The sequence below is a fragment of the Microbacterium galbum genome (genome assembly GCF_032464915.1).
In the GTDB taxonomy this organism is placed as follows: Bacteria; Actinomycetota; Actinomycetes; order Actinomycetales; family Microbacteriaceae; genus Microbacterium; species Microbacterium galbum.
Genome location: NZ_JAWDIS010000001.1, coordinates 222,900 through 337,425, shown reverse-complemented (window position 1 = coordinate 337,425; position 114,526 = coordinate 222,900). Strand labels below are relative to the sequence as shown.

Below are 114,526 nucleotides of genomic sequence, written 5' to 3'. Positions count from 1 at the left end.
AAGCAGCTCATCGTGCACCGCGGTGTCTCGCCGCTGGTCTTCGTGCCGAGCTTCACGATGTCGACCGCCGTCGCGCGCAGCCTGCAGCCGCTGCAGGTGCCCCGCGAGGACGCCGTGTTCAACGTCTCGCGTTCCGCCCTGCTGATCGCGGCGATGACGCAGAGCCCCGAGCTGCTGATGGCGGCCACCGAGGACAAGCTGCATCAGAACTACCGCGCCCAGGCGATGCCCGAGACCGACAGGCTCGTGCGGGCGCTGCGGGCCGAGGGGTATGCGGCGGTCGTGTCGGGGGCGGGCCCCAGCGTGCTCGTGCTCGCGGACGGGCCCGGACAGCGACTCGCGGCGGCGGATCTTATGGCATCCGTCGTCGACACCCCGTGGCAGGCCCTCATGCTCGCCGTCGACGTCAAGGGTGGTACAGTGAAAAACGCAGAGGGTTCCGCGTAAATTCGCGAATCTGAGCCTCTGCACACCTGCGAAATCCGCAACACATCGCGAACCCGGTATCGGCTGCAGTCTTCCGAACCGCTGGTGTCTCTTCGTCTGCGTTCTGCATGGCGAAGCGCGATCTGATCACGTTTCATTTTCTGAGGAGCACTCGTGGAGTCCATCTCCGAGACCCAGCCCGTCGACGCGCCCGAGAGCGCGGAGAACCCCGCCGAGGAGCAGCCCACGGCTGCGGCGGACGGCACCGACACCGCGGCGGCCGACGCGCCCGCCGCCGACGCACCCGAGGCGGAGGCCGCCGACGGCGAGGGCGCTGACGCCCCGGCCGACGCCGACGCCGCCGACGCGCAGCCCGAGGCGCTGTTCCCGGCCGACGCTGTCGAGACGCCGGCCGAGGAGCCGGCGGCTGACGCGCCGGCCGCGGACGAGCCGACCGCGGATGCGCCGGCTGCTGACACCGCCGCGGCTGCGGCTGCGGACGACGCCGCCGCCGACGCGCCCGCCACGGAGGAGTCGGCCCCGGCCGAGAAGCCCGCCCGCGCCCCCCGCAAGCGCGCGCCGCGCCGCGCCAAGAGCGCGACCGCCGAGGAGAAGGCCGCCGCCGAGGCCGCCGCTGCCGAGGCTGCCGCGGCCGAGGCCGCCAGCGCGCCCGCCCACACCGAGACCACCGCGCCCTCCGACGAGGCCGCCGCGGAGGCCACGGCATCCGAGGCTCCGGCATCCGAGGCTCCGGCCGCCGACGCCCCGGCCGAGGAGCCCACCACGCCCGTCACGACCGCCGCCGACGTCGCCGCCGACGCGGCGCCCGATGCCGACGCCGAGAACGCGACCGAGCAGTCGGAGCAGGCCGCCGACGCGAGCGACTCCGCCGAGCAGACCGACGAGACCCCCGCTCGCGGTCGCGGTCGGAGCCGGTCGCGCAACCGCAACCGCAACAAGGCCGACGCCGCCGAGAAGAACGACGCCGCGGCCTCCACGTCCGCCGACGAGGCCGAGGCGCCGACGCAGAGCGGTCAGCGCGACGCGGGCTCGCAGAGCGGTCAGCGCGAGAACAGCGGCCAGAACGGTCAGCAGGCCCAGCAGCAGCAGGGTCCGGCGAACAGCCGCAACCGCCAGCGCAACAAGCGCCGCGGGCAGAACACGACGGGCGACGAGTTCGAGACCGAGATCGGCGAGGACGACGTCCTCGTCCCGATCGCCGGCGTCCTCGACGTGCTCGACAACTACGCCTTCGTGCGCACCACCGGCTACCTGCCCGGTCCGAGCGACGTCTACGTCTCGCTCGGCCAGGTGAAGAAGTACAACCTGCGCAAGGGCGACGCCGTCGTCGGCGCCATCAAGCAGCCCCGCGAGGGCGAGCAGCAGGGTCGCCAGAAGTACAACGCCCTCGTGCAGGTCGACTCGATCAACGGGCTGTCGGTCGACGACGCAGCCGCCCGTGTCGAGTTCAACAACCTCACGCCGCTCTACCCGCAGGAGCGCCTGCGCCTCGAGACCGGTCCCGAGAAGCTCACGCAGCGCATCATCGACCTGGTCGCCCCGGTGGGCAAGGGTCAGCGCGGTCTCATCGTCGCGCCCCCGAAGGCGGGCAAGACGATCGTGCTGCAGCAGATCGCCAACGCGATCGCGCACAACAACCCCGAGGTCCACCTCATGGTCGTGCTCGTCGACGAGCGCCCCGAAGAGGTCACCGACATGCAGCGCACGGTGCGCGGCGAGGTCATCGCCTCGACGTTCGACCGTCCGGCGGAAGACCACACCACCGTCGCCGAGCTCGCCATCGAGCGCGCCAAGCGTCTCGTGGAGCTCGGTCGCGACGTCGTCGTGCTGCTCGACTCGATCACCCGTCTCGGCCGCGCGTACAACCTCGCCGCCCCCACCTCCGGCCGCGTCCTCAGCGGTGGCGTCGACGCGTCGGCGCTGTACCCGCCGAAGCGCTTCTTCGGCGCCGCGCGCAACATCGAGAACGGCGGATCGCTCACGATCCTCGCGACCGCGCTCGTGGAGACCGGGTCGAAGATGGACGACGTCATCTTCGAGGAGTTCAAGGGCACGGGCAACAGCGAGCTGCGTCTGAACCGCCAGCTCGCTGACAAGCGCATCTTCCCGGCCGTCGATGTCAACGCGTCGAGCACCCGCCGCGAAGAGATGCTGCTCTCGCCCGACGAGGTCAAGATCACCTGGAAGCTCCGCCGCGCCCTGGCCGGTCTCGAGCCGCAGCAGGCTCTCGAGGTCGTGCTCGGCAAGCTCAAGGAGACGCAGTCCAACGTCGAGTTCCTCGTGCAGATGCAGAAGTCGATCCCGGCGCCCGCGCGCGGCGGTGACGACAACAGCATCCGCTGATCGGGGGAGCTGGCGCGATGGCGGAGCCCGCGATGTTCGAGTCGGTCCGCGGCCTGCTCGAGGAGCACAAGGCCGTTCAGGAGGAGCTCTCCGACCCGGCCGTGCACGCGGACGCCGCGCGCGCCAAGCGCGTCAACCGGCGCTATGCCGAACTGTCGCGGATCGTCGCGGTCCACGAAGCGTGGACCGCGGCGTCCGACGACCTCGACGCGGCACGCGAACTCGCCCGTGAAGACGAGGCCTTCGCCGAGGAGGTCCCCGCCCTCGAGGAGCGCGTGGCGCAGACGCAGGAGCGCTTGAGGCGCCTGCTCATCCCGCGCGACCCCGACGACGCGCGTGACGTCATCATGGAGATCAAAGGCGGCGAGGGGGGAGCGGAGAGCGCCCTCTTCGCGGCCGATCTGCTGCGTATGTACCTGCAGTACGCGGCATCCATGGGGTGGAAGACGGAACTGCTCGAGCGCACCGAATCCGACCTGGGCGGGTACAAAGACGTCCAGGTCGCCATCAAGGGCTCCTCGAGCGATCCCGCGCAGGGCGTCTGGGCGCACCTGAAGTACGAGGGCGGCGTGCACCGCGTGCAGCGCGTGCCCGCGACCGAGTCGCAGGGCCGCATCCACACGTCGACGACGGGTGTTCTCGTCTTCCCCGAGGTCGACGAGCCCGAAGAGGTCGCGATCGACCCCAACGACCTGAAGATCGACGTCTTCCGCTCCTCGGGACCGGGTGGGCAGTCGGTCAACACGACCGACTCCGCGGTGCGCATCACCCACGTGCCCACGGGCATCGTGGTGTCGATGCAGAACGAGAAGTCGCAGCTGCAGAACCGCGAGGCCGGCATGCGCGTGCTGCGCGCCCGGTTGCTCGCCAAGCAGCAGGAGGAGCGCGACGCCGTCGCCGCCGACGCGCGGCGCTCGCAGATCCGCGGAATGGATCGCTCCGAGCGCATCCGCACATACAACTTCCCCGAGAACCGCATCGCGGATCATCGCACCGGGTACAAGGCCTACAACCTCGACCAGGTGATGGACGGCGCGCTCGGCCCGATCATCGAATCGGCGATCATCGCCGACGAAGAGGCGCGTCTCGTCGCCCTCGCCGACGGCTGACCTGCCGAACCCCCTCGCCGGCGGCCGACCGGATGCTTCGCCTCGTCTGTCGTAGGGTCGGTGGGTGCCCTCCGCTGCCCGCATCGTCGCGTTCGACGACACGCCCCCGCCTCCCGGTGCCTCGCCGTGGGTGGGGGAGCCCGCACAGGCACGGCGGATCGAGATCGTCGACGCGGATGCCACCTGGCCCCTGACCTTCGCGACGGTGCGCGATCGCATCCACGACGCTCTCGGGCAGCGGGCGATCCGCGTCGACCACGTCGGCTCCACCGCGGTGCCCGGGCTGGCGGCCAAGCCGGTGATCGACGTCGATCTCACCGTCGCCGACACCGACGACGAGGATGCCTACGTGCCGACCCTCGAGGCCGCGGGCTTCGCCCTGCGCGTGCGCGAGCCGTGGTGGCTCGGGCACCGGCTCCTGGTCGCGAGCGAGCCCGCCGTTCACCTGCACGTCTGGCCGCCCGACAGCCCCGAGGCCGCCCGCCACCTGATCTTCCGCGACCATCTGCGGGCGGATGCGGACGACCGGGCGCTCTACGCGCGCGTGAAGCGCGAGGTCGCCGAGGACGGTCTCATGAGCGCCTACAACGAGCGCAAGCAGGCCACCGTCCGGGCGATCTACGCCCGTGCGTTCGTCGCCGCGGGGCTGATCTCCGGATAGGTCTCAGTCGATCCACGCGGGCGGGTGGGGGAGAGGCCCGCGTCGCGCCTCCAGCTGCGACGCGAGCGACAGCAGCACCGCCTCGCCACCGGGCCTGCCGACGAGCTGCGCCGACACGGGATGGCCCTCGGCATCCGCGGTCACCGGCATCGTCAGCGCCGGGAGGCCCGCGACGTTGACGAAGCTCGAGTACGGCGCGTACTCGACCTGCATCGCAAAGGTGCGTTGGGGAGAGTGCCCGGCGTAGGACCCCACGGGCTGCGGAGGCTGGGCGAGGGCCGGGGTCAGCACGGCGTCGAAAGCCGAGAAGTCGGCGATCGTGCGGCGCTCGAACGCCCGCGCGGCGGCGAGCCCGTTCAGGAGGTCGAGCGCCGACAACCGTCGGCCCTCCCGCACCAGCCACGCGGTGAGCGGCTCGACGAGGTCCATGTCGTCGTCGGTGAGCGGCACGCGAGCGGCACTGGCGCGCCAGAGCACGTGGAACAGCTCCGCGTAGCCCCACGGATGCCAGTCGGCATCCGTCACCGCGTGTCCGGCGTCGCTCAGCCAGGCGCTCGTCACCTCGACCGCCGCGCGGGCGTCCGGATCGAGCGCGATGTCCTCGTCGTCGTCCCACGGTGAAACGGTCGTGACGCCGATGCGCAGCTCCCGGGGCTCGCGCCGGGCCGCGTCGACGAAGGGTCCGCTGCCCGGCGCCGTCGTGGCGTACGAGAAGGGCGCGAGATCGATCAGAGCATCGAGCAGGAGGCCGACGTCTTCCGCGCTGCGCGCGATCGGCCCGGTCACCGACAACCCGTCCGGCGAATCGAAACCGGAACCGAGCGGCAGGCGCCCGCGCGACGGCTTCAGGCCCAGTACGCCGACCGTCGCCGAGGGGATGCGGATGGACCCCCCGCCGTCCGATCCCACGGCGGCGGGTAGCAGGCCCGCGGCCACCGCGACGGCCGCTCCTCCGCTCGAACCGCCGGCTCCGGCGGAGAGGCGCCAGGGGTCGCGCGCCGGGGCGTGGATGAGGGGTTCGGTGAAACCGGTGAGGCCGAACTCCGACGTGGACGTCTTGCCGATGTTCACGGCGCCGGCGGCGTCGAGGGCGGCGGCGAGGGGGTCGGACGCCGTGGGCACGTGATCGGCGCGCGAGCGCGAGCCGTAACGGGTGGGCACCCCCGCCCGCGCCACGAGGTCCTTGTCGGCGAGGGGGACGCCCCAGAGCGCTCCGCGCGGCGACGGCGGCAGCTCGGAGATACGCTGCCGCGCTGCGTCGGGGGAGACCTCGGCGAACGCGCCGAGGTCGGCGAAGCGCTCTGCTCGGTCGAGGTAGTGAGCGGTGAGGTCGGCCGGCGCGAGTTCGCCGCGTCGAAGGGCGTCGACCTGGGCGGCGAGCGACAGATCGTGCAGACGGGTCATGTCTCGAGCCTAGGGCGAGCCCCGGTCACCGCAGCGGGCGGGAGGTGCACCGACGCGTCGGCGTGCGAACGAGCGGGCGGCGCCGGCGCCGAGCGTCGCGGAACCGACCCTTCGCCGGCCGCGCGCCACCCGGCGTGGGGCGGCGCGGAACCGGCCGTTCACCGGTCTCGCGCCGCGCTCGAGGATGCGGCTCAGATCCAGTACTCCGGGGTCGTGAGCAGAGCGCGGGTGTCTTCGCCGCTGCGCCGCGTGCGCGCTTTCGCGGGCACGCCCACCAGCACGCTATCGGCCGGGGCGTCTCGGGTGACGACCGCGTTCGCGCCCACGACGGTGCGCGCGCCGAGGGTGATCGGCCCCAGGATCTTCGCTCCCGCGCCGATCGCGACGCCGTCGTGCAGCGTGGGATGACGCTTGCCGCCCTCGCGCTGCCGACCCCCGAGCGTCACGCCGTGATACAGCATGACGTCGTCGCCCACCTCCGCCGTCTCGCCCACGACGACACCCATGCCGTGGTCGATGAAGAAGCGTCGACCGATCGTCGCTCCCGGGTGGATCTCGATGCCGGTGAGCCAGCGGGTGACCTGTGAGAGAGCGCGCGCGGGGAAGCGCAGCCCACGCGACCACAGGCGATGCGCGACGCGGTGCGCCCAGACGGCGTGCAACCCGGGGTACAGCAACGCGATCTCGAGACCGCCGCGCGCCGCGGGGTCGCGGAGCTTGGCGGAGGCGATGTCTTCTCGGATGCGGGAGAGGACCCCCACGTCAGTCTTCGCGCAGGTGCTCGTACAGAGCGGTCGAGAGGTACCGCTCGCCGTACGAGGGGATGATGACGACGATGTTCTTGCCCGCCGCTTCGGGACGGCGCGCCACCTCGAGAGCCGCCCAGATGGCGGCACCCGACGACATCCCGACCAGGATGCCGTCCTTCGCGGCCGTCTCCCGTGCCAGGCGGATCGCGTCGTCGAACTCGACGTCGATCACCTCGTCGATGATGTCGCGATCGAGGATGGCGGGCACGAAGTTCGGGCCGATGCCCTGGATCTTGTGGGGCCCCGGGTGCCCCTTGGTGAGCACGGGGGAGTCGGCGGGCTCGACGGCGACGATCTTCACGTCGGGGTTGCGCTCCTTGAGCACCTGGCCGACGCCGGTGATGGTGCCGCCCGTGCCGATGCCGGCCACGAAGTAGTCGACCTCGCCCTCGGTGTCGCGCAGGATCTCCTCGGCGGTGGTCTTGCGGTGGATGGCGGGGTTGGCCTCGTTCTCGAACTGGCGGGCCCACACGGCGCCCGGGGTCTCGGCGACGATGCGCTTGGCCTCGTCGACCGCGTGCGACATGCCCTTGGTGGGGTCGGTCAGCACGAGTTCGGCGCCGAACGCCTTGAGCAGGATGCGACGCTCCTTCGACATCGAGGCGGGCATGGTCAGGATGACCTTGTAGCCGCGCGCGGCACCGACCATGGCCAGAGCGATGCCGGTGTTGCCGCTGGTGGACTCCACGAGCGTCCCGCCGGGCTTGAGCTCGCCCGAGGCCTCCGCCGCGTCGACGATCGCGATGCCGAGGCGGTCCTTAACGCTGGAAGCGGGATTGTAGAACTCGAGCTTCGCGAGGATCTGCCCCCCGGCGCCCTCCGCCACGCGGTTCAGCCGCACGAGCGGCGTGTCGCCGAATGCAGAGGTGATGTCGGAGTGGATGCCGGGCATGGCTCGCCTTTCGCCGTCGGTCGGGACGCGATCATTTTAGGCGAGCCTTCCGACGGGCCGGCTCGTGTGACGCCGCTTGACGACACGACCCGCCCCCGTCCACCCGTCGGCCCCACGCGAGCCCGGACCGGGCACACCGCCCGACTAGGCTGGGCTCCCGTCATGCCTGAGACCGCCCCTCTCCCCGCCCCCACGGCCGCATCGGTCGCCGACGTCGTCCGCGACACGGCAGCCCGCCTCCGCACAGCGGGCGTCCCCGACCCCCACGTGGATGCCGAACTGCTCGTCGCCCATGTGCTGGAGTCCTCGCGAGGCGGTGTGCAGGCCGCGGCGATCCGCGGCGACCGCATGCCCGACTCGGCGGCCACCGCCCTCGCGCCCCTCGTCGACCGCCGCTGCGCGCGCGAGCCCCTCCAGCACCTCACCGGACGCGCCCCCTTCCGGTCGATGGAGCTCGCCGTCGGCCCCGGCGTGTTCGTCCCGCGCCCCGAGACCGAGATGGTGGCTCAGCTCGCGATCGACGCCCTGCGAGCGGCGGCCTCCGACGCCCCCGTCGCCGTCGACCTCGGTACCGGCAGCGGCGCGATCGCGCTCGCGATGGCGACCGAGGTGCCGCACGCGCGCGTCTACGCGGCGGAGAACAGCGTGGACGCCTTCATCTGGACGAAGCAGAACCACGCCCTCATCGGCGCCGACAACCTCTCGCTCGCGTTCATCGACCTCGCTCACGCGTTCCCCGAACTCGACGGGACGGTGTCGGTGGTCGCATCCAACCCGCCGTACGTGCCCGACGACGCCATCCCCCGCGATCCCGAGGTGCGTCTGTTCGACCCGCCCGCCGCCCTCTACGGCGGCCCCGACGGCCTGGACGCCGTTCGCGAGCTCAGCCGGGTGGGTCTCCGACTCGCCCACCCCGGCGGCACGATCGTCATCGAGCACGGGGAATGGCAGGGGGAGGCGATCCGCGCCCTCCTCACCGCCGATGGGTGGCGCTCGGCATCCACTCATCCCGACCTGACCACGCGCGACCGCGCGACGACCGCGATCCGCCCCTGACGCACCGGGTGACGACGCGCCGCGCACGGCGCGACTAGACTGGCGCGCGACATGTCACCCGTCTACGACTGCCGTGACGAGTCGCAGCTGCTGTCCGGGATGCGCCACGCGCGTCAGGCGATCGGCCGAGGCGAACTCGTCGTGCTCCCCACCGACACCGTCTACGGAATCGCCGCCGACGCGTTCAACACGCGCGCCGTCGCGGGGCTCCTCGAAGCGAAGGGGCGCGGACGTCAGCAACCGCCGCCCGTCCTGGTCGCGGGCGTGAGCACGCTGCGCGCCCTGGTCGCGGAGATCCCTCCCGCGGTCGACGACCTCGTCCGCGAGTTCTGGCCCGGCGGCCTCACGATCGTGCTCCCCGCGCAGCCGTCGCTGTCGTGGGACCTGGGCGACACACACGGCACGGTCGCGGTGCGCATGCCGGCGCAGAAGCTCACCCTCGAACTGCTCGAAGAGACCGGCCCCCTCGCGGTGTCGAGCGCCAACCTGACCGGCATGCCCGCCGCCGTCGACATCGACGCCGCGCGCGACATGCTCGGCGACAGCGTCTCGGCCTACCTCGACGCCGGTGTGAGCGAGACGGGGGTGGCGTCGACCATCGTCGACGCCACGCTGCTCGTCGGCGGCTCCGAGCCGGTGGTGCGCGTCCTCCGCGAGGGCGCCGTCTCCCGCGAACGCCTCCGCGAGGTGCTCGGCGATCTGCTCGAGCCCGACCCGGTCGACGACCGCGACGCCCCGACCCCGGCGGGCGCGCCCTCCGACGTCTCCCCGGACGACGCAGCCCCGGATGACGAGGCTCCGGGTCCGTGACCCAGTACCTCCTCACCATCCTCTTCACGGCGGCGGTCACGCTCGCGCTGTCGTGGGTGGTGTGGAAGCTCGCCCTGCGCTTCAAGCTGTATCCCGGCATCCGGGATCGGGATGTACACAAGACACCCACGCCCCGCTTGGGCGGGGTCGCCATGTTCCTCGGCGTGGTCGCCGCCTTCGCCCTGTCGAGCCGGAACCCCTACTTCTCGATCTTCTGGACCGATCCCGTCCCGGTGCTCTCGCTCCTGGGCGCGGTGCTGCTCATCGTCCTGGTCGGAGTGGCCGACGATCTGTGGGACCTCGACTGGATGATCAAGCTCGGTGCGCAGTTCGTCGCCGCCGGGATCATCGCGTGGTTCGGGCAGCTGCAGATCCTCTCGCTGCCCATCGGCGCCCTCACGGTCGGATCGAGCTGGGTGAGCTTCCTGCTCACCGTCTTCGCGCTGGTCGTCGTCATGAACGCCGTCAACTTCATCGACGGACTCAACGGCCTCGTCGCCGGTGTCTGCCTCATCGCCAACGGCGTCTTCTTCGCCTACTCCTACCTGCTGGTACGCGACACCGGGGCGAGCACGTACTTCAACCTCGCCTCGTTCATCGCGGCGGTCCTGGTCGGCGCCTGCCTCGGCTTCCTGCCGATGAACTGGACGCCCGCGAAGCTCTTCATGGGCGACGCCGGTGCCCTCATGCTCGGCCTGCTGATGGCCAGCTCGGCGGTCGCCATCACCGGTCAGCTCGACCCGGCGGTGCTCGACCCCGAGAAGATCGGTCGCTCGCAGCTTCTGGGTGCCTTCATCCCCATCCTGCTGCCGGTGGTCATCGTGCTGCTGCCCCTGCTCGACTTCGGTCTTGCCGTCGCCCGGCGGCAGTGGGCGGGGAAGTCCCCGTTCTCGCCCGACCGCAAGCACCTTCATCATCGGATGCTCGACATGGGGCACTCCGACCGCGACGCCGTCTTGATCTTTTACAGCTGGACGGCGGTGGTCAGCCTCGCGTTCCTGCTGATGTACATCGGCACCCAGCAGAGCTGGCCGGGCGACTACGCCATCGGGATCGCCTTCGGCGTCACCGGGGTGCTCGCCTGCGCCGTCCTGACCCTCCTTCCTTCATCGCACCGTCTGCGGCGGCTCTCCCGTCGCGTCCGACCCACCCGACCGGAGTCCCCTTCATGAGCAGCGTCTCTCCCGCCCCCCGTCGACCTCTCTCCAGTACGCCCGTGCTGCGCACCGCGCTGGTGTGGGGCGGTGTCGTCACCGCGGTGCTCCTGGTCGTGGGCGGCGTCGTCGGCTTCCTCGTCGGGGGAGCGGGCGGCCTCGGCAGCGCCCTCGCGGGGGTGGCCGTGAGCGCGATCTTCCTCGCCGTCACCGCGACGAGCATCCTCGTCGCGAACCGGTGGTTCGGCGACCCGCTCTACGTGCCCATCTTCTTCGGCATCGTGCTCGGGGGGTGGCTGCTCAAGCTCATCCTGTTCATCGTGGCGATCGTCGTGCTGCGCGGACAGGACTGGGTCGATCCGGTGGTGTTCTACGTCGCGCTGGTCGTCAGCGTGATCGCGTCCCTCGCCGTCGACGTGGTGGTCCTCCTGCGCATGCGGATCCCCAGCGTCAGCGACATCACGCTCCCCACCGACCCCGAAGCGGGCGACCGGCGCGCCTGACCGGTCCATAACCCACCCGCACGCCCCGTCGCGCACGTTAGTCCGGCGGCGAGACGATCACCTCCCGCGGACTCATGGATTCGCCGGGAGTTTGATAGGGTGGCATAAGTACCCGCCCGCGATGGGAAATCTTCTCCAGGTTCGCACTTCGGGTACCATCACCGACCATCGTCGCAACGGTTCACACCGATGCCCCGAAGCTGGAGCCAGCGCTGTCCACTCAAGCTGCGACCCTGATCACGAACTTCGCGTCTGCGGGTGCGGAGTTCCACCCGCCCTCCATCTCCGAGTTCTTCCCCGACGCGGTCCTGTTCGAGGGCACGATCTTCGCGATCACCCGCATCAACCTCACGCAGATGCTGGCGACGCTCGCGCTGGTCCTCTTCCTCGTGCTGGGCACCCGCCGCATGAAGGTCGTCCCCGGCCGCTTCCAGAGCATCGCCGAGATGGGCCTCGACTTCGTCCGCGTCAACATCGCCGAAGACATCCTGGGTCGCAAGGACGGCAAGCGGTTCCTGCCGATCCTCACCACGATCTTCTTCATGGTGCTGTTCATGAACATCACGGGTGTCATCCCGTTCCTGAACATCGCCGGTACGAGCGTCATCGCCGTGCCGCTGCTGCTCGCGATCGTCGCGTACGTCACCTTCATCTACGCCGGCATCAAGAAGAGCCCCGGCGGCTTCTTCAAGAACGCGCTGCTGCCCTCGGGCGTGCCGTGGCCGCTGTACATCATCATCGTCCCGCTCGAGTTCCTCTCGACCTTCATCATCCGCCCCGTCACCCTGACGCTGCGTCTTCTGATGAACATGGTCGTCGGCCACCTCATGCTGGTGCTGTTCTTCTCGGCCACCCAGTTCTTCGTGGTCGGGCTCAGCGGCTGGTGGACGGCGCTCGGCGCCGGCTCCCTCGCCTTCGGCTTCGCCTTCACCCTGTTCGAAATCTTCGTCGCCTTCCTCCAGGCGTACGTCTTCGCGATCCTCACCGCGGTCTACATCCAGCTCGCGGTCGCAGAAGAGCACTGAGCGGCCCGGCGCACGCCGAGCCACCCAACGAAAGGAAAAAACCCGTGGACGCAACTACGGTTCTCGCCCAGGTCACCGGTAACGTCGCCACGATCGGCTACGGCCTCGCCGCCATCGGCCCCGCCATCGGCGTGGGCATCGTCGTCGGCAAGACGATCGAGGGCGTCGCCCGTCAGCCCGAGCTCGCGGGCCGCCTGCAGGTCCTGATGTTCATCGGTATCGCCTTCACCGAGGCGCTCGCCTTCATCGGTATCGCGACCGGCTTCATCTTCACCTGAACCGGCCGCTCTCGACTCACTGTAAGGAGACAGGATGCTGAACGCTCTTGTCACACTCGCCGCGGAGCCCGCGGGAGAGGCGCACAACCCGCTGATCCCGGCGTGGTACGACATCATCTGGTCGGCCGTGTGCTTCGTCGTCATCATCTTCGTGGTGTGGCGTGTGGCCCTGCCGCGGATGGCGAAGCTGCTCGACGAGCGCAGTGCTGCCATCGAGGGCAACATCGCCAAGGCCGACGAGGCTCAGCGACAGGCCGAGGCCGCACTCGAGGAGTACACCGCGCAGCTCGCCGAGGCGCGCCGCGAAGCCGGTGAGATCCGCGAGTCCGCAACCCAGGACGGTCGTAAGATCGTCGCCGAGGCCAAGGAGACCGCTGCGTCCGAGGCAGCCCGCATCACCGCCAGCGCGCACGCGCAGATCGAGGCCGAGCGTCAGACGGCCCTCGTGCAGCTGCGCTCCGAGGTCGGTACCCTCGCGGTCGACCTCGCCGGCAACGTGATCGGTGAGACCCTGTCGGACGACGCGCGCGCCAACGCCGTGGTCGACCGCTTCCTCGCCGAGCTCGAGGCCTCCGAGAAGGCGGCCAAGTAATGGGCAGCGCGACCACTCAGGCCCGGACCGCGACGTCGGAGGCCCTGGCCTCCGCGTCGGGTGTCGATCTCGACGTCGCACGCGAGCTGTTCGCTGCCGTGGCCGCCGTGAGCGGATCGGCGCAGCTGAGCGGCGCGCTGTCCGACTCGTCGGTGCCGGCGGAAGCCCGGGCGGGGCTCGTCTCCGCCGTGTTCGGTCCGTCGTACCGGCCTGCCACGGTGGAGCTGCTCTCGCGCGCCGCTCAGCAGCGCTGGTCCAGCGCCGCGGAGTTCGTGGAGGGACTCGAGGAGCTCGCTGTGCGGGCCACCTCGGTCGCCGAGACCGGTGACATCGAGGCCGAGCTCTTCTCGTTCTCGCGCACCGTCGCCTCCAACGGCGAATTGGAGCTCGCGCTCGGCGGTCGTCTCGGCGACGCGTCGGCGAAGGGCACGCTCGTCTCGACCCTCCTCGGTGGGCGCGCGAGCGCCGGCACCGCCCTGATCGTGTCGTCGCTCGTCGAGCACGCGCGCGGTCGTCGGGTCCGTGCCCTGCTCCGCCGCGCGGAGCGCATCGTGGCCGATCAGCGATCGCGCATCGTGGCCACCGTGTCCGCCGCCGCACCGCTGAGCGCCGACCAGCAGACCCGTCTGCAGAACGCTCTCAGCGCACGTTACGGCTCGGCTGTCACGCTGAACACCGTGATCGACCCGACCGTGCTGGGTGGTCTGCGCGTGCAGGTCGCCGACGACGTCATCGACGCGAGCGTGTCCGCACGTCTCGCCGACCTCCGCCAGCGGATCGCCGGCTGAAGACTTTCCGCCCGAGCGGGCGTGATCTTGGGGGCCGAGGGCCCCACGAACGAAGGAAGACAATGGCAGATCTCTCTATCAGCCCCGACGTCATTCGTGACGCGCTGAAGGACTTCGTCAACGCCTACGAGCCCACCGGCGCCGCGGCGACCGAGGTCGGCGCCGTCGTCGACGCGGCCGACGGCATCGCCCACGTCGAGGGACTCCCCGGCGTCATGGCCAACGAGCTCATCCGCTTCGCGGACGGCACGCTCGGCCTCGCCCAGAACCTCGACGAGAACGAGGTCGGTGTCGTCGTGCTCGGCGAGTTCTCCGGCATCGAAGAGGGCCAGAGCGTCACCCGCACGGGTGAGGTGCTCTCGGTCGGCGTGGGCGAGGGCTACCTCGGTCGCGTGGTCGACCCGCTCGGCAACCCGATCGACGGTCTCGGTGAGATCGCGACCTCGGGTCGTCGCGCGCTCGAGCTCCAGGCTCCCGGCGTGATGCAGCGCAAGAGCGTGCACGAGCCCCTGCAGACCGGCATCAAGGCCATCGACGCCATGATCCCCGTCGGCCGCGGCCAGCGTCAGCTCATCATCGGCGACCGTCAGACCGGCAAGACGGCCATCGCGATCGACACGATCATCAACCAGAAGGCCAACTGGGAGTCGGGCGACGTCAACAAGCAGGTTCGCTGCATCTACGTCGCCATCGGCCAGAAGGGCTCGACCATCGCTTCGGTGAAGGGCGCGCTCGAGGACGCCGGTGCGATGGACTACACCACCATCGTCGCGGCCCCCGCGTCCGACCCCGCCGGCTTCAAGTACCTCGCGCCCTACACCGGTTCGGCCATCGGCCAGCACTGGATGTACGAGGGCAAGCACGTCCTGATCATCTTCGACGACCTGTCGAAGCAGGCCGAGGCCTACCGCGCCGTGTCGCTCCTGCTGCGTCGCCCGCCGGGCCGCGAGGCGTACCCCGGCGACGTCTTCTACCTGCACTCGCGTCTGCTCGAGCGTTGCGCGAAGCTCTCCGACGAGCTCGGCGCCGGCTCGATGACGGGTCTGCCCATCATCGAGACCAAGGCCAACGACGTCTCGGCGTACATCCCGACCAACGTGATCTCGATCACCGACGGCCAGATCTTCCTGCAGTCCGACCTCTTCAACGCCAACCAGCGCCCCGCGGTCGACGTGGGTATCTCGGTCTCGCGCGTCGGCGGTGACGCTCAGGTCAAGTCGATCAAGAAGGTCTCCGGAACGCTGAAGCTGGAGCTCGCGCAGTACCGCTCGCTCGAGGCTTTCGCGATGTTCGCGAGCGACCTCGACGCGGCCTCGCGTCGTCAGCTCGCCCGCGGTGCGCGCCTCACCGAGCTGCTCAAGCAGCCGCAGTACTCGCCGTACCCCGTCGAGGAGCAGGTCGTCTCGATCTGGGCCGGCACCAACGGCAAGCTCGACGCGGTCGAGGTCTCCGACGTGCTGCGCTTCGAGCGCGAACTGCTCGACTACCTGCGCCGCAACTCGACCGTGCTCGACACTCTGCGCGAGACCAACGTGCTCGGTGACGACACGCTCGCGGAGCTGGAGCAGAAGATCGACGCGTTCTCCAAGGAATTCCAGCCCGGCAAGGACCAGAGCGTCGTCGGCGCCGAGAAGGTCGACGCCGCCGAGGCGGAGGACGTCAACCAGGAGCGGATCGTCAAGGGCCGTCGCTGATAGCGACGACACGAGAACGGAATCATGGGCGCACAACTGCGGGTCTATAAGCAGAAGATCAGTTCTGCTCAGACGACCAAGAAGATCACCAAGGCGATGGAGCTCATCGCGGCTTCGCGCATCCAGAAGGCGATGGCGCGTGTGCGCGCGGCATCGCCCTTCGCGCGGGCCGTCACGAGCGCCGTCTCGGCGGTCGCCACGCACTCCTCCGTCGATCACCCGCTGACGACCGAGCGCGAGAACATCCGTCGGTCGGCCGTCGTCATCTTCACGTCCGACCGCGGCCTCGCCGGCGCGTTCAACTCGCAGATCCTCCGTGAGGGTCTCGAGCTGGCCGAGCTGCTCCGCTCGCAGGGCAAAGAGGTCGTCTACTACCTGGTCGGACGCAAGGCCGTCGGATACTTCCAGTTCCGTCGCATGCCGAGCGTCGCCCAGTGGGTCGGCGACACCGACACCCCGCAGTTCTCGACCGCCGAAGAGATCTCGGATGCCGTGATCGAGGCGTACCGCGCAGGCGGGGAGAACGAGGGCGGCGTCGACGAGATCCACCTCGTCTACAACCGCTTCGTCAGCATGATGACGCAGTCGCCGGAGTCCGTGCGCCTGCTCCCGCTCGAGGTGCTCGAGGCCGATGAGGCTCCCGCGCAGTCCGAGGTCTACCCGCTCTACGAGTTCGAGCCGGACGCCGAGACCGTTCTCGACGCGCTCCTGCCGACGTACGTCCAGAGCCGTATCTTCAACGCCCTGCTGCAGTCGTCGGCCGCCAAGCACGCCGCGACCCAGAAGGCCATGAAGTCGGCCAGTGACAACGCCGACAAGCTCATCACCGACTACACCCGCCTGCGCAACAACGCGCGCCAGGCGGAGATCACGCAGCAGATCGCCGAGATCGTCGGCGGCGCCGATGCCCTGGCATCCGGCAAGTAAGTTCCCAAGGAGAGAAGAAGCCATGAGCCTCACCGCCGAGAAGACCGACGCGGCCGTCGTCGGACGCGTCGCGCGCGTCACCGGCCCGGTCGTCGACATCGAGTTCCCGCATGACGCGATCCCCGAGATCTACAACGCGTTGAAGACCACGATCACCATCGGTGACGAGTCGACCGAGATCACCCTCGAGGTCGCTCAGCACCTCGGTGACGACCTCGTCCGCGCCATCTCGCTCAAGCCCACCGACGGCATGGTCCGCGGTCAGGACGTCCGCGACACCGGCGGCCCCATCTCGGTGCCCGTCGGAGACGTGACCAAGGGCAAGGTGTTCGACGTCACCGGTCAGGTGCTGAACGCCGCTCCGGGCGAGACCATCGAGGTCACCGAGCGCTGGGGCATCCACCGCAAGGCGCCGAGCTTCGACCAGCTCGAGTCCAAGACCGAGATGTTCGAGACCGGCATCAAGTCGATCGACCTCCTGACCCCCTACGTGCAGGGTGGAAAGATCGGTCTCTTCGGTGGTGCGGGCGTCGGCAAGACGGTCCTCATCCAGGAGATGATCCAGCGCGTCGCGCAGGACCACGGTGGTGTCTCGGTGTTCGCCGGTGTCGGCGAGCGCACCCGTGAGGGCAACGACCTGATCGGCGAGATGGAAGAGGCGGGCGTCTTCGACAAGACCGCCCTCGTGTTCGGCCAGATGGACGAGCCGCCGGGGACGCGTCTGCGCGTCGCCCTGTCGGCGCTGACGATGGCGGAGTACTTCCGCGACGTGCAGAAGCAGGACGTGCTGCTCTTCATCGACAACATCTTCCGCTTCACGCAGGCCGGCTCCGAGGTCTCGACCCTGCTGGGTCGCATGCCTTCTGCCGTGGGATACCAGCCGAACCTGGCTGACGAGATGGGTGTGCTCCAGGAGCGCATCACCTCGACGCGCGGTCACTCGATCACCTCGCTGCAGGCGATCTACGTCCCCGCCGACGACTACACCGACCCGGCTCCGGCGACCACGTTCGCCCACCTCGACGCCACCACCGAGCTTTCGCGTGAGATCGCGTCGAAGGGTCTGTACCCGGCCATCGACCCCCTGACGTCGACGAGCCGCATCCTCGATCCGCGCTACATCGGTGCCGACCACTACCGCGTGGCCACCGCCGTGAAGCAGATCCTGCAGAAGAACAAGGAACTGCAGGAGATCATCGCCATCCTCGGTGTCGATGAGCTCTCCGAGGAAGACAAGATCGTCGTGTCGCGTGCACGTCGCATCCAGCAGTTCCTCTCGCAGAACACCTACATGGCGAAGAAGTTCACCGGCGTCGAGGGCTCCACGGTGCCGATCAAGGAGACCATCGAGTCGTTCGACGCGATCGTCAAGGGCGACTTCGACCACGTCGCCGAGCAGGCGTTCTTCAACGTCGGTGGCATCTCCGACGTCGAGGCCAAGTGGGCGCAGATCCAGAAGGAGAACGGCTGACATGTCGTTGCGCGTGAGCCTGGTGTCGGCAGACGCCGAGGTGTGGACGGGGGAGGCCACGCTCGTCGTGGCCAAGACCGTCGAGGGTGAGATCGGCTTCATGCAGGGGCATGAGCCGGTGCTCGCGATCCTCGCCCAGGGCGAGGTGCGCATCACCCGCGCCGACGGCACGAAGATCCTGGCCAACGCCGAGGACGGCTTCCTCTCGATGGCGAACGACGAAGTGACGATCGTCGCCGGGAACGCAGCCCTCGTCTCCTGACACCGCTTCATCGCTGACGCGCGTCGCCCGATATCGGGCGGCGCGCGTCGCCTTTTCCGGGAGGATCCATGCTCGTCCTGCTGCCGCCGTCCGAGACCAAGAAACCGGGCGGCGACGGTGCTCCGTTGTCGCTCGCGTCGTTGTGGGCGCCGTCGCTCCTGCCGCAGCGCGAGAGCGTGCTCGACGCCCTCGTCGCTCTGAGCGCCGACGAAGACACGGCGGCGCGCGTGCTGAAGCTCAGCCCGAAGCGTCGGCACGAGATCGCCGACAATGCCGCGCTTCGGTCGGCGCCCACCCTGCCCGCCGTCGATCGCTACACCGGGGTGCTCTTCGACGCCCTGGATGCCGGAAGTCTCGACGACGACGCCCGCGGCTGGCTCGCGGAGCACGTCGTCATCCATTCCGCGCCCTTCGGTCCGGTGGGTGCTCTCGACGGCATCCCCGCCTATCGCCTCGCGGCGGGGACCTCGATTCCCGCTCTGCCGGCACTGCGCCGTGTTTGGGCCGGCGCCGTCGGCGAGGCTCTCGCCGACGCCGGTGCGTCGTTCGTCCTCGACCTTCGTTCGGAGGCGTACGTGGCGCTGGGGCCTGTACCCGAGGGCATGTCGTCGGCGTACGTACGCGTGGTCACGGAGGGGGAGGGAGGCGCCGTCCGCGCTCTGAACCACTTCAACAAGCACGCGAAAGGCGAGCTCGTCCGCGCGTTGGCGTCGAGCGGGGCGGAGCTGTCCAGCCGCGAGGACTTCCTCGGGTGGGCGAGGAAGAACGGGTGGACGGTGCGGCCGTCCGGTGAACGGGAGTTGCTCCTAGCAGTCTGAGACGGATGTCGACGAGGGGATGTCAGCGAACACTCAGGTTCGCTAGCATGACACGCGCGGGAGACGCCCGCCGGCTCTCGTGACCGCGGGGGCCGCTCGAGAGGATCGACGTGAACATCTCAAATCTCGCTTACTCCGACTACGGGACGACCAGTGCCGGCGAGGCGGCGGTTCTGGCCGTGGTGTACCTCTTCATCTTCCTGTTCAGCATCTTGGGCTACCTCATCAGCTCGTTCCTGCTCATGAAGGTCTTCGAGAAGGCCGGTGTCCAGGGCAAGTGGCGCGCCTGGGTCCCCGTCTACAACGCCCTCGTCTACGCCAAGCTGGGTGACTTCTCGCCGTGGATCCTTCTGGGTCTTGCCGTGGCCTCCGCCATTCCGATCCTGAACTTCCTCGCCGGTCTCGCGATCGTCGTCGCGCTGATCATGATCTCGTACCGGGTGGCCGCCAAGTTCGGACGCGACTGGCCCATTCTGCTGCTGTTCCTGCTCGGCCCTCTCGGTCAGTGGATCTTCCTCGGCATCCTCGGCTTCAGCAGCAACCGGTGGAACCCCGCCGCCGCCTCGCCGTCGCCGTGGGGCTCGTCGTTCCTCGCTGACAAGACGTTCTGGAACGGCATCCCCGCGCAGCCCGCGCAGAACGTCCAGGGTCAGAACGGCGGCGGATACGGGGCGCCGGTCGCTCCTCCCGCGCAGGGCTACGCCCCGCCGGCGGCCCCCGGGTACGCGCCGCCGCAGACGCCGCCCGCCTCGGGCAGCACGCCGCCGCCGCCGGCACCCCCGGCCGGTCCGCAGGTCTGATCTCCGACCGGATCGTCGAGGGGCTCTCCGCCGTGTGCGGGGAGCCCCTCGTGTCGTCACGGGGATAGCGTGGAGTCATGACCCCCACCGATCTGCCCCTTCGCCCCGTCGGCCGCTCAGGACTTCGGGTGTCCGCCGTCGGCCTCGGGTGCAACAACTTCGGTCGTGTGGGTACGCCCACCGAAACGCTCGAGGGGACGCGGAACGTCCTCGACGCCGCCCTCGATGCGGGCGTCACGTTCCTCGACACGGCCGACATCTACGGCCGCTCCTTCGGCCTGTCCGAGACGCTCATGGGCGAGGCGCTGGAGGGGCGCCGCGACCGGGTCGTCCTCGCGACCAAATTCGGCCACGCGGACTTCGCGCCGGCGATCGTCGGCGGCGCGAAGGGCTCACGGGCGCACATCCGGCGCGCCGTCGAGGATTCGCTGCGGCGCCTGCGCACCGACTGGATCGACCTCTATCAGATGCACACGCCCGATCCCGAGACGCCCGTCGACGAGACGCTGGACGCGCTCGCGGATCTCGTCCGCGAAGGCAAGATCCGATACATCGGTCATTCGAACTTCTCGGGTTGGCAGATCGCCGAGGCGGATGCCGCGGCGGCGGGCGTCCGGTTCGTGTCGGCGCAGAACCAGTACAGCCTCCTCGCGCGAGCGGCCGAGCGCGAGGTGCTCCCCGCCGCCCGCCGCTTCGGCCTCGGCTTCCTCCCCTTCTTCCCGCTGCACAACGGCCTGCTCACCGGGAAGTTCACGCGCGAGGGCGGTCCGGACGACAGCCGCATCATGCGCCAGCGCCCGCACCTCTGGCGCGACGCGCCGTGGGACGCCCTCGAGCGGTACCAGGCATACTGCGACGCGCGGGGGATCTCGATGCTCGAGGCGACGTTCGGGTGGTTCCTCGCGAACCCGCTCGTCTCCAGCGTCATCGCCGGAGCCACCAGCGCGGCGCAGGTGCGCTCGAACGCCGCCGCCGCCACGGCGTGGTCGCCGAGCGTCGATGATCTCGCCGAGCTCGACGGCATCCTGGGGCTGCCGGCCGATCCCGCCGCGGGATGAACGCGGCACGGGGGAGGGGGCGCTCCGGCGCGTCCGCTGGCGATGCTCGCGTGTCGACTAGGATGACAGGGCCGCGCGGTTCCGCCGGCGCAGCTGTCGGCCAACCGGAGGATCATTCGTGCCCGAGGTGACCACCCACACGCGTACCGTCCCTCTCGGCGACGGCTCTCTCGAACTGCGCTGGGCGGCGAGCACCGACACGGGGCGTCGCCGCGAAGTCAATCAAGACGCGTTCCTCGCGGAATACCCTCTCTTCATCGTCGCCGACGGAATGGGCGGCCACCTCGGCGGCGAGATCGCCAGTGCCAGTACCGTCGACCGTCTGCGCGCCGTCGTCGAGTCGGGTGCGGTCTCGACGAAGAACATCGAGAAGGCCCTTTCCCGCGCCGTGAAGGACATCGTGGCGCATCCCGAGACGACGGACGAGGGGACGGGGACGACCCTCACGGGCCTCTATCTCGAGACGCACACCGAGGAACCGCACTGGGTGACCCTCAACATCGGGGACTCCCGCGTATACCTGGTCCGAGATGAAGAGATCGTCCAGGTGACCACCGACCACTCGGTGGTGCAGGAGCTCATCGCGGCCGGCCGACTCAGCCCCGAAGAGGCCGAGAACCACCCCTACGGCAACGTCATCACGCGCGCCGTCGGACCGAGCGACAGCGTCAAGCCCGACTACCTGCGTCTCGACGTGCTCGACGGCGACCGATTCGTGGTCTGCTCCGACGGTCTGACGAAGGAGCTCACCGATTTCGGCATCCGTCACTTCCTCGCGGCCAACGCCGACCCCGCGGCAGCGGTCGACGCCATGATGGCCGCCGCGCTCGAGAACGGCGGCCGAGACAACGTGACCATCGTCGTCCTCGACGTCGCGCGCCGCTCCGCCTGAGAATCCGCTCTTGACCGCGCCTGGGCGCGGATTCTACGTTCGGCATATGACCTCCGCACCCGAACGGACGGCCGGTAAGGGCCTCGCCTCCGGAACGCTGGGCCTGTGGGGCTCGACCGTGATCGGTCTGGCATCCACCGCCCCCGTCTATTCCCTCGTCGCCACCCTCGGTTTCGTCGTCCTGGCCGTCGGTGCGCAGGCGCCCATCGCCTTCGTCATCGCATTCGTGCCGATGCTGTTCATCGCCTTCGCCTACCGTGAGCTGAACAACGAGATCCCGGATTGCGGAACGACCTTCACCTGGGGGACCAAGGCCTTCGGCCCGTGGATCGGATGGATGGGCGGCTGGGGAGTGGCCGTGGCCGGCATGGTCGTGCTCGCCAATCTCTCGCAGATCGCCGGCATCTACCTCTGGTCGCTCATCGGCGACGGCTCGCTCGCCGATAACGTGCCGCTCGTGACCGCGACCGGTGTCGCGTTCATCGCCGCGATGACCTACATCAGCTACCGGGGCGTCGAGATCGGCGAACGGATCCAGAACATCCTGCTCGGCGTGCAGTACCTCGTGCTCGCCCTGTTCGTCGTGCTCGCGCTGTGGAAGTTCTTCGACGGCACGGCGCCGAACCCCACCCCCTTCGACATCGCGTGGTTCAACCCGCTGGGCTTCACCGACTGGAGTGGCTTCACCGAGGCGGTGCTGCTGGCGCTGTTCATCTACTGGGGGTGGGACACCTGCCTCGCGCTGAACGAGGAGACGAAGGACCCGAAGCGCATTCCGGGCCGCGCGGCGCTGCTGACCACCGTCATCCTGCTCGGGACCTACGTCACCGTGACCGTCGCCGCGATGATGTACGCCGGAGTGGGGGAGGACGGCTCGGGGCTTGCGAACCCCGAGAACGCGGACGACGTGTTCCTGGCGCTGAAGGACGGGCTGTTCGGACCGTTCGGGTGGGTGCTCATCGTCGCCGTGCTCATCTCGGCGGTGTCATCGACGCAGACGACCATCCTCCCCACCGCTCGCGGGACGCTCGCGATGGCGGCCTACAAGGCGCTGCCGGCGCGGTTCCGGTCGGTGCACCCGCGCTACAAGACGCCGTCGTTCTCGACCCTGGTCATGGGGATCGTGGCGAGCGTCTATTACGTGGGGATGACGCTCATCAGCGACAACATCCTGCAGGACTCGATCCTGTCGCTCGGACTCGCGATCGCGTTCTACTACGCCATGACCGGGTACGCCTGCGTCTGGTACTACCGTCGTGAACTGTTCTCGTCGGGCAAGAACCTCGTCTATCGCGGCATCCTGCCGCTGCTCGGGGCCCTGATGCTGACATACGCATTCGTCCAGTCGGCCATCGACATGTACGACCCCGAGTACGGCTACACGGTGCTGTTCGGCGTCGGGGGCACCTTCGTCGTCGGCATCGGGGCCCTCGCCGTCGGCGTGGTGCTCATGGTGGTGTGGTTCGCGTTCCCCGGCTCGAAGCCGTTCTTCCGTCGCGAGAGTCTCAACCGAGAGACCGAGGTGCTCGTCCCGGACGAGCCGATCGCCTATCCGCGGTCGGTCGACGGCGGGATCTGAGGCGCGCAGCCGGGCCGCTCACGCGGGCGGTCGGGCGGCGAAGGACATGCCCGCCCGGCGCGCCGATGGATCAGACCACGGCGCGGATCGAGCCGACGACACCCGCGCCGCCTGACACCGTGAGGGGCAGGAGCGCCAGCGTCTCATCGACGGCCTCGGTGGACAGGGCCCCGGCCCGCTCCAGCAGGCGCAGGGCCACCGCCCAGCCCGCACGGTTGGAGCCGTCGAGCATCTTCAGGGCGACGGTCGTTCCATCGGGCGCCGTCATGACCTGGACGCCTTCGGCGCCCATCTTGGAGAACACGCCGAGTCGTTCGATCACGATGGTGTCGGGACGACCCGGGCCGTCGACGGTCCAGGGGTGCTCCTTGACGGCGCGGACGAGCGCTCCCGCGCTGCGGTGCAGGGCGAAGGGCGAGCGCTCCGAGGAGGTTGCGATGCGCTGGATGGCGCGCGCGAGACCCACCAGGCTCATCGCGTAGACGGGGGCGCCGCAGCCGTCGATCGCCGTCGTGGTCATGCGCTCGCCGACGAGGCGCTCGAGCACCTCGCGGATGTGCATCTGCAGAGGGTGCTGCGGGTCGAGGTAGTCGGCCGTCGACCACCCGTTGGCCACGCACGTCAGCAGCATCGCGGCGTGCTTTCCCGAGCAGTTCATGCGCAGCGGGGAGGGGGCGCCGTGATCGCGGACGAGCTCATCACGCGACGCCGTGTCGGTGGGCCAGGCCGCGGGGCAGCCCAGGTCGTCCTCGGTGAGCCCGGCCGACTGCAGGATGTCGCGCGCCAGCTGGGCGTGGCGGTCGGTGCCGCAGTGGCTGGCCATGGAGATCGCGAGGCGCTCGTCGGCGAGATCGGCTCCCGCGGACAGGCACGCGAGGGCCTGCAGGGGCTTCATGCTCGAGCGCGGCAGGAATGCCGCCGTCACGTCGCCCAGGGCGAGCTTCTCGGTGCCGTCGGGAGCGAGCACGACGGCGACGCCGACGTGGCGTGATTCGACGAAGCCGTTGCGGTCGACGACGGCGAGTTCGACGGAGGCGGGGGGCGTGGTGGGCATCCCTTGATCGTATCTCGCCGACCCCCTTCCGCCCCGGTCGGGCCGCCCGTGCGAGTCGCCAGGATATGTCGCCTCCGACACGTTTCCGGCGACCGATTCCGGCGACTCGCGCGCGGGGACGGGGCAGACTGGGGGCATGTACGGAGAGCATCACTACCGCCTGCGCGCGACCTGGACCGGCGACCGAGGAACCGGGACGAGCGGATACCGCGACTACGACCGGTCCGTGACCGTGCAGGTCGACGGCAAGCCCGTGATCGCGGCATCCGCGGACACGCCCTTCCGGGGCGATCCGGCGAAGTGGAACCCGGAGGAGCTGCTGCTGGCCGCGCTGAGCGAATGCCATCTGTTGTCGTACCTGCACGCGTGCGTCACGACCGGCGTGGTCGTCACGTCCTACGAGGACGACGCCGAAGGGACGATGAAGGAGGACGGCAACAGCGGGGGAGCGTTCACCGACGTCGTGCTGCGCCCGCGCGTCACGGTCGCCGAGGAGTCGATGGTCGAGGCGGCCACCGCCGCCCACCGTCAGGCCCGTGAGTGGTGTTTCATCGCGAACTCTGTCAACTTCCCGGTGCGTCACGAACCGGTGGTCACCGTCGGCTGAGCGGCGCCGTGGACGGCGGCGGGGCGACTCGTCGTACAGTGAGCGCATGCAGCTCGAACCCGCCCTGCGCCGTCTCGATCGGATCGCCGGGGGCCGGCAGGCCGATCATCGTGTCGCGGCGTCCGACGATCCGAAAGTGCGCCGGGCCTTCCGCGCGATGACGGTGCTGCTCGCCGCGGGGTTCGTCCTCGGGGTCGCGACGGTCGTCGTGGCGCTGTGGATGAGCCTGAGTGGTCAGGACGTCGGATTCGCGGTGTGGATGCGCTGTTTGGTGGTGCTGGGCATCACGACGACGCTGTTCTACTTCCTCTGGCGTGCACACGCGGGGTGGTACTGGGCCTTCCGGCGCCTGCAGCTGTTCAGTCGCATCTTCCCGGTGGTGGCGCTCGTGCTGGCGGCCATCCCCGGGCTGTACCCGTTCTGGGTGGTGACCGAGCAGATCCTGTTCGCCCTCCTGCTCATCGGGGTGTCGGATTACCTGCAGTCGGACGCGATGCGCGCGGCCTATCCCAAGCCTCGGCGCTGAGGTCTCGGCGTGCGGATGCCGTGGCAGCCGGCCTGCGGGAAGGGGACCGGTCCCTTCGACGGACTCAGGGACCTCGGGGTGCGGGCTCAGGGACTTCGGGGGGTGGGCTGAGGGCCGTGCGGGAGGCGGGCGGGAACGACGGAACCCCGCCGGCACGGGGCCGACGGGGTTCCGTTCGTGGGGGCGGGATCAGCGCACGTCGTCGTCGATCCAGTCCATCGACTTGGTGACGGCCTTCTTCCACAGGCGCAGCTCGCGCTCGCGCTCCGCGTCGTCCATGCTCGGCTCCCAGCGCTTGTCTTCCTGCCAGTTGGCGCGCAGGTCGTCGAGGTTGTTCCAGAAGCCCACGGCCAGACCCGCGGCGTACGCGGCACCGAGGGCGGTGGTCTCGGCCACAACCGGACGCACGACCGGAACACCGAGGATGTCGGCCTGGAACTGCATGAGCGCGTCGTTGGCGGTCATGCCGCCGTCGACCTTGAGCTCGGCGAGGTCGACGCCCGAATCCGCATTGACGGCATCCAGCACCTCGCGCGACTGGAAGGCGGTGGCCTCCAGTGCCGCGCGGGCGATGTGGCCCCGGTTGACGTAGCGGGTCATGCCGACGATCGCGCCGCGGGCGTCGGGACGCCAGTACGGGGCGAACAGGCCCGAGAACGCCGGCACGAAGTACACGCCGCCGTTGTCGTCGACGCTCTCGGCGAGCTTCTCGACCTCGGGGGCCGAGGAGATGATGCCGAGCTGGTCGCGCAGCCACTGGATGAGCGAGCCGGTCACGGCGATCGATCCCTCGAGCGCGTAGCGGGCGGGCTGGTCGCCGAGCTTGTAGCCGAGGGTCGTCAGCAGACCGTTCTTCGAGTGGACGATCTCCTCGCCCGTCTGGAAGATGAGGAAGTTGCCGGTGCCGTAGGTGTTCTTGCTCTCGCCCGGGTCGAAGGCGGCCTGACCGAAGGTCGCGGCCTGCTGGTCGCCCAGGATGCCGGCGATCGGGGTCTCGCGCAGCAACGACGACGACTCGACGGTGCCGTAGACCTCCGAGGAGGAGCGGATCTCGGGCATCATCGAGCGGGGCACGCCGAAGTCCGACAGGATGTCGTCGCGCCACTCGAGCGTCTCGAGGTCCATGAACAGGGTGCGGCTGGCGTTGGTGACGTCGGTGGCGTGCACGCCGCCGTCGATGCCGCCGGTGAGGTTCCACAGCACCCAGGTGTCGGTCGTGCCGAAGACGATGTCTCCGGCTTCCGCCTTCTCGCGGGCTCCGTCGACGTTCTCGAGGATCCAGACGATCTTGGTGCCCGAGAAGTAGGTCGCCAGCGGAAGGCCGACGATGCTCTTGTAGCGCTCGGGGTCACCGTCGGCCAGGCGGTCGACGATCGACTGCGTGCGGGTGTCCTGCCACACGATCGCGTTGTAGACGGGCTTGCCGGTGTTCTTGTCCCAGACCACCGCGGTCTCGCGCTGGTTCGTGATGCCGACGGCGGCGATGTCGTGGCGGGTGATGTCGGCGCGGCTCAGGGCGAGGCCGATCACCTCCTGGGTGTTGCGCCAGATCTCGAGGGGGTCGTGCTCGACCCAGCCCGCGCGCGGGAAGATCTGCTCGTGCTCCTTCTGTCCGACGGAGACGACGCTCCCGGACTTGTCGAAGATCATCGCGCGCGTCGAGGTCGTGCCCTGGTCGATGGCGAGGACGTAGTCGGCCATGGATGGACTCCTTTGTCTTGTTCAGTGAACGGGTGAAGAGAGGAAAGGGGAGGCGGGGGCGCCGGGCGACGCCCCCGCGACGGTGCTACTTGCCGAGGCTGAGGAGCACGGGGGCCAGCAGACCCGCGAGCAGGCCACCCACGAGGGGGCCGGCGACCGGAACCCACGCGTAGCCCCAGTCGCTGGAACCCTTGCCCTTGATGGGGAGGATGGCGTGGGCGATACGGGGGCCGAGGTCACGTGCCGGGTTGATCGCGTAGCCGGTGGGGCCACCGAGCGAGGCGCCGATACCGACGACGAGCAGGGCGACCGGGACAGCGGCGAGTCCGCCGATACCACCGGGGACGCCGATGTCGGCCACGCCGTAGTCGCTGAAGCCGAAGATCACGAAGACCAGCACGAAGGTCGCGATGACCTCGGTGAGGAAGTTGAAGCCGTAGGAGCGGATCGCGGGGCCGGTCGAGAACACGCCCAACTTGTTGGCCGGGTCGGGCTCGTCGTCGAAGTGCTGCTTGTACGACGCCCATGCGAGCACGGCGCCGATGATCGCACCGACCATCTGGGCCGCCACGGCCACGAGGAACTGGACGAAAGCGATCTTGCCCGCGACGAGCAGACCGATCGAGACGGCCGGGTTCAGCTGCGCGCCGGAGTAGGCGGAGACGATCACACCGGCGAACACGGCGAGGCCCCACCCCCAGTTCACCATCAGGAAGCCACCGGCGTTGCCCTTGGTCTTGGCGAGGGCCACGTTGGCGACCACGCCGCAGCCCAAGAGGATGAGCATCGCGGTTCCGACCACCTCCGAGAGGAAGTACAGCCCCAGGTTCACTTCTTGCATGTCGTCATCGACCTTTCTTTTCTCGCCCGGCCACCTTCGGCTCGAGCGGTGATGCGGCTCGGTGTTCCGAACCTATGCGCGTCGTGCGGGCGCGCGACAGGTGGCGCGCCCGCACGTTCTCTCAGATTCGCGCGACCCCGGCCTGAGCCAGGTCGACCCGGTGCGCGGAGCGCAGGATCTCGGTGGTGCGGCTGATCTCGTCGTCGACGCGATCGGCGTCCCAGCCGAGGGGACCCGCCACGGCCTCGGCGACCTCGCGGAGCGTGCGCTCGGTCATGCCGCCGACGAAGGCCAGGTGGGTACGGCGCAGCAGGACGTCGATCAGGTGCACGACCTGCTCGTTCGCCGCGATCCACTCGAGCTCTTCGCGGTAGTACCCGGGGGCGTCCTCGACCGGGGTCGGATCGGCCGGCAGCACGTCGAGGATCGCGTCGGCCCGCGTGCCGTAGCGCTCGAGCATGGCATCCACGAGTTCCGCCGAGTGAGCATTCGTGCGCGCCGAGATCCACCGGCGACGCTGCTCGGGCGTCGCGGGGAAGCCGGCGCCGCCGCCGATCGACAGGCCCTGCGTGCTCACGCGGTGCGGGCGACGGAGCTTCTGCAGCGTCTTCATGCTGAGGTGCTCGGCGAGGGCGCGGAAGGTGGTCCACTTGCCGCCCACGAGGCTCATCGCGGGGGTTCCGGCGATCTCGTCCTCGACGATGCGGTAGTCGCGCGAGACGAAGCCGGGTGCGGTGTCGTCGTGGCGGGGGAGCGGACGGATGCCGGAGAACGTGTAGACGATCTGCGAGCGGTCGACGCCGACGGTCGGGAAGACGTGGCCGATGAGGTCGAAGAAGTACTCGATCTCGTCGTCGGTGCACACGACGGGCTTCGACGGGTCGGCGTCGATGTCGGTGGTGCCGACGAGGACGCGGTCCTTGAGCGGGTAGATGAGGACGATGCGGCCGTCGGAGTGCTCGAAGAAGATCTCGCGTCCCCCGGTCGCGGCGAGCAGTTCGGGGTTGTCGAGCACGATATGCGAGCCCTTGGTGCCACCCATGAACTGGGTCTTCAGTCCCATGGCCTCGTTGGCCAGGTCGGTCCAAGGGCCCGCGGTGTTCAGGATCACCTTGGACTTCACGGTGAACTCCTCGCCGGACACCTCGTCGCGCACGCGCACGCCGTTCGCGTCGGCGCCGACGGCCGAGACGTAGTTGACCGCCTGCGTGCGCCCGGCGCCCGCCTCGATGCCGTCGCGCAGCACGTCGAGGGCGATGCGCTCGGGGTCGTGCATCGAGGCGTCGAAGTAGGTGGCCGTGTAGGCGAGATCGTTGTTGAGCTTGGGCAGCTCGGCGAGCGACTTCTTCTTGCCGAGGAACTTGTGCCGGGGGACCGATCCGCCGTCGCGCGAGAAGGTGTCGTACATGATGAGGCCGACCTTGATCAGCAGGGCGCCGCGCTCGTTGGGCTTGCCGCGTCCGTGCGTCACCAGCAGGCGGAACGGGGCGGACAGGATGCCGGAGAACGTCTTGTAGATCGGGATCGTCGTCTCGAGCGGCTTGACGTAGTGGGGGGCCGTCTTGAGCAGGTCGTTGCGCTCGGTGACGGCTTCCTTGACGAGACGGAACTCGCCGTTCTCGAGGTACCGGATGCCACCGTGCACCATGTGGCTGGAGGCGGAGGACGCACCCGACACGAAGTCGCCGCGCTCGACGAGGGCGACGCTGACGCCCTGCAGGGCCAGGTCGCGCAGGGTGGCGAGGCCGTTGATGCCTCCACCGATGATCAGGACGTCGAGGTCTTCGGCGTCGCGGAGCGCCTGGACGTCGGGGCGGAGCGCCGGGACATCCGCGCGGGGCGAAGAAGTGGGGGACGACATGTCGACTGCGACCTTTCGTTGTTGGTACGACGATCAGGATGCGCTCGTCTGCACGTTGTTGCAAGCCCCATGAACAAACGTGCAGAATGGTGTTCATGAAGGTGTCGAGACAGTGACGACGCAGGCGGAGGAGCGCTCCCGAGACGCGCTGCGCGCGGCTCAGCTGTACTACATGCAGGACCTCACGATGGATGCCATCGCGCACGAGATGCGCGTCTCGCGGTCCTCGGTGTCGCGGTTGCTGCAGCACGCCCGCGATGTGGGGCTCGTCACGATCTCGATCAGTCCGCCCGACGACGCGCGCGGCCAGATGGCTCAGCGCATCGCGGACCGCTTCGGCATCACCGCGCACATCGTCCCCACACCCCCGCGCACGTCCGAGGCCGAGCGTCTGGAGCGAACCGCCCTCACCGCGGCGCGCATCCTCGCCGAGCGGGTCGAGTCGTCGATGACGGTCGGGGTGGCCTGGGGATCCACCCTCTCCGCCATGGCGCGCCACGTGCCGCAGAAGGACGTGCACGACACCCACATCGTGCAGATGAACGGCGCCGCGAACGTGCGCACCTCCGGCATCCCCTATGCGGGGGAGATCCTGTCGAAGTTCGGTGCGGCGTGGTCGTCGTCGGTGCACCAATTCCCGGTGCCGGCGCTCTTCGACGATCCGCGCACGAAGCAGGCCATGTGGCGCGAGCGCTCCGTGCGCTCGGTCCTGGAGATCCAGCAGCGCGTCGGTCTGTTCGTCTTCGGACTCGGCTCGCCCCACGCCGACGTGCCCTCGCACGTGTACAGCGGTGACTACTTCGACGAGCGCGACCGTGCGGTGATCGAGCGCGAGGGCGTCGTCGGCGACTGCGCGACGGTGTTCTACCGTGCCGACGGCTCGAGCGACATCCCCGAGCTCAACGCGCGCTCCAGCGGGCCCGATCTCGACACGGTCCGTCGCATCCCCCGGCGCTTCTGCGTCGTGTCGAGCCTGTCGAAGCTCGACGGGCTGCGCGGGGCGCTCGCTGCGGGCCTGGTGACGGAGCTCGTCGTGGAGGAGTCGCTCGCGCGACGCCTGCTCAGCGTCACGCGCTGACCGGTCGGAATGCCAGGCCGCCCCGGCGCGGAGGGAGCCTCAGCGCTCGCCGAAGCCGTCGTCGATGAGAGCGCGCAGCTCATCGAGGGCCTGCTGCGCCTGCGGCCCGGAGGCGCTCACGCGCACGCGCGTCCCCTGCCGCACGCCCAGCGCCATGAGGGCGAGCAGACTGCGCCCCGAGACCTCGTCGCCGCCGGTGTCGAGATCGACGATGCGCACGTCGGCGTCGTAGCGCGACGCCGCCTTCACGAAGGTCGCGGCCGGCCGGGCGTGCAGTCCCGACGGGTTGACGATCTGCGCCTCGAACGACGCGGTGTCGGGGGAAGCGTCATCTTCGACAGGCCCCGCATCGGTCGACGGCGCGGAACTCCCCGGGGTCGGAGGGGACGCCGAGGCGTCGTCGTCGCCGAGCTGGCGCCGCTTCGCGTCGCCCGCCCCGCGCACTTCGGCGGCCACCGCGTCCAGACCGGCCCCGCCGGCGGCCGTGACCACCGCCGCCACCAGACCCTCGACGAACGGAGCGGGGCTGAGCCGCACACGGTCGGGGGCGGAGACGAACTCAAGCGCCGTCTCGGCGCTCAGGAGGGCCGAGCCCAGGTCCATCAGCACGAGCACGCCGTCGCTCGAATCCGCCTCGTCGATCGCGGCGGCGATGGCCACGGCATCCGTTCCGAGGTCGCCGTCGGGTCCGCCCGCGGCCACGCGCACGACGGGGGGTTCGGTCCCGCCCATCTGCAGCGCGAGCTCGACCGCGGCCTCCGCCAGGGCGCGACTGTGCGAGACCGCGACGATGCCGATCACTCGGCGGCCGCCAGGGTGTCGCTCAGGGCCTCGAGCAGCAGCGTCGCCGAGGCGGCGCCCGGGTCGAGGTGTCCGGCACTGCGCTCGCCGAGGTAGCTCGCGCGGCCCTTGCGGGCCACGAGCGGCTCTGTCGCATCACGTCCGCGCGCGGCGGCCTCGGCGGCGGCGCGCGAGGCGGCGGCAGGTGACGCGTCGTCCCGCGCCGCGGAGTCCCAGGCCTCGAGGGCGGGGGAGAGGGCGTCGATCATGGTCTTGTCGCCGACCTCGGCCTTGCCGCGGGCGATGACGCCCTCGACACCGGCCCGGAGCGCCGCACCGAGGGCTGCGGCATCCACGGGGTCGGCCTCGGCCAGGGCGGGTCCCATGCGCAGGAAGAGGGTGCCGTAGAGCGGGCCGCTGGCCCCGCCGACCGTGGAGACGAGGGTCATGCCCACCGTCTTGAACAGATCGGTCGGAGTGGACGGCTCGGGGTCGAGCTTGGCGACGACCGCGTCGAGACCGCGGGCCATATTCGAGCCGTGGTCGGCGTCTCCGATCTCGGAGTCGAGGCGCGTCAGTTCGTCCTTGTGCTGCTGCACCGCGTCGCGGAAGGCGCGGATCCACGCGACGAGGTCGCCGGTCGTGACGGAGGCGGCGCTCATGCGCCCCACCGCAGGCCGGGGGTGACGACGGGGGCGTCCCACAGGCGCAGCATCTCGTCGTCGGCCTTGACGACCGTGAGCGAGGCGCCCGCCATGTCGAGGCTGGTGATGTAGTCGCCGATGAGCACGCGCTGCACGTCGACCCCCGCCTCGGCGAGGAGCGGCGCGATCTCGCCGTACAAGAGGTACTGCTCGATGAGCGGCGTTCCGCCCAATCCCGACAGCAGCACGATCGCCGGCCCCACCGCGTCGCCGAAGTCGTGCACGATCGGCTCGACCATGAGCTTCGCGACCTCGTGAGCGGATGCCAGCTTCACGCGCGAGCGGCCGGGTTCGCCGTGGATGCCGACACCGACCTCCATCTCGTCGTCGGGGAGGTCGAAGGTGGGGCGACCGGCTGCGGGCACGGTGCAGCTGGTCAGCGCGACGCCCATCGAGCGCCCGGCGGACGAGACGCGACGCGCGAGCGCGGCGACGGCGGCGAGATCGGCGCCCTCCTCGGCGAGGGCGCCGACGATCTTCTCGAGGACGACGGTGGTTCCCGTGCCGCGGCGGCCGGCGGTCCACGTCGAGTCCTGCACGGCGACGTCGTCGGCGACGACGACGGACTCGACCTGCACGCCCTCGGCGGCGGCGAGCTCGGCGGCCATCTCGAAGTTGAGCACGTCGCCGGTGTAGTTCTTCACGATGTGCAGGACGCCCGCGCCCGAGTCGGCGGCCTGCGTGGCGGCGAGCACCTGGTCGGGGGTGGGGGAGGTGAACACCTCGCCCGCGGCGGCGGCGTCGAGCATGCCGCGTCCGACGAACCCGCCGTGCATCGGCTCGTGCCCGGAGCCCCCGCCCGAGACGAGGGCCACCTTGCCCGCGCGGGTCGGTTCCGCGCGCAGGATGACGCGGTTCTCGGCATCCACGCGAAGATCGGGATGAGCCGCCTGAATACCGCGCAGGGCCTCGGCCAGCACATCGGCCGGGTCGTTGACGAACTTCTTCACGATGCCTCCTCGTTGTGGCTCCGACGGTTCGGGCCGTCGGTTTCGACCCTGGTCGTCGGGGGGCGTCGCGTCAAGGGCGAGGAGGCGCGTCAGAGGCGTTCGTGCGGCAGGACCTGCTTGATGCGTTCGATGGGGTTCTGCGCCGGGGCCTCGTTGTAGGCGTTCGCGAGCTCCTGCCCGCTCAGGGCGTGGATGGCGGCCATGATCTCGTCGGTGGCGCCGCGTCGCGCGCGCCCCGAGGTCGCGGGACCGTGCGGCGAGAGGTCGAGGGGCTCGCCGAAACGCACCGTGATGCGCTCGCTCGTGCTGGGGAACTTCGCCCCGACCGGCATCGCCTTGTCGGTGCCGATGAGGCCGACCGGGACCACCGGTGCACCGGTCTGCAACGCCAGGAACGCCACTCCCGTGCGGCCCTTGTAGAGCCGGCCGTCGAGGGAGCGCGTGCCCTCGGGGTAGAGCGCGACGGCGCGACCGTCTTCGAGGAGCACGCGCTGCTGGTCGAGGGCGTCGAGGGCCTTCTGCCCGGCCCCGCGCTCGACCGCGATCGCCCCGATGGCGGTGAAGAACTGCCGCGAGGCCCACTTCTCGAAGTACGCCGACTTCGCCATGAAGTGCACGGGGCGGGGAGCGGCGACCGGGATGGCGATCGAGTCGATGAACGACAGGTGGTTGCTGGCGAAGATCACCGGACCCGTGCGCGGGACGTTCTCTCGCCCCTCGACGTGCGGCCGGTAGACGGCGCGGGCGAGGGGCGCGATGAGGAATCGTCCGAGTCCGTAGGCCGCGCCCATCTGCTGCGGCGGAGCGGCGGCGGGGGGCTCGGCGGGCAGGTCGGAACTCACTCGACGAGGCTACTAGCCGCCGCATGCCGGGGCGTGCATGGGGCGGCGTGCGTCGCGGACGGCCTCTCTGCCGGCCTCCTTCCGCCGTGCTCTCCCAGCCGCGCCAAAGCCGGATGCGCGAGGATGGGAGCTTCCCGTCTTCTTCCGAGAGGTCTCCCGTGCGTTTTCGCCCGATCGCTTCCCTGTCCGTCGCCGCCGCCGCAGTGCTGCTGCTGGCCGGATGCTCCGGCTCGTCCACCGACGCGCAGACGCCCGATGCCACGGCGACCCCGGATGCCGGAGCCTGCCAGACGCCGTTCACCGGCGACGTCCCCGCGGGGCTCGAGGTGTCGGGCGACTTCCAGGGCCCTGTCACCGTGACGCGCCCCGATGGCTTCGCCCCCAGCGACATCCAGCGCAGCACCTTGATCGAGGGCAGCGGCGAGGAGATCCAGGCCGGCGACATCGTCAAGGCCAATTACACGGTGATCGACGCCAGCACGGGTGACGTCGTCCTGGACTCGCTATCGTCCGATCCGTCCGGGATGGACATGATCGTCAACTCCCAGCAGATCTTCGGCGCGGCCGTGTCGTGCGTGCCGGTCGGCTCGCGCACCGTCTCGACCTTCCCCGCCGGCATCCTCGGCGAAGGCTCTCCCGCCTACGTTCTGGTGGCGGACGCGATCGCGGAGCTCCCGACGCGCGCGGACGGCACCGAGGTCGCCCCGGCCGACGGCATGCCGACCGTGACCTTCGCCGACAACGGTGCCCCCACGGTCACCGTCCCGAGCACCCCCGCGCCCACCGAGACGCGCATCGAGAACCTGCGCCAGGGCTCGGGCGACGTGGTCAACCCCGGCGACACCGTCATCGTGCAGTACACGGGTGTGCTCTACGACGGCGGCACCGTCTTCGACTCGAGCTGGGACAAGGGCGCGCCGACCCAGTTCGCGACCACCGCGGTCGTCCCGGGCTTCAAGAAGGCGCTCGAGGGACAGACGGTCGGTTCGCAGGTCGTCGCCGTCATCCCGCCCGCCGACGGGTACGGCGACCAGGAGCAGGGCTCGATCCCGGCGAACTCGACGCTCGTGTTCGTCGTCGACATCCTCGGCGTGCAGCACGCTCCCGCCGCGCAGTGAGCGACGTCCGGGGCGTCGCGCCTCGCACGAAGGCGTGCGGCGCGCGACGCCCCGGGGTGGCGGCTCAGTAGGCTGACGGGATGCGCCGCGTCCTCATCCTCGGTTCCACTGGTTCGATCGGCACCCAGGCGCTCGACGTCATCCGCGCCAACGCCGACCGCTTCGAGATCGTCGGTCTCGCGGCCGGTACCGACCGCGCCGGCGTCGAGGCGCAGGCCGAGACCTTCGGCGTCGAGCACACCGCTCTCGGTGCCGTCGAAGCGGAGCAGCTCGTCCGCGACGTCGACGCCGATGTCGTGCTGAACGGCATCACCGGATCGGTGGGTCTCGGGCCCACCCTCGCGGCCCTCGAGGAGGGCCGCACCCTGGCGCTGGCGAACAAGGAATCGCTGATCGTCGGCGGTGAACTCGTCACCGCGCTCGCCGCGCCGGGCCAGATCGTCCCCGTCGACTCGGAGCACTCCGCCATCGCCCAGGCGCTGCGCGCGGGAGCGTCGAACGAGGTGCGCCGTCTCGTGCTCACGGCATCCGGGGGTCCGTTCCGCGGGCGTTCGCGCGACGAGCTCGGCGCCGTCACCCCGGCCGAAGCGCTCGCCCACCCCACCTGGGACATGGGCCGGGTGGTGACCACCAACTCGGCGACGCTCGTCAACAAGGGCCTCGAGGTCATCGAGGCGCACCTGCTCTTCGACGTCGCCTACGACCGCATCGCGGTGACCGTGCACCCGCAGTCGATCGTGCACTCGATGGTCGAGTTCGTGGACGGCTCGACGATCGCCCAGGCGTCTCCGCCCGACATGCGGCTGCCGATCTCGCTCGGCCTCGACTGGCCGCACCGTGTGGGCGGCGTCGGGGCGCCGCTGGATTGGACCACGGCGTCGCAGTGGACGTTCGAACCGCTCGACGAGAAGGCCTTCGGCTCCGTCGCTCTGGCCAAGCGCGTGGGGCGCGCGGGGGCGACGTTCCCGGCGGTCTTCAACGCGGCGAACGAGCAGGCCGTCGACGCCTTCCATGAGGGCCGGCTGAGCTTCCTCGGCATCGTCGATCTCATCGAGCGCGTGGTCGATCGGCACGAGCCCCCGGCGACCCTCACCCGCGAGAGCCTCGCCGAGGCGGAGACGTGGGCGCGCCGTACGGCCGACGAGATCATCGCGTCGCGCTGACGTCCCTCGCCGGATGCGGAGGTCCCTGAGCCTGTCGAAGGGACCGGGGTGACGCGGGTTGCGGTGGCTTCGGCGGGCTCAGCCACCTGGCGTCGGGGTTTGGGTGCAGCGATGGTCGGGGGTCCCTGAGCCTGTCGAGGGGACCGGGCGTGCGCGCGCGGGCGCCGGTGGCTTCGACGAGCTCAGCCACCTCGGATGCAGGGAGTTGCGCGGCTTCCGGTGGCTTCGACGGGCTCGGCCCCCTCGGGGCGGGTGGGAGGCGATGAGCTGCCGTCGCCCGGTCAGGCGGGGAAGTCGACCGGGCGCTCGGGGTCGGACGACGGCGTGCTGTCGGCCGGGTAGGGGACGGGCCACTGCGGGTCGGGCACGGCCCAGCCGGCCGCGCGCAGGGCGCGTCGTGACAGCTCGCGGGCCGAATAGGGCGTGCGGACGCCGCGGACGTCGCGGTAGTCCTGGTGTCCGGGCCCTGCCCACAGGATCGCGTCGCCCTCGCCGACGAGCTTCACGGCCTCGAGGATCGCCCGCTCCGGAGGGGTGAACTCGTGGATCTCGGCGTCGGGCCGCGCGCGCCGCGCGCCCTCGACGAGCACCGCGCGGATGGCATCCGGGTTCTCGTGTCGGGGGTGGTGGTCGGTGACGACGAGGATGTCGCTGCCTTCGACGGCCGTGCGTCCCATGTCGTGGCGCTTGGTCGCGTCGCGGTCGCCGTCGGCGCCGAAGAGCATGACGACCTTTCCCGGCGTGACGCGTCGCACCGCGGCGAGCGTCTTCTCGAACGCGTCGGGGGAGTGACCGAAGTCGACGTAGACGGCGGGGCCCTCCGCCCCCGAGACCAGCTGCGTGCGGCCCGGGAGGGCGGCGTCGATGTGCTCGCCGTCGAGGGTGCTGAACAGGTGCTCCCACGTGTAGCCGGTCTCGAGCAGCATGACGATCGCGAGGCCGGCGTTGGCGGCCATGTGGCGACCGATCACGGGCACGACCGTGGTGAGCGAGCGTCCCTTGCCGTCGGACAGTGTGAACTCGGTGCCCTCCTGGCGCTCGTCGACGATGTCGACCGTCCAGTCGGCGGATGCCACCGCCGCGGGGTCGTGCGCGATCGCGGGCGTCGCGATGGTCACGACCGGGATCTCGGCGCGCGCCGCGATCTCCGCACCCGCGGGGGAGTCGAGGCACACCACGCCGCGTCGCGCGCGGTCGGGGCGGAACAGCGGCAGCTTGGCCTCGAAGTACTCGCGCATGTCGGCGTAGTCGTCGAGGTGGTCGTGCGTGAGGTTGGTGAACCCGGCGACGTCGAACACCAGCCCGTCGACGCGGTGTCGGGTGAGGGCCTGCGCGCTCACCTCGACGGCGACCGCCTCGACCCCGCGCTCGCGCATGAGCGCGAGCAGGGCGTGGAACTCCGAGGCCTCGGGGGTGGTCAGGCGCGAGACGATCACGTCTCCCGCGATGTGGCGCTCGGCGGTGGAGGACAGGCCCGTCACCACGCCGAGCTGACCGAGGATGCCCTCGAGCAGGTGCGAGACGCTCGTCTTGCCGTTGGTCCCCGTGGTCGCCAGCAGGCGGGGGAGGTCGTCGTCGGGGCCGGTGCCGTAGACCCATGCCGAGAGGTCGCCCAACAGGGCGCGGGGGTCGTCGACCACGACGATCGGCAACCCGGTGGGGGCGGCGATGTCGGCGCCCGCGTCGTCGGTGATGACCGCGACCGCGCCGCGCTCGGCCGCGGTGGCCGCGAATTCGGCGCCGTGCCGGTTCACTCCGCGGATCGCGACGAAGGCCTCTCCCGCACGCAGATCGGCGGTGGCCAGCGTGATGCCGGTCAGGACGGTTCCGTCGACGTCTCCGACCGTGCGCACGCCCCAGCGGCGGGCCAGTTCCGCGAGGTCGCGGCGGGGCGGACGCTCCGGACGGAGGACGGGGGGCAGGTTCGAGGGGGCGTCGCTGGGCATCGCGTCCATTGTCGCATCCGGTGCCGCAGAGACACCGCATCGCGGCCGCACGGGCCGTTCAAAGCCTCCCGGCGGTATCGTCACGAAGGTGACCGCGATCGCCTTCCTCATCGGCGTGCTCGTGCTCGTGATCGGCCTCGCGATCTCGATCGCCCTGCACGAGATCGGGCATCTGCTGCCCGCCAAGCTCTTCGGCGTACGCGTCGGGCAGTACATGATCGGGTTCGGACCGACACTGTGGTCCAAGCGGGTCGGCGAGACCGAGTACGGCTTCAAACTGCTGCCGCTCGGCGGGTTCATCTCGATGGCCGGCATGTATCCGCCGGCGCCCGACGACGCCGAGCCCGGAACCAAGCGCTCGCGCTTCTTCGCCACCATGGTGCAGGACGCCCGCGACGCCAACGCCGAGACCCTCATCGCCGCCGACGACCGCGTCTTCTACAAACTGCCCGTGTACAAGCGCATCATCGTCATGCTCGGCGGACCGATCATGAACCTCCTGCTGGCGTTCGTGCTGTCGGCCGTCGCCGTGAGCGGCATCGGCATCGCGCAGGGGACGACGACGGTCGCCTCGGTGTCGCAGTGCGTCATCCCGGCCACCGCCGATCGCTCGGCCTGCGAGGCGAGCGACCCCGTCGCCCCCGCGGCCGCCGCCGGACTGCTGCCGGGCGACACCATCGTCTCGATCGACGGCACCGCGGTGTCCACCTTCGACGAGGCCGCCGCCGTCATCCAGCGCTCGCCGGGTCGGGCCCTGCCCGTCGTGATCGAGCGCGACGGCTCCGAGCAGACGCTCACGATCACGCCCGTGCAGACCGACCGGGCGGTCACCGGAGCCGACGGACGACCCGTGCTCGATGCGGCCGGGCAGCCCGAGTACCAGAGCGTGGGTTTCGCGGGACTCACCCCGCAGTCCGCGCTCGTGCCGCAGCCCCTCTGGGCAGGGCCCGAGGCGACGATCCAGCAGGTCGGCGCGGTCGCGCAGATCATGACGCAGTTGCCGGTCCGCGTCTACGACACCGCGGTCGACCTCGTCACCGGTCAGCCCCGCGACCCGAACGGCCCCCTGAGCGTCGTCGGCGCCGGACGCCTCGCGGGCGAGTACGCCGCCGTGGACGCGCCGATCGCCGCGCGCGTGCAGTCGATCATCGGCCTGCTCGCCGCCCTGAACATCGCCCTGTTCGTCTTCAACCTGATCCCGCTGCTGCCCCTGGACGGCGGGCACGTCGTCGTCGCCCTGTGGGACGGCCTCAAGCGACGGATCGCGCGTCTGCGCGGCACGGTCGCACGCCCGGTGGATGCCACGAAGCTCGTGCCCGTGACCTTCGTCGTCGTCGTGCTGCTGGTGGGCATGGGCGGCGTGCTGTTCCTCGCCGACGTGTTCAATCCGATACAGCTGCTGTGACGCGGGGCCGGTTCGCACGGGTGGGGGCTCTCGGCGTCGTCGTCGTGGCGGCCCTCGCCGTGTCGACCGGCTGCGCCCCGGCATCCGGCCCGCCGTCGACCGGGGGCGCGGTGCGCCTCCCCCCGCAGGGGGCGGGCTTCGACTACCAGCTCGGCGGTGCCTACCCGCCGTCGGACGGGGTCGACATCGTCGTCCGCGATCGCACGGCCCCACCCGCGGGCGCCGGATACGACGTCTGCTACGTCAACGGGTTCCAGACGCAGCCCGAGGATTCGGCGGCTGTCGCCCGGGATCGGCCCGAGCTGCTCGTCGCCGGAGTCGACGGCCCCCTCGTGGATGCCGGATGGCCCGACGAGTACCTCTTCGACACGTCGAGCGAGGCAAGCCGATCACAGCTGGTCGACCTCGTGGGGGAGCAGATCCGCGGCTGCGCCGCCGACGGCTACGCGGCCGTCGAGATCGACAACCTCGACTCGTACACGCGCAGCGATGGCGCACTCACCTGGGGCGACAACCGGTCCCTCGCCGAGGCGTACGTGCGCATCGCCCACGACGCAGGGCTCGCCGTCGCCCAGAAGAACACCGCGGAGCACGCCGAGGAGCTGGCGGCCGCAGGGTTCGATTTCGCCGTCGCGGAGTCGTGCGCGGCCTTCGCGGAGTGCGACGACTACAGCGCCGTCTATCCGGCGGTGCTCGACGTCGAGTACGTCGACGAGACGTCGCGCGACGACTTCCTCGCGGCCTGCGGCGACGCCGATCCGCGCGTGTCGATGATCCGGCGCGACCTGCAGCTGGTCGCGCCGCCGGCATCCGGCCACGTCTTCGAGGCCTGCGCCTCCTGAGAGCGCCGCCCCGGCGTCAGGACGCGTCGGTAAGCGCATGCGCGATGAGCCGCTCGAGCGTCCGCATGCCGTCGCGCGACAGGATCGACTCCAGGTGCCCCTGCACGCTCGCGAAACCGGGACCCTGCAGGGCGTAGACGTCTCCGGTCAGGGGGTCGGCGGCGACGTCGACGTCGAGGGGGGCCACGACCTCGCCCCGGTCGTACGCGATGCTCCGACTGTCGCCCGGGTGCACGCGCGCGGTGAAGGTGTTGTAGAAGCCGATCGAGGCGTCCTCGCCGAACACGTCGACGCTCTTCTGCAGTCCCTGATGCGGGCGATCGAGCGGCGTGAGCTCGATACCGAGGGAGTCGGCCAGGATCTGGTGGCTCAGGCACACGGCGAGAAGGGGGTCGCGCCGAGCGGTCCGGCGTCCGACGACGCCGCGCATGGCCTCCATGCGCGGGGTGTCGTCGCGCGGGTCGCCGGGTCCGGGTCCCGACACCACGAGGTCCGCGGCATCCACCTCGGTGTCCGAGACGTCCGCCCAGTGCACGATGCGGGTGTCGAGCCCGAGGTGGCGCAGCTGGTGGGCGAGCATCGTGGTGAAGCGGTCCTCGGCATCCACGACCAGGGCCGTGCGGCCCGCGAACGGGCCCGATCCGTCGGGGTCCTGCGGGTTCATCCAGAACGGTGCGAGACGGTCGTTGCGGGATGCCAGGAGCTCGGCGATCGCGGGATCCTCCGCGAGCGGTCGGCGCTCGGCCACCGGGGCGTCGGGATCCGCATCGGCGGGGACGACGGGGACGTCACGGGGGATCGCGCCGATCGCCCCGAGGACGCCCGCGGCCTTGCCGTGCGTCTCGCCGACCTCGCCGTAGGGGTCGGAGTGGCGCACGAGCGTCGCACCCACGGGTACGCGCAGGCGTCCGTCGACGAGGTACGCCGTGCGGATCAGGATGGGCGCGTCGAGGTCGTGCGTGGGTCCCTCGGCGTTGCCGTTGGGTGTAAACAGTGCCGCGACGCCCGAGTAGTACCCGCGCGGGGTCGTCTCGTGGCGGGCGATCACGGTGCAGGCGTTCTGCATGGGGGAGCCGGTGACCGTGGGGGCGAACATCGTCTCGCGCAGGATGTCGCGGGGGTCGAGGTCGCTGCGCCCGCGCAGCATGTACTCGGTGTGGGTGAGGCGCGACATCTCCTTCAGGTGCGGGCCCGTGATGCGCCCCCCGTCGCTGCACACGGCGCTCATCATCTTGAGCTCCTCGTCGACGACCATGAAGAGCTCCTCGGTCTCCTTCGTCGAGCGCAGGAACTCCGCGAGCGTGTCCGCGGTGGCGCCGCCCGCGGGGTGGCGGAACGTGCCCGAGATGGGGTTCATCGTGACGATGCCGTCCTGGGCGCTCACGTGCGCCTCCGGGCTCGCCCCGACGGCGATGTGCCCCTCGGTGACGATCGCGAAGGTCCAGTACGCGCCCTTCTCGTGCTCGAGCAGCGCGCGGAACCAGGTCAGCGCCGCGGCGCGGGGATCGGCGTCGACGCCCGCGACGAAGTCCCGCCGGATGACGAAGTTCGCCCCCTCGCCGCGACCGATCTCCTCGGCGATCACGCGCCGCACGATGTCGGCGTACTCCTCGTCGGCGATGTCGAACCCGGCGTCCGCGAGGTCCACGGGAGCGGAGGGGAGGGATGCCATGACCCCGGCACGGGGGAGGACGACGCGCTCGCCGATGACGAGGCAGCGAAGCGGAGCGCCGTCGTCGTGACAGACGAACCCGCGCTCGCGCACCTGACGGAACGGCACGAGCGCCAGTACCTCGCGGGCGACGCCGTCGACGTCGGTCAGCGGGATGTCGGCGAGGAGGTCCACGTCGACGACGTCGCCGGTGAGCACCTCGACGGTGGCGTCGTCACCCGCGGCGGGGCCGCGCGCGATGAGCGCGAACGGCGCGGAACCTGCGAGCAGATCGTGGATCAGAGAGGAGGGGTCGGGCCCGGTCATCGAAGTACTTCCGTCTGTGAGCGAGGGTCCTACGCGGCCGCCGAAAACACGAAGACCGCCCGGATCCCGAGGGAGGGCGGTCTGTCGCACGCGTGCTCACCGCCTAGACGGTGGGCCACCAGCTGAGTTGCGCGCGCATGGCGCCGAACCTACCACAGGGAGCATTCGCAGCCTGTTCCGGCTCCGTCCAGCGACGGCGGCGTAGGCTGAGCGCGTGCCTGCTGTGAATCTCGGAATGCCCCGCGTGCCGGAGACCCTCGCTCCCCGTCGCAAGACCCGTCAGATCCGGGTCGGGAAGGTGCTCGTCGGCGGCGACGCCCCCGTGAGCGTCCAGTCGATGACCACGACGCCGACGACCAACATCAACGCCACCCTCCAGCAGATCGCCGAGCTCACGGCATCCGGCTGCGAGATCGTGCGCGTCGCCGTGCCGTCGCAGGACGACGCCGATGTGCTGCACATCATCGCGAAGAAGAGCCAGATCCCCGTCATCGCCGACATCCACTTCCAGCCGAAGTACGTCTTCCAGGCGATCGACGCCGGGTGCGGCGCCGTGCGCGTGAACCCCGGCAACATCCGCAAGTTCGACGACCAGGTCGGCGCCATCGCCAAGGCCGCCAAGGATGCCGGCGTCTCCCTGCGCATCGGCGTCAACGCCGGGTCGCTCGACCGCCGCCTGCTCGAGAAGTACGGCAAGGCCACCCCCGAGGCGCTCGTCGAGAGCGCCGTGTGGGAGGCCTCGCTGTTCGAGGAGCACGACTTCCACGACTTCAAGATCTCGGTCAAGCACAATGACCCGATCGTCATGGTCAAGGCCTACCGCCTGCTCGCCGAGCGGGGCGACTGGCCGCTGCACCTCGGCGTGACCGAGGCCGGCCCCGCGTTCCAGGGCACGATCAAGAGCGCCACGGCGTTCGGCATCCTGCTCTCGGAGGGGATCGGCGACACGATCCGCGTCTCGCTGTCGGCACCTCCGGCCGAAGAAGTCAAGGTCGGGCACCAGATCCTGCAGTCGCTGAATCTGCGCGAGCGCAAGCTCGAGATCGTCTCGTGCCCCTCGTGCGGTCGCGCGCAGGTCGACGTGTACACGCTCGCCGACGACGTGACCGAGGGTTTGAAGGACATGACCGTTCCGCTGCGCGTGGCCGTCATGGGCTGTGTCGTGAACGGACCCGGCGAGGCGCGCGACGCCGACCTCGGCGTGGCGTCGGGCAACGGCAAGGGCCAGATCTTCGTCAAGGGCCAGGTCATCAAGACCGTGCCCGAGGCCGAGATCGTGCAGACCCTCATCGAAGAGGCCAACCGCCTCGCCGACGAGATGGGTCCGGATGCCGCGACCGGAACGGCGCAGGTCATCACGGCCTGAGCCGACCGCCCTCCCACGCGCGGTGCGCCCCGACCGATGGGCGTGACCGGCGACGCATGAGCTGCCGCGGAGGACTGCACGCCGCTCGATCCGGCACGGCTCACCCGCGCCGCACCGACCCGCGGGCCGACGTCCGATAGCGTCGGGAGTCCCATGACCGAGACTCCCGCGCCCTCGCTCGCCCGTCCGCTCGTCGCGGGGGTCGTGACCGCTCTCGTCGGCTTCACCAGCACCTTCGCCGTCGTGCTGACGGGTCTCGGCGCCGTGGGCGCGTCTCCCGCGCAGGCGGCGAGCGGGCTGCTCGCCATCACGCTGGTCGTGGGCGTCGGCTGCATCGTCCTCGCGGCGCGGTACCGCATCCCGATCACCGTGGCGTGGTCCACACCGGGCGTCGCGCTGCTCGCGGCGACGGGCGCCGTCGACGGCGGGTGGCCCGCGGTCGTCGGCGGGTTCCTCGTGTGCGCCGCGCTCATCCTCTGCACCGCGCTCTTCCCGCCCCTGGGCGCCCTGATCGCCCGCATCCCTCCCTCCATCGCGCAGGCCATGCTCGCCGGCGTCCTGCTGCCGCTGTGCGTGGCGCCGTTCGTCGGCCTCGTCGACGACCCGTGGAGCGTCGCCCCGGTGCTGATCGTCTGGCTCGTGGCATCCCGCCTGCTGCCCCGCTGGGCGGTGCCGCTCGCGTTCGTGGCGGCGATCGTCGTGGTCGCGGTCGAGCTCGCGCGCACCGGGGTCGACACGGATGCCGCATCCCTGCTGCCCCGCCTGGAGGTCACCGCCCCGACGCTCACGATCGGCGCGGTGGTGGGCATCGCCCTGCCGCTCTTCGTGGTGACGATGGCGTCGCAGAACGTGCCCGGCGTCGCGGTCATGAAGAGCCTCGGCTACACGATCCCGTGGCGGCCGGCGATGCTCGTCACCGGCCTGGGGTCGGCGGCCGCGGCCGGCTTCGGCGGGCACGCGATGAACCTCGGGGCGATCAGCGCGGCCATCGCCGCGGGACCGGACGCGCACCCCGACCCGCGACGCCGGTGGGTGGCGGGCGTGTCGGCCGGCGGCACCTATCTCGTGCTGGGCGCCCTGTCGGCGGCCTTCGCGGCGATCGTCCTCCTGGCCCCGGCGGGCGTCATCCCCGCCGTCGCGGGCGTCGCTCTCTTCGGCGCGTTCGGATCCGCGGTGCAGCAGGCCATCGACGACCCGGGCGAGCGGTTGCCGGCGGTCGTGACGTTCCTCGTCGCGGCATCCGGGATCGCCGTGTTCGGGGTCAGTGCGGCGTTCTGGGCACTGCTGGCCGGTCTCGTGGTGCGCACGGCGCTGCATCTCGGCCGGCGGGCCGGCTGACAGCCGTCACCGTTTCGTTATCGTCCGCGTTGCTCGTGCGGGAACCGAACGGAGTCTCACGGACACTACTGAGTGTGGATGACGACGACGCCGGACTGTGGGGCCGGGTTCGCCAAGGGGACGAGCTCGCGCTCGCCGCGCTGTTCGACCGCTACGAGGCGCGCCTGTTCCGGCACGCCTCGCGACTGCTGACGGCACGGGAGGATGCGAAGGATGCCGTGACCGTGGCGTTCTTCGAGCTGTGGCGCAAGCGCGCCTCGGTCCGCCTGGTCGAGGGGTCGCCCCTGCCGTGGTTGCTGACGACGGTCGCGCACTGCGCGCGGAATCTCGAGCGGTCGGGCCGGCGGTATCGGGCGCTGCTCGACCGGGCGCCGGTCCCCGCGCCGCGGGCGATGCACGGGCAGGACGACAGCGGCGTGCTCGCGGCGTTGAAGAGGCTGCCGGAGCGCGAGCAGGCCGTCGTGGTCCTGGCCGTGCTGGAGGGCTATGCCGAGCGCGAGGTGGCGCAGGCCCTCGGCATCCCGGCCGGGACGGTCAAATCGCGGCTGGCCCGCGCCAAGGCGAAGCTGCGCGACGAGGTCGCGCTGGAAGGGGCACGGGCATGAACGACGAACTGACGCCCGAGGAGCGCGCCGCTCTGCGCGCGCGGATCGTGGGCGCTGCTCGCGAGATCACCCCGGTCGGCGCGCACCGGGGGGCCTGGATCGCCGGATCCATCGCGGCGGTGCTGGTCGTCGGCATCGCCGGGGGAGTGGCGGTGACCTCGACCCTGGGCGCGCCGCAGGTCGCCACGTCGCCCTCACCGACCCCGACGGCCTCGATCGTCGAGCCCGCGCCCACCCCGACCCCGAGCGCGTCGTCGGTCTCGCCCCCGGAGCGGCCGGAACCCGCCGTCGTGCTCGGCGGTCGGTGCGAGGCTCTGCTCGACGCCGATGAGGCGGGCGGATTCATTCCGGAGGCGGTCGCATCGCCGTTCGCGAACAGCAGCCAGTCGACTCCGCCGCGGCAGAACGACATGCTGGGACTGCTCGGCGGGCTCTCGTGCGCATGGTCCACGGACCAGGACGGGTTCAGCGTCACGGTCGTTCCGAGCGCGGCGCTTCCCGACGGCACCGTCGATGCCTGGCGCGCCGACGAGCGTTGCGGGCCGGGCGAGCTCTGCCTCGCCGAGAAGACGATCGGCGACCTGTGGGTCGGGGTGAACTGGTGGGACCCGGCGTACAACCGCGACCCGTCGCCGGAGGTCACCGCCGCGGTGGAGCGCGTGCGCGCGGCGGCCCAGGACGTGCTCTCCACCGTCGAACCGCGCCTCGCGGGCGCCGTCGGCGTCCCCCGTGACGAGGTGGCCGGAGCGCCCCTTCCCGCGTGCGCAGAGCTCGACGCGCTGGTGTCGGACTGGGCGGGTGCCGACGTCGAGACCGGATACCCCAGCGACAACGTCGCGTCCGGGCCGGTCTGGGACATCGCCGTGGCCGCGGGGGTCGCCCGCTTCTGCGGGTGGTCGTCGTATCCGACCGACGGCTCCGGTCGGGCCCTCGCCCTCGGCTTCTACACGCAGCCGCTCCTGGGCGAGCCCGCCGCCGCCGACCTCGAGGAGCGCTCCATGCGACCGATCGACATCCCGGGGACGTCGGCCGCCTGGATCGAGGACGGCGCACCGAACGGTGTGTCGACCACGATCATCGCCGTCGTCGGGGAGACCCGGCTCACCGTCTACGGGAACGGAAGGGACACCGGCGAGTGGGTCGACCTCGTCTCGCGGCTCGCGGCCGATCTGGACCTGGCGGCGTGAGGCGCCCGGCATCCGTCCTCCCGGTCCGCGCGGCCTAGACTCGACTCTCGTGGTCACCCGTCTGTCGAACTACTTCCTCCGCACGCTTCGCGAAGACCCCTCGGATGCCGAGGTCACGAGCCACCGCCTGCTCGTGCGCGCCGGATACATCCGTCGCAACGCCCCGGGCATCTTCGCCTGGCTCCCTCTCGGTCTGAAGGTCAAGGCCAAGATCGAGACGGTCGTGCGCGAAGAGATGGCGAACGCCGGAGCCTTCGAGGTGCACTTCCCGGCGCTGCTGCCGCGCGAGCCGTACGAGGTCACCGGCCGCTGGGAGGAGTACGGCGACGCGCTGTTCCGCCTGCAGGACCGCAAGGGCGCCGACTACCTCCTCGCTCCCACGCACGAGGAGATGTTCACGCTCCTGGTGAAGGACCTCTACTCGTCGTACAAGGACCTTCCGCTGACGATCTACCAGATCCAGGACAAGTACCGCGACGAGGCGCGTCCCCGCGCCGGTCTCCTGCGCGGCCGCGAGTTCACGATGAAGGACGCGTACTCGTTCGACGCGACGGATGCCGGGCTCGACGCCTCGTACCAGGCCCAGCGCGACGCCTACGAGCGCATCTTCACCCGCCTCGGGCTGGAGTACGTCATCGTCGCCGCCGACGCGGGGGCGATGGGTGGCTCGAAGTCGGAGGAGTTCCTGCACCCGACCCCGATCGGCGAAGACACCTTCGTGCGCTCCGCCGGCGGGTACGCCGCCAACGTCGAGGCCTTCACGACGGTCGCGCCCGAGGCGCTCCCGATCGGGGGACAGCCGGATGCGGTGGTCTTCGACTCCCCGAACACCCCCACGATCGCGACCCTCGTCGACCACGCCAATGCGCACCTCGACGCTCCCGCGCCCGGCATCGCCGGCCCCGCGACGGACGGGGCCACCGCGTGGACCGCGGCGCACACGCTGAAGAACGTCGTGCTGGCACTGACCCACCTCGACGGCACCCGCGAGCTCGTCGTCGTGGGCCTGCCCGGCGACCGCGACGTCGACGACAAGCGCGTCGAGGTCGCCTTCGCCCCCGCCGAGGTCGAAGCGGCAACCGAAGACGACTTCGCGAAGAACCCGCTGCTGGTCAAGGGCTACATCGGCCCCTGGTCGCCCACCGGTCCCGTGCTCGGCGAGGAGTCGGCGACGAAGATCCGCTACGTGCTCGACCCCCGCGTGGTCGACGGCACCGCGTGGATCACCGGCGCGAACATCGACCAGAAGCACGTGCACTCGCTCGTCGCCGGCCGCGACTTCGTCGGCGACGGCTTCGTCGAGGTCTCGACCGTGCGCGCCGGCGACCCTGCCCCCGACGGCTCGGGCCCCGTGGAGCTGGCCCGCGGCATGGAGATCGGCCACGTCTTCCAGCTCGGCCGCAAGTACGCCGAGGCGCTCGGACTGAAGGTGCTCGACGAGAACGGCAAGCTCGCGACCGTCACGATGGGCTCCTACGGCATCGGCGTGACCCGCATCCTCGCGATCATCGCCGAGCTGAACAACGACGACAAGGGCCTGATCTGGCCGGAGTCGGTCGCCCCGTTCGACGTGCACGTGGTGGCCACCGGCCGCGACGCCGCCGCGTTCGAGCTCGCTGCATCCTTCTCCGACCAGCTCGAGGCGGCCGGCCTCGACGTCCTGTACGACGACCGCCCCAAGGTCTCGCCCGGTGTGAAGTTCGGCGACGCCGAGCTCGTCGGCATCCCGCGCATCCTCATCGTGGGCCGCGGCGCCGCCGAGGGGCAGGTCGAGCTGTGGGACCGCCGCACGGGCGAGCGCGAGACGCTCTCCGTCGCCGACGCCGTTGCGGCGCTGACCCGCTGACGCTCGTCCCGCCTCTCCTCGCGAGACGGCATCTCGCTGACCACACGGTTGCAGAGTGCAGCCGGGTCATCAGCGGGATGTCGTCTCGCGGTCTCTCACGCTGCCGGCCGCGGCGGGCGGTCAAGAGACCCCGACGGACGAGGAGGACTCGGTAGCGTGGATGCCATGATCTCGGCACCCCGCCTGTCTCTGTCCGACGGCTCCACGATCCCGCAGCTCGGCATCGGCACCTACAAGGTGCCCGCCGACGTCACCGCCGGTCTCGTGGCGGGGGCGCTCGCCGCGGGTTGTCGCCACGTGGACACGGCCGCCCTGTACGGCAACGAGACCGAGGTCGGCGAGGGACTGCGCGCCTCGGGGCTCGACCGCGACGAGGTCTTCGTCACCACCAAGGTGTGGAACGACGACCAGGGGTTCGACCAGACGCTGCACGCGTTCGACGCGAGCGCCGCGAAGCTCGGTCTCGACCGGGTCGACCTGTACCTCATCCACTGGCCCATTCCCAGCGCCGACCGCTACGTCGAGACGTGGAAGGCGCTGGTGCGCCTGCAACAGGAGGGACGCGCGACCTCGATCGGCGTGAGCAACTTCGCGATCCCTCACCTCGCGCGCCTGCGCGACGAGACCGGCGTGCTGCCGTCGATCAACCAGGTCGAGCTGCACCCCCGGTTCCCGCAGAACGAGCTGGTCGACTGGGATGCCGCGAACGGCATCGTCACCGAGTCGTGGGCGCCGCTCGCCCGCGGTGGCTTGCTCGACGAACCCGTGTTGGCGCAGATCGCCGAGAAGTACGGCAAGACCCCCGCTCAGGTCGTCATCCGCTGGCACCTCGATCGCACCCTCGTGGTGTTCCCCAAGTCGGTCTCCCTCGATCGCATCCGCGAGAACGGCGACGTGTTCGACTTCACCCTCGACGCCGACGACCACGCGCGGATCGCGACGTTGGAGACGGGGGAGCGCACCGGTCGGGACCCCAGCCTGGACTGAGCGCCGCTCGGGCGGAACCTCTCACGCGTCGAGACGGGCGTAGCGCGCGCGGAAGATCGTGAACACCCCGTAGGAGAGGAATCCGAGGCCGACGAGGCACGCGAGAAACGGCCCCGCGGGCAGGGCGATGACGGCCGCGACCGCGCCATCGAGTCCGCCCGCGGTGTCGGGTTCGACCGTGATGGCGGCGACCGTCAGAAGGACTCCGACGATCACCAGGGCGACGCCCTTGGCGAGGAATCCGATAACCCCGAGTGCCGTGAGGGCGAGGCCGCGTCGACCCCGGGGCACGCGGACCTTGGAGTGGAACGAGCGTCGGATCCCCATCCACACGAAGCCGATGCCCACACCCGCCACGGCGAGACCGACGACACCCAGCAGGAAGCCGCCGATCGGCCACATCAGGACGCCGCGGCTGAGGTCCTCGGTGGTCTGTTCGGCTCGGGGACGGGCGCCGAGGGCGACGGATGCCGCGACGAGACCGATGAAGACGAACACCAGGCCCTGCGGTGCTTCCGCCGCGATGCGCGCGAGACGGCGCCACATGGTGAGGTGCCGTGGAGCGAAGGCCTGCAGCAGATGCCATGCCCCGAGGGTGACGAGCCCCACCGCCAGGGCCCACAGCGCGACGGCGCCGAGCGGCACCGCCGCGAGGGCGCGGAAGGCGCCCGTCTGGTCGCTGTCCTCCGTCGCTCCCAGGCCCACGGCGATCACGAGCGCGCCGATCAGCAGGTGCAGCGCGCCGTTGGCGGCGTAGCCCGCGCGGGCGGCGAGCCGGAAGGCGGGGTTCGCCTCGGCCTCCCGGGCTGCGGTACGAGCGGTCGAGGGCATTCCGGCACCGTATGCCGTTCGGGCCGTCGCCGCCACTCGCTTGCGCGGGGGCGTCCACCGGACCGTCGCGCCGGATGACGGTGCCTATCATGGCCTGATGCCCGCCACCCGCCGATCGCGCCCGAGCCGGTGGAACGCCCTTCCCTCACTCGTGCGCAACGCCCCGCCGCGGGTGCTGCTCGTGATCGGTGCGGTGGTGGTGGCGCTCGGCGTGCTGATCGTCTCGCGTCCGCTGACCTCTCTCGTGCTGCTGGGCATCTACGTCGGTGCGAGCGCGGTGGTCATGGGGATCGTCGAGCTCGTCGGACGACCGGCGAACTGGTGGGCGCGATCGGTGTCGGCCGCCTGGATCGTCGCGGGCCTCGCCGTCCTCGTCTGGCTCGGCCGCAGTCTCGAACTGCTGCCGCCGGTGCTCGCCGTGCTGCTGGTGATCGGTGGACTGGCCTCGATCGGCCGGGCCGTGAGTCGTGGCGGCGCGAGCGCGCGCATCCTCTCGCTGTCGTGGGGCGTCGCGCAGATCGCCTTCGGGGTGCTGTCCTTCACCTGGCCCGACGTGACGGTGCTCGTGCTCGCCGTCGTCTTCGGTGTGCGCACGATCGTGTTCGGCCTGGGAGTCCTCGCGCGCGGGGTGGCCGGCATCCGTCGTCCTCGCGTGCGGAAGACGCCGTTCGACGCGCAGCGTGCGCTGCGACGCCGGCGCATCCGCGCCGGATGGGCCGCCGCGGGTCGGTACGCCCTGTCGCTCGTGCTCGTCGCGACGGCCGCGGGCGGGTGGTGGCTGAACGACTGGCTCGACGCCGGAGCCCCGGTGGTGGATGCGTTCTACGACCCGCCCGCGCAGGTGCCGAGCGGCCACGGCCGGCTCATCCGCTCCGACGCCTACCTCGGCCGCCTCCCCGAGAACGGCGCGGTCACGCGGATGCTCTACACGACCCGGGATGCCGCGAACCGGCCCGCCGTGGCCAGCGCCCTGGTCATCGTGCCCACGGATCTGCCGCCGGGCCCGCGTCCCGTCATCGTCTGGAACCACGGAACGACGGGCGTGGCCCAGGGGTGCGCACCGAGCCTGCGCGACGCGTCGGCGACGAAGTGGTCGATCCCCGCTCTCGAACAGGCGCTCAAGGCCGGGTGGGTCGTCGTCGCCTCCGACTTCTCGGGCCAGGGCGCTCCCGGCGCCTATCCCTACCTGATCGGCGCGGGGGAGGCCCGGTCGTCCCTCGACGCCGTGCTAGCCGCGAGCGAGCTGCGCACCGACCTCACGCTCTCGCCCGACACGGTGGTGTGGGGGCACTCGCAGGGCGGCCATGCGGCGCTGTGGACCACCGCGATCGCGAAGGACTACGCCCCGGGCATCGACGTGCTGGGCACCGCCGTGGTGGCCCCCGTCGCCGATCCGCCCGCGCTGGCGCGCGAGCTGCTGTCGGGCCCTCCGAACGCCATGCTGTCGGTGATCACGTCGTGGGTGCTCGTGCCGTACTCCGAGACCTATGCCGACGTGCACCTCGACGACTACATCGCCGAGGGCTCCCGGTCGATCGTGCTCGAGATGACCCAGCGGTGCCCCAGCGAGCCGGGTGTGGTCGTGTCGGTGCTCACGGCCCTCGGGGTGAGCGAGGACCGCCCGCTCTACAACGCCGACCTCACCGACGGCGCACTCGGACGCCGCCTCGCCGAGAACGCGATGACCGCGCCGCTCGGCACCCCGATGCTGGTCGCGTGGGGCGCCGATGACGAGGTCATCCCGCCGCAGCTGCAGCGCGACTACGTGCAGGAGCTGTGCGCCGAGGGCCAGCCGGTGCGGTGGGCTACCTACGCCGGCTACGACCATCTGCGACCGATCCTGCCGAAATCGCGCTTCCTCCCCGTGCTCTACAGCTGGACGAAGAACCTCATCGAGGGCCGCGACCAGGTCGTCGACGGGTGCGGCCTGCGCTGAACCGCTCCGGTGCACCCGGGCGGTTCCGCCCGTGCGGCGAACGGGTGAAGATCGTGTGTCGTGGCGGATGCCGTCTTGGCAGTGATGACGGTTCTGATTACGGTCGGAGGGTGCCCGAGAACACTCCTGAGCTGCGCCCGACCCACCCCCTGGCCCTCGCGCCCGTCGTCGCCCCGGCGGCATCCGTCGACGGCTTCGCGAAACAGTTCCTGCAGAACCTGAACTTCGACCAGGGCGTGACGCTGTCGAACTCCGACGTCAACGACCAGTACCTCGCGCTCGCGTACACGGTGCGCGACTACCTCATGGCGCGGTGGTTCGACGACCGCGCGCAGCAGAAGGCGCAGCAGAACAAGACCGTCTGCTACCTCTCGGCCGAGTACCTGCTCGGTCGCCAGCTCGACAACAATCTGCTCGCCGCGCGCCTGACCGACATCGCCACCGAGGCGCTCGCGCAGTGCGGCATCGACATCGACGATCTCCGCGCGGTCGAGATCGAGCCGGGGCTCGGCAACGGCGGCCTCGGCCGCCTGGCCGCGTGCTTCGTCGACTCGCTGGCGACCATGAGCGTCCCGGCCATCGGCTACGGCATCCGCTACGAGTACGGCATCTTCCGCCAGGCCTTCGTTGACGGCCAGCAGGTGGAGCAGCCCGACGCCTGGCTGCGCATGGGCTCGCCGTGGGACTTCGCCCACCCCGAGGCCGCGCAGACGATCTCGTTCGCCGGCACCACCGAGACCTACGACGACGAGGGCGTCGAGCGCACGCGCTGGGTGCCGGAGTGGAACGTGCTCGCGGTGCCGTACAACATGATGGTTCCCGGCTACCACAACGGCCGGGTCAACACCCTGCGCCTGTGGCGCGCGGTCGCGACGAACGCCTTCGACCTGCACACCTTCAACTCCGGCGACTACGTGCAGTCGGTCCGCGCACAGACCTTCGCCGAGAACATCTCCAAGGTGCTCTACCCCGAGGACTCCACGCCCCAGGGCAAGGAGCTGCGCCTGCAGCAGCAGTACTTCTTCGTCGCGGCTTCCATCGCGGACTTCATCGAGAACGTCCTCCCCGACGACTTCGACCTCGAGAAGCTCCCTGAGCGCGTGATCTTCCAGCTCAACGACACGCACCCCGTCATCGGCGTCCCCGAGCTCATGCGCGTGCTCGTCGACGAGAAGAAGATCGAGTGGGATGCCGCGTGGGCGATCACGCAGAAGTGCTTCGCGTACACGTGCCACACGCTGCTGCCCGAGGCGCTCGAGGTGTGGTCGGTCGATCTGCTCGGTCGTCTGCTGCCGCGCCACCTCGAGATCATCTACAAGATCAACGACGCCTTCCTGCTCGAGGTTCGCGAGCGCTTCGGCGACGACGAACTGCTCATCCGCAACATGTCGATCATCGGCGAGCACCCGTTCCGTTCGGTGCGCATGGCCTATCTCGCCACGGTCGCGGGATCCAAGGTCAACGGCGTCGCCGAACTGCACTCGCAGCTGCTGCGCGACAACGTGCTGAAGGACTTCGCCACGATGTGGCCCGACAAGTTCACCAACGTCACCAACGGCGTCACGCCCCGCCGCTTCCTGCGCCTGGCCAACCCCGAGCTGTCGGCGCTGATCACCGAGGCGCTCGGCGCGGGATGGACCGTTGATCTCGAACGCCTCCGGGGACTCGAGGCGCTCGCCGACGACGCCGACTTCCGCGAGCGGTTCGCCGCGGTGAAGGCGTCGAACAAGCGCCGGCTCAGCCGCGTGCTCGACGCCCGCGGGGAGCCGGCGCTGTCGGACGACCACCTCATCGACGTCATGATCAAGCGCCTGCACGAGTACAAGCGGCAGACGCTCAAGGTCCTGCACATCGTCAGCACGTACGAGGGCATCGTCTCCGGGCGCCTCGATGTGGATGCCGTGCAACCGCGCACGTTCCTCTTCGGCGCGAAGGCCGCCCCCGGCTACGGCATGGCCAAGCGCATCATCCACCTGATCAACGCGGTCGGCGACGTCGTCAGCGCCGACGAGCGCGTCCAGGGCAAGCTCAAGGTGCTCTACCCGGCGAACTACAACGTGACGCTGGCGGAGAGCATCATCCCCGCCGCCGACCTGTCGGAGCAGATCTCGCTCGCCGGCAAGGAGGCCTCGGGCACGGGCAACATGAAGCTGGCCCTGAACGGTGCGCTGACCATCGGCACCGACGACGGCGCGAACGTCGAGATCCGGCAGCTGGTCGGCGACGACAACTTCTTCCTCTTCGGCATGAGCGAGCCCGAGGTCGAGGCGCTCTGGGCCGACGGCTATCGTCCCGCGGACTTCTACCAGCGCGACGAGCGGCTGCGCAGCGCCATCGACCTGATCGCCTCGGGTGCGTTCTCCGACGGCGACCGCACGGTCTTCGAGCCCCTCGTGTCGAACCTCCTCTACGAAGACCGCTTCATGGCGCTCGCCGACTTCTCGTCGTACCTCGACGCGCAGGAGCGCGTCGACGCCGCGTACGCCGACCAGGACGGATGGGTGCGCTCGGCGATCCTCAACGTCGCGCGCAGCGGGTACTTCTCCTCCGACCGGGCGATGCGCGACTACCTCGACCGCATCTGGCACGCCACCCCGATCGGCTGAGCCGTTCCGGATGCCGCGGCCCCGCCGTCACGGCATCCGGAACGCTCTGGCAGGAAGACGACGGCGGCTGGCCGTCGCGACACGGCGGAGCGGGGCGTCGCGCGCGATGCTGGGGGGACCCGATCCTGGAGGCTCCGTGCGACCCGCCGATTTCCCCGTGCCCGACACCGCCGCCGCGCGTGCGGCCCTGACGCTCGCGCGGGAGTACCAGTCGGCGGCGATCACCGCCCACGGCCTGAGGTCGTGGCTGTGGGCGGAGGGCTTCGCGCGCGCCGGCGGATTCGACGGCATCGACCACGAGCTGCTGTACGTGTCGGCTGTGCTGCACGACATCGGCACGATGGCCGAGTTCGACAACCACACGCTGTCGTACGAGGACGCCGGGGGACACGTCGCGATCGCCGTCACCGCGGGAGCGGGCTGGGCGCGGGAGCGTCGTCGGCGCGCGCTCGAGGTCATCGTGCGGCACAACTGGACGAGCGTCGACCGGACGATGGATGCCGAGGGCCATCTGCTCGAGATCGCCACGGGCCTCGACATCTCGGGCGCACGCGCCGACGTGCTGCCGGAGGGATTCCTCCGCGAGGTCCTGGCGGCGCATCCCCGCGGCGAACTGGCCGCCGAGTTCGGCGCCTGCGTCCGCGACCAGGCCGCGCGCAAGCCCGACACCGCCGCTCGGCGGCTCGTCGATGGGGGAGTGGTCGCGAAGCTCGCGGCCAACCCGCTCGAGCGTCTCTGAAACGACTGTGCATCGGCCTCCGTCATCGGTCCCGAGTCGCGAGGCGGATGGCATCCCGGGTATCGTAGGAGGGTTGTCGGCGCCGGTCGCGTCGACGAGAGCTGAATAACGGAGGGCCTTGTGGACATCGATCTCGCACTTCTGAAGACGATCGAACGCGAGAAGGAGATCCCCTTCGACGAACTCGCGCGCATCATCGAGCAGGCGATCCTCACCGCCTACGCCAAGCACATCTCGCCCTCCGGCGAGATCCCGGCCGGTGCGCGGGCCTCGCTCGACCGCAAGACCGGTCACGTGGGCATCTTCACCCCGGTCATCGACGACGAGGGCGCCGTCATCGGCGAAGAGGAGCAGGCGCCCGACGACTTCGGCCGCATCGCCGCCTTCGCCGCGAAGCAGGTCATCAGCCAGCGTCTGCGCGACATCGCCGACGACGCCGTGCTGGGGGAGTTCCGCGGCAAGGAGGGCGACATCGTCGCCGGCGTCGTGCAGCAGGGCCCGAACCCCCGCATGGTGCACGTCGATCTCGGCACGGTCGAGGCGATCCTCCCGCCCGAGGAGCAGGTCCCGGGCGAGACCTACCCGCACGGCTCGCGTCTGCGCGTGTACGTGACCAGTGTCGCCAAGGGAAATAAGGGCCCGCAGATCACCGTCTCGCGCACGCACCCGGGTCTGGTGCGCAAGCTCTTCGCCCTCGAGGTGCCCGAGATCGCCGCGGGCCTGGTCGAGATCGTCTCGCTCGCTCGCGAAGCCGGGCACCGGTCCAAGATCGCCGTCAAGGCGAACGATCCGACGGTGAACGCCAAGGGCGCCTGCATCGGCGAGCTCGGACGCCGCGTGCGCGCGGTGACCGAGGAGCTCGCCGGCGAGAAGATCGACATCATCGACTACGACGCCGAGCTGCCGCGCTTCGTCGCGAACGCGCTGTCGCCGGCGAAGGTCACCTCGTCGTTCGTGCTCGACGCCTCGACCAAGGCCGTCCGCGCCCTCGTCCCCGACTACCAGCTCTCGCTCGCGATCGGCAAGGAGGGCCAGAACGCCCGCCTCGCCGCGAAGCTCACCGGCGCCAAGATCGACATCCAGCCGGACAGCATCCTCGAAGACAACTGAGGGTCAGATCGTCCGGGCGACCGCGAGGTGTAAGATGGAACCCGTACGGACGTGCGTCGGATGCCGCGCACGCGCCCCCCGATCATCGCTTCTGCGTGTGGTCACCGACGGATCGGTCCTCGTCGCAGACGAGCGAGCGGTTCTGCCGGGCCGGGGAGCGTGGGTGCACGAGACGGACGCGTGCGTGAGCAAAGCCCTCACGCGTCGCGCCTTCGTACGAGCATTGCGTGTGTCAGGCCCGCTTGACACGCAGACCTTCGAATCAACCCTCCAGCGAAAAGGCTGAACGGCTATGGACACGAAGTGAACGGCTCGAAATGAGACCCGTCCGCAACTAGCGGTCTGCCCTGTCCGGGGTAGGCCCTCAGACAGGAGAATTGTGGCAAAACCACGCGTGCACGAGATCGCTTCCGAGCTCGGCGTCGACAGCAAGGTCGCGCTTGCGAAGCTGAAGGAGCTCGGCGAGTTCGTCAAGAGCCCCTCATCCACCATCGAGCCCCCCGTGGCTCGTAAGCTCCGCGCCGCCCTCGCGGCCGAGGGCTCGTCCGGTTCGTCGAGCGCCACGTCGGCCGCCCCCGCGGCGCGCCCCGGCGCCGGCGCCCGCCCGGGCCCCGCTCGTCCGGCGGCCACGCCCGGTGCCCGTCCCTCGGGCCCCACCCCCGGACCGGCCAAGCCCGCCGCTCCGGCGGCTCCCGCTGCCGCCCCGGCTCCCGCGGCATCCGCCCCGGCCGCTCCGGCTCCCGCAGCGTCGACGCCCGCCCCCTCCGCCCCGGCCAAGCCCGGTGCGAAGCCCGCGGCTCCGTCGTCGGCCCCCACCCCCGGTGCCGGTGCGCCCAAGCCCGGTCCCAGCTCGCCCCCGCGTCCCGGTGGTGCGCGTCCGGGCAACAACCCGTTCGCCTCCTCGCAGGGCATGGGCCAGCGTCCCGCCGGTCCCCGCCCGGGCAACAACCCGTTCGCGTCGGCGCAGGGCATGGGCCAGCGCCCGACCCCGGGTAACATCCCGCGTCCGCAGGCTCCGCGCCCCGGCGCCCCGCGTCCCGGTGCCCCGCGCCCCGGCGGTGCCGGTCGTCCCGGTGGTGCCGGTCGTCCCGGCGCTCCGTTCCAGCAGCGTCCCGGCGGTCCCGGTCGTCCCGGCGGCGCCGGTGGCGGCTTCCAGCGCCCCGGTGGCGGTGCTCCCGGTGGCGGTTTCGCCGGTCGTCCCGGTGGCGGCGGTGGCCGTGGCCGTGGTCCCGGCGGTGGTACCGCGGGTGCCTTCGGTAAGGGCGGCGGCAAGTCCAAGCAGCGTAAGTCGCGTCGGGCGAAGCGGCAGGAATTCGAGATGCGGTCGGCGCCGGTCGTCGGCGGCGTCAACGTCTCGAAGGGCAACGGCGAGATCATCCGCCTGCGCCGCGGTGCCTCCATCGCGGACTTCGCGGACAAGCTCGAGGCCCTGCGCGGCTACACCGTGCAGCCCGGCACGCTCGTGACCATCCTGTTCAACCTGGGTGAGATGGCCACTGCGACCGAGTCGCTCGACGAGGCGACCTTCGAGGTCCTCGGCGCCGAGCTCGGCTACAAGATCCAGATGGTCTCGCCCGAGGACGAGGACAAGGAGCTCCTCGAGGGCTTCGGTCTCGACCTCGACGCCGAGCTCGAGGCCGAGAGCGAGGACGATCTCGAGATCCGTCCTCCCGTGGTCACCGTCATGGGCCACGTCGACCACGGTAAGACGCGACTGCTCGACGCCATCCGCCAGACGAACGTGGTCGCGGGCGAGGCCGGCGGCATCACGCAGCACATCGGTGCGTACCAGATCTGGACCGAGCACGAGGGCATCGAGCGCGCGATCACCTTCATCGACACCCCGGGTCACGAGGCGTTCACCGCCATGCGTGCCCGCGGTGCGCAGGTGACCGACATCGCGATCCTCGTGGTCGCGGCCGACGACGGCATCATGCCCCAGACGGTCGAGGCGCTGAACCACGCCCAGGCGGCGAACGTGCCGATCGTGGTCGCGGTCAACAAGGTCGACAAGCCCGACGCCAACCCGGCCAAGGTGCGCCAGCAGCTCACCGAGTACGGTTTGGTCGCCGAGGAGTACGGCGGAGACGTCATGTTCGTCGACGTCTCGGCCCGACAGAACCTCAACATCCAGGCCCTCCTGGATGCGGTCCTGCTCACCGCCGACGCCGGTCTCGATCTCACGGCCAACCCGAACAAGGCGGCCCGCGGTGTCGCGATCGAAGCGAAGCTCGACAAGGGTCGCGGTTCGGTCGCCACGGTGCTCATCCAGTCCGGAACGCTGCGCGTCGGTGACGCGATCGTCGCCGGCACGGCCTACGGCCGCGTCCGCGCGATGATGGACGAGAACGGCGAAGCGGTCGAAGAGGCCTACCCGTCGCGTCCCGTGCAGGTGCAGGGTCTCAACTCGGTTCCCCGCGCCGGCGACGTCTTCATCGTCACCGAGGAAGACCGCACCGCGCGTCAGATCGCCGAGAAGCGCGAGGCCGCCGAGCGCAACGCCCAGCTGGCCAAGGCCCGCAAGCGCATCTCGCTCGAGGACTTCACCCGCGCTCTCGAAGAGGGCAAGGTCGAGTCGCTCAACCTCATCATCAAGGGTGACGTGTCGGGTGCCGTCGAGGCGCTCGAGGAATCGCTGCTCAAGATCGAGGTCGACGACAGCGTCCAGCTGCGCATCATCCACCGCGGTGTGGGTGCGATCACCGAGTCGGACATCAACCTGGCCACGATCGACAACGCGATCGTGATCGGCTTCAACGTGCGTCCCGACACGAAGGCCCGCGAGCGTGCCGCCCGCGAGGGTGTCGACGTGCGGTTCTACTCGGTCATCTACAACGCGATCGACGACGTCGAGCAGTCGCTCAAGGGCCTGCTCAAGCCGGAGTTCGAAGAGGTGCAGTCGGGTGTCGCCGAGATCCGCGAGGTGTTCCGCTCCTCGAAGTTCGGCAACATCGCCGGTGTCATCGTGCGGTCGGGAACGATCACGCGCAACGCCAAGGCCCGCGTCATCCGCGACGGTGTCGTGCTGGCCGACGGCCTGGCCATCGAGTCGCTGCGCCGCTTCAAGGACGACGTCACCGAGGTCCGCACGGACTTCGAGTGCGGTATCGGCCTGGGCAAGTTCAACGACATCCAGATCGGTGACGAAATCGAAACCACGGAAATGGTCGAGAAGCCGCGAGGCTGATCGTCGTGCGGGGGTCGCGCCATGTGGCGCGGCTCCCGCTTCGGCCTGCGGGGGTGTGCATCTCCCCGAGCAGAGCGGGGCCCTTACCCCGATGCTCGGGGAGATGCACACCCCCTCCGGCCTACGCTGGTGCGGCTGCCCGTGACGGGACTCCCGCCCGGCGATGAGCCACGGGGGCACTCGTACTCGCGGCGGTATGTGAAAGAAGGAGAAGGCAGTGGCAGGGGAACGACAGGCTCGAGTGGCGGACCGCATCCGCGTGGTGCTCGCCGAACGCCTCGAGAAGGGGCTGCGCGACCCGCGGCTCGGATTCGTCACCATCACCGACGTGCGGGTCACGGGTGACCTCCAGCGCGCCTCGGTGTTCTACACCGTCATGGGCGACGAGGCGCACCGCGCCGACACCGCCGCGGCGCTGAAGTCCGCGACCGGCATGCTGCGCAGCGAGGTCGGCAAGCACCTCAACACGCGGCTCACCCCGTCGTTGGAGTTCATCCTCGACGGCATCCCCGAGAACGCCGACCACATCTCGGCGCTGCTGCGCGAGGCGCGCGAGCGCGACGAGTCGGTGGCGGGTCTCGCCGCGTCGGCCGCCTATGCCGGCGAGGCCGACCCGTACGTCAAGCCGCGCGACCTCGACGACGACGATCTCGACGAGGACGACGACCCCGACGAGGGCGACCTCGATGAGGACGGAGAAGCTGCGCGGATCTGATGCCGCGTGTGAAGAGGCCGGATGCCACCCCGAGCGGGTCGCATCCGGCCTCTTCGTCATTCCGGGTGGGCCGCGAGCCCCCGATCAGGATGTCGGGTGGCCCGGCAGGCGCAGGTGTTCGTCGATCGCTTCGGCCAGGCCGTCGGCGATGAGCGAATCGATCGCGCGGTCGCGCTGTGCGTCGTCCGGCCACGTCGGAAGCACGGCGAACAGCGGCACCGACGCCGGCGCGGCCTCGCGAAGGGTCTTGAGCACGGCACCGCGCGCCTGTCGGTCGCTGCCCTCGTAGGTCGCCTGTCTGCGGCGGCGGTCCTCGGACTCGGGGTATCCCGCCGCCCGCCACGCGCACCGCGCGGCCAGGGGGCACGCGTCGCACCGCGGTGATCGCGCCGTGCACACGATCGCACCGAGCTCCATGGCGGCGGCGTTCACGATCGCGGCCTCCGCGATGTCGTCGGGGAGTTCGGCATCCATCCGCTCCAGGTCGCGACGGTGCGGCGGGCCGGGTTGCGCGCGTCCCTCGACCGCGCGGGCGAGCACGCGACGCGTGTTCGTGTCGACGACCGGATGCCGGTCCCCGTACGCGAAGACCGCGACCGCGCGCGCGGTGTAGTCGCCGATGCCGGTGAGGGCGAGCAGAGCCTCGACGTCGCGGGGGACGACCCCGTCGTGACGGTCGCGGATCTCCACCGCGGCGCGGTGCAGCCACAGCGCGCGGCGCGGGTAGCCGAGGTTCGCCCACTGGGTCACCGCGTCGCCCGGGGGAGAGGCGGCGAGATCGGCCGGGGTGGGCCAGCGGGTCAGCCAGGCCTCGAGGTGCGGGATGACGCGCGCCACGGGGGTCTGCTGGAGCATGAACTCGCTCACGAGGGTTCCCCAGGCGCCGAAGCCCGCGCGTCGCCACGGCAGGTCGCGCGCCGCGTCGCGGTACCAGTCGATGAGCGGCGCGGCGAGTCCTGGCATCCCTCCAGCCTACGGTCGCGGGAACGCCGCGGTGCCCCGGTGCGGACCTCGGTCGCGGGCGGGACAGGGACGCGGCGCGGACGGCGATCTCGCGGGGCGGGCCGCGACGAGGAGGGCGGGTGTCGGTGGGCGAAAGTAGGCTGGAGGCATGGCCTCGACCGAGAACACCGTCCCCGAACTGCAGCGGAGCCTCCGCGACCTGATGCGGCAGAACAGCCGCGCGGGTCGAGTGGTGGTGGCGGTCGACGCACTCGACGCCGACGCGGCCGGATCGTTCGCCGACGCCTTCGCCGCGGCCGTCGGTGAGGACGGCACCGCGGTGGTCCGCGCGTCGCTCGCCGACCACGCCGACGACGTCCGCGAGAGTGTCGTCGCGCCCTTCCGCGCCGGTGAGCCGGTCGGCGACTCCGCGGGGGCACCGGCCGACGCGGTGCTCGTCGTCTCCGGGCGCTTCCTGCACGCTCCCGAGGTGCGCGGGCTGTGGAACTTCTCGATCTGGCTCGAGAGCAACCCGCCGATCGGCGCCCCGCGACCGGAGCTGCCCGATGCCGAGAAGCACTACCTGCGCACGGTCCGGCCGAAGGCGGCGGCCTCGGTCATCGTCGAGAACTCCGACCCCGCCCACCCCGTCCAGGTCTTCGGAGATTTCTGCTGATGGTGCGCCCCGGCATCCTCCTGGTCGACAAGCCGGGAGGCATCACCAGTCATGACGTCGTGTCGCGCGCGCGACGCGCGCTGGGCACGCGCAAGATCGGTCACGCCGGCACGCTCGATCCGATGGCGACGGGGCTGCTCGTGCTCGGCGTCGAGGGCGCGACCCGTCTGCTCACCTACATCGTGGGCGCCGACAAGACCTACGAGGCGACGATCCTCCTCGGGGTGTCGACCGACAGCGACGACGCCGACGGGGTCGAGACCGAACGGGCGGATGCCGACGCGGTCGCGGCCGTGACGGATTCCGCGATCCACGAGGGCATCGCCGCTCTCACCGGCGAGATCGACCAGGTGCCGAGCACCGTGTCGGCGATCAAGGTCGACGGGCGCCGCGCGTACGACCTCGCGCGCGCGGGGGAGCAGGTGGAGCTGAAGTCGCGCCGGGTCATTGTCTCGCGCTTCGACGTACACGCCGCGCGCCGCGGGCAGGGGTCCATCGAGCTCGACGTGGTCGTGGACTGCACGAGCGGCACGTACATCCGCGCCCTCGCGCGCGACCTCGGCCGGGCCCTCGGCGTGGGCGGCCACCTGACCGCCCTGCGTCGCACGCGCATCGGGGCGTTCGACGTCGCCGGCGCGGCGTCGGTCGACGACCTCGCCGAAGACGCCCTGATTGAGCCCGCCACCGCCGCCGCGGTCGTCATGGGAGCGATCGCGGTCGGCCCCGATGAGGCGCGCGACCTGCGCCACGGCAAGCGCATCGACGGCGGGGGGCGGCTGACCGGCGCCGTCGCCGCCGCGATCGATCCCGACGGGCGCCTCATCGGCGTGGTCGAGAAGCGCGGTACGCAGCTGAAGAGCGTCATGAACATGCCCGAGGAGAGCGTCCGATGATCCTGTGGTTCACGCTCGTGCAGGTGGGGATCGCGGTGCTCGCGGGCGTCGTCGCCGTCGGTGCCGGTCTGATCGGCCGGCGGCCGGGAGACGTCACGGTCGGATCGCTCGCCCTCATCGAGCTGCTGCTGATCGTGCAGATCGTCGTGGCGATCATCGCGCCGTTCGCGGGCAACCCGCCCTCGGGGAGTCTGCTGGAGTTCTGGACCTACCTCGTGTCGGCGGCGCTCGTGCCGATCGCGGGCGTCGCGTGGGCGCTGCTCGAACGCAGCCGGTGGAGCACCGTGGTCATGGGTGTCGCCGCCCTCGCGGTCGCCGTGATGGTGTGGCGCATGCACGTCATCTGGACGGTGCAGCTGGCCTGAGGGGTCAGGGGATGCCGCGGCTCGAGGCGGCGCGGTGGTCCCGGTCCCTTCGACAGGCTCAGGGACCTGAGCGGGCAGGGACTCACGCACCTGGGCGGGAGGGGGCTGAGCCTGTCGAAGCCACCGGCCGGATCCGGCGCCCACGGTCGCCGCCGCGCCGCTCGGTCGCGGCCGGGGCGAACTAGAATCGAGGGGTCATGGCATCCACCACTCCTACCCGTTCCCGGGGGATGACCGGCATCGGCCGTGTCCTCGTCGTCGTCTACGGCATCATGGCGCTCGCCGCCACGGGTCGCTCCTTCGTGCAGATCGTGCGCGAGTTCGACGATGCCCCGCTGGCGTATTCGCTGTCCGCCCTCGCCGCGGTCGTCTACATCCTCGCGACCCTCGCGTTGGTCTTCTCCGCGCGCCCCGCCTGGTACCGCGTCGCCTGGATCGCGATCGGCTTCGAGTTGGTCGGCGTGCTGGTGGTCGGCACGCTGAGCCTGGTGCTGCCGGCGCTGTTCCAGCACCCGACCGTGTGGTCGGTGTATGGATACGGCTACCTCTTCATCCCGCTCGTGCTGCCCTTCCTCGGACTGTGGTGGCTCGTGCGGCACCGCCGGACCACGTCGTGATCGTCTTCCGCGACCCCGCTGAGGTCCCCGCCGGCTTCGGTCCGACCGTGGTGGCGATCGGCAAGTTCGACGGCGTGCACACCGGCCACCGCGCGGTGATCGACCGCGCGCGGGTCGACGCGTCCGACGGTGCGCGCGTGGTCGCCGTGACCTTCGACCGCAATCCCCTGAGCGTGCTGCGTCCGGAGAAGTGCCCCGCCGACGTCATCGGCCCGCACCAGAAGCTCGACCTGCTGGAGCGGGCCGGAGTGGATGCCACGCTGCTGCTGACCTTCGACGACGCCCTGGCGGCGATCCCGGCGGAGGACTTCGTGCGCGGCATCCTCGTCGACGCCCTCGACGCCCGCACCGTGCTGGTCGGGCGAGACTTCCGCTTCGGCGCCGGGGGAGTGGGAGATCCCGCGCTTCTCGAGCGCATGGGAGCGGAGCACGGTTTCCGCGTCGACGTCGTCGACGACGTCCGCGCCGTGCACGCCGACCGGCGCGTGTCGTCCACGTGGATCCGCGAGGCGCTGTCGGCGGGCGACATCTCGACGGCCGCGCGCCTGCTCGGTCGTGCTCCCTCGGTGTGGGGCGAGGTCGTGCACGGACTCAAGCGCGGGCGCGAGCTGGGGTATCCCACCGCGAACCTGTCGCCCGACCTCGAGGGCTTCGTGCCCGTCGACGGCGTCTACGCCGGGTGGCTGGTCGACGTCGACGGGGCGCGGCGCACGAGCTATCCCGCCGCGATCAGCGTCGGCACCAATCCGACCTTCGACGACGTGAACGCGCGGCAGGTCGAGGCGTACGTCATCGACGAGACCGGGCTCGACCTCTACGGCCATCACGTCGAGGTGCGCTTCGTCGAACGCGTGCGCGGGATGACGGCGTTCGACGGCATCGACGCGCTCATCGTCCAGATGGCCGACGACGTCGAGCGCTCGCGCGCGATCCTGCGCTGAGCCGCAGGGGCGCAAGGCACACGCGTCGCCACGTGGGGCAGGCGTCGCCACGCGGCACTGACGTCGCCACGCGTCGCGGGCCATCGCGGGGCGGTGATCGCGGCGCCGAGGCGACCCGCGTCCGCGCCGCGGCGCCCGGACCGCCGCGGAGGTCAGTCCTGCCGCGACAGGCGATTGCGGATGCCGAGGAACGACGCCGCCGCCCCGAGCGCCATCAAGGCGGCGGTGAAGATCGCGGCCCGGTGGAATCCGTCGAGATCCAGCGATCCGCCGACCACGGCGGAGACGGCGGCGATCGCGAGAAGCCCGGCGACGCGCGAGACGGCGTTGTTGACCGCGGAGGCGATGCCGGAGCGCTCGGAGTTGATCGCGCCGAGCACCGCGGCGGTCAGAGGGGAGACCGTGGCGGTCAGGCCCAGGCCGAACACGATGACGCCGGGGAGCACCTGCGTCCAGTAGTCGAAGTCGTCGCCGACGAGCAACAGGAGCAGCGCGCCGGCGGCCATCACGAGGGGGCCGACCGTCATGAAGAGTCGCGGCCCGAGACGCCCCGACAACGCCCCCATGCGAGAGCTCAGGACGATCATGAGGACGGTGCTCGGCAGCGATGCGAGCCCCGCGAGGGTCGCCGGCAGCCCGGCCCCCTGCTGCAGGTACACGCTGAGCACGAAGCCGTTGAGCGACAGCGCCGCATAGACGAACACGGTGGCGAGATTGCCCGCCCAGAAGTTGCGCGCCCGGAAGAGGTCCAACGGCATCATCGGTTCGCGCGCCGTCTTCTGACGCACGAGGAAACCCGAGAAGGCCAGGATGCCGATGATCCCCGGGAGCCAGATAACGGGGGAGGCCCACCCGAGGTTGGGCTGCTCGATGAGGGCGAACACGATGCCGCCGAGGCCTGCCGCGCACAGCACGGCGCCGAGGATGTCGACGCGAGCGCCGGGGCGGCGGTGGTCGCGATGGCCGAGCCGGGTCAGAAGCCACATCGTGACTCCGATGGGGAGGACGTTGACGAGGAAGACGAGCCGCCACGACAGGGTGTCGACGAAGACCCCGCCGATCAGGGGGCCCGCGAGCATGGCGACGGTGGTCGCGCCGGTCCAGATGCCGATTGCGCGCGCCTGCGCGGCACCGCGGAAGGTCGAGGTGATGAGGGCGAGCGAGCTGGGCACGAGGAGGGCGCCGGCCACGCCCTGGAGCGCGCGGGCCACGATGAGGAACTCCGCGGTGGGGGCGGCGGCGATCGCGAGGGAGGTGACGCCGAAGCCGATGAGGCCGATGCGCAGGACGACGACCCGCCCCAGGACGTCGCTGAGCGAACCGGCGACCAGGATGAACGCCCCCAGCGTGACGAGGTAGGCGTCGACGACCCACTGCTGCGTGCTCAGCCCGCCGCCCAGGTCGGCGGCGATGGCCGGGAGGGCGACGTTCACCACCGTGCCGTCGAGGAACGACACGAACGAGGCGAGGACCGCGACCGCGAGCACCGTGCGCTGCTCGCGCGTCATCGTCTCGGCCATTCCCCCAGCGTAGGGTCGGTCGCTCGGGGGCGGGGCGGCTTGCGAGGAGCCGCTTGCGCCGCGACCCTGCGGGCGCGTCCGCGGGACATCGACCCGGGGAGGCGATCACGGCCCCGGACGTGGTGCAGGAATACCCCCTGGGGGTATCCTGTTGAGGACGGGGTGACCGGAGGAGGAGCCATGAGCGACCAGACGGATGCCGCACCGACCGCCGAGGCGGTGCTCGACATCGACGGGATGACGTGCGCGAGCTGCGTCGCGCGCGTCGAGAAGCGCCTGGGGCGGGTCGAGGGCGTGGAAGCGGCGGTCAACCTCGCGACGGAGACCGCGCGGGTGCGCTACCCCGCCGACCTCGACACGACGGCCCTGGTGGATGCCGTGCGCGCCGCCGGCTACGACGCCCGCGTCCGCACCCACACCTCCACCCCGCCGCCCCCGGTGCCCGTGCCCGCCCCCGGGGGAGCGGTGGATGCCGTGACCGGGCGCGATCTCGCCGCGACCGCCGCGCAGCCCGACGGTGCCGCCCCGAACGCGCCGGGCGCCTCCGCGCCCGCGCCGGCGGGTACTCCCGCGCACGCCTCCGCCGCCCAGGCTGCCGATGCGCACGCCCCCGACGCGCCAGCCCCCGACGCGCACGCCGACTCCGCGAACGCGCCCTCCGGGCACGTGCACGACACGACCGATGCGCCCGGCTCGACCCCCCTGCGCGTGCGCCTCTGGGTGTCGCTCGGCCTGGCGGTTCCCGTGGTGGCGCTCGGCATGGTCCCGGCCTGGCAGTTCCCCGCGTGGCAGTGGGTGTCGCTGGTGCTCGCGACTCCGATCGTCCTGTGGGGCGGGTGGCCCTTCCACCGCGCCACGCTGCGCAACGCGCGGCACGGCGCCGCCACGATGGACACGCTCATCACGCTGGGCACCTTCGCCGCCTACCTCTGGAGCGTCTGGGTGCTCGTCTTCGGATCGGCCGGGCGGATCGGCATCCGTCACGAGGTGATGCTCTTCGGGCCGGTGCACGACGCGACCTCCGTGGTCTACTTCGAGGTCGCCGCCGCGGTCACCGTCTTCCTGCTGCTCGGACGCGTCATCGAGCAGCGCTCCACCCGCCGAGCCGGGGCGGCGCTGCGGTCACTGCTCGACCTCGGCGCGCGGGAGGCGGAGCTCGTCGACGGGCGTCGCATCGACATCGCGCAGCTCGCCGTCGGTGACGAGTTCGTCGTGCGCCCCGGGTCCACCGTCGCCACGGACGGAGAGGTGCTCGAGGGGAGCGCCTCGGTGGACGAGAGCATGCTGACCGGGGAGTCGGTCCCGGTCGACGTGGGTGCCGGATCGACGGTGACCGGCGGCACCATCGCCTCGGGCGGACGGCTCGTCGTGCGTGCGACGGGGGTGGGCGAGCAGACGCGTCTCGCGCGCATCGCCCGTCTCGTCGAGGACGCGCAGCTCGGCAAGAGCCGCGTGCAGCGCCTCGCCGACCGCATCTCGGGCGTCTTCGTCCCGGTCGTGATCGTGCTGGCCGTGCTGACCCTCCTCGGCTGGCTCCTCGCCGGGCAGCCGCTGTCGGCCGGCTTCACCGCCGCTGTCGCGGTGCTCATCATCGCCTGCCCGTGCGCGCTGGGCCTGGCCACCCCGATCGCGATCCTCGTCGGTACCGGCCGCGCGGCCCAGCTCGGCATCCTGGTGACGGGACCTTCGGCCCTGGAATCCGCGGAGCGCATCGACACGATCGTCCTCGACAAGACGGGCACTCTGACCGCCGGACGCATGAGCGTCGTGAACATCACCGCCGCCGACGATCAGGACGCCGAGGAGGCCCTGCGTCGGCTGGCCGCGCTCGAGCGCGCGTCGGAGCATCCCGTGGCGCACGCGATCGTGGCGGCGGCGGCCGATGGACCGGTGGCCCGTGACGTGGAGGCGCTGCCCGGCCGCGGGATCGTCGGTCTCGTCGACGGCATCCGCGTGTTCGCGGGGCGTCCCGCCCTCGCCGCCGACCTGGCGGCGCCGCTGCCGGTGGCGCTCGCCGCGGCCGTCGAGGAGGGGGAGCAGCGCGGAACCGTCGTGGTGGCGGGATGGGCCGACGCCGACGGCGCGATGCGTGCACGCGTCGTGGTCGAGGTGGCCGACACGGTGCGCCCCGAGAGCGCCTCCACCGTCGCCCGCCTGCGCGAGATGGGTCTCGAGCCGGTCCTGCTCACCGGCGACAATGCGCACATCGCGCGCGCCGTCGCCGACGAGCTCGGCATCGAGACGGTGCGCGCGGGCGTCCTGCCCGAGGGCAAAGTCGACGAGATCGCCGCGCTCCGGGCCGCGGGGCGCACCGTCGCAATGGTCGGCGACGGGGTCAACGACGCCGCCGCCCTGGCATCCGCCGATCTGGGCATCGCCATGGGAGGGGGGACGGATGCCGCGCTCCACGCGAGCGACGTCGCCCTCATGCGCGACGACCCGCGCGGCATCGTCACCGCGGTGGCCCTGAGCAGGCGCACGATGCGCGTGATCCGCGGCAACCTCTTCTGGGCCTTCGCGTACAACGTGGCGGCTCTGCCGCTGGCGGCCCTGGGGCTGCTGAACCCGATGCTCGCCGGAGCCGCGATGGCGTTCTCGAGCGTCTTCGTCGTGCTCAACAGTCTGCGGTTGCGGCACGCGGCCTGAGCGGCGCCGACCGGGGAAGTGCGCGGATCGTCCACGACCGCGCGTCTTCGCCGTCGGTCCGGGGGCGAAAGCCGCTAGAATGATCTCGATCCCGCCATCCGCCCCAGTCGTGAACCGTTCCGGTCGACGCGCTCTCGGGCCACAGGCACCGCCGCTTCGGCGGCGTGCCGGGTGATGTTCCCCGGGGTCACTGATCCACCGGCCTCGCGCCGGAACGTTCCGGACTACTTCCGGACGACACGCTCAGGAGGAGCATGCCGACCACGGCAACCGCCGCCCGTAGCTCGAGCCAGCGGCGCAGGAAGACCACGTCATCCCGACGCGACGACGAAGCACCCGTCATCCCGATCCTCGCGCGCAAGGTGCGCGAGGTCGAGGCGAAGGCGCAGCGCGGCAAGCTCGGGCCCACCAACCGCGTCAAGTTCCAGGTGATCGCGTTCCTCGTGCGCGAGGAGCGTGCGCGGGTGAAGGCCGACACCGAGATCACCGACGCCGCGCGCGCCGAGCTGCTCAAGCGCCTCGACGGCGTGGCGACGATCCTCGCGAAGACCGCCGCGCGCGACACCTCGCTGATCCAGCTGCTCGAGGTCGACGCGGCCACCTCGCCGGTCGCCCGCCGCATGCGTCGCGACTGGCTGCTCGAGTCCGGCGCCGAGCTGCCGCCCGACGAGCTGATCATCACCGACAACACGCCGAAGATCACCCCGGTCGTCTCCGCGGCTCTCGCCGACAAGCAGGTCGTGCCGGCATCCATCGAAGCGCGCCAGATGGCGAACCCGTTCCGCGCCCCCGACCTCACGCCGCGCCCCAGCGGAGACGCCCCGCGCCGCCGCCTCGACGGGTGGGAGCTCATGGGCCCGCTCTACAAGGCGTTCGAGACCGGCGCCGGCGGGTCGGCCGCGAGCATGGAGCTGCCGCCCGTGCCCGAGTTCGACCGGCTCTCGCCGCGCGGGCTCGAGGTCATGCCGCATCAGTCGCGCTTCCTCGAGGCCGTGCGCCTCGGCCACCGCGAGTTCCTCCTCGCCGACGAGCCCGGCCTGGGCAAGACCGCGGAGTCGGTGCTGGCGGCATCCGTCGCCGACGCCTACCCCCTGCTGGTCGTCGTCCCCAACGTCGTGAAGATGAACTGGGCGCGCGAGGTGCAGCGGTGGACGCCGCAGCGCCGCGCGACCGTCATCTCCGGCGGCGGCGCCGACATCGACGCTTTCGCCGACGTGTTCATCGTCAACTACGAGATCCTCGACCGCCACCTCTCGTGGCTGTCGTCCATCGGTCTCGAGGGCGTCGTCGTCGACGAGGCGCACTTCATCAAGAACCTCACGTCGCAGCGTTCGCAGAACGTACTGGCCCTGGCATCCCGGGTGCGCGAGCAGACGCGCGACCCGCTCATGCTCGCCCTGACCGGGACCCCGCTGATCAACGACGTCGAGGACTTCGACGCGATCTGGCGGTTCCTCGGCTGGACCAACGGCGAGAAGCCCGGCCCCGAGCTGATGGAGAAGCTGGATGCCACGGGCCTGACGCCCGCCGACAAGGCGTTCTACCCCGAGGCGCGCGAGGCCGTCATCTCGATGGGCATCGTGCGACGCAAGAAGAAGGACGTCGCCGCCGATCTGCCCGACAAGCTGGTCGCCGACCTGCCCGTCGAGCTGGACGACGAGTACGGCCGGTCGATCCGTCAGGCCGAGCGCGAGCTCGGCGCCCGACTGGCCGCGAAGTACCGCCGCATCATCGAGGCGCGCGGCGACCGCGGCCTCGCCGCCGGCGAGATCGACGACGACATCGTACGTCTGGTCGCGCACGGCGAGCTCGAGGAGTCGAAGGCCGCGGGATCGGGCAGCGAGAACGTCTTCACGATGGTGCGCCGCATCGGTCAGGCCAAGGCCCACCTCGCCGCCGACTACGCCGTTCAGCTGCAGCGCTCGGTGGGCAAGGTCGTGTTCTTCGCCAAGCACATCGACGTGATGGATGCCGCCGAGGCCCACTTCAAGGCCTCCGGTCTCAAGGCCGTCTCGGTGCGCGGCGAGCAGACCTCGACCGCCCGTCAGGCCGCGATCGACGCCTTCAACAGCGACCCCGACGTCGGCATCGCGGTGTGTTCGCTCACCGCCGCCGGTGTCGGCCTCAACATGCAGGCCGCCTCCAACGTCGTGCTCGCCGAGCTGTCGTGGACCGCGGCCGAGCAGACGCAGGCGATCGACCGCGTGCACCGCATCGGCCAGGAGGAGCCCGTGACCGCGTGGCGCATCATCGCCGCGCACACGATCGACACGAAGATCGCGGAGCTCATCGACTCCAAGGAGGGCCTCGCCCAGCGCGCCCTCGACGGACAGTCGGTCGAGCCGGGTTCGAGCGACTCCGTGCAGCTCTCGGCGCTCATGCACCTGCTGCGTCAGGCGCTCGGCACGGCCTGATCCGTCGCCCTCGAACGCCCCGGCCCTGTGCCGGGGCGTTCGCGTGTCGTCACGAGAACAGGCAGTTCGACGAGAACAGGCCGTCACCGGCTGAAGCAGCCTGTTCCCGTCGCACGCCCTGCTTCCGTGACGTCGGCTCCGCGGAACGGGTGGGGCCCGCGGCGTCCGGTGTGCTCGTCTCGCCGGGCATGGCGGACCGTCAGGCGGACCACGGCATCGGGGTTCCGGCATCCTTCGCCCCTCCGTCACCGTGTGGCAGCGTTCCCGCCCGCGGCGATAGGGTCGAAGACGGCAACGGCGCCGACCCTCCACCCGAATCACAGCACCAGAGGACTCTGCCCATGAAGATCGGCATCCTGACCAGCGGCGGCGACTGCCCCGGTCTCAACGCGGTCATCCGTGGCGTCGTGCTGAAGGGCACGACCAACTACGACATCGAGTTCGTCGGCATCCGCGACGGGTGGCGCGGAGTCGTCGACGGCGACTTTTTCCCCCTGACGCGTCACGAGGTGAAGGGACTGTCCAAGGTCGGCGGCACCATCCTCGGCACGAGCCGCACCAACCCGTACGAGGGCGTGCGCGGCGGCGCCGAGAACATCTCCAAGACGATGTACGGGCACCGGCTCGACGGCATCCTGGCCATCGGCGGCGAAGGAACTCTAGCCGCGGCCGACCGTCTGTCGAAGGACGGCATCAACGTCCTCGGCGTGCCGAAGACGATCGACAACGACCTGCGCGCGACCGATTACTCGTTCGGCTTCGACACCGCCGTCAACATCGCGACGGATGCCATGGACCGCCTCCGCACCACCGGCGACTCGCACCAGCGCTGCATGGTGGCCGAGGTCATGGGCCGCCACGTCGGCTGGATCGCGCTGCACGCGGGTATCGCGGCGGGCGCTCACGTCATCTGCATCCCCGAGGTGCCGATGTCGATCGACGAGATCGTCGAGCAGGTCACTCGCGCCCACGACCGCGGTCGTGCCCCGCTCGTCGTCGTTTCCGAGGGTTTCAAGCTCAAGGGCATGGACGAGGCGTTCAGCGACAAGGGTCTCGACGCCTTCAACCGTCCCCGCCTCGGCGGCATCGGCGAGCTGCTCGCCCCCGAGATCGAGCGCCTCACCGGCATCGAGACCCGCGCCACCGTGCTCGGTCACATCCAGCGCGGTGGTTCGCCGTCGGCGTTCGACCGCGTGCTCGCGACGCGCCTCGGTCTGCACGCCGCCGACGCCCTGAACGAGGGCGCCTGGGGTCAGATGGTCGCCATGCGCGGCACCGACATCGTGCGCGTGCCCTTCGCCGACGCCCTCGGCGAGTTGAACAGCGTCCCGCTGTACCGCTACGAAGAGGCCGCGGCGCTGTTCGGCTGAGCTCGTCGCTCCGACGCCCCGTCCCGCCTCGCGCGGGGCGGGGCGTTCGCGTGCGCGGCGAGTGGGCGCGGTGAGCGTGTGCAGCGTATGAGGCGGGCAGTGTGAGGGACGCACGCGCAGCGTGGGATGCGCGAGCAGGCGTGGCGAGCGTGCGCCGTGTCCCCGCGGCCTCGTCCCACATATGGCGGTGCGTGTCCCACTTATGGCCGGTCCAGGTGCGCTGAACCGGTCATAAGTGCGACATGGTCGGGGCGGTGGCGGCTGAGAGGCGTCCTCCACAGGTGCAGAGCAGGCGGAAGGGCTGTGGAGAAGGCTGACGCACGGGTCAGCGGTCGGGATCCTGGAGCATGACCCGCCGCCAGCCCCTGCCGGACGACCTGCCCGACCGATTCCACGTAGCGGAGGCCCTGGAACGGGGTGCGAGCAGGACCCGCCTCCGCGCATCCGACCTCGTCACGCCCTTTCATGGCGTGCGGTCTCGCCCGACCGGCGACCAGAGCATCCTCGAGAGGTGCCGGGCCTATGCGCCCCGCCTCGCCGACGGGCAGTTCTTCAGTCACGAGACGGTGTTCGTCCTGCGCGGTCTCAGCACACCGGATTGGCCCTACACGCCGCGCCTGCACGTGTCGGCGCACCGCCCCGCGCGCGAGCCCCGCACCCGTGGTGTCGTCGGTCATCGATTGCAGACCCGAGAGCCGGCCATCGAAACCGGACCCGAGGGGATGCCGATCGAGAACGCCGTTCGCGCATGGCGGCAGTGCGGCCGGCTGTGGCGTCTCGACGACCTGGTCGCGGGCGCCGACGCGCTCCTCGCCGGGCGAAGGCCGCTCGCCACCGCCGCCGACCTGGATGTCGAGATCGCCCGCATGGGGGATGTCCGGGGCGGCATCCTCCGGAGGGCGCTCGCTCTCGCCCGCCCGGGCGTGAGGTCACCACGCGAGACCCACCTGCGGCTCCTCCTCGCGCGCCACGGACTTCCGGAGCCCGGCGTCAACGAGGACATCTTCTCGACTCGGGGAGAATTCGTCGCGGAGATCGACCTCACCTTCGAGGCGTGGCGCGTCGCCGTCGAGTATGACGGCCGCGTGCACGCGGAGGATCCGCGGCAGTTTGCTCAGGACGCGGATCGCTGGGCCGCAATTCGCGACGCGGGGTGGGATCACGTCCGCATCCTGAGCCACCACCTCCGCGGAGACGGCGCAGCCGCGGCATCCCTCGTGCGCGCCGCGCTGCTCAGAGCGGGCTGGCGGCCCGGTCAGTGACCCCTTGTCCCACTCATCGCTGGTTGAGGGGCTCGCAACCGGCCACAAGTGGGACGAGCACCGTCACGAGTGGGACATGCCGCAGCCGCCGCAACCGCGCAGCCGCCGCGACCGCGCAGCCGCCGCGACCGCACAGCCGCCACGACCGCTCACCTACCGTGGCCGCGCCGCCGCTCCTACTCCGCCAGTCCCAGCACATCCAGCAGCCACGCGAGCTCGAACGCGCGCTCGCGCCAGGCGTTGTAGCGGCCGCTGACGCCGCCGTGGCCGGCGACCATCTCGCACTTCAGCATCGCGTCGGCTCCGACCTCGCGCAGGCGTTGCACCCACTTGGCCGGCTCGACGTAGAGCACGCGCGTGTCGTTCAAGGACGTGACCGCGAGGATGCGGGGGTAGGCGACACCGTCGCGCACGTTCTCGTACGGCGAGTACGACTTCATGTAGGCGTACACGTCGGCGTCGTGCAGCGGGTCGCCCCACTCGTCCCACTCGATCACCGTGAGCGGCAGCGACGGGTCGAGGATCGTGGTCAGCGCATCGACGAAGGGCACGTCGGCCAGGATGCCGGCGAACATCTCGGGTGCAAGGTTGGCCACCGCGCCCATGAGCAGGCCGCCGGCGCTCCCGCCCTCGGCGACGATGCGGTCGGGTGTCGTGTAGCCCTCCGCCACGAGGTGGCGGGCGGCGGCGACGAAGTCGGTGAACGTGTTGCGCTTGGCCTGCAGCTTGCCGTCCTCGTACCACTGGCGACCCATCTCGCCACCGCCGCGCACGTGCGCCACGGCGAAGACGACTCCACGGTCGAGCAGCGACAGTCGCGGAACCGAGAAGCCGGGTTCGATCGAGTGCTCGTAGGAGCCGTAGCCGTACAGGTGCACAGGGCGCGCCGCCGTACCGGGCTCGCCGAACGAGCGCTTCCAGACGAGCGACACGGGCACCTGCGTCCCGTCCTCGGCGGGTGCCCAGACGCGCGCCTGTCCGTAGTCGGAGGGGTCGAAGCCGCCGAGCACGGGCTGGCGCTTGCGCAGAAGCAGTTCGCCGGTATCGATCACGTAGTCGAAGACGGTGCCGGGCGTCACGAACGAGCCGTACCCGAGGCGCAGCATCGGCGGCGCCCACTCCGGGTTGCCACCCGTGCCGACGCTGTAGAGCGGCTCGTCGAACGCGATCTCGGTGACGGCCCCGTCGGCGTACGACAGCATGCCCAGGCGCGCGAGCCCGTCGCGGCGGTACGCCACGACACCCCAGTCGCGGAACGTGTCGACGCCCAGCAGACGCTGCCCCGTGCGGTGCGCGATGACCGTCTCGCGCGGCCCCTGCGGTGCGGAAGCCGGCACCCGCACCAGTTCGAAGTCGAGGGCGCCGTCGTTATGGAGGATGTAGAGCACGTCCTCGCCGTCGACCACGGCGTGCGAGCTGGAGTACTCCACGCCTTCCGTGCGCGGCCACACCACGCGCGGCTCGCCACGGAGGTCGTCGGCGTCCACCAGCCACTCCTCGCTCGTGATGGAGGAGCCCATCTCGATGACGAGGTATTTGTCGCTGCGGGTGAAGTCGGCGCCGACCCAGTAGCGGTCGTCCGGCTCGTGGAACAGCTTCACATCGGCATCCACACCCGTCCCGATCTCGTGCAGCCACACGGTGTCGGGGCGCCACGCGTCGTCGACGGTGGTGTAGACGATGAAACGGCCGTCGGGCGAGAAGGTCGCGCCCGAGAAGGTGCCGGGGATCTCGTCGGCGAGCGTCTCGCCGGTCGTCAGGTCGCGCACGCGGACCGTGTAGCGCTCGTCTCCGGCGACGTCGATGCCGTACAGCATGCGCGTGCCGTCGTTCGAGATCTCGAAGCTCCCGAGCGAGAAGAAGTCGGTGCCCTCGGCCTCGACGTTGCCGTCGAACAGCACCTGCTCGCCCGGGACAGGGCGGTCGGGGGAGAGGGTGGGCGGCGTCCAGTCATCGGGGGAGTCCAGCGGGGCGCGGCACTGGATGCCGTACTGCGCGCCCGCGACGGTGCGTCCGTAGTACCACCAGTCACCGCGGCGGGCGGGGACCGAGAGGTCGGTCTCGAGCGTGCGGCCCTTGATCTCGCCGAAGATCGTGTCGCGCAGACGCGAGAGGTGAGCGGTGCGCGCGGAGGTGTAGGCGTTCTCGGCCTCGAGGTGGGCGACGACCTCGGCGTCGTCCTTCGCGCGCAGCCATTCGTAGGGATCGTCGAAGGTGTCGCCGTGGTGGGTGCGGGCGATCGGACGGCGGTCGGCGACGGGAGGGGTGGGCTGCGGGTCGAGGTCGGTCACCGTTCCACGCTAGTGCGCCGCCGCGGCATCCGGCCGAAGACGCCGACGGATGCCGACCTCCCGCGCCGCTGCGCGTTTGACCCTCACAGGTCCGAATGAAAGGATGTCGTCGCGTCTTTCGGTGAACGAAAGATCAACGCCAGGTGAACTCTTCGTTCGTCACGCCGATCCCGTCGGCATCCCTTCCTCCTTCTCACGGAAAGCGAACGGTGGAGAGCGCAGCCCTCATCATCGTGCTGGTCATCGCGCTGGCACTGTTCTTCGATTTCACCAACGGGTTCCACGACACCGCGAACGCGATGGCCACGCCCATCGCCACCGGTGCGCTGAAGCCGAAGGTGGCCGTCCTTCTCGCCGCCAGCCTCAATCTGGTGGGCGCGTTCCTGTCGACCGAGGTCGCCAAGACGATCTCGGGCGGCATGATCCGCGAGGATCAGCTGAGTCCCGACATCTTCCCGCCCATCATCTTCGCGGGTCTCATCGGCGCGATCACGTGGAACATGCTCACGTGGCTGCTGGGCCTTCCCTCCAGCTCCTCGCACGCGCTCTTCGGCGGCCTGATCGGCGCGACGCTCGTCGGCGTCGGCGCCTCGGCCATCGACACCGGGGTCGTGCTGAGCAAGGTGATCCTCCCGGCCCTCATCGCCCCGCTCACGGCCGGCCTGATCGCCTTCGTCGTGACGAAGATCGCCTACGGCGTCACGCGTCGCTACGACGCGAAGGCCGACGGCCGCGACGGCTTCCGCTGGGGCCAGATCTTCACGTCGTCGCTCGTGGCCCTGGCCCACGGCACGAACGACGCGCAGAAGACGATGGGCGTCATCACCCTCGCCCTCATCACCGTCGGGTGGCAGTCCACCGCCAACCCCGACCCGCAGCTGTGGGTCGTCTTCGCCTGCGCGATCACGATCGCCCTGGGCACCTACATGGGCGGGTGGCGCATCATCCGCACGCTCGGCAAGGGCCTCACCGACGTCAAGCCCGCCCAGGGCTTCTCGGCCGAGACCTCGACGGCGGCGACGATCCTCGCCTCGAGCGCCCTCGGTTTCGCCCTGTCGACGACGCAGGTGGCATCCGGGTCGGTCATCGGATCGGGCCTGGGACGCCGCGGCTCGACCGTGCGCTGGAACACCGTCGGCCGCATCATGATCGGCTGGGTGCTGACGCTGCCCGCGGCCGGCGCAGTGGGCGCCGCCGCCGCCCTCATCGTCGTGTGGCTCGGTGGGTGGGGCGTCGCCGTCGACGCCGTCATCGCCGTCGTGATCGTGCTGGGCCTGTTCCTGCGCTCGCGCCGTGACTCCGTCACCTCCGCGAACGCGATGAGCGAGGTCGCCGATTCCGGCGCCGCCGTGAAGGTACCGCGCAAGCCCGGACCCACGCGCCGCCAGCGCCGCCTCGAGCGCGAGAAGGCCGGGAAGGACGCCTGATGCTCATCAACTGGGGAGCCTTCCTGCAGGTCTTCGCCGCCGCCCTCATCGGGGCGTCGGTCGTCGTCACCTTCTACGCCCTCGGGCTGCGCCTGCTCGTGCGCGGCGGTCGACCGCCGCTGGTCGCGCCCGCGGAGTTCACCGACGCCATCACGGTGCTCACCGACAAGCAGCGTCGCCGCGCCGAGAAGGCCGTCGCCAAGGCCGCGAAGAAGAACCCGCTCAGCGACGGGCAGAAGCGCCTGTCGCTCGTCGGCGCCTACGTGTGCTTCGCCGTGTGCGCGGCGGCCGTGCTGGGTGCGCTGCTGCTGATCCTCTTCAACCACTGACGCCCGCAACCCGGTCCGACTCCGCGGGGGGTCGGTTCCGGATGCCGGACCCTCGGCGCGGTCGGACGCGATCCCGTACGCCGGGGTCGCCGGTCGTCCCGCGCGGTGGCGTACGGGACACCCCGCCCGGCCTGCCGATGTCGGAACCCCCTCCTAGGCTGTGGGCATGGCATCCGTGCAGTTCGGTCAGCATGCGCCCGCCGCGCGCGTCATCCTCCACCTCAGCGATACGCACCTGCTCGGTGGGGAGCGCCTCCTCGGCGGCCGTTACGACACGGCCGTGCACCTCCGTCGCACGCTCGCGGCGGCCGAGGCGACGGGGATCCGACCGGATGCCGTGGTCTTCACCGGCGACCTCACCGACCTCGGCGAGCCCGAGGCGTACCGTGCCCTGCGGGAGGCGGTGGAGCCCTGGGCGGAGCGCTTGGGGGCGCCGGTGGTGTGGGTGGCGGGCAATCACGACGAGCGGCCCGCGATGCGCGCCGAGCTCCTCGACGCCGAGGCCACCGAGGATCCGATCACGAGCGTGCACGACCTCGACGGCTTGCGGCTGATCGCGCTGGATTCCACCGTGCCCGGCTGGCACCACGGCGACCTCGACCCGGCGCAGCTCGCATGGCTGCGGGCCGAACTGGCAACGCCCGCCCCGCGGGGGACGATCCTCGCGCTGCACCATCCGCCGCTTCCCACCCACATCCCCTTCTTCGACATCCTCGAGCTGCGCGATCAGGCGGGCTTGGCCGAGGCGATTGCGGGCAGCGATGTGCGCGCGATCCTCGCGGGCCATCTGCACTACTCCACGTCGGGCACGTTCGCGGGGGTGCCCGTGAGCGTCGCCGCGGCATCCTGCTACACGATGGACCTCGCCCGACCGGCCGACGCCGTCAACGGGATGGATGCCGGGCGTTCGTTCCATCTCGTCCACGTATGGGACGACACGATCACCCACGCCGTCGTCCCGGTGGTCGACGCGGAGGCGACGGGGTACTTCACGCCCGAGTGGACGGCCGAGATGGCGGCGCTCAGTCCGGAGGAGCGACTCGAGGCGTTCTCGCGCAAGCGTGCGACCGGGCAATAGACGCGGCGGACGGTACCGATCCGACGACCGGCCGCCGTGTCCAGCGACCGCTCCGCCCGCCGTGGTTAGGCTCGTGGCATCCCTGCTCGCCGTGACACCCACGAGGACCCCCACATGGCTTTGGACGCAATGACGCGCACCCGTATCGAGACCGACTCCCTGGGATCGATGGAGATCCCCGCCGATGCGTATTGGGGGATCCACACGGCTCGGGCCCTCGAGAACTTCCCCATCGCGAAGCGCCCGATCTCGGTCTACCCCGACCTCGTGAGGGCCCTCGCGATGGTCAAGCAGGCCTCGGCCCGGGCCAACCGTGAGATCGGCGTGCTCGATCACGCGAAGGCCGACCTCATCGACCGCGCGGCGCAGCGCGTCATCGACGGCGAATTCCACGACGAGTTCACCGTCGGCGTCATCCAGGGCGGCGCGGGCACGTCGACGAACATGAACGCGAACGAGGTCATCACCAACATCGCGCTCGAGATGGCCGGTCGCGAGAAGGGCGACTACGCATTCCTCTCGCCCATCGACGACACCAACCGCAGTCAGTCGACGAACGACGTCTACCCGACCGCGATCAAGATCGGCCTGTCGCTCACGCTCCAGAGCCTGCTCGAGGAGCTCGCGCTGCTGCGCCAGTCGTTCCTGGCGAAGTCGGAGGAGTTCCACGACGTGCTCAAGGTCGGCCGCACCCAGCTGCAGGATGCCGTGCCCATGACGCTCGGGCAGGAGTTCCACGGGTTCGCCACCACGCTCGGCGAGGACTACAACCGCCTCACCGAGAACGCCTACCTGCTCTTCGAGATCAACATGGGCGCCACCGCGATCGGCACGGGCATCACCGCCCACTCCGGCTACGCGGGGGCGGTGCTGCGGCACCTGCGGGAGATCACCGGCCTCGACCTCGAGACCGCCACCGACCTCGTGGAGTCCACGAGCGACACGGGCGCCTTCATGTCGTTCTCGTCGTCGCTCAAGCGCAACGCCGTGAAGCTGTCGAAGATCTGCAACGACCTGCGCCTGCTCTCGTCGGGTCCGCAGGCGGGCCTCGGGGAGATCAACCTCCCGCCGCGCCAGGCGGGCTCGAGCATCATGCCCGGCAAGGTCAACCCGGTCATCCCGGAGGTCGTGAACCAGGTCGCCTTCTCGGTCGTGGGGGCCGACATGACGGTCACCATGGCGGTGGAGGGCGGCCAGCTGCAGCTCAACGCCTTCGAACCGGTCATCGCCCACTCGATCTACCAGTCGATCACCTGGATGCGCCAGGCGATGTGGACCCTGCGCGTGAACTGCGTCGACGGCATCACGGCCAACCGCGAACGCCTGGGCGCGATGGTCGGCTCGTCGGTCGGCGTCGTGACCGCCCTGACGCCCTTCATCGGGTATGCAGCGGCCGCGGCTCTGGCCAAGACCGCTCTGCTGACGCACCGCAACGTCGCCGACCTCGTGGTGGAGGCGGGCCTGATGACCCGCGAAGAGGTCACGAAGCAGATCTCGCCGGCCCGTCTGTCGGGCCTGCAGGCCGTGACCGCGGCAATCCCGATCGTGCGCGCCGCCGACAGCGTCGTGGAGGACTGAGGCCGGGTACGGCGACGCGCTCGTCGTCCCGGCTCCTCGTCGCGCTATCCCTCAGGGCGGCTCGTCGGCGGTCTGCCGTGCCGCGGCATCCCGATCGTTCTCGCGTCGAGGTGGCCCCGGGGCCACTTCCGTCGCCCCGGGGCCACCTGCGGCCGTGTCGCGTGGCGATGGCGTGAACGGGCATCGCCCCGGGGCCACCTGCATCGCCCCGTAAGGCGCGAGGTCGCTTCGGCGCGGGCGAGGGTCAGTCGAGGATGCGGCAGTGCGTGGTCAGCTCGCCGATGCCGTCGATGCCGACGGTCACCGTGGAGCGGTCGCGCAGGAAGATCTGCGGGTCGCGGGAGTAGCCGGCACCGCCCGGGCTCCCGGTGGAGATGAGGGTGCCCGGCAGCAGGGTCACCGACTCCGACAGCTTGTTGATCAGCGTCTTCACCGAGCGCACCATCTGGCCGGTGCTGGCATCCTGCACGGTGTGTCCATCGACCACGGTCCAGATGTGCAGGTCCTGCGGGTCGGGGATCTCGTCGGCCGTGACCACGAACGGACCGGTCGGGGTGAAGCCGTCGAACGACTTGCACCGCGACCACTGCGCCTCGGAGAACTGGATGTTGCGCGCGGTGATGTCGTTGACGACCGTGTAGCCCCACACGTGGTCGAGGGCGTCGGACTCGGGGATGTCGCGGCCGGGCCGGCCGATGATGACCCCGAGTTCGGCCTCGTAGTCGACGGCTTCGCTGAGCGCCCGGGGCCACGACGTGGTCGCCTCGTGCGCGGTGAGCGAGTTCGGCCACAGGACGAACACCGTCGGGCCCGCGTCGGTCTTGAGTCCCAACTCGCCCGAGTGCGCGGCGTAGTTCAGCCCTACCGCGAGGATCGACGGGGGAGCGAGCACGGCCGAGGCGAAGCGGATGCCGGCGAGGGGCTGCCGCGGGGCGGTCGCACTGGCCTCGCGCACGCGGTCGAGGAGGGCGTCACCGCCGGCGATCAGCTGCTCGAGCGTGGCAGGGGCGCCGTCGAAGAGCTCGTCGACGAACGAGAACTCCTCACCGTGGACGCTGACGAGACGGGGGGCTTCCGCCCCTTCCTGAGACCGGACGTGGGCGAAACGCATGCCTCCACGCTACCGGCCCGCGCCCCGCAGCGGAGGCCGCAAGCCCCGGATGCGCCGTCCCCGGCCCGCTCTAGGCTGAGCCCATGAGCTCCCCCTCGCCGTTGTCCCGGCCCGGTTCGGTCGAACCGACTCGCATCACGACGGCTCCGCAGGTAACGGCATCGGCCGCCCCGCCGCGGTCGCGCGGCGGGGGCGTGGCGCTGTGGGTGGTGGCCGTGCTGCTCGTTCCGCTCCTGGCGCTGCTCGTGCGGTACTTCACCGGGTTCCTGGGCACAGCGGCGACGTTCCTCGGGCTCGTGCTCGCCGCGATCCCCTTCGTGATCGTGTGGTTCGCCGTGCGCTACATCGACCGGTGGGAGCCGGAGCCGCGCCGCCTGCTCGTGTTCGCGGTGGCCTGGGGGGCGATCGCCGCGGTCGTCATCGCCCTGGGCGTCGACCTGCTGCTCACGCTCGTGGTCGGCCGACTGCCGGAGGCGTTCAGCGCCGTCGTCCAGGCGCCCATCGTCGAGGAGATCGCGAAGGGTCTCGGCGTCCTGCTCATCTTCGCTTTCGCCCGCCGGGCGTTCGACGGCCCCGTCGACGGCATCGTGTATGGAGCGCTCATCGGAGCGGGCTTCGCGCTCACCGAGAACGTGCAGTACTTCGCGATCAGCTACCTCGAGGGCGGCCCGGCTCAAGTGGCGAGCACCTTCTTCCTGAGGGCCGTCCTCTCGCCCTTCGCCCACGTGATGTTCACCAGTCTCACCGGGTTCGCGTTCGGCCTCGCCGCGCGTCGCGGCCTGCGCACGGGCGCGGCCCTCGCCTACGGCATCCCGGGCCTCGTCGGGGCGATCGTGCTGCACGGCCTCTGGAACGGGTCGGCCACGTTCGCGAACTTCTTCGAGGTCTACGCGGCGCTGCAGGTTCCGCTGTTCGTGCTGTTCATCCTCGGCATCCTGGCCCTGCGCCGTGAGGAGTCGCGCCTCACCCGCGCCCGCCTGGGCGAATACGCCGCCGCCGGATGGTTCACCCCGCAGGAGGTCGACATGCTCGCCACGGGGCCGGGGCGGCGGTCCGCCATCGCCTGGGCGCGCACGCTGCCGGGCGACCGCTCGCCGGTGATGAGGACGTTCATCGTGGATGCCACGGCGCTCGCCGCCGCGCGCCAGCGCACGCTGTCGGGGCGCGATCCCCAGGCTCCGGCGACCGAGCGCTACCTGCTCGAGCGCACGACGGCGGCGCGGGCGGCCCTGCTGTCGCGGTGACGGACCGCGGCTGCGTGTGCCCGGGCGGGCGCATCGCCGCAAGCACCTGCGCGCCGCCGCCGTCCCTTCGTCACGGGCCGGCGCCACTGGTCCTCGTCGACGGGGGTCTTGACACCGCCGTGGGGTGGGAGCACCATCGATACAGGCCAACTCAGCGCCCGGGAGACACGCAGGCATCGCCGCGGCACCGGGCGCTGAGTCTTTCCTCCGGCGGTGTCCAGAGGCTGCCGCGCACGCGCGGGCGTGCTTGGATGGGTGCATGACTGATCGCACCAAGCCGGAGTTCGACGCTCCCAGCGGCCCCGCCCCCTCCGACCTCGTCATCCGCGACATCATCGTCGGCGACGGCGACGAGGCCAAGCCCGGCGACACGGTCACCGTGCACTACGCCGGTGTCGAGTACGAGTCGGGCGAAGAGTTCGACTCGTCGTGGGGTCGCGGCGAGAGCATCCAGTTCCCCCTGCGCGGCCTTATCCAGGGCTGGCAGGACGGCATCCCGGGCATGAAGGTCGGCGGACGCCGCGAGCTCGTGATCCCGCCGCACCTCGCCTACGGCCCCGCCGGTGGTCACTTCCTCGGCGGCAAGACCCTCATCTTCATCATCGATCTGCTCAAGGTCGGCTGACGACACCCGATGTTCACGAACCCGAGGGGGCTGCGGCACCCTCGGGTTCGTTTTTTTCCACGAACCTGGAATACATTCGTGTGAATGGGAGTTAGACCTCCCCAGGACGCCGACGCGGCTCCCCAGACCTTTAGGAGTGACATGACCGACACCACCACCCTCGACATCCCCGGCTACAAGGCGGGCACCTGGGTCCTGGACCCCTCGCACAGCGAGGTGACCTTCACCGTCCGTCACATGATGATCTCGAAGGTGCGCGGCACCTTCGGCATGAAGAGCGCCACGCTCGTCGCGCCCGAGAACCCCCTCGCGGCCACCGTCGAAGCGTCCGTCGACGTCACCTCGGTCGACACCAAGGACGAGGGCCGCGACCAGCACCTCCGCTCGGCCGAGTTCTTCGACGTCGAGACCTACCCCACGATGGACTTCCGTTCGACCGGCGTCCGTGTCGAGGACGGCGACTACCTCGTCGACGGCGAGCTGACCATCCGCGGCGTCAGCAAGCCCGCCACCTTCTCGATCGACTTCGGCGGCTTCGGCACCGACCCGTGGGGCAACTACAAGGTCGGCGCCACCGCGAAGACCGTCATCAACCGCGAGGACTACGGCCTCACCTGGAACGCCGCCCTCGAGACCGGCGGCGTCCTCGTCGGCAAGGACGTCACCATCGAGCTCGACCTGCAGTTCGCGCACCAGGCGTGATCGCTCCGCAGCGCTCGCTGCGGTCGTGATTCCCGCGAAGACCCCGGATGCCACACCCTGGCATGCGGGGTCTTCGTCCGTCCGGGCGCGACGCGGGGTCCGCCGCGTCGACTCAGGCCCGCGTGCGGCGCGGCAGGCGCAGGCGCTGCTGCACGAGCAGGATGCCGAGGAAGACGACGGCGGCCCCCACCGGCTCATTCCAGGAGATTCTCTCGCCGAGGACGAGGATGCCGAGGGCCACCCCGACGACGGGGGTGATGTACGTCACGGTGGACGCACGGGTGGGGCCCCAGGCGCGCAGGGTGTTCTGGTTCCAGACGTAGGCGATGCCCGTGCCGAGCACGCCCAAAGCGATGATGCTGCCGACGACGGGGAGCGAGAGGTCCATCGGCTCCGCGAGAATCAGCGGGGAGAGCACGACCATGAAGGCCGCAGCCGGACCGATGTAGCCGAACGCGAACGCGATCCCCGACAGGCCCGTGTCGCCGAGGAATCGGCGCATGTAGGCGAGGCTGAAGCCGTAGCAGGCCGTCGCGCCGAGCAGGGCGAGCTGGGCGACGATGCTGTTGCCGACCTCGGACGCGGCGCCGGGGGCGATGATCACGACGACACCGGCGATACCCACGGCGACGCCGAGCAGCTGACCGAGCTCGAGGCGCTCGACGCGGAACACCGCCCACGCCATGATCGCGGTCATGATCGGCGTGGTGGCGTTGAAGATGCTCGCCAGTCCCGACGACACGTGCTGCTCGGCCCACGCGAACAGCAGGAACGGCACGACGCAGAAGCTGAAGGCCAGCACGCACAGATGGGCCCAGACGCGCCGGTCGCGGGGCAGGCGCTCCCGCCGGATCGCGACTATGGCACCGAGGGCGAGAGCGCCGAACAGCAACCGGCCGCCCGCGACCTGCGCGGGCGTCATGCCGGTGAGGGCAATCGCGATGAAGAGGAAGCTCGACCCCCACACGATGCCGGTGAGCACGAATTGCACGGCGATCGAGACGGGGGAGGGGGAGGGAGCGGATGCCACGCTCCCGACGATAGGGCGATGTTCCGACATCGATCGTGTCGCCGGGATGCGACGTCCGGAATCCGCCGACGATCGGCAGTCCGGTCGTGTTCGGCCCGTTCCGCTCGGGAGGGCTGCCGTGCTGCCCGACGGGGCCGACGCGCCCCCGCGAGGTGCCGCGGGACTCAGGGCTGTGGGTCGAGTGCGTCGTAGTCGCGGAAGCGCGGGGACAGACGCACGAGGGTGCCGACCAGGGCCAGGATGACGATGCCACCGAGCAGGGGCGGGACCCACAGGGCCGCGAAGGTGGCGAGGGTACCGGCGTAGAGCGCCCCCACGCGGGGGCCGCCGGCCACCACGACGATGAAGATCCCCTGCAGACGCCCGCGCATGGCATCCGGGACCGCCGCCTGCATCATGGTCGAGCGGTAGATGGCGCTGATGTTGTCGGCGGCGCCCGAGACGGCCAGGACGAGGGCCGCGAGAACGATGAGGAGCACGGCGCCCCGGTCTTCGCCCGTGTCGGTGGGGCGGCCCCACCCCACCGCGGCCGCGAGCAGCACGAGGCCGAAGAGCCCGATGGACACGCCGTAGACCTGGATTGACCGCTCGATGCCCAGCCCCTGGCGGCGCACCCGCCCGACCGGACCGGAGAACAGACTCGACAGGAACGCTCCCGCCGCCACCGCCGCCGTGAGAACGCCGGTCGTGATCGCGCCGCCGCCGAGGAGCACCGCACCGATCGCGGGGAACAGGGCGACCGGCTGGCCGAAGGTCATCGCGATGATGTCGAGGATGTACTGCAAACGGATGTTCGGGGCGCGGCGCAAGAACCGTGCGCCGTCGCGCAGCGACGCGAGGCCGGGGCGCACGACCTCGCCCTCGGGCCGCAGTTGCGGCAACGACCACAGGCCGAGGAACAGCGAGGTCATCAGCAGCACGTCGAGCGAGTAGGTCCAGGCGTATCCGGCGAAGGCGACGAGCACGCCCGCGAGGGCGGGGCCGGCCATGACCATGATGCCGACGGTGACCCCCTGGAGGGCGGCCGCCGCGGGGAGCAGGTCGCGGGGAAGCAGGCGCGGAGTGATGGCGGACTTCGTGGCCATCACGATGGAGTTCGCCGCCGAGTTCACGACGCTGAGGACGAAGAGCCACCCGACCGTCTCGAGGCCCGTCCACGCGAGGGTCGCGAGCAGGGCGGTGGAGGCGAAGGTCACCACCGCCGCCAGGAGGGCGACCGTGCGACGGTCGAATGCGTCGGCGAGCATGCCGCCGTAGAGCCCCGCAGCCACCATCGGCAGGAGGCCCGCCACGGCGATCATCGACACCGCGAAGGTGCTCTGCGTGAGCTCGAAGACGTGCAGCATGACCGCCACGACCGTGAGCTGGCCGCCGAGGCCCGCGAGGGTCGACCCGATCCACAGGCGCGCGAAGGCGGGGGAGGTGGTGAGGGGGCGCACGTCGATCAGGGCGCTCTGCCGTGTGCTCATGCGTCGACGTCCACGCGCTTCACGCGGGCCGTGTGGCCGCGGACGATGTCGACGTCGCGCGGGGCCACGCCGAAGTGCGCGGCGAGGGCGCGGACCACGCCGCTGTTCGCGGCGCCGTCGACGGCGCGTTCGCGCACGTGCACGACGAGGGCGTCGGCGGTGTCTTCGACGAGGGGGCCGCGGCGGCTGCCGGGCTTGACGCGGACGGTGAGCTGCACGGATCGAGGCTACGCCAGCCCTCCGACGCCCCCGCTCGCCGGAGCGCGCGGGGGCCGCGGGACCGCCGGGGCGCAGCGGTTCGTTCGCGGCATCCGGATGCTGGTAGACTCATGCGGTTGCCGTTCGATCGGCCGCGGATAAAGAGAGCTCGCACATCGTGTGACGGGCGCCGCGCAATGAGAAGGAAGGGGATCCCATCTATGGCACTCGAAGCAGACGTCAAGAAGGCGATCATCGAAGAGTACGCGACGCACCCCGGTGACACCGGATCCCCCGAGGTGCAGGTCGCGATGATGACGCAGCGCATCAAGGACCTCACCGAGCACCTCAAGATCCACAAGCACGACCACCACTCGCGCCGTGGACTCTTCCTGCTCGTCGGTCAGCGCCGTCGCCTGCTGGGTTACCTGCAGGACGTCGACATCAACCGTTACCGCTCGCTCATCGAGCGTCTCGGTCTGCGTCGCTAATCGCACCAGCGTTCTATCGCGCAAAACATTCTTGGAAGGCCGCCCCACGGTGTGGGGCGGCCTTCGGCGTTCCCACGTGCATCGTCGTCGGAGGTCCCTGAGCCTGTCGAGGGGGCCGGAGCCCACGCGCACCCCGGTGGCTTCGACAAGCTCAGCCACCGCGGCGCCGAGAACAGGCCGCCTCGGCGCCGAGAACCGGTCGCCTCAGCGCCGAGAACCGGCCACCTCCGGCGTGCGAGCGGCGAATGGCGAACGCCCGCCGCCGGGTCGGCCGGACAGCGGGCGTTCGTCGAGCGGGTCAGGACGCCGTGCGCGCGGCCAGCAGGTCGGGGTGCCACCGCTCCGCGACGTCGGGGTGGGCCCGCAGGCGGGACTTCAACGCGTTCTCGCCGTAGGTGGCGTGGATGGGGTTGGTCGGGTCCTGCGAGACGCCGCGTGCCTCGGCGGCGAGATCGGCGGGCAGGTCGATGATCGGCAGGCGCGCGTCGAGCGCCGGGTTGAAGAAGAACGGCACCGAGATGCGCTCGTCGGGGTACCTCGGCGAGATCACGCGGTGGTTCGTCGCGGTCAGGTAGCCCTGAGTGGCGTACTCGAGCAGCTCGCCGATGTTCACCACGAACGCACCGGGCACCGGGGGAGCATCGACCCACTCGCCGTCGCGCTCGACCTGCAGGCCGCCCTTGCCGGGCTCGACCCACAGGAGCGTGAGGACGCCGGAGTCCTTGTGCGCCCCGACCCCCTGTTGAGGCGTCGGGTCGTCTTTGCCGGGGTAGCGGACGATCTTGATGAGCGTCTGCGGGTCGCCGAAGTGCCGGTCGAAGTACTGCTCCTCGGCGCCGAGGGCGAGAGCCCACGCGCGCAGCAGCTTCCGGGCGACGCCGGTGAGGTGGTCGTGCCACTCGGTCACGACCTCGCGCAGCTCGGGCTGGGCGGCCGGCCAGAGGTTCGGCCCGATGAGCCGGTTGTAACCGGGGCCGTCGGCATCCGGGATCGCGTCGCGCTCGGGCCCGATGTCGATCTGCTCGCGCCAGTCCACGCGCCCCTGCGTGCGCTCGCCGCCAACACGGGTGTAGCCCCGGAAGTGGGGGCTGGTGACGTTCTCGATCGCGAGCTTCTCGGCCTCGGGGAGGGCGAAGAAGTCGTGGGCGGCCTGCAGCAGGCGCTCTTCGAGCGCGGGCGTGACGCCCGTGCCGGTGAGGTAGAAGAAGCCGACGTCGTGAGTGGCGGAGCGCAGGTCGTCGCGGAAGCGGGACGCGGCCTCGGGCCCCTGATCGAGGAGCGAGAGGTCGAGGATCGGGAGGTTCAACTCGGACATGGATCGAGGCTAGGTCGGGGCGCGCCCTGGTGGGCGAATGTTGCCGAGCGTTACCGGGGATGCCCGCGGCGTCCGCATCCGGTCGACATCGGGGATGCGCGAACCGGCGAAAGTGCGTAATCTGTCACAGTCAGGTGAGGCTGTCCTTACCTGATCCGCAGCGTCGCGGTCCTTCCTCCTCGTGAAAGTCGGAACTCCCGCCCGTGCTTGCCAGCTTCTTCGCCACCTTCCTCATCGGCCTTCGCGAAGGCCTCGAGGCTGCACTCGTCGTCGGCATCCTCGTCGCCTACCTCACGCGCCTCGATCGCCGCGACGCCCTGCCGAAGCTGTGGACCGGCGTGGGGCTCGCCGTGGCCCTGGCGCTCGGCGTCGGGGCGATCTTCACGTTCGGGGCCTACATGCTCACGTTCGAGGCGCAGGAACTGCTGGGCGGGGGACTCTCCCTGCTTGCGGTCGCGATGGTCACGTGGATGATCTTCTGGATGCAGAAGGCCGGCCGCACCCTGAAGGCGGGCCTCGAGGGCGGCATCGACAAGGCACTGCGCGGCGGCGTGTGGGCGCTCGTCGCGATCGGGTTCGTATCGGTGGCCCGCGAGGGTGTGGAGACGACCCTGTTGCTGTGGTCGATGGTGCAGTCGTTCGGCGAGTCGCCCGTGGCGCTGCTCGGCGCGCTCCTGGGGCTCGCCACCGCCGTCGTCCTCGGCTGGTTCATCGCGCGCGGCATGCTGCGCCTGAACCTCGGCCGCTTCTTCACCTGGACGGGCGGGTTCCTCGTCGTCGTCGCCGCGGGCGTGCTGGCCTACGCCTTCCACGATCTGCAGGAGGCGGGCGTGCTCCCCGGTCCGTTCGGTGCCGGCGCGCCGATCGACGCCGCGACCGGTCTGGTCGCCACCGGCTGGGCGGGCTTCCCCTTCGGCTGGGCGTTCGACGTGTCGGCCACCGTCGCCCCCGACAGCGCCCTGGCGGTGCTTCTGCAGGCGACCGTGGGCTTCATGCCCCAGATGACCTGGATCCAGGTCATCGCATGGGTCGTCTACGTCGCCGTCGTCGCTCCGCTCTTCGTGCGCGGGGTGCGTGCGGGCCGCCGTCCGCGCCCTTCGTCGTCGCCGCTCACTCCTCTGGCGGAATCCCGGCCCGACGCCGCGCCGGCGACGGTCGCCACCTCCATCGCCCCCTGAGACCCCTTTCATTCCGCGCGCACCCGACGCCGCGGCATCCCTTCCTCGAACGGAGCACAGCACCATGAATCCGACACGCCTCCTCGCGGCCGGCGCCGCGGCCGGCGCCGCCGTCCTCGTCCTCTCGGGCTGCGTCGCCAAGACCGACGCGGCGGCCTCCGGCGCCCTCACGGTGACCTCGACCGTCGACGGCTGCGCCGTGTCGGCCGGGAGCGCCCCGAGCGGCACCGTGGCTTTCACGGTCGACAACAAGAGCGACCAGACCACGGAGTTCTACCTGCTGGCATCCGACGGCCTGCGCATCGTGGGCGAGGTCGAGAACATCGCCCCGGGCGCCTCGCGCGATCTCACCGTCGTCGCGCAGCCGGGTGACTACTTCACCCTGTGCAAGCCGGGGATGGTCGGCGACGGCGTCGGCAAAGCCGCCTTCACGGTGACCGGCGACGCCGTGGCCGTCGAGGGACCGGATGCCGAGCAGAAGCAGCAGGCCGTCGATCTGTACGCGGCCTTCGTGAAGGACCAAGTCGGGCAGCTCATCCCCGCGGTGCAGACCCTCGCCGCCGCCTATGAGAGCGGCGACGACGCGACGGCGCGCGAGCAGTTCCCGCGCGTCCGCGCGTACTACGAGCGCATCGAGCCCATCGCCGAGGCTCTCGGCGACCTCGACCCCCGCATCGACTACCGCGAGGTCGACGCCGTGGCCGAGGGGCTGGACTGGACCGGGTTCCACCGCATCGAGAAGGACATCTGGGTGCCCGCACAGGACGCGCTGAACGCGGACGGCGAGACGCCCGCCTGGAAGGACTGGGCACCCTCCACCCCCGCCGAGCGCGCCACCTACGGCGACAAGCTCATCGCCGACACGCAGGAGCTGTACGACTACGTCCACTCCGACGCCTTCACCCAGGCGCTCGACGCGCAGGGCGTGGCCGGCATCTCGAACGGCGCCAACGCGCTGCTCGACGAGGTCGCCACGGGCAAGATCAGCGGCGAAGAGGACTGGTGGTCGGGGACCGATCTGTACGACTTCGCGGCGAACGTCGAGGGCTCCAAGATGGCCTTCTCGCTCGTCCGCGACTTCGCCGAATCGAAGGGCGACAAGGGCGCCGAGCTGGTGACGCGCATCGACAAGGGCTACGCCGACCTCGAGGCGGCCCTCGCCGCGCACGGCTCCGCGGACGCCGGCTTCGTGCCGTACTCTCAGCTCACCGAGGCGGACAAGCGTCAGCTGACCGACCTCATCAACGCCCTCGCCGAGCCGCTGTCGCAGCTGACGGTCACGGTGCTGGAGTGAGCGTGAGCCACGACGAACAGACCTCTGCTGCCGCCGGGCCCTCGGGTTCGGCGGCAGCCGCGTCGCCGTCCGGCCGCGACGCGTCGGCGGGAGTGTCCCGCCGCGACCTGATGGGCCTGGCCATCGGCGCGAGCGCGACCAGCCTCGTCGTCGGCGCGGGCGCGGGTCTCGTGGGGGGAGCGGCGTACGGCCAGGATCAGGCGCGACGGGTGATGGATGCCGTGGCCCCGGCATCCGGCATCCATCAGCCCGGCATCACGACCCCGGTGCAGGAGCACCTGCATTTCGCCGCGTACGACATGATGGCGCGGACGACCCGCGACGACCTCGCGGAGCTGCTCGCGGACTGGACCTACGCCGCGAACCGCCTGATGCAGGGCCTCGACGTCAGCGCGACGGGTGCCCTGGGTGGTTCGCCCGAGGCCCCGCCGGACGACACGGGGGAGGCCGTGGGCCTTCCGGCGAGCAACCTCACGATCACGTTCGGCTTCGGGCCGTCGCTCTTCGACGCCCGCTTCGGGCTCGAGGGGCAGCGCCCGCCGGGCCTCGAACGGCTGCCGGCGTTCCTGGGCGACGACCTCGACCCGCTGCGCTCCGACGGCGACCTGTGCATCCAGGCCTGCGCCGACGATCCACAGGTGGCCGTCCACGCGATCCGCAACCTCAGCCGGATCGCCTTCGGCCGTGCGACGATCCGCTGGTCGCAGCTCGGTTTCGGCCGGACCTCCAAGACCACCGCCGCGCAGACGACGCCGCGCAACCTCTTCGGGTACAAGGACGGAACGGCCAACATCCTGGCCGACGACACGGCCGCGCTCGACCAGAACGTGTGGGTCTCGGCATCCGAGGGTCCGGCGTGGCTCGCGGGAGGGTCGTATCTCGTGGCGCGGCGCATCGCGATGCTCATCGAGACGTGGGATCGCACCCGCCTCGCCGAGCAGGACCGCGTCGTCGGTCGCGACAAGGCCGCGGGGGCGCCGCTGTCGGGCGGCGACGAGTTCACCGCGCCCGACTTCGGGGCGACGGATGCCACGGGCAAGCCCCGCATCGACCGGCGCAGCCACGTGAGCCTCGCGCATCCCGACAACAACGGCGGGATCCGCATCCTGCGCCGCGGCTACAACTTCGTCGACGGCACGACCGACCTCGGTCGACTGAATGCCGGGCTGTTCTTCCTGTCGTTCCAGAAGAGCCCGGATCGCTTCATCACGCTGCAGAAGGCGCTGTCGACGGATGCCATGGGCGAGTACCTCCGCCATGTCGGCTCGGGGCTGTGGGCGGTGCCCCCGGCTCCCGCCTCGGGTGCGTCGATCGGGGCGGGGCTGTTGGGCGCGTAGGGAGCGGGCGGTGTGGGCCTGCGCGGCGTGGGCCCGTGCGGGCGCGGTCACACGTTCCGCGCGAGATCACGACGTGCGGCGTCGTCGAAGCTGCGCTCTCGGGCCGATCCTGTGATGTCGCGGGTCGCGGGCCGCGGGGGTGCGTCAGCTCCCGCGACCCGCGCCGAGCTCGCGGTCGCGGAAGAGCCACGGCATCCGGGGCTCCACCAGCGGGCGCGTCAGACGCCGGACCGGGCGGCTCGACAGCGCCACGGCGATGCCGACGCTCGCGACGACGACGACAGGGATCCACAGCCCCATCGGCTCGAGGCCCCGCAGCACTCCCGACTGGCGGAACGGGTAGAGCACGAACGTGTGCAGCAGGTAGACGTACATCGTGTACCGACCGAGGTGCGTCCAGCGGGTTTCGCGGCGGGGGATCAGCACCAGGAACGCGGCCATCAGCACGAGCGCGAGCGCGATGATCGCGAGCCGCACCCCGCCCGCCCACCACTGCGGCGCGTCGAGGTCGGCATAGGCATCGACGAAGAAGAACCAGGTTCCCAGCCGCACGTCGCGCCAGGTGTCGACGAAGACGAAGGCGAGCGCCGCGGCGGTGACCAGAACGGTCGCGGCGGCCGCCCGGAGCCACACGGGCCGCGCCGCGAGCAGCCCCGCGCGCGCGACGACGTCGTGCTCGCGCAGCCACCATCCGAGGGTGAAGAAGGGCAGCAGGCCGAGGAAGCGCGAGAGCGAGAACGTCGAGTCGATGCTCGGCAGGTATCCGGCCACGATCGAGATCGCGAGGGCCCACACCACGGGCGCGCGCAGCAGCGCGAGATACGGCAGCACGAGCCGGAACAGCGCGAGGGCGAGCAGGAACCACAGCGTCCATGACGGTTGCGCGGGGTCGAGGTTCGTCCTCCCCGTGACGAGGAACTGCGTGATCGTCCACAGGGTCTCGAAGATCAGGTAGGGCGCGATGAGGTCGGTGAACAGGCGAGCCATCCGGCGCCGCGTCGGCTCGGCGGACGATGAGAAGAACCCCGCGACCAGCGCGAACAGCGGCATATGGAACGCGTACACGAGCAGGTACAGCGCCTCGGCGGCATCCGAGTCGTAGGTCAAGCGCTGGATCGCGTGGCCGAACACGACCAGGACGATCGCGGCGAACCGGGCGTTGTCCCAGAACGCCGTGCGTGTCTTCGGGGGCGAGGTCGAGGCATCCGTCATCCCGGGCGACGATAATCGCGTCGGGAAGAGGGGTCCACGGGGGTGGATTCCGGATGCCGATGGGGTACGGCGGAATAAACCCCGGCGTGGTGCGTTCCACCATGTATATTCAGATGCATACAAAACAGGAGGCGCATCATGGGTGAGACGAACAACTGGCCGGGCATGCAGTTCGGTGTCATGACGGTGAGCGACATCACCCAGGACCCGACCACGGGCAAGACGCCCAGCGAAGCTCAGCGCATCACGGACACCCTGACGATCGCGAAGCACACCGAAGAGGTGGGCCTCGACGTCTTCGCCCTCGGCGAGCACCACAACCCGCCGTTCTGGTCGTCGTCGCCCACGACGACGCTGGCGTACATCGCCGCGCAGACCGAGCGCCTCATCCTCACGACGTCGACGACGCTGATCACCACGAACGACCCGGTGAAGATCGCCGAGGATTTCGCGATGCTGCAGCACGTGTCGGGCGGCCGCGCCGACCTCATGCTCGGCCGCGGCAACACCGGTCCGGTGTACCCCTGGTTCGGGAAGGACATCCGTCAGGGCCTGCCGCTGACGATCGAGAACTACGACCTGCTGCACAAGTTGTGGCGCGAGGACGTCGTCGATTGGGAGGGGAAGTTCCGCACGCCGCTGCAGGGCTTCACCTCGACCCCGCGTCCCCTCGACGGCGTGCCCCCGTTCGTCTGGCACGGCTCGATCCGCACGCCCGAGATCGCCGAGCAGGCCGCGTACTACGGCAACGGTTTCTTCGCGAACAACATCTTCTGGCCCAAGGAGCACTACCAGCGCCTCATCACCCTCTACCGCGAGCGCTTCGCCCACTACGGCCACGGCACGCCCCAGCAGGCGATCGTCGGTCTCGGCGGTCAGGTCTTCATGCGCGCCAACTCGCAGGACGCGGTGCGGGAGTTCCGCCCCTACTTCGACAACGCCCCCGTCTACGGCCACGGCCCGAGCCTCGAGGACTTCAGCGAGATGACCCCGCTGACCGTCGGATCGCCGCAGCAGATCATCGACCGCTACGCCGCGATGCGCGAGACCTTCGGCGACTACCAGCGTCAGCTCTTCCTCATCGACCACGCAGGGCTGCCCACCAAGACGGTGCTCGAGCAGCTCGACATCCTGGGCGGTGAGGTCGTGCCGGTGCTGCGCAAGGAGCTGCAGAAGAACCGCCCGGCAGAGGTGCCCGACGCGCCCACGCACGCCAACCTCGTCGAGAAGATCTACGCCGGTGCCGCCCCGCGCCAGGCCGTCCCCGGCGCGAACCGCGGCGACAACATGGTCTCGGGAAGCCCCTACCAGGATGCCGCGCCGCGCTCGGGCAGCGCGTTCGGCGCCGCGGCGACGAAGGTGGGTGCCTGAGATGGCCGCCCGTCGTATCGCGGTCGTGACCGCGGGACTGTCGACGCCCTCGTCGACGCGGATGCTCGGTGACCGCCTCGCCCACGCGGCGCTCGCCGAACTGCGCGAGCGGGGGATCGAGGCCACGGCCGACGTCTTCGAACTGCGTGACTACGCGCACGACCTCACCGACAACCTGCTGACGGGCTTCGCCCCGCCGGCGCTCGAGCAGATGATCAATACGGTCGTCTCGGCCGACGGCCTGATCGCTGTCACGCCGATCTTCTCGACGAGCTACTCGGGCCTGTTCAAGTCGTTCATCGACGTGCTCGACCCGCAGGCCCTCTCCGGCACTCCGGTGCTGATCGGCGCCAACGCCGGCACTGCCCGTCACTCGCTCGCCATCGACTACGCGATCCGTCCGCTGTTCACCTACCTGCACGCCAACCCCGTGCCGACCGGCGTGTTCGCCGCATCCAGCGACTGGGGCGCGAACGCCGACGAGGTGGCCCCGCTGGGCTCGCGCGTCGACCGCGGCGCCCGCGAGTTCGCCGACGCGATCGCAGCCCGCGAGCCCGTGCGCGACGCCGACCCGTTCGACCCCTCCTCGTACCTCGGCGAGGGCCGCTCGTTCGGTCACCTCCTCGGCGGCTTGTCGGGGGAGTGACCCGTCTCGACGCCCCGTCGCCCTCGTGGGTGGCGGGGCGTCGTCGTGCGTGGGGCGTGATGGGCGTGATCTCCGCGGGATTCGGGGTGCGGGTATGCGCGTCGCGGAGGGTGTGCACGGGCCGGTTCGAGGGTGCGGGGGCGCGAACTCGGTGATGCGCGTGACCTCCGTCGTTTCTGGGGCGTCCGAGCGGAAGGTGTACGCACCACGGAGAGCTCGTGCGCGGGCGACGAAGCAACGCTCCGCCTAGGGTGGGGGCGAGCAGAAGGAGTCGGGATGGATGCCGCGCAGTGGGACGAGCGATACCGCGCCTCGGCCGGGGGAGTGTGGGCCACCCAACCGCCCGCGGTCGTGCGGGAGATCGTGACCCCGCTGCCGTCGGGAACCGCGATCGACGTGGCCACCGGCGACGGACGCACCGCGCTGTGGCTCGCGGAGCGGGGCTGGGCGTGTACCGGTCTCGACTTCTCGAGCGCAGGACTCGCGCTCGCCGCGGCTCGGCCCGGTGGTGACGCCGTCGAGTGGGTCCAGGCCGACGTGCACGAATGGGAGCCCGACGCACCCGTGGATCTCGTCGTGTCGTGCTACCTCCACCTTCCCGACAGCGCGGCGGCGATCGCGAGAATCGCGCAATGGGTGACGCCCGGCGGCACGCTCGTCGTCGTCGGTCACGACGTCGAGAACATCGCCGCGGGAGGTCACGGGCCCTCCGACCCCGCGATCCTCTACACCCCGGAGGTGCTGCGCGGCGCGCTCGACGACCGGTTCCGCATCGCGCGGTGCGAACGGATCGTGCGAACGAGCGCCGATGCGGAACTCCGCGAGGGCCACCCCGCGGCGGCGGTCGACTCGCTCCTGCACGCGGTGCGCGTGCGCTGACGCCCGCGGCGGTGAGCGCCCGGCGATCCGCGACCGCAGCGGCGCACGGAGCGACCCGTCCGGGAAGCGGATGCCTCAGAGCACGATGTCGTCCGCGCCGCGGAGCTCGCGCGCGGCTACCGGGCGGAGTCCGCGGCGGACGAGTGTATCCGCCGCGACGAGCGGCCCCACGTCTATCCCCGTCTCGGCCGCGATCTCGGCGATCGGCACCTGGAACGTGCGGAACGCCCCCAGCGGGGGCACCACCAGCCCCTGCCGCGTATCGACCAGGTCGGTCTGATCGAGCACGAAACCGGCGGCCGCCAGGGCGTCGCCCTCGCGCCACGCCGCGATCTTCCAGAAGCGAAGCGGCACCCGAATACCGCGGTACGGCGGATCGTCGTCGGCGAGCACCGGCGCGGTGAACACCGCCATGCGCTGATCGGTCGTCTCCGCGTACGCGAGCACATGGTCCTCGAGCCCGAGCCAGAGCTCCTTCGACTGATTGAAGCCGGCCGCCTGCGGTGCGGCGTTCGTGTAGAAGAACGTGGCCTCGGTGGCATCCTGCGCCTGGCCGGTCGTGCCCCAGCCCGGGTCCCGGCGTCGCACGAGGTGCCCGCGGTCGAGGTCGTTGCGGCTGTAGATCTCGGCCCCCGCCTGCGCGTCGGCATCGACGCGCGGGTCGAGACGCCATTCGCCGGTGCGGGGGAGGTCGCGCAGCGTCGCGCCGTCGATCACCACGGCGGTGACGGCCGCGAACCGTCGCCCCTCGTCGAGCAGCACCGAGAAGCGCGGGTAGTCGAGCCGCGTGGTCGCCCGTGCGGGCGAGGGGAGGGGCAGGGGGATGCCGAGGAAGTCCGGGTCGTAGCCGTCGCTCATACGCCCATGGTGCCCGGGCCTTCCGACATCGCGACAGACTGAGGCGATGGAACAGCACGTGAAGACCCGTTCCGACGCGCCCGCGGGCTTCTTCGCCGCGGAGGCGGCCGGACTCCGCTGGCTCGCGGAGGCGCGGGGAGCGCGCATCGCGCGTGTCGCCGAGGTCGCCGACGATCGCATCTGCATCGAGCGCATCGCCGAGACGGGCGCGACGGCCGAGGCCGCGGAAGCCTTCGGTGCCGCGCTCGCCGCGACCCACGACGCCGGCGCCCCGGCCTTCGGCTCGCCGCCGCCCGGGTGGGAGGGCGACATCTTCATCGGACGCCGCTCCCAACCCTCCCGCCCGACGGCGACGTGGGGCGCGTTCTACGCCGCGCAGCGCGTCGAGCCCTTCCTGCCGGTCGCGCTCGCCGCGGGGGCTCTGTCGTCATCCGGAGCCGAGGTGGTCCGGCGCGCGTGCGCCCTCGTCGCGGACGGGGCCTTCGACGACGAGGAGACGCCCGCGCGCCTGCACGGCGACCTCTGGGCCGGGAACGTGCTGTGGGCCGCCGATGGCGTGGTGCTCATCGATCCCGCGGCGCACGGCGGCCACCGCGAAACCGACCTCGCGATGCTCGCCCTCTTCGGCGCTCCGTTCCTCGACCGCATCATCGCCGCCTACGACCGCGCGCATCCGCTTCGCGGGGGATGGCGCGACCGCGTGCCGGTCCATCAGCTGCACCCGCTTGCGGTGCACGCCGCGGGTCACGGTCCGTCGTATGGTCGAGCGCTGGTCGAGGCGGCGGAGGAGACGCTCGCGCTGGTCTGAGCGCCGGTCTCGGCATCCGGAATCTCGGGACCCTCGAAAGGATCGGGCGGAGAAGCCCGAGGCGCGCGGCATCGGCGGGTCCGCGCGAGGGCGCCGTCGCGGCCCCGCGTCAGCCCCGCGCGGCCGTCCGACGCTTCGCCCGGCGGGCGAGGACGAGGTCGACGCCCACGCCGATCCCCACCGCGACGAGGATCGAGACCACCACCGCCACCACCGGACCGCCGGGCACGACGGCGGCCACCACCGCGCCGATGACCGCCTGGTACGCCGCCCAGGCCAGCGCCGCCAGAGCGGTGACGCCCAGGTACCGCGCCGTATTCACGCGCGCAGCCCCGGCGGCGAGGTTCACCGCGAGACGCGCGAACGGGACGAACCGCGCCGTGAACAGCACGAGTGCGGCGTTTCGGTCGAGGCGCCGGCGTGCCCACTCCAACGCGGCCGACACGCGAGGCCCGCGCATCCACGGCCACCGTTCGACCCCCACCGCGCGCCCCACGAGGTAGCAGCACAGGTCGCCGGCGAACGCGGCGGCCCCGGCGACGAGGATCACACCTCCCAGCGGCGGGGTGCCGTGCGCGACGGCGAGGGCGCCGAAGGCCGTGACCGCCGCCTCGCCCGGAACGACGACGAGGAACGCGTCCGCGAACACCAGTACCGCCATCGCCGGCAGGGCCCACGGGCTCGCCGCGATCGCCTGCAGCCACGCGTCGACCCCGTCCATCCCGTCACTCTCCGCCGCCGATCGAGACGCCCCGCCCACGCGGCGGTGACGCCCCGCGGAGCATCCGGTGAACATCGCGAACGTCGACCCATCACGCGCCCCGCGAGGGCCGCCGAGGTCGCACCCTGGTGTCGTGAGAGTCGCGCTGCTGGCCGAATCCTTCCTCCCGCACATGAACGGGGTCACCGGTTCCGTCCTCCACGTCCTGCGCCACCTGGCCGACGCGGGGCACGAGACGCTGGTCATCGCCCCCAGGTCGGGAGACGTCACCGCCGACCTGCACGGCGCCCGCACTGAGCTCCTGCGCTCGGTGCCGCTGCCGTCCTACCCCGAGGTGCGGGTGGTGTTCGCCCGAGCGGCACGCCTGGGCGCCCTGCTGCGCGACTTCGACCCCGATGTCGTGCACCTGGCATCCCCGTTCGTCCTCGGGTGGCAGGGGCTCGCCGCGGCGGACGCCCTGAAAATCCCCTCCGTCGCCGTCTACCAGACCGACGTCGTCGCCTACTCGCAGAAGTACGGCCTGCCGCACGCCACGGCCCTCGTCGCCGCTCACGTCGCCCGCCTTCACCGTCGGGCCACGCTCACCCTCGCTCCCTCGTCGGCGTCGACACGTCAGCTCGAGGAGCTCGGCGTGGATCGCATCCGCCGCTGGAGTCGGGGAGTGGATGCCGTGCGCTTCGCCCCCGAGCACCGCGACGACGCGTGGCGCGCCGAGGTGGCGCCGCACGGCGAGCGCATCATCGGGTACGTCGGTCGCCTCGCGCCCGAGAAGCAGGTCGACGACCTCCGCGTCCTCGCCGGCCTGCCGGACACCCGCGTGGTGATCGTCGGCGATGGTCCTTCGCGCCCCGCGCTCGAGAAAGCCCTCCCGGATGCCGTCTTCACGGGCCACCTGTCCGGAACGGCCCTGTCATCGGTCATGGCCGGGTTCGACGTCTTCGTGCACCCGGGCGAGAGCGAGACCTTCGGGCAGACCATCCAGGAGGCCCTGGCCAGCGGCGTCCCGGTGGTCGCGACGGGAGTCGGCGGTCCGCTGGATCTCGTGCGCTCGAGCGTCGACGGCTGGCTCTACAAGCCCGGCGACCTCGGCGACCTGCGCGCGCGCGTCGCCGATCTCGTCGGCGACGAGGCGAAGCGCCGCGCCTTCGCGCGCGCCGCGCGCGGCGCCGTGCAGGGGCGCACGTGGGCGGCCCTGACGGGCGACCTCGTCGGACACTACGCGGATGCCATCGCCCTCCGCCGCATCGACGACAACCTCCTCCTGCGCGGCGGGCCGCGCCCGGCGGCCGTCGAGGCCACGCGCACACGGGGTCGCTGGACCCGCTTCGTCGCCCTCGGCGACTCGTTGACCGAGGGGCTGTGCGACGCGTCGCGCATGCCCTCGGGCCAGTTCCGCGGGTGGGCGGACCGCCTCGCGGAGCTCCTCGCGCACACGAGCGACGAGGGGCCTTTCCGTTACGCGAACCTCGCCGTGCGCAGCCGCCGCGTGCGGCACCTGATCGACGAGCAGATCCCCGCGGCCCTGGCCCTGCAGCCCGACCTCGTGTCGATCCTCATCGGTGCCAACGACCTCGTCGGGCCGGCCCCGGTGATTCCCGCCCTCGTGGCGGAGGTCGAGTCGGCGGTGCGCGCGGTACGTCGCACGGGCGCCGACGTCCTGCTCGTCACGACGTTCCTTCCTCGACGGCCGGCGGCTCGCATCTTCGCCCGCCGCTTCGCGGCCTACAACGTGCATCTGCGCCGCATCGCCGCGGACCAGGGCGCGATCCTGCTCGACCTGGAGGCCGCCGCCGAGATCGGGGAGCTGCCGCTGTGGGCCGACGATCTGGTGCACCTACGCTCGTCGGGGCACCGGCTCGTCGCCTACCGCGCGGCGGAGGCGCTCGGCGTTCCCGACGCACGAGCCCTGCTGGGCCTCGATGAGGCGCTCCACGCCGACGACGATGCCCCGCGCGGCGGATGGCTGACCCGTGACGCGCTGCCCTGGGTGTGGCGCCGAGTCCGCGGTCGCACCGCGGGTGACGGCATCCACGCGAAGCACGAGGGATACGTCGAGCTCCCCACCCGCGGCGATCGGGAGCGCACCCCCGCGTCGTGACGCACGCCGATGCCCGGGGCGGCTGCCCGGGAAGGACCCTGGGTTCGTCGAGGGGTCCGGTGGCTTCGACAGGTTCAACCACCTCGCGCGCGGAGGACTCTGAGCTCGTCGAAGGGTCCGTGATCGGCGCCCCGCGCCGAGCCGGCGCTCAGTACCAGCCGGTCTGCTCCGAGTGCGCCCATGCTCCGCAGGGAGAGCCGTAACGCGCGCTGATGTACGACAGCCCCCACGAGATCTGCGTCGCCGCGTTCGTGCGCCAATCCAGACCGGCGGATGCCATCTTCTCGCCCGGGAGCGCCTGCGGGATGCCGTACGCGCCGCTCCACGGATTGAGGGCGTCGGCGCGCCAGCCCGACTCGCGATTCCACAGCGAGACGAGGCAGGAGAACTGATCGTCGCCCCACCCGTAGGAACGGATCGCGCCGCGCGCATGATCGCGGGCCTCGCCCGGGCTCATGATCGGGCCCGCGGGTGCCGTCGAGCCGCCGCCGGAGCCGCCCGACCCGCCGCCGTTCGAACCGCCTCCGCCGGAGCCGCTCCCGCCGCCCGAGCCTCCGCCGCTGCCGCCGGACCCGCCGCCCGAGCCGCTGCCGCCCGACCCGCCCCCGCCGGAGTTGCCGGACCCGCCGCCTGCTCCTCCCGACCCGCCACCGGACCCGCTGCCGCCGGAGCCGCCCGTTCCCGAGCCGCCGGATCCGCTCGATCCGGAGCCGCCACCGGTCGCGCCGCCTGCCTCGGCGGCGTCGCGTGCGGCCTTCTCGCGTTCACGGGCTGCGCGCTCCTGGGCTGCGGTGGTCTCTTTCAGGGCGGCGAGTTGCGCGTACAGCTCGTCCAGTCGCGACTGCGCCGCCGCGACACCGGCCGCTTCGGCATCCGCTTCCCCGCGGGCCGCGGCCGCCGTGGTCTCCGCTTCGGCCGCGAGCCGAGCCGCTTCGGTGCGCGCCGCCTCGGCCTGCGTGCGGAGTGACGTCGCGACGTCGGCGGCCGATCGGGCGTCGCCCGCGGTGCGCGCGCTGACGGAGGTGACGTGGTCGAGGAGACCGAGCCGCTGCAGCAGCGAATCGGGATCCGCCTCGGTGAGCAGCTGAGCGACCAGAGGCCCGGCGCCGACCGTCCGATAGAGGCGGGCGGCGCTGGCCCCCGCGCGGCTGCTCGCCTGCGACAGGGCGGCATCGGCCGCCGTACTCTGCTCGGTCAGGGTCTGAGCGCGCGCGGACGTCGTGTCCGCGAGACGGCGCGTGCGCTCGGCGGCGGCGGACGCGTCCAGCGCGCGACGGGAGGCGGACGCTGCCGCCGCCTCCGCGGCATCCAGCTGGTCCTTCAGCGCCGCCACGGCCGACTCGTCGACAGCGGCGGGACGTGTGCTCGTCGCGGTCGACGCGACCGAGGCGGAGGCGGAAATCGGCAGGAAGGTCGCGCCGACGACCAGGCACGCGGCGAGCGTGTGACTGGTGAGACGCGTGAGACCCATGAGGTCACGCTAGAGCACGAAGGCGTGGCGCGGCCACCCCGGGGCGGTCGTCGCTGGTAGGGTGAAGCCCGAATGCCGTCTTGGCATCCGCTCAACTACATATGAGCTCACGGAGCAGGCCGGCAGACGCTGGTCCCCTGTGGTGGACTCCCCGTCGGAACGCCGGGTGGTCGTCTACTGGTGGCCAGTCGCCGGGACTTCCGGGTCGATTCGTCGGCGCGCCCTTTCTGCCTGTTCCTGCTCCTTTGCATGTCAGCTCGTCGCCCACACGGGGCGGCGAGCCTAAACAAAGAAGGAGGGACCTCTTGGAAGGTCCAGAAATCACCGCCGCCGAGGCCGTTCTCGACAACGGCCGCTTCGGCACCCGTACCATCCGTTTCGAGACCGGACGCCTCGCCCAGCAGGCCCAGGGCGCCGTCGCCGCCTACCTCGACGAGGAGACGATGCTCCTGTCGGCCACCAGTGCCGGCAAGCACCCCCGTGAGGGCTTCGACTTCTTCCCGCTGACCGTCGACGTCGAAGAGCGTTCGTACGCCGCAGGAAAGATCCCCGGCTCGTTCTTCCGTCGCGAGGGTCGCCCCTCGACCGAGGCCATCCTCGTGTGCCGCCTCATCGACCGCCCGCTGCGCCCGTCGTTCGTCGACGGCCTGCGCAACGAGGTCCAGATCGTCGTCACAGTGCTGTCGATCGCACCCGGCGAGTTCTACGACGCCCTCGCCATCAACGCGGCATCCATGTCGACCCAGATCTCGGGTCTGCCGTTCTCGGGCCCCATCGCGGGTGTGCGCCTGGCGCTCATCCCGGGCCAGGGCGAGCACGCCGACCAGTGGGTCGCATTCCCCACCGTCACCCAGCTCGAGGACGCCGTGTTCGACCTCATCGTCGCGGGCCGCGTGCTCGACGACGGCGACGTCGCCATCATGATGGTGGAGGCCGAGGCCACCGAGGGCAGCTGGAACATGATCAAGGGCGGTGCGACCAAGCCCAACGAGCAGGTCGTCGCCGAGGGTCTCGAGGCCGCGAAGCCGTTCCTGCGCCAGCTCGTCGACGCGCAGAACGAGGTCGCTCGCACCGCGTCGAAGGAGATCCAGTCGTTCCCCGTCTTCCCGGCCTACAGCCAGGAGACCTACGACTTCGTCGCCGGTCGCGCCTACGACCGTCTGGTGCCGGTGTACCAGATCGCCGACAAGCAGGAGCGTCAGAACGCCGACGACGAGGTCAAGACCTCGGTCAAGGAGCAGCTGCTCGCCGCCGTCGAGTCGGGCGAGCTGCCCGCTGTCGCGACGCTGGAGTTCAACGCCGCGTACAAGTCGGTCACCAAGACGATCGTCCGCGGTCGCATCCTCGCCGAGGGCGTCCGTATGGACGGCCGTGGCCTGGCCGACATCCGCCCGCTCGACGCCGAGGTGCAGGTCATCCCGCGCGTCCACGGCTCGGCGATTTTCCAGCGCGGCGAGACCCAGATCCTGGGCGTCACCACGCTGAACATGCTCAAGATGGAGCAGCAGATCGACTCGCTCTCGCCCATCACGAGCAAGCGCTACCTGCACCACTACAACTTCCCGCCGTACTCGACCGGTGAGACCGGTCGCGTGGGGTCGCCGAAGCGTCGCGAGATCGGCCACGGCTTCCTGGCCGAGCGCGCGCTCGTGCCGGTGCTGCCCAGCCGCGAGGAGTTCCCCTACGCGATCCGTCAGGTGTCCGAGGCCCTCGGCTCGAACGGTTCGACGTCGATGGGCTCTGTCTGCGCCTCGACCCTGTCGCTGCTGAACGCGGGTGTGCCCCTTCGCGCTCCCGTCGCCGGTATCGCCATGGGTCTGGTGACCGACGAGGTCGACGGACAGACCCGCTACGCCGCGCTGACCGACATCCTCGGCGCCGAAGACGCCCTCGGCGACATGGACTTCAAGGTCGCAGGTACCTCCGAGTTCATCACCGCGATCCAGCTCGACACCAAGCTCGACGGCATCCCGTCGTCGGTGCTGGCCGCCGCCCTCACCCAGGCGAAGGAGGCTCGTCTGACGATCCTCAACGTCCTGAACGCCGCGATCGACGCTCCCGACGAGATGGCGCCCACCGCGCCCCGCGTCATCAGCGTGCAGATCCCGGTCGACAAGATCGGTGAGCTCATCGGCCCCAAGGGCAAGACGATCAACGCCATCCAGGATGAGACCGGCGCGCAGATCTCCATCGAGGAGGACGGCACCGTCTACATCGGCGCGACCGACGGCCCCTCGGCCGAGGCTGCCCGTGCCCAGGTGAACGCGATCGCCAACCCGACCAACCCCGAGGTGGGCGAGCAGTTCCTCGGAACGGTCGTGAAGATCGCGACCTTCGGTGCGTTCGTCTCGCTGCTCCCCGGCAAGGACGGCCTGCTGCACGTCAGCGAGGTCCGCAAGCTCGCCGGTGGCAAGCGCGTCGAGAACGTCGAAGACGTGCTCTCGGTCGGCCGCAAGATCCTCGTGCGCATCACGAAGATCGACGACCGCGGCAAGCTCTCGCTCGAGCCCGTGCTCGACGAGGAGGCCACCACGCCCGAGCCCGCCGACACGCAGAGCTCGGCCGCCGCGAGCGAGGGCCCCGAGGCTCCCGCCGAAGGCTGATCGCGCGATCACCGGATGCCCGTCCCGCTCGATGCGGGGCGGGCATCCGTCGTGTGACGCAAGTGGTCAGCGGGGCTCATGTGACAGCGCCGCGCGCAAGCGTTACGCAATGTTTATCGCCGGGCCGGGTGAAACCGCAGCCTCGTCAGGGCGAACGCATACGCTCGAAGAACGTCGGGGGGCGAGGGCGTGCGGCATATCCGCACCGGTTCCCGGCGCGAGAGGGGATCTCACCATGAGCGGCTCGGGCGTCGACGAGACGGCCTCGCCGCGCCTGCGTCGGGATCGCGCTCCGCACCCGTCCGCCCCCATCACCCTGCAGGGGCCGGGCCTCGGCTCCCACGTGCGCGTCCCCCTCGGCGAGACCGGCTTCGACGTCTTCCCGCTCTTCCTCGGCGGCGGGGAGTTCGGCTGGAACGTCGACGCCGGCGCCAGCCACGAGATCCTCGACGCCTACGTCGAGCTCGGTGGCAACGCCGTGCACACCGCCGACAGCTACGCGGCCGGCCGCAGCGAGTACATCATCGGCGCGTGGATGCGGTCGCGCCGCCTTCGCGATGACACCGTCCTGACCGTGCGGGTGGGCGGTCATCCCGACAACCCCGGTCTCGACTCCGTGAACCTCGTGCGGGCGGTCGAGGCGTCGCTCACGCGCCTGGGCACCGATCGCATCGACGTCCTCTCGCTCGACGCCGCCCGTGGCGATACGGCGATGCTGGAGGACACCCTCGCCACGAGCGAGTGGCTGGTCGACTCCGGCAAGGTGCGCGCGATCGGCGCCCACGGATACACCGCCGCCCAGCTCGTGGAGGCGCGCATCCTGTCGTCGGCGGGGTATCCCCGCATCACGGTGCTCGACGTGCCGTACAACGTGCTGCGGCGCTCGGAATTCGACGGAGATGTGCGTCTGATCGCGTCCGCCCAGAACATGGCGGTGACCCCGTCGCATCCTCTCGCTCACGGTTTCCTCGCGGGCGAGACGCGCACGCGCGGTCAGTCGACGCAGTCGGTGCGCGGCTCCCAGGTCGCGGCCCACCTGAACCGGCGCGGCTCGCGGGTCCTGCGCGCGCTCGACACCGTCGGCAACGAACTCGGCATCCCGGATGCGGCGGTGGCGGTGGCATGGCTGCTCGCGCAGAAGATCATCACCGCGCCCATCGTCAACGCCTTCGCTCCGCGCCACGTGGTGGAATGCATGCGCGCCGTGGGCGTGCGGCTCAGCCGCTCCCAGCTCTCGGACATCGCGCGCGCCGCCGAGTGAGGGCCGCCCCCACCGGGGCGTGACGTAGGCTGGGAGGACCGGCCGGGGGACGGCAGATCGACAACGGGGTGAGCTGACGTGACGCACTACATCTACCTGGTGCGCCATGGCGAGCACCAGGATGCCGAGCACGGCCTCTCCGACGGCCCCCTGTCGCCGCGCGGCCAGCGTCAGGCGGCGTTGCTCGCCGATCGGCTGTCGGGTCTTCCCCTCGACGCGGTGTGGCACTCGCCCCTCGAGCGCGCCGCGCAGACCGCGCGCGCCGTCGCCGACCGCCTCCCGTCGGTCTCGCCGGAGTCGTCGGCGCTGCTGTTCGACTGCGTCCCCACCGGAATGACGCCCGAGACCCCGGCCGCGTACGAGCCGTTCTTCGGCTCGGTGACCGAGGCCGAGATCGACGCGGGACGCGCGCAGATGGCCGACGCGACCGCCGAGTTCCTCGCCCGCAAGGCGGGGGAGGTGCACGAGCTGGTGATCACCCACAACTTCGTCATCTCGTGGTTCGTCCGCGAGGTGCTGCAGGCTCCCGATTGGCGTTGGATGACGATCAACCAGGCGTACTGCGGACTCACGGTCATCGCGCAGAAGAAGGGCCGCCCCTGGACGCTGCTGTCGCACAACGACCTGGCGCACCTGCCGGTCGAACTGCGCACGGGACTGGTCGACCCGCTGCCGGTCTGACCAGGCTGCCAGTCCGATCGGGCCGCCCATCGGGTCGGGCTGCCGCGGACCAGACGGCCGGTCTGATCCGGCTGTCGGTCCACCCCGCCGCCGGTGCGCTGCCGGCGGCACTCCGCTCCGGATGCCGCTCGCGCGGCGCGTCTGCGGACAGTGCCCGACCCGCGACGGCGCCGACGCCTAGGCTGGTGGCATGACCACACGCGTTGCCATCGTGGGCGGAACCGGCAAGCTCGGCGGAGTCATCCGCGAGGTCGTCGAGGCCGAGGACGGATACGAGGTCGCCGCCGTGCTCGGCTCCCAGTCCGATCTCGCCGAGCTCGACGGAGCCGACCTCGTGGTCGACGCCTCGACGCCCGCGGTGTCCATCGACGTCGTCCGCGCCGCCATCGACCGCGGACTCAACGTGCTCGTGGGCACCTCGGGGTGGTCGAACGAGCGCATCGCCCTCGTCCGCCCGCTCGCGGAGGCGGCCGGGACGGGTGTCGTCTTCATCCCCAACTTCTCGCTCGGGTCGGTCATCGGCAGTGCCCTGGCGGCCGCCGCGGCCCCGTTCTTCCCGTCGATCGAGATCGTCGAGGCCCACCGTGACACGAAGGTCGATTCGCCCAGCGGCACCGCGGTGCGCACGGCCGAGCTCATCGCCGCGGCCCGCGCCGACGTCGGTCCCGTCGAGTCACCGCACGTCGACCAGCGTGCTCGGGGCCAGCGCGTGGCATCCGTTCCGATCCACTCGCTTCGACGTCCCGGCGTGATCGCCCGCCAGGAGACTGTGCTCTCGGGCGCGGGAGAGTCGCTCACCATCGTGCACGACACGATCGACCCGACCACGGCATATGCGCCGGGGGTCCGCATCGCCCTCGCGGCGGCTCGCGAGGCGCGCGGCGTGACCATCGGTCTCGACAGCTTCATCGACATCGGCGTGCGCACGCGGCCGGTCGAGACCGGCGCCCCGGTGTCGGACGGCGACGTGTCGGGTCAGGTCGCGAGCGCGACGAGCGCATGAGGGTCCGCATCGCCGTCGCCGTCATGACGGTGCTGCTTCTGCTCTACGTCGTCCTGGCGGGGCAACGGGCGCTCGTCCTGCTCGCCAGCGGCGAGACCGTCGGCGTGGTCATGGGCATTGCCCTTCTCGTCCTGCCGTTGCTCGCCCTCTGGGCCATCGGGCGCGAGCTGTGGTTCGGCGTGCGCGCGCAGCAGATCGGCGAGAGGCTCGACGCCGAGGGCGGACTCCCCGACGAAGACCTGCCCGTGCGGCCGAGCGGGCGCGTCGAACGCGCCGACGGCGACGCCCTGTTTCCGCGCTATCGCGCCGAGGTCGAGGCTGATCCCGCCGACTGGCGCGCGCGCTACCGTCTCGCTCTGGCTTACGACGCCGCGGGTGACCGTCGGCGTGCGCGCGAGGCCGTGCGCACCGCGATCCGTCTCGAGGCGGCGGAGCGACGCGGGCGCTGAGTCCGCGCGGTCGCCGCTCCGCCGTCGCTCGTCAGTCGGCCGCGGGGACGGCGGAGGCGACCGCGTCCTCGACCGTTCGGTGCGTGAAAGAGAAGCCCGTGTCGTTCAGGACCGTCGGTTTCACGTCGGCGTCGGAGGTGAGGAGGGCCTCGGTGGCATCCGTCCCGAGAGCGAGCTTGACGCCCCAGATCGGCGCGCGCAGCACGTACGGGCGGTTCATGCGCCGCGCCAGGGCGAAGCCGAGGTCGTTCGCCGTCGCCCGGGTCGGGCCCGTCAGGTTGACGGGGCCGTCGATCTCGGAGTCGATCACGTGACGGATGGCGCGCACCTCGTCGTCGAGCGAGATCCACGGCCACACCTGGGTCCCACGTCCGATGGGCCCTGAGATGCCGAGCTTGGTGAGGAGCAGCAGGGGCTTCAGGACGCCCTGCTCGTGCACGACGGGGGCCGTGCGCAGCAGAGCGACGCGCGCCTTGTCACCCGCGTCCCGGGCGGCGGACTCCCACTCCACGCAGATGTCGGCGAGAAGGCCCGTGCCGCGGGGCGAGCCCTCGGTGAGCTCGACGCGCGGTTGCGAGCCGTAGAAGCCGGTCGCGCTCGCGTTCACGAGCGCCGGGGCATCATCGCCGAGAGCGCGGACGGCGGCGGCCAGCGTGCGCGTCGGCGTCACCCGCGACCACAGCAGCGTCGACTTGTACGACGGGGTCCACGGGAAACGGCCGATCGAGGCACCGTTCAGACACACCACCGCATCGGCCCCGGCGATGACCTCGGGGTCGAGAGGAGTGGCATCGTGAAGCCACTGCCGCTCGTGCGGGGCCGAGGGGGCGTGGCGCACCAGCGAGGTGACCTCGACGCCGTCGCTTCGCAGGGCGTCGAGAAGCGCCGAGCCGATGAGGCCCGACGCGCCGGCGATGACGACGCGTCGGGCCGGGGTCTCAGGCAAGCGTCGCCTCGAGGGTGATGTCGATACCGGCGAGGGCCTGCGACACGGGGCAGTTCGCCTTCGCGTCGGCCGCGATCTTCTGGAACGTGGCGTCGTCGAGGTCGGGCACGACGGCGTTGACGTTGAGGTGGCTGCCGGTGATACCGGTGCCCGGCTTGAAGGTGATGGATGCCGTGGTGTCGACCGACGTCGGCGGGGTGCCGTTGTCGGCGAGGGCGTTCGACAACGCCATGCTGAAGCATGCCGAGTGGGCGCCCGCGAGCAGCTCCTCGGGCGTGGTGACCGAGCTCGAGCCTTCGCTGCGCGCCTTCCAGTTCACGTCGAACGTACCGATGCCCGACGAGGTGAATGTGACCTCGCCCGATCCCTCGAACAGGCTGCCTTTCCAGGCGGTGGTGGCTTCGCTCGTGACGGCCATGGGGAACCTCCGTTGATCCGGCGCGATCGGGGGTGACCGCGACGCGGCCAGCCTAACGAGGGGTTCCGACGCTGCGCGGGACTTGACAGCCCCGTCTCACGGACCGCTCAGGCGGTGGTGGGTCCGCGGCGGCCGAGCAGTCCCGCACGCTGCAGGACGAGGTAGAGCTGACAGCCGAGGCACAGTCCGAAGACGGCGTTCAGGAACGCGGCGACGAAGGCCATCGCCGCCGCGATCGGCAGCGCCCAGGGCACTCCGGCCAGGTCCAGCAGCAGACCCACGGCCGTCACGAACAGTCCCACGCCCTGCGCGAAGCGCGGCGGGCGCGGGTCCTCGAACTCGGTGGGGGGAGCGAGGCGCGGCTGAACGACCCGGCGGTACAGCACGCTCCACGGCGCCGTGCGCGGAGCGGCGACGCCCCACACGAACAGGAGGGCGACCACGAGCAGGAGCAGGAAGCCGGGGTCGGACGCACGCTCGAGCACCGACGCCTGCCCAACCGCGGGGTACGAGGGGGAGAAGCTGTCTCCCGTCAGGGGCTGATACGCGGTGAACCCCGGGGCGGCGCGCGTGGAGATACCGACGAGGCTCAGCAGCGTCGCGACCAGCAGCAGAACAGCGGTGACGGATGCCGCGAACCGCGGGCCGCGGGCATCGATGCGCGAGATGTCAGGCACGGGCCGTCTCCTTCTTCAGGGTGTCGAGTTCGAGCTCGACGACCGACCGGCCGGGCGTTCCGCCGAAGCGCGTGCGCACGACCCCGCGACGATCGAGCACGAGCGTCGTGGGCGTCTGCAGCACCCGGAAGTGCTGCGCGATGTCGGGGCGGTGCGTGAGGTCGACGTCGAGATGACGGACGCCATCGCGGGCATCGGCGACCTCGCTGAGCATCCGGTGGACCCCGGGGCAGCGCGCGCACATCTCGGTGCTGAACTGCAGGAGGGTCGCCTCCTCGCCCAGGCCGTCGGCGCCGAGACGGCGCGGGTCGACGACCTCGGCCGAGTCGATGGCGCGTGCGCGGCCGTCGCGGCGGCGCCAGAGGAGCCCCGCGGCCGTCGCCACGACGACGAGAGCCGCGATAGAGATCAGGGCGATGGTCAGGTCCACGACGCACAACGGTAGTGCGCCGTGACGGGCCGCGGGCCGATGAGTCCTCGCATGACGCACCCGCTCAGCGTTCTCACGGCCGGGCCTCTGCGGCATCCCCCTCCTCCCCAGGCCCGGCCGCCGCGGGGCGGGTGTGGACGATCGGCGTGACGGGGGCGCACGCGGGTATCGTGAAGCGCGTGACCGCCGACACCTCGACGCCCTACGAAGACCTGCTCCGCGACGTCCTCGAGCAGGGCGTGCACAAGTCCGATCGCACCGGTACGGGCACCACGAGCGTGTTCGGCCGGCAGATCCGGTTCGACCTCGCCGAGGGGTTCCCTCTGGTGACGACCAAGCGCGTGCATCTCAAGTCGATCGTCTACGAGCTGCTGTGGTTCCTCCGTGGTGAGTCGAACGTGTCGTGGCTGCGGGAGAACGGCGTCACGATCTGGGACGAGTGGGCCGACGCCGACGGCGAGCTGGGGCCCGTCTACGGCGTGCAGTGGCGCTCCTGGCCGACCGCCGACGGTGGCACCATCGACCAGATCGCCCAGGTCGTCGAGCAGATCCGTCGCGATCCCGACTCGCGTCGCCTGATCGTGTCGGCGTGGAACCCCGCCGACATCCCCGACATGGCGCTCGCGCCGTGCCACGCGCTCTTCCAGTTCTACGTGGCCGACGGCAAGCTGTCGTGTCAGCTGTACCAGCGCAGCGCCGACATGTTCCTCGGTGTCCCCTTCAACATCGCGTCGTACGCGCTGCTGACGCTGATGATCGCGCAGCAGACGGGCCTCGAGCCGGGCGAGTTCGTGTGGACCGGCGGTGACTGCCACGTCTACGACAACCACCGCGAGCAGGTCGCCGAGCAGCTCACGCGCGAGGCGTACCCCGCCCCGACGCTGCGCTTCGCGCGCACCCCCGACTCGATCTTCGACTACACCTACGACGACATCGTCGTCGAGGGGTATCAGCACCACCCCGCCATCCGCGCGGCCGTCGCCGTATGACCTCGGTCGGTCTCGTCTGGGCCGAAGCCCATGACGGCATCATCGGCGCCGTAGGCGGGATGCCGTGGCACGTCCCCGAAGACATGGCGCACTTCCGCGAGGTCACGGGCTCGCACGACGTGATCATGGGACGTCGCACGTGGGAGTCCCTTCCGCCGCGATTCCGCCCCCTCCCCGGGCGGCGCAACATCGTGGTGACCCGCTCCGACGCGTGGACCGCTGAGGGGGCCGAGCGAGCAGGATCGCTCGACGAGGCCCTCGCGTCGGCCCGCGGAGCCGAGGTCTGGGTGATCGGCGGAGGCATGCTGTACGCCGAAGCCGTCGACCGCGCCGACGTCCTCGAGGTGACGCGTCTCGACCTCGCGGTCGACGGCGACACCCGCGCTCCGTCGACGCGGGGCTGGTCGCGGGTCGCCGCCGACCCCGCCGAGGGATGGCACACCTCGCGCAGCGGCATCCGGTACCGCTTCGAGACGTACCGCCGGGGAGACTGAGATGACGCGCACCGCGGTGATCACGGGGGCGAGTTCGGGCCTCGGCGCCGAGTTCGCCCGGCAGCTCGCCGCGCGCGGCGCCGACCTGGTTCTCGTCGCCCGCGACGCAGCCGCCCTGGAGGCCGTCGCCGCCGAGGTGCGCGATCGTCACGGCGTCGCGGTCGAGGTCCTCCGTGCCGACCTCCTCGAGCCCGACGCCCTTTCGCGCGTCGAAGAGCGCCTCCAGGTCGGCGACGTGGCCGTCCTCGTGAACAACGCGGGATTCGGGCTCGACCTCGCCTTCGAAGAGAACGACGTCGACGCCGAGGTGCGCCACCTGCGACTGCACGTGGAGGTCGCCATGCGGCTCACGCACGCAGCGCTGACCCCGATGCTCTCGCGGGGGAGCGGCCGCATCGTCAACGTGGCCTCCGTCGCCGGGTTCGTGCCGCGCGGAACCTATGGCGCCGCGAAAGGGTGGCTCATCTCGTTCAGCCGCTGGGCGAACGTCGTCTACCGTCCACGGGGCGTGACGGTGACGGCGGTCTGCCCGGGCTTCGTGCACACGAACTTCCACGAGCGCCTGGGCCTCCCTCCGGGGCAGGAGGGCGTGCCCGATCGCATGTGGCTCGACGCGGCCACCGTGGTGCGCGAGGGATTGCGCGACGCCGCACGGGGGCGCTCGGTGTCGGTGCCGTCGTGGCGGTACAAGCTCCTGGTCGCCGGGTCGCGCCTGCTGCCCGACGCGGTGGTCGTGCGCGCGGCGTCACGCGGGCGCTGATCCCCTTCGCGTCTCAGCGGAACCGACCCAACCGGATCCCGGCGAAGGCGAGGGCGGCGATCGTCTCCCCGTCGGTGATGCCGCCGCCCGCGATCAGCGCGAGCGCCTCGGCGAACGGGATCCATCGCACGGCGTCGATGCCCTCCTCGCTCTGCGAGGCCGTGGCATCCGTCATCGACAGGCCGCG

105 protein-coding genes (2 of these 105 only partly in view) are annotated in these 114,526 nt (G+C 71.0%); 74 read left to right on the top strand and 31 right to left on the bottom strand.

All coding sequences use genetic code 11. The annotated features are described in order from the left end of the window. The 4 genes from thrB to RWH45_RS01640 form a co-directional block, all read left to right on the top strand. Positions 1-447, top strand: partial view of a homoserine kinase gene (gene thrB / locus RWH45_RS01655; protein WP_315993187.1) — the 3' portion only. Its footprint begins 486 nt before the window's first position; only the last 447 of its 933 coding nucleotides appear in the window; the start codon falls outside the window, past its left edge; it ends in the stop codon at positions 445-447. Between the two features lie 153 nt (positions 448-600). Continuing rightward, positions 601-2,790 carry a transcription termination factor Rho gene (rho, locus tag RWH45_RS01650; protein ID WP_315993186.1) on the top strand — a complete coding sequence of 730 codons (2,190 nt, stop codon included), beginning with the start codon at positions 601-603 and terminating at the stop codon, positions 2,788-2,790. A gap of 32 nt (positions 2,791-2,822) precedes the next feature. Beyond that, entirely contained in the window at positions 2,823-3,899 is a 1,077-nt protein-coding gene (gene prfA, locus RWH45_RS01645) for a peptide chain release factor 1 (RefSeq protein ID WP_315994579.1), read from the top strand. Positions 3,900-3,963: 64 nt separating this feature from the next. After that, a complete protein-coding gene (locus RWH45_RS01640; RefSeq protein WP_315993185.1) occupies positions 3,964-4,560 on the top strand; it encodes a GrpB family protein in 597 nt (198 codons plus the stop codon). Between the two features lie 3 nt (positions 4,561-4,563). Here RWH45_RS01640 and RWH45_RS01635 read toward each other — a convergent pair whose 3' ends face one another. From RWH45_RS01635 to cysK, 3 genes are all read right to left on the bottom strand, one after another. Then, positions 4,564-5,964 (bottom strand): amidase, encoded by a 1,401-nt coding sequence (locus tag RWH45_RS01635; RefSeq protein ID WP_315993184.1) that lies wholly within the window; start codon positions 5,962-5,964, stop codon positions 4,564-4,566. Between the two features lie 191 nt (positions 5,965-6,155). Continuing rightward, positions 6,156-6,725, bottom strand: a complete 570-nt coding sequence (gene epsC / locus RWH45_RS01630) for a serine O-acetyltransferase EpsC (protein ID WP_315993183.1) — start codon at positions 6,723-6,725, stop codon at positions 6,156-6,158. 1 nt (position 6,726) lies between these two features. Then, a complete protein-coding gene (cysK, locus tag RWH45_RS01625; protein ID WP_315993182.1) occupies positions 6,727-7,665 on the bottom strand; it encodes a cysteine synthase A in 939 nt (312 codons plus the stop codon). A 162-nt stretch (positions 7,666-7,827) separates the two neighbouring features. Here cysK and prmC point away from each other — a divergent pair, with 162 nt between their 5' ends. The 17 genes from prmC (at position 7,828) to RWH45_RS01540 (ending at position 23,372) form a co-directional block, all read left to right on the top strand. After that, positions 7,828-8,721: a peptide chain release factor N(5)-glutamine methyltransferase gene (gene prmC / locus RWH45_RS01620; protein WP_315993181.1), complete on the top strand. Its 894-nt coding sequence runs from the start codon at positions 7,828-7,830 to the stop codon at positions 8,719-8,721. 51 nt (positions 8,722-8,772) lie between these two features. Then, complete coding sequence (locus tag RWH45_RS01615) at positions 8,773-9,531, top strand: L-threonylcarbamoyladenylate synthase (RefSeq protein ID WP_315993180.1); 759 nt, start codon at positions 8,773-8,775, stop codon at positions 9,529-9,531. Beyond that, positions 9,528-10,703 carry an MraY family glycosyltransferase gene (locus RWH45_RS01610; RefSeq protein WP_315993179.1) on the top strand — a complete coding sequence of 392 codons (1,176 nt, stop codon included), beginning with the start codon at positions 9,528-9,530 and terminating at the stop codon, positions 10,701-10,703. Before RWH45_RS01615 ends, RWH45_RS01610 begins: the two co-directional genes overlap by 4 nt. Further along, entirely contained in the window at positions 10,700-11,188 is a 489-nt protein-coding gene (locus RWH45_RS01605) for a Cg1360 family ATP-synthase-associated protein (RefSeq protein ID WP_315993178.1), read from the top strand. The genes RWH45_RS01610 and RWH45_RS01605 overlap by 4 nt, the downstream gene beginning before the upstream one ends. A 212-nt stretch (positions 11,189-11,400) precedes the next feature. Then, complete coding sequence (gene atpB, locus RWH45_RS01600; protein WP_437127330.1) at positions 11,401-12,213, top strand: F0F1 ATP synthase subunit A; 813 nt, start codon at positions 11,401-11,403, stop codon at positions 12,211-12,213. A gap of 44 nt (positions 12,214-12,257) precedes the next feature. After that, complete coding sequence (atpE, locus tag RWH45_RS01595) at positions 12,258-12,491, top strand: F0F1 ATP synthase subunit C (RefSeq protein WP_043360904.1); 234 nt, start codon at positions 12,258-12,260, stop codon at positions 12,489-12,491. Positions 12,492-12,525: 34 nt separating this feature from the next. Then, a complete protein-coding gene (locus RWH45_RS01590) occupies positions 12,526-13,083 on the top strand; it encodes a F0F1 ATP synthase subunit B (RefSeq protein WP_315993177.1) in 558 nt (185 codons plus the stop codon). Then, entirely contained in the window at positions 13,083-13,871 is a 789-nt protein-coding gene (locus RWH45_RS01585) for a F0F1 ATP synthase subunit delta (protein WP_315993176.1), read from the top strand. The genes RWH45_RS01590 and RWH45_RS01585 overlap by 1 nt, the downstream gene beginning before the upstream one ends. Before the next feature lie 62 nt (positions 13,872-13,933). Further along, a complete protein-coding gene (gene atpA, locus RWH45_RS01580) occupies positions 13,934-15,565 on the top strand; it encodes a F0F1 ATP synthase subunit alpha (protein ID WP_315993175.1) in 1,632 nt (543 codons plus the stop codon). Positions 15,566-15,589: 24 nt separating this feature from the next. Next, positions 15,590-16,492, top strand: coding sequence for a F0F1 ATP synthase subunit gamma (locus tag RWH45_RS01575; RefSeq protein WP_298874924.1), 903 nt, complete (start codon positions 15,590-15,592; stop codon positions 16,490-16,492). A gap of 22 nt (positions 16,493-16,514) precedes the next feature. After that, positions 16,515-17,963: a F0F1 ATP synthase subunit beta gene (atpD, locus tag RWH45_RS01570; protein ID WP_315993174.1), complete on the top strand. Its 1,449-nt coding sequence runs from the start codon at positions 16,515-16,517 to the stop codon at positions 17,961-17,963. 1 nt (position 17,964) lies between these two features. Further along, positions 17,965-18,225, top strand: coding sequence for a F0F1 ATP synthase subunit epsilon (locus RWH45_RS01565; protein ID WP_315993173.1), 261 nt, complete (start codon positions 17,965-17,967; stop codon positions 18,223-18,225). 68 nt (positions 18,226-18,293) lie between these two features. Continuing rightward, entirely contained in the window at positions 18,294-19,043 is a 750-nt protein-coding gene (locus RWH45_RS01560) for a YaaA family protein (protein ID WP_315993172.1), read from the top strand. Between the two features lie 110 nt (positions 19,044-19,153). Then, positions 19,154-19,843, top strand: a complete 690-nt coding sequence (locus RWH45_RS01555; protein ID WP_315993171.1) for a DUF5684 domain-containing protein — start codon at positions 19,154-19,156, stop codon at positions 19,841-19,843. Positions 19,844-19,920: 77 nt separating this feature from the next. After that, the gene (locus RWH45_RS01550) at positions 19,921-20,901 is read left to right on the top strand and encodes an aldo/keto reductase (protein WP_315993170.1); all 981 of its coding nucleotides are present in this window, start codon (positions 19,921-19,923) and stop codon (positions 20,899-20,901) included. 118 nt (positions 20,902-21,019) lie between these two features. After that, on the top strand, positions 21,020-21,793 hold the full coding sequence (locus RWH45_RS01545) for a PP2C family protein-serine/threonine phosphatase (protein ID WP_315993169.1): 774 nt from the start codon (positions 21,020-21,022) through the stop codon (positions 21,791-21,793). A gap of 46 nt (positions 21,794-21,839) precedes the next feature. Next, complete coding sequence (locus RWH45_RS01540) at positions 21,840-23,372, top strand: APC family permease (protein WP_315993168.1); 1,533 nt, start codon at positions 21,840-21,842, stop codon at positions 23,370-23,372. A 70-nt stretch (positions 23,373-23,442) separates the two neighbouring features. On the opposite strand, the gene RWH45_RS01535 is transcribed toward RWH45_RS01540, so the two are convergent. Beyond that, on the bottom strand, positions 23,443-24,426 hold the full coding sequence (locus RWH45_RS01535; RefSeq protein ID WP_315993167.1) for an asparaginase: 984 nt from the start codon (positions 24,424-24,426) through the stop codon (positions 23,443-23,445). A gap of 136 nt (positions 24,427-24,562) precedes the next feature. Here RWH45_RS01535 and RWH45_RS01530 point away from each other — a divergent pair, with 136 nt between their 5' ends. Beyond that, the gene (locus RWH45_RS01530; protein ID WP_315993166.1) at positions 24,563-25,033 is read left to right on the top strand and encodes an OsmC family protein; all 471 of its coding nucleotides are present in this window, start codon (positions 24,563-24,565) and stop codon (positions 25,031-25,033) included. A 46-nt stretch (positions 25,034-25,079) separates the two neighbouring features. Then, on the top strand, positions 25,080-25,559 hold the full coding sequence (locus tag RWH45_RS01525; RefSeq protein ID WP_315993165.1) for a hypothetical protein: 480 nt from the start codon (positions 25,080-25,082) through the stop codon (positions 25,557-25,559). 189 nt (positions 25,560-25,748) lie between these two features. On the opposite strand, the gene glpK is transcribed toward RWH45_RS01525, so the two are convergent. From glpK to RWH45_RS01510, 3 genes are all read right to left on the bottom strand, one after another. Then, positions 25,749-27,260, bottom strand: coding sequence for a glycerol kinase GlpK (gene glpK / locus RWH45_RS01520; RefSeq protein ID WP_315993164.1), 1,512 nt, complete (start codon positions 27,258-27,260; stop codon positions 25,749-25,751). Between the two features lie 85 nt (positions 27,261-27,345). Continuing rightward, positions 27,346-28,101 (bottom strand): MIP/aquaporin family protein, encoded by a 756-nt coding sequence (locus RWH45_RS01515; protein WP_315993163.1) that lies wholly within the window; start codon positions 28,099-28,101, stop codon positions 27,346-27,348. Positions 28,102-28,222: 121 nt separating this feature from the next. Continuing rightward, positions 28,223-29,962 (bottom strand): glycerol-3-phosphate dehydrogenase/oxidase, encoded by a 1,740-nt coding sequence (locus RWH45_RS01510; protein ID WP_315993162.1) that lies wholly within the window; start codon positions 29,960-29,962, stop codon positions 28,223-28,225. A 112-nt stretch (positions 29,963-30,074) separates the two neighbouring features. Between RWH45_RS01510 and RWH45_RS01505 the strand changes: the two genes are divergently transcribed. Beyond that, entirely contained in the window at positions 30,075-31,040 is a 966-nt protein-coding gene (locus RWH45_RS01505; protein ID WP_315993161.1) for a sugar-binding transcriptional regulator, read from the top strand. 39 nt (positions 31,041-31,079) lie between these two features. Here RWH45_RS01505 and dhaM read toward each other — a convergent pair whose 3' ends face one another. From dhaM to RWH45_RS01485, 4 genes are all read right to left on the bottom strand, one after another. After that, positions 31,080-31,841 carry a dihydroxyacetone kinase phosphoryl donor subunit DhaM gene (gene dhaM / locus RWH45_RS01500; protein ID WP_315993160.1) on the bottom strand — a complete coding sequence of 254 codons (762 nt, stop codon included), beginning with the start codon at positions 31,839-31,841 and terminating at the stop codon, positions 31,080-31,082. Beyond that, complete coding sequence (dhaL, locus tag RWH45_RS01495) at positions 31,838-32,482, bottom strand: dihydroxyacetone kinase subunit DhaL (protein WP_315993159.1); 645 nt, start codon at positions 32,480-32,482, stop codon at positions 31,838-31,840. Before dhaL ends, dhaM begins: the two co-directional genes overlap by 4 nt. Beyond that, a complete protein-coding gene (dhaK, locus tag RWH45_RS01490) occupies positions 32,479-33,474 on the bottom strand; it encodes a dihydroxyacetone kinase subunit DhaK (RefSeq protein ID WP_315993158.1) in 996 nt (331 codons plus the stop codon). Before dhaK ends, dhaL begins: the two co-directional genes overlap by 4 nt. Positions 33,475-33,563: 89 nt before the next feature. Beyond that, the gene (locus RWH45_RS01485) at positions 33,564-34,265 is read right to left on the bottom strand and encodes a lysophospholipid acyltransferase family protein (protein ID WP_315994577.1); all 702 of its coding nucleotides are present in this window, start codon (positions 34,263-34,265) and stop codon (positions 33,564-33,566) included. Between the two features lie 209 nt (positions 34,266-34,474). Here RWH45_RS01485 and RWH45_RS01480 point away from each other — a divergent pair, with 209 nt between their 5' ends. Next, on the top strand, positions 34,475-35,434 hold the full coding sequence (locus RWH45_RS01480; RefSeq protein WP_315993157.1) for an FKBP-type peptidyl-prolyl cis-trans isomerase: 960 nt from the start codon (positions 34,475-34,477) through the stop codon (positions 35,432-35,434). A gap of 80 nt (positions 35,435-35,514) precedes the next feature. After that, positions 35,515-36,597: a 1-deoxy-D-xylulose-5-phosphate reductoisomerase gene (dxr, locus tag RWH45_RS01475; RefSeq protein WP_315993156.1), complete on the top strand. Its 1,083-nt coding sequence runs from the start codon at positions 35,515-35,517 to the stop codon at positions 36,595-36,597. Between the two features lie 281 nt (positions 36,598-36,878). On the opposite strand, the gene RWH45_RS01470 is transcribed toward dxr, so the two are convergent. Then, complete coding sequence (locus RWH45_RS01470) at positions 36,879-38,543, bottom strand: Mur ligase family protein (RefSeq protein ID WP_315993155.1); 1,665 nt, start codon at positions 38,541-38,543, stop codon at positions 36,879-36,881. 88 nt (positions 38,544-38,631) lie between these two features. On the opposite strand from RWH45_RS01470, the gene RWH45_RS01465 reads away from it, so the two are divergent. Together RWH45_RS01465 and RWH45_RS01460 are read left to right on the top strand one after the other, a co-directional pair. Beyond that, positions 38,632-39,948 (top strand): M50 family metallopeptidase, encoded by a 1,317-nt coding sequence (locus RWH45_RS01465; protein ID WP_315993154.1) that lies wholly within the window; start codon positions 38,632-38,634, stop codon positions 39,946-39,948. Continuing rightward, on the top strand, positions 39,945-40,790 hold the full coding sequence (locus RWH45_RS01460; protein ID WP_315993153.1) for an endo alpha-1,4 polygalactosaminidase: 846 nt from the start codon (positions 39,945-39,947) through the stop codon (positions 40,788-40,790). Before RWH45_RS01465 ends, RWH45_RS01460 begins: the two co-directional genes overlap by 4 nt. A 16-nt stretch (positions 40,791-40,806) precedes the next feature. Here RWH45_RS01460 and RWH45_RS01455 read toward each other — a convergent pair whose 3' ends face one another. Next, on the bottom strand, positions 40,807-42,768 hold the full coding sequence (locus RWH45_RS01455) for a chorismate-binding protein (protein ID WP_315993152.1): 1,962 nt from the start codon (positions 42,766-42,768) through the stop codon (positions 40,807-40,809). 214 nt (positions 42,769-42,982) lie between these two features. On the opposite strand from RWH45_RS01455, the gene ispG reads away from it, so the two are divergent. The 6 genes from ispG to RWH45_RS01425 all read left to right on the top strand — a co-directional run bounded on the left by ispG (position 42,983) and on the right by RWH45_RS01425 (position 50,097). Then, positions 42,983-44,134 (top strand): flavodoxin-dependent (E)-4-hydroxy-3-methylbut-2-enyl-diphosphate synthase, encoded by a 1,152-nt coding sequence (gene ispG, locus RWH45_RS01450; RefSeq protein ID WP_176776587.1) that lies wholly within the window; start codon positions 42,983-42,985, stop codon positions 44,132-44,134. A 153-nt stretch (positions 44,135-44,287) separates the two neighbouring features. After that, positions 44,288-45,472, top strand: a complete 1,185-nt coding sequence (locus RWH45_RS01445) for a benzoate/H(+) symporter BenE family transporter (RefSeq protein ID WP_315993151.1) — start codon at positions 44,288-44,290, stop codon at positions 45,470-45,472. A gap of 74 nt (positions 45,473-45,546) precedes the next feature. Next, positions 45,547-46,077 carry an RNA polymerase sigma factor gene (locus RWH45_RS01440; RefSeq protein WP_315993150.1) on the top strand — a complete coding sequence of 177 codons (531 nt, stop codon included), beginning with the start codon at positions 45,547-45,549 and terminating at the stop codon, positions 46,075-46,077. Next, positions 46,074-47,264, top strand: a complete 1,191-nt coding sequence (locus tag RWH45_RS01435; protein ID WP_315993149.1) for a hypothetical protein — start codon at positions 46,074-46,076, stop codon at positions 47,262-47,264. The genes RWH45_RS01440 and RWH45_RS01435 overlap by 4 nt, the downstream gene beginning before the upstream one ends. Before the next feature lie 49 nt (positions 47,265-47,313). Then, positions 47,314-49,110 (top strand): proline--tRNA ligase, encoded by a 1,797-nt coding sequence (locus RWH45_RS01430; protein ID WP_315993148.1) that lies wholly within the window; start codon positions 47,314-47,316, stop codon positions 49,108-49,110. 165 nt (positions 49,111-49,275) lie between these two features. Next, positions 49,276-50,097: an aldo/keto reductase gene (locus tag RWH45_RS01425; RefSeq protein WP_315993147.1), complete on the top strand. Its 822-nt coding sequence runs from the start codon at positions 49,276-49,278 to the stop codon at positions 50,095-50,097. 21 nt (positions 50,098-50,118) lie between these two features. Here the strand turns inward: RWH45_RS01425 and RWH45_RS01420 are convergent, their stop codons facing one another. Beyond that, positions 50,119-50,928, bottom strand: a complete 810-nt coding sequence (locus RWH45_RS01420) for a DUF1206 domain-containing protein (protein ID WP_315993146.1) — start codon at positions 50,926-50,928, stop codon at positions 50,119-50,121. Positions 50,929-51,025: 97 nt separating this feature from the next. On the opposite strand from RWH45_RS01420, the gene RWH45_RS01415 reads away from it, so the two are divergent. The 7 genes from RWH45_RS01415 to rbfA all read left to right on the top strand — a co-directional run bounded on the left by RWH45_RS01415 (position 51,026) and on the right by rbfA (position 61,221). Further along, entirely contained in the window at positions 51,026-52,864 is a 1,839-nt protein-coding gene (locus RWH45_RS01415) for an alpha/beta fold hydrolase (RefSeq protein ID WP_315993145.1), read from the top strand. Positions 52,865-52,974: 110 nt separating this feature from the next. Then, positions 52,975-55,470, top strand: coding sequence for a glycogen/starch/alpha-glucan phosphorylase (locus tag RWH45_RS01410; protein ID WP_315993144.1), 2,496 nt, complete (start codon positions 52,975-52,977; stop codon positions 55,468-55,470). A gap of 106 nt (positions 55,471-55,576) precedes the next feature. After that, positions 55,577-56,209, top strand: a complete 633-nt coding sequence (locus tag RWH45_RS01405; protein WP_437127316.1) for an HD domain-containing protein — start codon at positions 55,577-55,579, stop codon at positions 56,207-56,209. Between the two features lie 120 nt (positions 56,210-56,329). Beyond that, complete coding sequence (nusA, locus tag RWH45_RS01400) at positions 56,330-57,319, top strand: transcription termination factor NusA (RefSeq protein WP_315993142.1); 990 nt, start codon at positions 56,330-56,332, stop codon at positions 57,317-57,319. A gap of 34 nt (positions 57,320-57,353) precedes the next feature. Continuing rightward, positions 57,354-57,605 (top strand): YlxR family protein, encoded by a 252-nt coding sequence (locus tag RWH45_RS01395; RefSeq protein WP_315993141.1) that lies wholly within the window; start codon positions 57,354-57,356, stop codon positions 57,603-57,605. A gap of 93 nt (positions 57,606-57,698) precedes the next feature. Beyond that, entirely contained in the window at positions 57,699-60,506 is a 2,808-nt protein-coding gene (infB, locus tag RWH45_RS01390; protein WP_315993140.1) for a translation initiation factor IF-2, read from the top strand. A 217-nt stretch (positions 60,507-60,723) separates the two neighbouring features. Beyond that, on the top strand, positions 60,724-61,221 hold the full coding sequence (gene rbfA / locus RWH45_RS01385) for a 30S ribosome-binding factor RbfA (protein WP_315993139.1): 498 nt from the start codon (positions 60,724-60,726) through the stop codon (positions 61,219-61,221). Between the two features lie 84 nt (positions 61,222-61,305). Here the strand turns inward: rbfA and RWH45_RS01380 are convergent, their stop codons facing one another. After that, the gene (locus RWH45_RS01380) at positions 61,306-62,184 is read right to left on the bottom strand and encodes an HhH-GPD family protein (protein WP_315993138.1); all 879 of its coding nucleotides are present in this window, start codon (positions 62,182-62,184) and stop codon (positions 61,306-61,308) included. Between the two features lie 148 nt (positions 62,185-62,332). Between RWH45_RS01380 and RWH45_RS01375 the strand changes: the two genes are divergently transcribed. The 5 genes from RWH45_RS01375 (at position 62,333) to RWH45_RS01355 (ending at position 65,655) form a co-directional block, all read left to right on the top strand. Next, complete coding sequence (locus tag RWH45_RS01375; RefSeq protein ID WP_315993137.1) at positions 62,333-62,839, top strand: nucleoside/nucleotide kinase family protein; 507 nt, start codon at positions 62,333-62,335, stop codon at positions 62,837-62,839. After that, the gene (truB, locus tag RWH45_RS01370) at positions 62,839-63,732 is read left to right on the top strand and encodes a tRNA pseudouridine(55) synthase TruB (RefSeq protein ID WP_315993136.1); all 894 of its coding nucleotides are present in this window, start codon (positions 62,839-62,841) and stop codon (positions 63,730-63,732) included. Before RWH45_RS01375 ends, truB begins: the two co-directional genes overlap by 1 nt. After that, entirely contained in the window at positions 63,729-64,097 is a 369-nt protein-coding gene (locus tag RWH45_RS01365) for a hypothetical protein (RefSeq protein WP_315993135.1), read from the top strand. Before truB ends, RWH45_RS01365 begins: the two co-directional genes overlap by 4 nt. A 197-nt stretch (positions 64,098-64,294) precedes the next feature. Continuing rightward, positions 64,295-64,714, top strand: coding sequence for a hypothetical protein (locus tag RWH45_RS01360; protein ID WP_315993134.1), 420 nt, complete (start codon positions 64,295-64,297; stop codon positions 64,712-64,714). Continuing rightward, positions 64,711-65,655 carry a bifunctional riboflavin kinase/FAD synthetase gene (locus RWH45_RS01355; RefSeq protein ID WP_315993133.1) on the top strand — a complete coding sequence of 315 codons (945 nt, stop codon included), beginning with the start codon at positions 64,711-64,713 and terminating at the stop codon, positions 65,653-65,655. The genes RWH45_RS01360 and RWH45_RS01355 overlap by 4 nt, the downstream gene beginning before the upstream one ends. 152 nt (positions 65,656-65,807) lie before the next feature. Here RWH45_RS01355 and RWH45_RS01350 read toward each other — a convergent pair whose 3' ends face one another. Further along, entirely contained in the window at positions 65,808-67,175 is a 1,368-nt protein-coding gene (locus RWH45_RS01350) for an MFS transporter (RefSeq protein WP_315993132.1), read from the bottom strand. A gap of 180 nt (positions 67,176-67,355) precedes the next feature. Here RWH45_RS01350 and RWH45_RS01345 point away from each other — a divergent pair, with 180 nt between their 5' ends. From RWH45_RS01345 to RWH45_RS01330, 4 genes are all read left to right on the top strand, one after another. After that, positions 67,356-69,821 carry a heavy metal translocating P-type ATPase gene (locus RWH45_RS01345; protein WP_315993131.1) on the top strand — a complete coding sequence of 822 codons (2,466 nt, stop codon included), beginning with the start codon at positions 67,356-67,358 and terminating at the stop codon, positions 69,819-69,821. A 254-nt stretch (positions 69,822-70,075) separates the two neighbouring features. Continuing rightward, on the top strand, positions 70,076-72,235 hold the full coding sequence (locus RWH45_RS01340; RefSeq protein WP_315993130.1) for a DEAD/DEAH box helicase: 2,160 nt from the start codon (positions 70,076-70,078) through the stop codon (positions 72,233-72,235). 341 nt (positions 72,236-72,576) lie between these two features. Continuing rightward, a complete protein-coding gene (locus RWH45_RS01335) occupies positions 72,577-73,605 on the top strand; it encodes a 6-phosphofructokinase (protein WP_298875050.1) in 1,029 nt (342 codons plus the stop codon). A 347-nt stretch (positions 73,606-73,952) separates the two neighbouring features. Beyond that, positions 73,953-74,867: a putative endonuclease domain-containing protein gene (locus RWH45_RS01330; protein WP_315993129.1), complete on the top strand. Its 915-nt coding sequence runs from the start codon at positions 73,953-73,955 to the stop codon at positions 74,865-74,867. 176 nt (positions 74,868-75,043) lie between these two features. Here RWH45_RS01330 and RWH45_RS01325 read toward each other — a convergent pair whose 3' ends face one another. Further along, positions 75,044-77,158 carry a S9 family peptidase gene (locus RWH45_RS01325; protein ID WP_315993128.1) on the bottom strand — a complete coding sequence of 705 codons (2,115 nt, stop codon included), beginning with the start codon at positions 77,156-77,158 and terminating at the stop codon, positions 75,044-75,046. A gap of 209 nt (positions 77,159-77,367) precedes the next feature. Here RWH45_RS01325 and RWH45_RS01320 point away from each other — a divergent pair, with 209 nt between their 5' ends. From RWH45_RS01320 to RWH45_RS01305, 4 genes are all read left to right on the top strand, one after another. Next, positions 77,368-78,585 (top strand): inorganic phosphate transporter, encoded by a 1,218-nt coding sequence (locus tag RWH45_RS01320; RefSeq protein WP_315993127.1) that lies wholly within the window; start codon positions 77,368-77,370, stop codon positions 78,583-78,585. Further along, the gene (locus tag RWH45_RS01315) at positions 78,585-78,914 is read left to right on the top strand and encodes a peptidase (protein WP_315993126.1); all 330 of its coding nucleotides are present in this window, start codon (positions 78,585-78,587) and stop codon (positions 78,912-78,914) included. The genes RWH45_RS01320 and RWH45_RS01315 overlap by 1 nt, the downstream gene beginning before the upstream one ends. A 166-nt stretch (positions 78,915-79,080) precedes the next feature. Continuing rightward, positions 79,081-79,992 (top strand): phosphodiesterase, encoded by a 912-nt coding sequence (locus RWH45_RS01310; RefSeq protein ID WP_315993125.1) that lies wholly within the window; start codon positions 79,081-79,083, stop codon positions 79,990-79,992. A gap of 114 nt (positions 79,993-80,106) precedes the next feature. Continuing rightward, entirely contained in the window at positions 80,107-81,570 is a 1,464-nt protein-coding gene (locus RWH45_RS01305) for an aspartate ammonia-lyase (protein ID WP_315993124.1), read from the top strand. 244 nt (positions 81,571-81,814) lie between these two features. On the opposite strand, the gene RWH45_RS01300 is transcribed toward RWH45_RS01305, so the two are convergent. After that, entirely contained in the window at positions 81,815-82,681 is an 867-nt protein-coding gene (locus RWH45_RS01300; RefSeq protein ID WP_315993123.1) for a fumarylacetoacetate hydrolase family protein, read from the bottom strand. An 83-nt stretch (positions 82,682-82,764) separates the two neighbouring features. Here RWH45_RS01300 and RWH45_RS01295 point away from each other — a divergent pair, with 83 nt between their 5' ends. The 3 genes from RWH45_RS01295 to RWH45_RS01285 all read left to right on the top strand — a co-directional run bounded on the left by RWH45_RS01295 (position 82,765) and on the right by RWH45_RS01285 (position 85,252). Beyond that, positions 82,765-83,925 carry a PrsW family intramembrane metalloprotease gene (locus RWH45_RS01295; protein ID WP_315993122.1) on the top strand — a complete coding sequence of 387 codons (1,161 nt, stop codon included), beginning with the start codon at positions 82,765-82,767 and terminating at the stop codon, positions 83,923-83,925. A 259-nt stretch (positions 83,926-84,184) separates the two neighbouring features. Then, positions 84,185-84,550 carry an FKBP-type peptidyl-prolyl cis-trans isomerase gene (locus tag RWH45_RS01290; RefSeq protein ID WP_013583439.1) on the top strand — a complete coding sequence of 122 codons (366 nt, stop codon included), beginning with the start codon at positions 84,185-84,187 and terminating at the stop codon, positions 84,548-84,550. Positions 84,551-84,691: 141 nt separating this feature from the next. Beyond that, positions 84,692-85,252, top strand: a complete 561-nt coding sequence (locus RWH45_RS01285) for a YceI family protein (RefSeq protein WP_315993121.1) — start codon at positions 84,692-84,694, stop codon at positions 85,250-85,252. Between the two features lie 112 nt (positions 85,253-85,364). On the opposite strand, the gene RWH45_RS01280 is transcribed toward RWH45_RS01285, so the two are convergent. The 3 genes from RWH45_RS01280 to RWH45_RS01270 all read right to left on the bottom strand — a co-directional run bounded on the left by RWH45_RS01280 (position 85,365) and on the right by RWH45_RS01270 (position 87,969). Next, positions 85,365-86,282 (bottom strand): DMT family transporter, encoded by a 918-nt coding sequence (locus RWH45_RS01280; protein WP_315993120.1) that lies wholly within the window; start codon positions 86,280-86,282, stop codon positions 85,365-85,367. A 164-nt stretch (positions 86,283-86,446) separates the two neighbouring features. After that, positions 86,447-87,751: an MFS transporter gene (locus RWH45_RS01275; protein ID WP_315993119.1), complete on the bottom strand. Its 1,305-nt coding sequence runs from the start codon at positions 87,749-87,751 to the stop codon at positions 86,447-86,449. Beyond that, positions 87,748-87,969 carry a DUF167 domain-containing protein gene (locus RWH45_RS01270; protein WP_315993118.1) on the bottom strand — a complete coding sequence of 74 codons (222 nt, stop codon included), beginning with the start codon at positions 87,967-87,969 and terminating at the stop codon, positions 87,748-87,750. Before RWH45_RS01270 ends, RWH45_RS01275 begins: the two co-directional genes overlap by 4 nt. A gap of 201 nt (positions 87,970-88,170) precedes the next feature. On the opposite strand from RWH45_RS01270, the gene rpsO reads away from it, so the two are divergent. Next, a complete protein-coding gene (rpsO, locus tag RWH45_RS01265) occupies positions 88,171-88,440 on the top strand; it encodes a 30S ribosomal protein S15 (RefSeq protein ID WP_013583433.1) in 270 nt (89 codons plus the stop codon). Positions 88,441-88,738: 298 nt separating this feature from the next. Here the strand turns inward: rpsO and RWH45_RS01260 are convergent, their stop codons facing one another. Then, entirely contained in the window at positions 88,739-89,755 is a 1,017-nt protein-coding gene (locus tag RWH45_RS01260) for an isopenicillin N synthase family dioxygenase (RefSeq protein WP_315993117.1), read from the bottom strand. A gap of 203 nt (positions 89,756-89,958) precedes the next feature. Here RWH45_RS01260 and efeU point away from each other — a divergent pair, with 203 nt between their 5' ends. The 3 genes from efeU to efeB all read left to right on the top strand — a co-directional run bounded on the left by efeU (position 89,959) and on the right by efeB (position 93,564). Beyond that, entirely contained in the window at positions 89,959-90,933 is a 975-nt protein-coding gene (gene efeU, locus RWH45_RS01255; protein ID WP_315993116.1) for an iron uptake transporter permease EfeU, read from the top strand. A gap of 64 nt (positions 90,934-90,997) precedes the next feature. Then, positions 90,998-92,227, top strand: a complete 1,230-nt coding sequence (efeO, locus tag RWH45_RS01250; RefSeq protein ID WP_315993115.1) for an iron uptake system protein EfeO — start codon at positions 90,998-91,000, stop codon at positions 92,225-92,227. Positions 92,228-92,229: 2 nt separating this feature from the next. After that, complete coding sequence (gene efeB, locus RWH45_RS01245) at positions 92,230-93,564, top strand: iron uptake transporter deferrochelatase/peroxidase subunit (protein ID WP_315994576.1); 1,335 nt, start codon at positions 92,230-92,232, stop codon at positions 93,562-93,564. 144 nt (positions 93,565-93,708) lie between these two features. On the opposite strand, the gene RWH45_RS01240 is transcribed toward efeB, so the two are convergent. Further along, entirely contained in the window at positions 93,709-94,776 is a 1,068-nt protein-coding gene (locus RWH45_RS01240) for an acyltransferase family protein (RefSeq protein ID WP_315993114.1), read from the bottom strand. A 165-nt stretch (positions 94,777-94,941) separates the two neighbouring features. Between RWH45_RS01240 and RWH45_RS01235 the strand changes: the two genes are divergently transcribed. The 3 genes from RWH45_RS01235 to RWH45_RS01225 all read left to right on the top strand — a co-directional run bounded on the left by RWH45_RS01235 (position 94,942) and on the right by RWH45_RS01225 (position 97,672). Then, positions 94,942-96,147 (top strand): LLM class flavin-dependent oxidoreductase, encoded by a 1,206-nt coding sequence (locus RWH45_RS01235; RefSeq protein WP_295786977.1) that lies wholly within the window; start codon positions 94,942-94,944, stop codon positions 96,145-96,147. Between the two features lies 1 nt (position 96,148). Beyond that, on the top strand, positions 96,149-96,793 hold the full coding sequence (locus tag RWH45_RS01230; RefSeq protein WP_315993112.1) for a CE1759 family FMN reductase: 645 nt from the start codon (positions 96,149-96,151) through the stop codon (positions 96,791-96,793). Between the two features lie 276 nt (positions 96,794-97,069). Then, on the top strand, positions 97,070-97,672 hold the full coding sequence (locus RWH45_RS01225) for a class I SAM-dependent methyltransferase (protein ID WP_315993111.1): 603 nt from the start codon (positions 97,070-97,072) through the stop codon (positions 97,670-97,672). Positions 97,673-97,747: 75 nt separating this feature from the next. Here the strand turns inward: RWH45_RS01225 and RWH45_RS01220 are convergent, their stop codons facing one another. After that, the gene (locus RWH45_RS01220; protein ID WP_315993110.1) at positions 97,748-98,530 is read right to left on the bottom strand and encodes a DNA/RNA non-specific endonuclease; all 783 of its coding nucleotides are present in this window, start codon (positions 98,528-98,530) and stop codon (positions 97,748-97,750) included. Positions 98,531-98,576: 46 nt separating this feature from the next. Between RWH45_RS01220 and RWH45_RS01215 the strand changes: the two genes are divergently transcribed. Continuing rightward, positions 98,577-99,338 carry a fructosamine kinase family protein gene (locus RWH45_RS01215; protein WP_315993109.1) on the top strand — a complete coding sequence of 254 codons (762 nt, stop codon included), beginning with the start codon at positions 98,577-98,579 and terminating at the stop codon, positions 99,336-99,338. 109 nt (positions 99,339-99,447) lie between these two features. On the opposite strand, the gene RWH45_RS01210 is transcribed toward RWH45_RS01215, so the two are convergent. After that, entirely contained in the window at positions 99,448-100,059 is a 612-nt protein-coding gene (locus tag RWH45_RS01210; protein WP_315993108.1) for a DedA family protein, read from the bottom strand. Positions 100,060-100,192: 133 nt separating this feature from the next. Here RWH45_RS01210 and RWH45_RS01205 point away from each other — a divergent pair, with 133 nt between their 5' ends. Then, the gene (locus RWH45_RS01205) at positions 100,193-102,157 is read left to right on the top strand and encodes a GDSL-type esterase/lipase family protein (protein WP_315993107.1); all 1,965 of its coding nucleotides are present in this window, start codon (positions 100,193-100,195) and stop codon (positions 102,155-102,157) included. 148 nt (positions 102,158-102,305) lie between these two features. Here RWH45_RS01205 and RWH45_RS01200 read toward each other — a convergent pair whose 3' ends face one another. Next, on the bottom strand, positions 102,306-103,628 hold the full coding sequence (locus RWH45_RS01200; protein WP_315993106.1) for an aggregation-promoting factor C-terminal-like domain-containing protein: 1,323 nt from the start codon (positions 103,626-103,628) through the stop codon (positions 102,306-102,308). Positions 103,629-103,933: 305 nt separating this feature from the next. Between RWH45_RS01200 and RWH45_RS01195 the strand changes: the two genes are divergently transcribed. The 5 genes from RWH45_RS01195 (at position 103,934) to RWH45_RS01175 (ending at position 109,625) form a co-directional block, all read left to right on the top strand. Then, positions 103,934-106,231, top strand: coding sequence for a polyribonucleotide nucleotidyltransferase (locus tag RWH45_RS01195; RefSeq protein WP_315993105.1), 2,298 nt, complete (start codon positions 103,934-103,936; stop codon positions 106,229-106,231). A gap of 235 nt (positions 106,232-106,466) precedes the next feature. Beyond that, positions 106,467-107,492 (top strand): aldo/keto reductase, encoded by a 1,026-nt coding sequence (locus RWH45_RS01190; RefSeq protein WP_315993104.1) that lies wholly within the window; start codon positions 106,467-106,469, stop codon positions 107,490-107,492. A 78-nt stretch (positions 107,493-107,570) separates the two neighbouring features. Then, entirely contained in the window at positions 107,571-108,173 is a 603-nt protein-coding gene (locus tag RWH45_RS01185; protein WP_315993103.1) for a histidine phosphatase family protein, read from the top strand. A 190-nt stretch (positions 108,174-108,363) separates the two neighbouring features. Continuing rightward, positions 108,364-109,176, top strand: coding sequence for a 4-hydroxy-tetrahydrodipicolinate reductase (gene dapB / locus RWH45_RS01180; protein ID WP_315993102.1), 813 nt, complete (start codon positions 108,364-108,366; stop codon positions 109,174-109,176). Continuing rightward, positions 109,173-109,625, top strand: coding sequence for a hypothetical protein (locus tag RWH45_RS01175; RefSeq protein WP_315993101.1), 453 nt, complete (start codon positions 109,173-109,175; stop codon positions 109,623-109,625). The genes dapB and RWH45_RS01175 overlap by 4 nt, the downstream gene beginning before the upstream one ends. A 31-nt stretch (positions 109,626-109,656) precedes the next feature. Here RWH45_RS01175 and RWH45_RS01170 read toward each other — a convergent pair whose 3' ends face one another. The 4 genes from RWH45_RS01170 to RWH45_RS01155 form a co-directional block, all read right to left on the bottom strand. Then, positions 109,657-110,571 carry a TIGR01777 family oxidoreductase gene (locus RWH45_RS01170; protein WP_315993100.1) on the bottom strand — a complete coding sequence of 305 codons (915 nt, stop codon included), beginning with the start codon at positions 110,569-110,571 and terminating at the stop codon, positions 109,657-109,659. Continuing rightward, the gene (locus RWH45_RS01165; protein ID WP_315993099.1) at positions 110,564-110,989 is read right to left on the bottom strand and encodes an OsmC family peroxiredoxin; all 426 of its coding nucleotides are present in this window, start codon (positions 110,987-110,989) and stop codon (positions 110,564-110,566) included. Before RWH45_RS01165 ends, RWH45_RS01170 begins: the two co-directional genes overlap by 8 nt. 107 nt (positions 110,990-111,096) lie before the next feature. After that, positions 111,097-111,666 (bottom strand): DUF4395 domain-containing protein, encoded by a 570-nt coding sequence (locus RWH45_RS01160; RefSeq protein WP_315993098.1) that lies wholly within the window; start codon positions 111,664-111,666, stop codon positions 111,097-111,099. After that, positions 111,659-112,096: a TlpA family protein disulfide reductase gene (locus RWH45_RS01155; RefSeq protein WP_315993097.1), complete on the bottom strand. Its 438-nt coding sequence runs from the start codon at positions 112,094-112,096 to the stop codon at positions 111,659-111,661. The genes RWH45_RS01160 and RWH45_RS01155 overlap by 8 nt, the downstream gene beginning before the upstream one ends. A 179-nt stretch (positions 112,097-112,275) precedes the next feature. Between RWH45_RS01155 and RWH45_RS01150 the strand changes: the two genes are divergently transcribed. The 3 genes from RWH45_RS01150 to RWH45_RS01140 are packed head-to-tail and all read left to right on the top strand — an operon-like array spanning position 112,276 to position 114,339. Beyond that, complete coding sequence (locus RWH45_RS01150; RefSeq protein ID WP_315993096.1) at positions 112,276-113,085, top strand: thymidylate synthase; 810 nt, start codon at positions 112,276-112,278, stop codon at positions 113,083-113,085. Then, positions 113,082-113,579, top strand: a complete 498-nt coding sequence (locus RWH45_RS01145; RefSeq protein WP_315993095.1) for a dihydrofolate reductase — start codon at positions 113,082-113,084, stop codon at positions 113,577-113,579. Before RWH45_RS01150 ends, RWH45_RS01145 begins: the two co-directional genes overlap by 4 nt. Position 113,580: 1 nt before the next feature. Beyond that, on the top strand, positions 113,581-114,339 hold the full coding sequence (locus RWH45_RS01140; RefSeq protein ID WP_315993094.1) for an SDR family NAD(P)-dependent oxidoreductase: 759 nt from the start codon (positions 113,581-113,583) through the stop codon (positions 114,337-114,339). A 13-nt stretch (positions 114,340-114,352) separates the two neighbouring features. Here RWH45_RS01140 and RWH45_RS01135 read toward each other — a convergent pair whose 3' ends face one another. Next, positions 114,353-114,526 carry the final stretch of an NUDIX domain-containing protein gene (locus RWH45_RS01135; RefSeq protein ID WP_315993093.1) on the bottom strand. It continues 363 nt past the right edge of the window, so only the last 174 of its 537 coding nucleotides appear in the window; its start codon lies off the right edge, out of view; its stop codon occupies positions 114,353-114,355.

Coding starts and splice junctions, on each gene's coding strand:
- prfA (WP_315994579.1), top strand. CDS start 2,823: ATGTTCGAGTCGGTCCGCGGCCTGCTCGAGGAGCACAAGGCCGTTCAG.
- RWH45_RS01635 (WP_315993184.1), bottom strand. CDS start 5,964: ATGACCCGTCTGCACGATCTGTCGCTCGCCGCCCAGGTCGACGCCCTT.
- cysK (WP_315993182.1), bottom strand. CDS start 7,665: ATGCCCGGCATCCACTCCGACATCACCTCTGCATTCGGCGACACGCCG.
- prmC (WP_315993181.1), top strand. CDS start 7,828: ATGCCTGAGACCGCCCCTCTCCCCGCCCCCACGGCCGCATCGGTCGCC.
- RWH45_RS01615 (WP_315993180.1), top strand. CDS start 8,773: ATGTCACCCGTCTACGACTGCCGTGACGAGTCGCAGCTGCTGTCCGGG.
- RWH45_RS01605 (WP_315993178.1), top strand. CDS start 10,700: ATGAGCAGCGTCTCTCCCGCCCCCCGTCGACCTCTCTCCAGTACGCCC.
- RWH45_RS01590 (WP_315993177.1), top strand. CDS start 12,526: ATGCTGAACGCTCTTGTCACACTCGCCGCGGAGCCCGCGGGAGAGGCG.
- RWH45_RS01585 (WP_315993176.1), top strand. CDS start 13,083: ATGGGCAGCGCGACCACTCAGGCCCGGACCGCGACGTCGGAGGCCCTG.
- atpA (WP_315993175.1), top strand. CDS start 13,934: ATGGCAGATCTCTCTATCAGCCCCGACGTCATTCGTGACGCGCTGAAG.
- RWH45_RS01575 (WP_298874924.1), top strand. CDS start 15,590: ATGGGCGCACAACTGCGGGTCTATAAGCAGAAGATCAGTTCTGCTCAG.
- atpD (WP_315993174.1), top strand. CDS start 16,515: ATGAGCCTCACCGCCGAGAAGACCGACGCGGCCGTCGTCGGACGCGTC.
- RWH45_RS01565 (WP_315993173.1), top strand. CDS start 17,965: ATGTCGTTGCGCGTGAGCCTGGTGTCGGCAGACGCCGAGGTGTGGACG.
- RWH45_RS01560 (WP_315993172.1), top strand. CDS start 18,294: ATGCTCGTCCTGCTGCCGCCGTCCGAGACCAAGAAACCGGGCGGCGAC.
- RWH45_RS01550 (WP_315993170.1), top strand. CDS start 19,921: ATGACCCCCACCGATCTGCCCCTTCGCCCCGTCGGCCGCTCAGGACTT.
- RWH45_RS01540 (WP_315993168.1), top strand. CDS start 21,840: ATGACCTCCGCACCCGAACGGACGGCCGGTAAGGGCCTCGCCTCCGGA.
- RWH45_RS01535 (WP_315993167.1), bottom strand. CDS start 24,426: ATGCCCACCACGCCCCCCGCCTCCGTCGAACTCGCCGTCGTCGACCGC.
- RWH45_RS01530 (WP_315993166.1), top strand. CDS start 24,563: ATGTACGGAGAGCATCACTACCGCCTGCGCGCGACCTGGACCGGCGAC.
- RWH45_RS01525 (WP_315993165.1), top strand. CDS start 25,080: ATGCAGCTCGAACCCGCCCTGCGCCGTCTCGATCGGATCGCCGGGGGC.
- glpK (WP_315993164.1), bottom strand. CDS start 27,260: ATGGCCGACTACGTCCTCGCCATCGACCAGGGCACGACCTCGACGCGC.
- RWH45_RS01515 (WP_315993163.1), bottom strand. CDS start 28,101: ATGCAAGAAGTGAACCTGGGGCTGTACTTCCTCTCGGAGGTGGTCGGA.
- RWH45_RS01510 (WP_315993162.1), bottom strand. CDS start 29,962: ATGTCGTCCCCCACTTCTTCGCCCCGCGCGGATGTCCCGGCGCTCCGC.
- dhaL (WP_315993159.1), bottom strand. CDS start 32,482: ATGAGCGCCGCCTCCGTCACGACCGGCGACCTCGTCGCGTGGATCCGC.
- RWH45_RS01485 (WP_315994577.1), bottom strand. CDS start 34,265: ATGGGCGCGGCCTACGGACTCGGACGATTCCTCATCGCGCCCCTCGCC.
- dxr (WP_315993156.1), top strand. CDS start 35,515: ATGCGCCGCGTCCTCATCCTCGGTTCCACTGGTTCGATCGGCACCCAG.
- RWH45_RS01470 (WP_315993155.1), bottom strand. CDS start 38,543: ATGCCCAGCGACGCCCCCTCGAACCTGCCCCCCGTCCTCCGTCCGGAG.
- RWH45_RS01455 (WP_315993152.1), bottom strand. CDS start 42,768: ATGACCGGGCCCGACCCCTCCTCTCTGATCCACGATCTGCTCGCAGGT.
- RWH45_RS01445 (WP_315993151.1), top strand. CDS start 44,288: ATGACCGAGACTCCCGCGCCCTCGCTCGCCCGTCCGCTCGTCGCGGGG.
- RWH45_RS01435 (WP_315993149.1), top strand. CDS start 46,074: ATGAACGACGAACTGACGCCCGAGGAGCGCGCCGCTCTGCGCGCGCGG.
- RWH45_RS01425 (WP_315993147.1), top strand. CDS start 49,276: ATGATCTCGGCACCCCGCCTGTCTCTGTCCGACGGCTCCACGATCCCG.
- RWH45_RS01420 (WP_315993146.1), bottom strand. CDS start 50,928: ATGCCCTCGACCGCTCGTACCGCAGCCCGGGAGGCCGAGGCGAACCCC.
- RWH45_RS01415 (WP_315993145.1), top strand. CDS start 51,026: ATGCCCGCCACCCGCCGATCGCGCCCGAGCCGGTGGAACGCCCTTCCC.
- RWH45_RS01405 (WP_437127316.1), top strand. CDS start 55,577: ATGCTGGGGGGACCCGATCCTGGAGGCTCCGTGCGACCCGCCGATTTC.
- RWH45_RS01395 (WP_315993141.1), top strand. CDS start 57,354: ATGGAACCCGTACGGACGTGCGTCGGATGCCGCGCACGCGCCCCCCGA.
- RWH45_RS01380 (WP_315993138.1), bottom strand. CDS start 62,184: ATGCCAGGACTCGCCGCGCCGCTCATCGACTGGTACCGCGACGCGGCG.
- RWH45_RS01375 (WP_315993137.1), top strand. CDS start 62,333: ATGGCCTCGACCGAGAACACCGTCCCCGAACTGCAGCGGAGCCTCCGC.
- truB (WP_315993136.1), top strand. CDS start 62,839: ATGGTGCGCCCCGGCATCCTCCTGGTCGACAAGCCGGGAGGCATCACC.
- RWH45_RS01365 (WP_315993135.1), top strand. CDS start 63,729: ATGATCCTGTGGTTCACGCTCGTGCAGGTGGGGATCGCGGTGCTCGCG.
- RWH45_RS01360 (WP_315993134.1), top strand. CDS start 64,295: ATGGCATCCACCACTCCTACCCGTTCCCGGGGGATGACCGGCATCGGC.
- RWH45_RS01350 (WP_315993132.1), bottom strand. CDS start 67,175: ATGGCCGAGACGATGACGCGCGAGCAGCGCACGGTGCTCGCGGTCGCG.
- RWH45_RS01345 (WP_315993131.1), top strand. CDS start 67,356: ATGAGCGACCAGACGGATGCCGCACCGACCGCCGAGGCGGTGCTCGAC.
- RWH45_RS01340 (WP_315993130.1), top strand. CDS start 70,076: ATGCCGACCACGGCAACCGCCGCCCGTAGCTCGAGCCAGCGGCGCAGG.
- RWH45_RS01335 (WP_298875050.1), top strand. CDS start 72,577: ATGAAGATCGGCATCCTGACCAGCGGCGGCGACTGCCCCGGTCTCAAC.
- RWH45_RS01330 (WP_315993129.1), top strand. CDS start 73,953: ATGACCCGCCGCCAGCCCCTGCCGGACGACCTGCCCGACCGATTCCAC.
- RWH45_RS01315 (WP_315993126.1), top strand. CDS start 78,585: ATGCTCATCAACTGGGGAGCCTTCCTGCAGGTCTTCGCCGCCGCCCTC.
- RWH45_RS01310 (WP_315993125.1), top strand. CDS start 79,081: ATGGCATCCGTGCAGTTCGGTCAGCATGCGCCCGCCGCGCGCGTCATC.
- RWH45_RS01305 (WP_315993124.1), top strand. CDS start 80,107: ATGGCTTTGGACGCAATGACGCGCACCCGTATCGAGACCGACTCCCTG.
- RWH45_RS01300 (WP_315993123.1), bottom strand. CDS start 82,681: ATGCGTTTCGCCCACGTCCGGTCTCAGGAAGGGGCGGAAGCCCCCCGT.
- RWH45_RS01295 (WP_315993122.1), top strand. CDS start 82,765: ATGAGCTCCCCCTCGCCGTTGTCCCGGCCCGGTTCGGTCGAACCGACT.
- RWH45_RS01290 (WP_013583439.1), top strand. CDS start 84,185: ATGACTGATCGCACCAAGCCGGAGTTCGACGCTCCCAGCGGCCCCGCC.
- RWH45_RS01285 (WP_315993121.1), top strand. CDS start 84,692: ATGACCGACACCACCACCCTCGACATCCCCGGCTACAAGGCGGGCACC.
- RWH45_RS01275 (WP_315993119.1), bottom strand. CDS start 87,751: ATGAGCACACGGCAGAGCGCCCTGATCGACGTGCGCCCCCTCACCACC.
- rpsO (WP_013583433.1), top strand. CDS start 88,171: ATGGCACTCGAAGCAGACGTCAAGAAGGCGATCATCGAAGAGTACGCG.
- RWH45_RS01260 (WP_315993117.1), bottom strand. CDS start 89,755: ATGTCCGAGTTGAACCTCCCGATCCTCGACCTCTCGCTCCTCGATCAG.
- efeO (WP_315993115.1), top strand. CDS start 90,998: ATGAATCCGACACGCCTCCTCGCGGCCGGCGCCGCGGCCGGCGCCGCC.
- RWH45_RS01240 (WP_315993114.1), bottom strand. CDS start 94,776: ATGACGGATGCCTCGACCTCGCCCCCGAAGACACGCACGGCGTTCTGG.
- RWH45_RS01235 (WP_295786977.1), top strand. CDS start 94,942: ATGCAGTTCGGTGTCATGACGGTGAGCGACATCACCCAGGACCCGACC.
- RWH45_RS01230 (WP_315993112.1), top strand. CDS start 96,149: ATGGCCGCCCGTCGTATCGCGGTCGTGACCGCGGGACTGTCGACGCCC.
- RWH45_RS01225 (WP_315993111.1), top strand. CDS start 97,070: ATGGATGCCGCGCAGTGGGACGAGCGATACCGCGCCTCGGCCGGGGGA.
- RWH45_RS01220 (WP_315993110.1), bottom strand. CDS start 98,530: ATGAGCGACGGCTACGACCCGGACTTCCTCGGCATCCCCCTGCCCCTC.
- RWH45_RS01215 (WP_315993109.1), top strand. CDS start 98,577: ATGGAACAGCACGTGAAGACCCGTTCCGACGCGCCCGCGGGCTTCTTC.
- RWH45_RS01210 (WP_315993108.1), bottom strand. CDS start 100,059: ATGGACGGGGTCGACGCGTGGCTGCAGGCGATCGCGGCGAGCCCGTGG.
- RWH45_RS01200 (WP_315993106.1), bottom strand. CDS start 103,628: ATGGGTCTCACGCGTCTCACCAGTCACACGCTCGCCGCGTGCCTGGTC.
- RWH45_RS01190 (WP_315993104.1), top strand. CDS start 106,467: ATGAGCGGCTCGGGCGTCGACGAGACGGCCTCGCCGCGCCTGCGTCGG.
- dapB (WP_315993102.1), top strand. CDS start 108,364: ATGACCACACGCGTTGCCATCGTGGGCGGAACCGGCAAGCTCGGCGGA.
- RWH45_RS01175 (WP_315993101.1), top strand. CDS start 109,173: ATGAGGGTCCGCATCGCCGTCGCCGTCATGACGGTGCTGCTTCTGCTC.
- RWH45_RS01165 (WP_315993099.1), bottom strand. CDS start 110,989: ATGGCCGTCACGAGCGAAGCCACCACCGCCTGGAAAGGCAGCCTGTTC.
- RWH45_RS01145 (WP_315993095.1), top strand. CDS start 113,082: ATGACCTCGGTCGGTCTCGTCTGGGCCGAAGCCCATGACGGCATCATC.
- RWH45_RS01140 (WP_315993094.1), top strand. CDS start 113,581: ATGACGCGCACCGCGGTGATCACGGGGGCGAGTTCGGGCCTCGGCGCC.